Here is a 111,848-nt window from a genome sequence, read left to right as displayed (position 1 = left end):
CGAAAGCGCGCTGCGTTGGAGATCCCTGCCCTGTCTGCCGTTGCGAGAGATGTGCTCGAACGCGTGCGCGACGCAATCGATCGCCACGATGATCCGGCAGTGCTGGAATATGCGCGGGCGGACAAAATGGTAAAAGCCGAGCTCGAAGGCTTTGCCAAGGCGGTATCCGAGCGCTTTGGAGAACGGAGCTTTCTGTCGCTTGCGGCGAAAGAAGCAAACGGTGAAGCGTTCCACAGGGTCACCGATGGCATGAACGCAATCCAGAAATATGAAGTTCAGCAAGCCTGGAACACGATGCTGACCGTGCAGCGGCTGTCGGCACATGAGCGGACCGCAAGCGCGCTTAAACCATCCGATGCGGTTCGCCAGACAAAAGCCCAAAGGACAACTCTGCGATGAGGGTTCTAAAAGGCACGAAACTGCTGGACAAGCGAAGTGCATCGCTCACCTGGATCGGCGTCCCAGCGCTCGTCGCGGTCGCTGCGATGAGCGTTCTGGGAACGTCCGGCTTTCGGGTGAACCTCACCCCGAGCGAGCCAATTGGCCTTTGGCGAATCCTCCCGCTGGATCGCTCCCTTCGTGGCGGCGATCTGATCTTCATCTGTCCGCCCGTTACCGAGACCATGCGCGAGGCGCGCACTCGTGGCTATCTTCGCTATGGCCTCTGCGCCGGCGGCATCGCGCCATTGATCAAAACCGTGGCGGCCACGTCAGGTCAGATCATCGACATCGGCGAGGACGTTCGTATCGATGGTAGAAAGCTTGCCCGCTCGAAGCTGATGCCAAGGGACGCCAGGGGCCGGATCATCAAGCCCTATCGAGGTGGCGTGGTGCTGCCAGGCACAGTCTATCTGCATTCCGATTTTCCGGGCTCTTTTGACTCGAGATATTTTGGACCACTGCCCGTTAAAAACATTCTTGGACTGGCACGGGAGGTCTGGACCTATGCACCCTGACTACATTCGCACGGCGTCGCTCGTCGCGGCTTCAGTCGCGGTTGGCTGGACGGGTTGGAGCGGGAATGCCTTGCTGCTTCCCGCGGCGACTTTCTTTCCAGCCATCTGGTCGCTTAACAGGACGCGCTGGCAAGCAGCTTGTGTTTCTGCCGCTTACTTCCTCACCGCATCGCGTGGCCTGCCGCGAGGCCTCGCCAACTTCTATTCAGCGGATATATGGCCTGGTTTGGCGCTGTGGCTGATCGCCTCCTCCGCATTCGTTATCGTGCACGGGGCGCTATGGACCAAGGCCGAAGGATGGAGAAGGCCGGTTTGCTATCTTGCGGTATGTATAGTGATGGCCTTGCCGCCGTTCGGTATCACGGGATGGGCGCACCCGCTTACTGCATCAGGCGTCCTGTTTCCAGGCTGGAGATGGTTTGGACTTGTCGCGATGGCAGCCTGCCTGTGTGTCATGACGACGCGACATTGGTTCATTGGAGCCATTGCCATAACAGCCTTCTGGCTCTGGTCCGCCGCACATTGGGCCGTGCCGGAACTGCCTGCGTCGTGGCAAGGTGTCGACCTGCAATTGGGCGCTTCACTGGGACGCGATGCCACTCTTGAGCGTCAGCTGGCACTCTTGTCTCTGGTTCAGTTACATCCACCACAAACCACTGTCCTTCTACCGGAAAGTGCGATCGGCTTCTGGACACCGACCGTCAGTCGGTTGTGGCAGGCGAAGCTTGCCCAGACGGGGATCACTGTCATTGCCGGTGCCGCGACCCTCGATCAACACGGCTACGACAATGTGCTGGTTCGAATATCTCCGGCCGGCGGCGCCATTCTCTACCGCGAGCGCATGCCCGTCCCCGGATCCATGTGGCAACCTTGGAGGGCTTGGACGGGACAAGAAGGCGGCGCGAGAGCGCATTTCTTTGCAAACCCTGTCGTCGATCTCGGCGGTGTGAGAGCCGCGCCCTTGATCTGCTATGAGCAGCTCATCCTCTGGCCGGTGCTCCAGTCCATGCTTCACGATCCCGACGTCATTGTCGCGGTCGGAAATGGCTGGTGGACCGCGGGCACTTCCATTGTCGAAATCCAGCGCGCGAGCATGCTTTCCTGGTCGCGCCTGTTCGACAAACCCCTTGTCCTTTCGTTCAACACTTGACTGGATATCATCCATGCTTGATGCAGCGCTTATTGAAAAATGTGCCGATCCTTCCTTGGCCCCTGCGATGGTCGCGCGCTTCATCGAAACAGCCGGATCGACCGATCCGCTCGCGGTCAGCGTCAAATCCGGGGACCGATTGATCCTCATCCCGCAAGCGAAAACGCCCGAAGAGGCGATGGAAACGATACGGCAGAATGTCGGGCACGCTGTGGTTCGCGTTGGCATCACCCAGTTACCTGCCGGCATCAAGGACGTGTCCGAACTAACGCCGTCTCTGGTCGATGCGTGCGAAAACCTAAAACAAGGTACGAGGATGTTTGCAAAGATCCTGCATATCGCTACCGAATGGTACGGGAACCCAACCAGCAACGACAGCTTTTCTCAGATTTTCGAGGACGCGATCTCTGCATGGAAAACCGGAGCGTTCGAGGGCGTGGAAGTGTTCCGGGCTCTGGATCCGGGTGGGCAGAACAGCGACCGTCGCAACGGTCAGTTTTCCGGGCCTGACGCTGAAGCCGCAGCAGTTGAGACCGGCTCGGTCGAACCGGAAAGGGCTGGCATCCGCGTTGACCTTGGTCGGATCGGCGGGGGCAAATGACTTCTGGTGCTTGTGGGTTTCCACGCAGGTGTTGCTCAAGCGCCAGAGTGCAAACCTCTCGTCGAGTACTGTGGCAAAGTGGGCAATCCGCAGTGAAATCTAAGGAAACTGTGGAAAAGGCAGGGAGGGAGCCGGGCCCCGAGTGACAGGAGGGAAAGGCAGGATAAGAGTTTGGTTATTCATGAATAATAGGGATGGAACCATGACCACGACAAACGAAATCGCCGACAAGATCGCCACCGAACACGGACTCACCAAGGCGCAGGGCAAGGCCATCGTCGAAACTGTGTTTTCATCGATTACGTCGGCCGCTACCTCTGGTGCTGAAAGTTCGATTCCAGGCTTTGGGAAATTCAAGGTGAAAGAAACGCCGGAGAGGGAAGCGCGCAATCCGGGCACCGGCGCAGTTATCAAAGTCGCTGCTGCAAAGAAGCTTGCTTTTGCGCCCGCCAAGGCACTCAAGGATACGCTCAACAAGTAGGCAATCGGGCAGTAAGGCTGCAGCGGCCGCCTGAGCAGCGGGGTTCATCTCTTTTAACGGGATGAACCAGCCTTCCCGCAACTGGCTACTCAAATCGCTCCAGCATCCTCCGGAGCAGCTGGTTTTGAGCAATCAGCGCCTTTTCCGCTATCTTGGTTTGTCGCAGGTCGAGTTCGCAAAGAGTCTTCTTAGGCTTATGGCCCACGCGAACCTTCTTGGTCTGTGCCGAAGCCAGTCCTGGCCTCGCAGGCCTGGTAGTCGACCTATCAACACCTCTTCTGGTATCACCATCGCCCGTTATCGAAGAAAGCTCTGGGTCCATTGCCACGGTTTTGCTGGAAATAACCTCCGCAAACTCTTCTACACCATACACGACCTCGCCTCTGCCGATGCGCTCATCCAACTGTCGGATCCACTCTCGGTATTTTTCGCGCAGCGGATGATCACCATTTAGTTTTCCCAGCTTCGCGATCGCTAAAAGCCTTTGATCTCTGTGCAGTGCCAAATTTTTGTTCATGCCTCACCTGTCTACGCGGAGCATAATACACATTCGGAACATATAGAGAACAGAAAATCAGGCGGATGGGAGACCCGGATGACCTGCAAGGTGAACCCGCTACTGTAGGTAGGATAACCGACTATTGCTGCCTCACGCGGACGTGATCACGATGGGACTGTTTTTGGTGCAGCCCGTACCCCAAAGATGGTTGAAATGTGGCGAACCGTCTGCCATGGTTAAGTGATGACTGATATACGCTCCCCTACATACAGTGCCGATGATATTAGACGGGCCGCACACTGCAGGAAAGTGTTCAACGAGGCGTTGAGCAATTTGCTCCGCAGCGCAGTTGCGGCAGGATGGCGCGAGGAGGAAGTCGCTCTGCAGATTGCTGATCTGGCTGACGACCATATTATGGACCTTGCGTCGAGACGATTTAGCCGCCCGCAGGCCGCCAACACAAATATAAGAAGTGTCAAAAAGCGAGAGTTCTAAGGTTGCGCTATCGCAACACAACATTGCGGACAGCGGGCGCTGATCACCAGGATTCCACATGACAGTATGGACCGCTGTCGAGGTGGCGCCGTAGTCGGGCACGCCAGGGAGTGTCGGCGTCAACCGCTTATCTCCGGCGGGGAAGCATCACCGCAATTTTTGAACTTCCCATCGCGCATAGCTGCGATGCAAAAACAGTGATTGTTGGACTCATAATCGAAAGATACATCACCGCCACACGCCGACGGCCTGCCGATCATTTGGTTTTTGCCGTCGCTTGCAACAGACGGGCGCTCCCCTATTCGGTTGAGCGCCCGTTTTGTCTGCGAGGACCCGTCCAGCTCGGCTTATACGGATAGAACACACCAAAGCGCTATCGTGGCCGATCTCGCTCGTTTCGTCAGACACGACAATGCCGCGCTCCAACAGCATTTCCTCGCCCAGCCGCAGGCTCAAGGGGAAGCGGAAATACAGCCGGAGCGCACGGCAATGATCTGCGGCGGAAAGCGGTGGTTCTTGTAACTGATAGTCGGCGAATTCATCTCAGCCGAAATATCCCTCAACCGTTAAGCTGCAGATAACGTGACATCGCCGAAAAATATCAGAGGTCCTGAAGTGAATCACCCAGGCATTGCTGCCCGGGTGATGGCTTCACTGGCTGGGATCAGCATTCCGACCATTTTTGCTGCAGCGTGTTGAGCGCCGCATTGCCCCGTGCCGCCGGGGTTGGACGCGAGACAGGCGCTGACGCTCTGACCTGGACAGGGGCCGAGGTCCGGGTTGGAGCACGGTTACTGGCGGCCGATCCGCTGCCATTGCCGGTCTGGAAGCTGCCGAGCAGTTCGCCCAAGCGGCTGCTTTCCTGCGCAAGACCTGCGCCGGCGGCGTTCATCTGTTCGACCATCGCAGCGTTCTGCTGTGTCGCCTGGTCCATATGGTTGACAGCGCTATTGATCTCCGAAAGTCCCATGGACTGTTCCTGAGCAGCCGTGGCGATAGCGTCCATGTGCTGGTTGATCTGCTGCACAAGTTCGGCAATGGCAGAAAGGCCTTCGCCGGTGTCGTTGACGAGGCGGACGCCTTCGCTGACGGCGACTTCCGAATTGCCGATCAGGCTCTTGATTTCTTTAGCGGCATTGGCCGAGCGCTGCGCCAGCTCGCGCACTTCCTGGGCTACGACGGCAAATCCTTTGCCGGCTTCACCGGCGCGGGCTGCTTCGACCCCGGCATTCAACGCGAGCAGGTTGGTCTGGAAGGCGATCTCGTCGATGACGCCTATGATCTGGCTGATCTGCCTGGATGAGTGCTCGATCTTGCCCATGGCGCTGACCGCATTGTTGACGACCTGGCTTGAGTTCTCGGCGCGAGACCGGGCACCGCGCACCAGATCGCGTGCATCCCCCGCGCGCTGAGAGGTTGACCGGACGTTGGCGGTAACTTCCTCGAGCGCGGCGGCGGTTTCCTCAAGCGAAGCGGCTTGCTGCTCGGTGCGCTTGGAGAGGTTGTCGGACGCCTGCGAGATCTCGTAGCTGCCGCTGCTGACCATTGACGCAGCCTGGTCGACGCCACTCATGGCATCGCGGAGCTGGCTGACCGATACGTTGAAGTCATGGCGGAGCGCCTCGAACTGCGGCGCGAGAGCGGTGTCGATTTCACAGACAAGGTCACCTGCTGCGAGACGGCGCAGGCCCGCGGCGAGCGCGCCGGTCGCCTGCGTCAAGCGTTCTTCGGCTTCGGCTTCGGCGCGGCGCTGCACCTCAATACGTTCGCGTTCCGAGGAGACCCGTGCCTCGGCCGTTTGCTCCTCGAGCGCTTTGTTGCGGATGGCGGCCTGCTGGAAAACCTCGACCGAGCGGGCCATTTCTCCGATTTCGTCGCGGCGATCCACACCCGCGACCGCGATCTTCAGGTCGCCCTGCGCCAAGGCTGCCATCGAATGAGTGATGACGCCGATCGGCTTGGTGACGCGGAAGATGATGACGCAGATGCCGACGACACTGACGATAGCAGCGACGAGGAAGGTGAGTGCATAGATAATGAAGTCGGCTGTGGCCTGGAACTCGCTAGCAGCGGCGGCAGCGACCATACCGTCGGCGGCAGCGGCGGCCGTCTTGGTGATAAAGAGAAGGGCGTCATTACCCATCGGCCGCCAAACGTCGAGGGACATCGGCGCCTTTTTGCCGGCAGCGAACGTTTCGAGAAGTGCTGCGCGCTTGGGAGCAAAATCACCCCCGAAATAGCCGGTCTCAGCTGCCTGGTAGGCCTCCTTTACGATCTGAAGCGTGTCCCGATGGTTCACGAGGATGCCGGCCTGTTTCCAGGCGAAGTTCACGGTGTAATCGTTGAGCTGGATCTTGCTGAACTCTGCAGCCGTCATCGTCGCGCCTGCGCCGAGCGTGATGTTGACCTGCAGGTTTGATGCCCCGGCAAGCGCCCGCGTTGACCATGCCAGCGAGCGGATCTGGATCATTGCCGTCATCGAAGGATCGCTCTCGCGAATTCGGGCTTCGGTGGCTGTCGAACCGTTTTCCAGCGCCGTCAGTAGTTGCTGTCCGAGGTTGAGGGTGTTGTCCTGCAGGCCAGGATCGCGGTCTTCCAGCTTTTTGGTCAACTGATTATCAAGCTTTGACCGAAACGCCAGCACTTGGTCGAACGTGTTCATGACATCAGCAATCGGCGCCTTGATCGCGTCGTCATCGATGCCGGCATAGATCGCCTTTGCCTCGGCCATGGCGATGTCCACCAACCCGCGATCCTTTTTCAGCGAAGCCAGCGTCCCGGCGAGGGCGTCTATTTCCATTTTGGCAGCGGAGGAACCGTCGCCACGTTCGTTGCGAAAGGTCGCAAGAGTCTGGAAAAGTGCGCGGTCGAGAGCGGTAAGCTTTGATACGTCGCTGAAAATCCGGTGTTCGTTGTAAGCGTCCATGGCGGATGATGCGGTGAGCACGCAGATAACTGCACTCAGAAGCAGGAATATCCCAACCAGAATATTGCGGATAGATAGAGTCATAGTTGCCCCACTTGCGTTGCTGGCCTCTAGCTGCTGGCTTGCAGCTAGACCGCCGATGTGTTGGAACCGCAAGCGTAGATGCTTCCCCAAAAAGCATATTGCTGGCCGCCGAGAGTTTGCTCGTTCGCAGGCTCATCATGGCCAGTCCAATTGGCTCGGAGGATAGTTATGGTTTATTGAAACAGCATTAATAAAATTACGAATGCGAGCGCTAACGCATTCGGCGTTGTCATACGCGGCGTCAGTGAATTGGGCATAGAGACGGTGGGATGAAGAGTACTACCGTCAATTACAAGCGCCCGCCGACCCTTTCGGAGATTAAAGGCGAAGCATTAGCGCTGTTCAGGTGTTGGATGCCGAGAGCGGGAAATCGTGTGGAAGCCACCCCACCGCGACTGATTGAAAACCACATCAACCAAAACATGCTGAGGCGTCCTCGTTCTGGTGCCAGCGCTTTCGATGGAACCAGGCCCGCTTCCGGTCATTAATGTCCTATGAGCCGCGAGAGGAGATTGGAACAATGACCAAAGACGTTACAAATCGCCGGGGGAAGGAGCATGTCGATGAGGACCAGAACGGTGTGATCGTTGCCGGGCCCGAGGCGCATGCACGTGAGCGCGCGGGAAAAGATCCAGCTCACAGGATATTGCCGGAAAAAGACAAGGGCACTGCGAAGTCGGACGCGCGGCGTGAGAGCGGTTCCAACAAAGTTAAGTAGCGGCGGCCTGCCTCGGGGATAGCGCAACAACATACCCCGAGAGGGGAGTTCTGCGGATGCAACTTCCCTCGGCCACCTCGCATTTCCCACGCAAACAAAAACTCCCGTGTGCTCGGTCACACGGGAGCGTCCTTTGCGTGCCTGTTGTGAACCGTTCGCCGTTAGGCGGCCAGGTCGAAGCGGTCGGCGTTCATCACCTTCGTCCAGGCGGCGACGAAGTCTTTCACGAACTTCTCCTTGCTGTCGTCCTGGGCGTAGACTTCCGCATATGCGCGCAGCACGGAGTTGGAACCGAAGACAAGGTCGGCGCGGGTTGCAGTGAAGCGGACAGCGCCGTTCTTTCTATCGCGGATCTCGTAAAGGTTCCTGCCGGTCGGGACCCAGGAATAGGCCATGTCGGTGAGAGTGACGAAAAAGTCCGTAGTGAGGGCTCCAACGTTGGACGTGAATACCCCATGTCCGGTGCCCGCGTGGTTGGTACCGATGACACGCAGGCCACCGACGAGGGCTGTCATTTCTGGCGCGGTCAAGCCCAGAAGCTGCGCGCGGTCGAGGAGCAACTCCTCGGCACTGACCAGGTAATCCGCCTTCTGCCAGTTGCGGAAACCGTCGGCGAGTGGTTCGAGCGGCGCGAAGCTGTCGGCGTCGGTGTGCTCGGCAGTGGCATCGCCGCGGCCAGCGGCAAACGGCACCTGGAGGTCGAAGCCGGCAGCCTTAGCGGCCTGTTCGACACCATAGTTGCCAGCCAGGACTATGACGTCCGCAACCGAGGCACCGGTTTCGGCGGCAATCGGTTCGAGTACGGCGAGAACTCGGGCGAGACGCTCAGGTTCGTTGCCGGCCCAATCCTTCTGCGGCGCCAAGCGGATGCGCGCGCCGTTGGCCCCGCCGCGATTGTCTGAACCACGGAAGGTGCGGGCGCTGTCCCATGCAGTGCTGACGAGGTCGGAGACGGAAAGGCCTGCGGCGGCGATTTTCGCCTTGACGGCCGAAACGTCATAGGTCGTGCTGCCTTTCGGGATCGGGTCCTGCCAGATCAGGTCCTCTGCCGGGACATCCGGACCGATATAGCGAGCCCTCGGGCCCATGTCGCGGTGGGTCAGCTTGAACCAGGCGCGTGCGAAGGCATCCGACAACGCAGCAAAGTCGTTGCGGAAGCGCAGCGAGATCTCGCGGTAGATCGGGTCCACCTTGAGCGCCATGTCGGCGTCCGTCATCATCGGATTAAGGCGTATGGTCGGGTCTTCCACGTCGACCGGCTTGTCCGCTTCAGCGATCGAGATCGGCTCCCACTGGGTTGCGCCAGCCGGGCTCTTCACCAGATGCCATTCGTGCTTGAACAGCATTTCGAAGAACCCATTGTCCCACTTGGTCGGCTCAGTCGTCCAGGCGCCTTCAAGGCCGGATACGACGGTATTCCGACCGATGCCGCGCCCCTTGGTGTTCATCCACCCGAGGCCCTGGAATTCCGGGCCTGCCGCTTCAGGATCGGCGCTAAGGTCGGCCGGATTGCCGTTGCCATGGGACTTGCCGATGGTGTGGCCGCCAGCAGTGAGCGCGACGGTCTCCTCGTCGTCCATGCCCATGCGGGCAAAGGTTTCGCGCATTTGCGCGGCGGTGGCGAGCGGATCGGATTTGCCGTTGACGCCTTCGGGATTGACGTAGATCAGTCCCATTTGGACAGCAGCAAGCGGGTTCGAGAGCGTGGCGGGCTGCGCAACATCACCGTAGCGGCCGTCGCTGGGGGCAAGCCATTCCTGCTCATCACCCCAATAGACATCCTTTTCCGGATGCCAGACATCTTCGCGGCCGAAGCCAAAACCAAAGGTCTTCAGTCCCGCAACGTCATAGGCAATCGTACCGGCAAGCGCGATCAGGTCGGCCCAGGAGATCCGGTTGCCATACTTCTTCTTGATCGGCCATAGGAGGCGGCGGCCCTTGTCGGTGTTGACGTTGTCCGGCCACGCATTCAGCGGCGCAAAACGCTGGTTGCCGGTATTGGCGCCGCCACGGCCGTCAGCCGCGCGATACGAGCCGGCCGCGTGCCAGGTGACGCGGGCCATCATGCCGACATAGCTGCCCCAGTCGGCCGGCCACCACTCCTGGCTTTCTGTCATAAGCGCCCGCAGGTCGGCCTTCAGAGCCTCTACGTCGAGCTTCTTCAGCTCCTCGCGATAGTTGAAATCCTTGCCGAGCGGATTGGTCTTTGTGTCATGCTGGTGAAGGATGTCCAGGTTCAGCGCGTTCGGCCACCATTGCGTGACAGATTTGCCGAGGGCCGTGTTGCCGCCGTGCATGACCGGACATTTCCCGGCTGATGTAGTCTTTGTGTCCACGTTAACTCTCCCTAAATTTCAAACTCGGGTTGACGTTGCGAGCCAAGTGTTTCTGCGCGGGTTGGGTGAACCACCCGTCAGGTTCAAATCCCATGATAGCCAATAAGCAAGCCTGCCGATAAATTCCAATTGTATATTCTAAAGGGCCTGATAGCTTCAGATTATGATTGGTCTATCCATGAAGCATCTGCGCTATTTCGAAGCTCTGGCGCGTTTAGGGCATTTCGGGCGGGCCGCGGAATCCTGTGCGATTTCCCAGCCGGCGCTGTCCGTGCAAATCCGCGAGCTCGAAGAACTGATCGGTGCGCCGCTCGTGGAACGAGGCAGCAGGAAGATCCGCTTGACCAGCCTCGGTGAGGAGTTTGCCGAACGCGTGCGTGCCATTCTGCGCTCGGTCGATGATCTCGCAGAACTGGCGCGCGCTACACAGGTATCGCTTGCGGGCCGGCTTCGCATCGGCGTTATTCCGACGATTGCTCCCTATCTGCTGCCCGATGTCATCAAGACGCTGACGCAGCGCTATCCCGGGCTCGACCCCCGGCCGCGCGAGGCGGTGACCCAGCGGCTGATCGAGGACTTGCAGGAGGCGAGACTCGATGCCGCGATCGTCGCCCTTCCCGTGTCCGAGCCGACGCTGGAGGAGATTCCCCTCTTCGATGAGGAGTTTGTTCTGGTACGGCCGCTCGAGGACGCGGGAAAGCCCGTGCCGAGTTCGGAAATGTTGCACGAGATGCGCCTACTCCTGCTAGAGGAGGGGCATTGTTTCCGCGAGCAAGCGCTCTCTTTCTGCAACATCGCCGCCGCGCCCCCTCGCGAACTCATGGAGGGAAGCTCACTCACCACGCTGGTGCAGATGGTCGGTGCTGGCATCGGCGTCACGCTGCTGCCGCAGATGGCAGTGCGTACTGAGACGCGCTCAGCGGATGTCAGCGTATTCCGCTTGTTGGAGCCCCGCCCCTTCCGTACGATCGGCATGATCTGGCGCAAAACCAATCCCTTGGTGTCGCAATTCGGTCCGATCGCCGAAATCGTCCGTGACGCCGGTACCCGCAAGAAGCGCGAATTTGGGGACCTCCCCGATGTCAGCGAGGCGCCGTCGTCTCAGCTTTTTATGGCAGATTAGGAAACCACGAGGGCGTGAACAGCCCTGAGTCACACCGACACTGTGAACCTCGCCGTCAAACGGGCATTGTGTTCCAGTCCCGCCAGATGGTCAGCGATGATGCCAGCGGCACCCTGTGGCGAAAGATTGCGGACAACGATCTTCTCGCCTGATGACACCGTGTCGGACGCAAGGTCCAGCAGCGCGAAGCGCATTACGCCGACGCCGATTTCGACGCCGAGAAAATAGGCGGCCTCGAGGTTGATGGATACGCTGCCGCTTGCCGATGTCACGGGGAAAATGTATCTCGCCCCGCCGCCGTCCTTCATACCTCGCAAACAATTTCGGAAACATCGCAGAGGACGTTTGGTCGTCCAACCGGCAGTCAAACCTGGAAGACGTCCAATCAGGCCGCCGCTTCTTGCGCTGGACCGCGTCATCCTGAGCTATGTGCCTGACTACGAGGCGTCAACGCCGCCACGGCTATCAGTGGAGAGATCGATCAGGATGACCGCTGATAGCGCGAAGCGAAAGCGGCTCCTTGGCGGCCGCCCGGAGCGACAATGAGGTTTGGTGGACGATGTCACTCCGGGAATGGTGCTCAATCTCAATACGTGAGAGCATGCCTGTACTAGCGGCAAATTGCGCGACAGACCCAAGTCTAGCTTTGCGAGCCGCGAAGGGACGGGGCGTGGAGCATTCTGGATGGGGCGTAGTATGAAACCATTTATCTTGGCCGCAGGGCTTTCTTTGTTTTTTCTCGCCGCCTGTTCGCAAACCGTGCGAACATTCAAGCAAACACCGTCATATTCGCCCGCGCAGCCGACAAACACGCGGCTGACACAAGCTGTCCAAAGACTTGGTGATCCTAGGGACGGTCGCTCCGGGGTCATGCTGATCGGCAACGGAGAAGAAGCGCTGGCGGCGCGCTTGGCGCTTGCAGCGGCCGCCGAACAGACGATCGATGCGCAGTATTACCTTCTGCATAATGATCCTACCGGAAAAATCTTTGCGTGGAGCTTGCTGCAGGCCGCGGATCGGGGTGTGCGGGTGCGGCTATTGCTCGATGACATGGATACTAAGAGCTATGACGCCGTGACTGCGGCTCTGGACTCGCATAAAAACATCGAAATCCGGCTCTTTAACCCGTTCTGGCGAGACCAGAGCCTTGTCGCGGCCGGCCTCACCGACTTCAAGCGGATCAACCGCCGGATGCACAACAAGTCGATGACCGCCGATAATGCCATGTCGATCGTCGGTGGCCGCAATATCGGCGACGAGTATTTCCTGGCCAAGAGGGAATTGAACTATTCGGATCTCGATGTGCTGGTCGCTGGACCCGTTGTCGACGAAGTCTCTACAAACTTTGATGAGTACTGGAACAGCAAGTTTGCGGTGCCCGCGCGCGCCGTCGTTGGCGAACCAGAGGGGTTCAGTCTCGACGAAGCCCGCGATCGCCTTTACGAGATCATCGGAGATGCCCGGGAGACGGCATATGCCAGCGTGGTGCGTGCGGCTGCGAAGCAGAATCTAACGCCATCGACGCTGAAGCTCGCGTGGGTTCCCGCCAAAATGTACTCGGACCCCCCTTCAAAAGCTGCTGGTGAAGACACCGAAGGAGAGATTCTTGCCTCTCAACTGTCAAAGTATTTCGCCGGTGCGACATCAAAGGTTGAGATCATCTCAGCCTATTTCGTGCCAGGCAAACGCGGCACAGAGTGGTTGCGGGAACTTGAGGCGCGGGGCGTCGAAGTGTTGGTTGTAACCAATTCGCTGGCATCGAACGACGTGAAACCCGTCTACGCGCATTATGCAAAGGACCGGCGGGCTCTTCTGGAAGGTGGCGTCCACCTCTACGAACTTCGGCCTGACGCAGATCAAGAAGCGCGGCGCGGCGTCAATTGGGGTGAATCGCGATCGGGTCTGCATGCCAAGGCGTTTACCATCGACGATCGTTACCTGTTCGTTGGCTCGTTCAACTGGGACCCGCGGTCGGTGAATATCAATACGGAGATGGGCATTCTGATCGACTCGCCTGAATTTACCAGGAAGACGTCGAATGCCCTAAGAGGCGTTTTAAGAGAAGAAACCTTTGCCGTAAGGCTGAACAAGGACAAGCGGATTTCGTGGACGGAGACCGCGCCGGACGGGACGCAGCGGACCTATTATCATGAGCCAACGGGTTCGCCCTGGGATCAATTCGTGGCGGGATTTTATGCGATTCTCCCTATTGGTTCGCAGCTCTGAGGTGAAGCAAGCAGCGCACTCGGCGCTCTAAAGTGACGTCTTTGTCCGCTTTCGGGACTAAGCGCGACGACGGCTGACATCCAACGCTGTTGTCGCCGAAGAGTTCGAGCGCATCTTGCTCGAGGGACGATTACCGCACATCTGCGGACCGCTTTCAGGCGGCGATGCCACTATGGACATGCAACGCGCATTCGAAGAGCTCGGAGCGTCGGGTAGGGATCAAGTTCGTCGAGCCATTCAGGTCCGCCACTTTGCTACTGGCGTGACACCAATGTCCAGCTCTTCGCGCGGAACCCTGTTCTCGCGAAGACCTTGCCTGCCGCGTCGGTCCTTTCGGACATACATATGCAGAAAGAGGCACTGACGCTGGAGCGGCAGCGTGATGCCATCCAGCCGTCCCAAGCCCGTTCCGCCCAGGCGGTTCAAGAGTGAAAGCACGTCGATAGACGGCCCGAGCGGCTATGGCGGCAGGACACGATTTTCCGACGAATGGGCGTCCGCTTAAATAAGATAGAAAGTACAGTAAGAACCCTTCGATGCGACAGCGCCCTAGTAATCTCGGCCGCTTTCTCTCCGCTCGTCCCTGGATGTATCGCCTCAGACCAATGGCAAATGCGCGTCCTTCACAAGTTCCGCTTTGAGTCGGGCCGTTTCCAAACCGAGCTCGATGAACTGACGCGCATGTTTGGCAAGCGCGACGTTGTCATTCCAGAGGTTTCTCCAGATCGCTGTTTTCAGCGACAGGTCTTTGTCGACAATCGTTGTGGAGAACGATTCAAATGTCACATAGTCGTTCCACCCGATCGCGACGAGAGCGTCAAAGATGGTGGTGAAATCAATATTGCCCGTTCCTAGATATCCACGGTGGCTTTCACCGATGTGAACGTACCCGATCTTGTCCGCAGCGTTTCGGATTGCCAAGCCGACGTCGGCCTCTTCGATATTCATGTGAAAGGTGTCGAGGTGAAGATACACATTGGACGCCCCAGTGTCGGCGATATAGGCCATGCCTTGGGCCGCGGTATTTAGCATGTTGCTTTCGAACCGATTGACGATCTCCAGGTTGAGGGAGACGCCAGCGGCTTTGGCACGGGCCGCAACCTTTGAAAGCGTACCAACACTTGTATCCCATGCCCTCCTGGTGAGCGGCCGTTCCTGTTTGCCGTGAGCGGAACTCAGAATTCCAGCGAGCTTTGATCCTCCAAGGTCTCTGACGAGCGCAACAGCACGGTCAAGGATCGCTTCGCCGTTGGCGTTGATCGACCTGTCGTCGCTGGTGATATCGCCTTCGGGGGGCAAACCCATGCTAACGGCGACTTCAAGACCGAGCTCCCTTAAGCGCGAAGAAAGCCAATTGACGTCGACTTGCTGCGGATCCAGATAGGAGAACTCCACGAGGTTGAAGCCCAGATCTTGCGAGCGGACGAGGGTCCGTTCGAGCTCGTCCTTGGAAGAGCCAGCACTCCAGACAAACGAGTGAACGCCGATTTTAGACATGGCAGCAGATTCCTGATTGGGGCATTGAGAAGTGATCCGCCGAGCAAACGAGCATCGGCGGATCCTCCGGGAGGAGACCTTAACGAGCTGCAGTCCAGCCCTTGTAGTCCTTGATGTTGTCAGCAGTGATCAGCTGCGGATCCAGGAGAACGGTGTCTTGAGCGGGCTTTTTTCCATTGAAGACATCGACAGCCATCTTGAGGGAGTCGCCCGCCATCGTATACGGATCCTGTGAGGCGGACGCCTTTATCATCGACTTGCCGCTGGCCAACGACTTCTCGATATCCGGAGCGCCATCCACTGCCGTGAAGAAGAACTCATTGCGGTTCAGCTGCTTCGCAGCCAGCTCGGCACCAATAGCCGTCGGATCGTTGATCGCAAATACGGCGTCTATCTTGTCGAAACGCGTCAGCAGGCCTTGCATGACGGCGAGGCCACCGTCACGGGAACCCTGTGCATTCTGATCGTCGGAGAGAATCTTGATGTCCGGGCTCTTGCCCAGTACGTTTTTGCAACCCTGAACGCGGTCGATAATCGAAGACGACGCAGGTCCGTTGATGATTACAACATTACCCTTGCCCTTAATCTGATCGACGATGTATTGGCAGGCTTCTTCCCCAGCCTTGATATTGTTGGTCATGACGGTGACGTCGGCCCCGGGGGCGGAAACGTCGAACGCAGCGACGATGACGCCAGCTGCCTGCGCCTTCTTCACGGCAGGGGCAATCGCCTTTGCGTCGACGGCGTTGAGCATGATGATGTCGACGCCAGCGGCGACAAAACTGTCCATCTGCGAGACTTGCTTGTTGAGATCGTAGTCAGCGGACACCGACGTGACCTGAACATTCGGATTAATTTCTTTTGCGCGGTCCTCGATGCCCTTGATGGTCGCCACAAAGAACGGGTTTCCAAGCAAGCCAACGGAGATGCCGATCTTCTGGAGATCTTTAGCGGCCGCGGGCATAGCAAGGGTTGCCGCCATGGCGGTACCCACGAGAAGTTTCGATACGATGTTCATGCTCTTCCTCCGTTTTGCGACGCTCCCAGCGCCTTGTTTTCCGGCGATGCCGGGCTTCCCAAAGCCGCGCTTAGGTGCGGCTAAGTCCTTTGAGCCGATAACGGTCGAGACCGACGGCAATGATGATGACGAGGCCTTTAATGATGTACTGCCAGATGTCCGACACGCCGACGAGTATGAGGCCGTTGGACAAGACCGCGATGATCAGCGCGCCAATGAGCGTTCCCCAGATAGAACCCACGCCTCCGACAAAGCTCGTGCCGCCGAGGATGACAGCGGCGATAGCATCAAGTTCGTATGCCTGGCCAAGCTGAAGACCGTTTGCCGCGTACAGCCGAGCCGCAGACATCACGCCACCGACGCCTGAAAGCAGGCCGGACATCGAATAGACGAACAGCAGAACCAACGGCACTTTGATCCCGGTCAGGCGAGCGGCTTCCACATTGCCGCCCACGGCGTAGATCCATGTGCCCAGCACCGTTCTCTTGAGGATGAACCAAGAGATAACGATCGTCGCAAGAGCAATAATCGCAAGCCATGGAATACCAAGGATCGAACCGTTCCCAATGAAGTCAAACGGAAGATCGGCGTTGAAGACCGTGGTATCGTTGCCGAGGAGACGCGCGATCCCGCGCATCGCCGTGAGCGAGCCGAGGGTAACGATGAACGGCGGCAGCTTGAGAAAAGAAATAATGACGCCATTGACGACGCCGCAGGCGAGGCCGACGCCAATCGCGGCAGGGATACCGAGCATGCCGATATCCGGCCACAGCGAAACAATCACCCCAACCATTGCCGACGCCGCCAGGATCGAGCCGACGGAAAGGTCTATGCCGCCCGTGAGAATGACGAACGTCATGCCTGCGGCAAGCACCGTGTTAATCGAAGCCTGTTGCGTCACGATCGACAGGTTGTTGACGCTGAGAAAGCGCCCGCTCAGGAGATGGAATCCGATCGCGAGAATGACGAGCACAGGCAACATGCCCAAGGCCGTAAGTGTGGAGCGGAGCCTCGCCTTGTTGGCATTCGGCTGATCGGTCGTTGTCGCGGTCATGATCCTTATCCCGTCTCGCTTGTGTCGTTCGCCGTCAGGCATGTTGTTCGGATGACCCGGTCGAAAATGCCATGATGGCTTCCTGGCCAATCGGACGATCCGGCGATCCCGTTACTTCTCCCACGATGCGGCCTTCCCGCATCACCAGAACGCGGTCGGCGATACCGATAATCTCAGGCAGGTCACTGGATATGACGACAATGGCAATACCCGTCTGGGCAAGCTCATCAATGATCCGGTAGATCTCGGATTTTGCCCCCACATCGACGCCGCGCGTTGGCTCATCGAGTATGATTGCGCGAGGCTTGGTCTCCAGGAGGCGCGCGATGAGAGCCTTCTGCTGATTACCACCCGACAGCGCTCCAACGTTGATTGATGCACTCTGCGTGCGGATCGAAAGCGCGGAAATCGCTTTTTCCACCCGCGTTTTCGCTGCAGCAAAATTGAGGATACCGCCACCGGCAGCGTCCTTCCCGATGACACCGATGTTGATGTTTTCGCTAATCGTCATATCGAGGAACAATCCAAGACCTTTACGGTCTTCCGTCAGGTACGCAATTCCGGCATCGAGAGCGTCCCAGGGTCCGGAGACAGAGAGTTCGCTTCCATCCAGCGTGACAGAACCAGATGTCTTGGTGTCCGCGCCAAAGACAAGTCGCGCCAATTCCGTGCGGCCGGAGCCGACCAGCCCCGCGATGCCGAGGACTTCGCCTGCGCGAGCCTCGAACGAGCAATCATGCACCCGTCGCCCATCGCCGAGGTTGCGGACGGAGAGAACGGTTTTCCCGGCTCCCTCGGAGGAGCGATGTTCTTTCTTGTAGAAGGAGGAAAGATCTCGGCCGACCATCATTGATACCAGCTTGGCCGCTGAAAGTTCGGAACGCTCCAAGGTACCGACATAGGCGCTATCCCTGAGCACGCTGACACGGTCGGCAAGTTGGTAGATCTCTTCCATGCGGTGGCTGATGTAGATAATCGCGATCCCCTGCGCCTTGAGACCTGCGATCACCTCAAACAGGCGATCGGTTTCCCGCGAGGTCAAAGAGGTGGTCGGCTCGTCCATGACGATGATGCGTGCGTTGGTGGTAAGCGCTCGGGCGATCTCGACCATCTGACGTTCGCCAAGCGATAGTGAAGCGACGAGCTGCGACGGACCAAATTCGATCCCTAGCCGCCTGAGTATCGGCTCTGCTCGTTCGCGGGTCGTTGCCTTGTCCAGAACGCCGTATCGGGATGGCTCCGCACCAAGAAACATGTTCTGCGCAACCGTCAGGTTGGGCGCCAGCGATAGCTCCTGGTAGATGACCGAAATGCCGTTCGCCTTTGCCTTGATCGGGTCGCCTGTAACGATGTGGTTGCCATCGATAAGGATCGATCCGCCCGCGTCGGCGGTATAGGCCCCGGAAAGAACCTTCATTAGCGTCGACTTTCCAGCGCCATTTTCGCCCATCAGTGCGTGGACTTCGCCTGGATGAACCGTCAAGGAAACGTTCGACAGGGCTCTGGTGCTTCCGAAAGTCTTGCTGATGTTGCGCATTTCAAGCACGGGCGTTCCCGCCTTGGGAAGCTGAGCTGCGTTGCTCATACCAGAAGCTCCTTCCTGTCGTCACCGCCTTCATGACGGCGATCAATTTCGATCAGGCCGCGCCAAGCATCCCGATAAGCCTCTAGGCCGAACAGATCGATTGCCGCCGCCTTGACGGTCTCGTCTACAAACGGATTGGAGCCGAGTTGGTCAAAGACCAACGCCGCCGCCCCAAATGCGCTTCCCTCGGCGTTGGCACTCGTAAATACGGGTTGCTCCAACCGCAGTCGCGCAAGGAGCCCGGCAAAGAGCCCCGTTTTCACAAGGCCTCCGTCGATTACGATCGGATTGGTCGAGCGGATGAGATCGAGGGAAAGGTCTGTCATCAGAGCGACGTAGAGGAGCGCCGCTGCTGCCCGCTCTTCGCCATCAACAGGCGGGCCGACGAAACGCCCTTCACTGCCCTGCATTGGCCCACCGGCGGCGAACGCGGGCAAAGCGAAGACGCCCCTGGCTATGACTGATACGATGGCCTGTCGGCTGACTGGCTTCTCCCACCCGCCACTCGCGACGTCATATTCGCGGCCACCCATAAAGCGGATCGTCGCCACCGGCTGGTAATCGACGGTCACGTTTGCGAGCATATCCCGCTTTTCGTCCAGCGTTTCCAAGGGGCACGACGTATTGAAGATGATAACCCAGGTTCCCGTCGACACTAGAGTGAAGTTGGTAAAACCGATGGACCGATAGAAATAGAGAGCCGAATTGCTGTCGTGCACTCCATTGTGGACGACGACGTCGGCGGCGTCGCCGCTGGACAGCACAACTTTGAAGGACCCGAGTTCTTGGCCCGCCCGGACAAACCGGGGCATCTTCGACCGCCAGCTCTGTCCATCAACAAGACTGCTGAAGTCGTTTTCCAATGGAGCCCAAAGATGAGAATGGCATCCGAGATAAGAGACCTCGGACACCTTGCGGCCGGAGAATTTCCAGGACCAGAACTGCGGGTAGGCTAGAATGGCGTCAGACCTGGAGAGAAGCTCGGGATCACGATCCGCAAGCCACAGAATATGCCGCCCGTAGTTGAAGCCGAGCGGCAACTGCGGGGAAAACGTTTCTCTAAAATCAGGAACGAGGATATCGATGCGACCAGCGACGGCACGCGGAGGTTCCTGCTCGTAGTCCAGGATAGGGTGAACGAGTTCGTCAGCGCCGACAAGCGCGAACGTACATCCGTGACCCGAGAACACGACACGACCAACACCGTGATCCTCGACGGCTTGCGCCAAGGACAGTTCCATCCAGTCAAACAGCGCTCTGTCATCGAGGACCCGGACATCTGCCGCATTTACCCACTCGGGTTTGGTGCGTCGCTCCCCGATGACTATTCCGTCAGAGGAAATAACGAAGAGTTTTGAATTCGTCTTGCCAAGGTCGAAGACGGCGATTGCTGAGCGACCGGTCATTCTTGTTCTCCCGCAACGGCGATCAGAATGGCAACCCCGGCGTCCTCGAGCATCTTTGCGCCCGCGTCGGACAAACCGTCGTCGATTACGATCGTTCCGATGCGCGACAGAGGAAGGACGACATTGCGTGGCCGGATCGAGAGCTTGCGACTATCGGCGAGAAGGACAATCTCGTCTGCGCAGCTGCTGAGTTCACCAATCGCCTTGGTCAACAAGGGATGGCTTTCGAGAAGACCGTCGCTGCTGATCCCCTGGGTTCCAACGAAGAAGCGGGAAGCAAAGAAATCCGGAGAACCTGCCGACGGGTCGTGGACAATACCTGGCTCGCGGTAAAGCTCGCCTCCGGCGAGTGTCAGGTGGCATGTCCCGTGTTCGCCGAGGTATGCGGCGAGCGGCATCGAGTTGGTGTAGAGACGTACATTGCGTCGGGCAAGCTGCATGCCGAGTTGATAACAGGTCGACCCGGCGTGAACGATGATGGAGTCACCGTCGCGCACCAGAGACGCGGCTTTTTCCGCAATGGCCCGCTTGGCCTCGACAGCAATATCACGGTTTTCATTGTACGGTCTTGCAGACAACCGCGCGGAGGCCGCGGCGTCTGTCGCCGAGATCCCACCATACACCTTCCGGGCCTTGCCCACCTCGTGCAGCTTGTCGATGTCGCGCCGTATCGTCGCCGGAGATACGCCGAGGCGCTCCTGCAAGTCGCGGACAGACGCAAACGGCGTTTCGCGCAGCAGGTCGGTGATCATCCGATGGCGATCAGAGTCGTTCAAACAAGGCCTCCACTGGCGCTTCTCCCTAGCGCGATTGGTGAACTATAGTCACATGACGCTTTGTGTCGCAACATCTAAGATGATAAATCTTCAATGTTGACGATCTTTAATCACACTAATAGATTGCCCGGTGAAGCCGCTCAGCATAGCCGGGCGGCACAGGAGGAGAATGACATGACACCGCCGGACCTGCGCACAACCGAGGCGTTCGCGAACTTTTTGAGGCTTTCAGCCCAGATCGGAAACGATATCCTCAAAACGCAAGGGGCTGGCGGAAACACGTCGATTAAAAGCGACGGCGTGATGTGGGTCAAAGCGTCGGGAACGTGGTTGGCCAATGCAGCCACGCAGGACATCATGGTTCCGGTGTTTGTCGAGCCCCTTGTAAAGGCGCTGCGCGACCGTGACGGAAGGGCCGAAACGTCGACCGATTTCGTCGTAGAGGCGCTTAACACCAGTCGCCTGCGCCCATCGATCGAGACAAGCTTCCACGCAGCCCTGCAAAGTCCGGTGGTTGCCCACTACCACTGCGTCAATACGATCTCGCTGGCTGTTCTCGAAAATCGCGAAGCAGTGTTGGCTGATCGGATGGCCAGGGTCCCCGATCTGAAATGGGTTTCGATCCCATATCGTCGTCCTGGGACCCCGCTTGCGCGCGAGATCGACAAAGCAGCCGAGAGCAAACCTGACGTTCTGATCCTTCACAACCACGGCATCGTTGTGTGCGGTGACACCGTCGAAGAGGTTGCCGAGCGGATCGACCGGGTAACCGAGGCACTCTTCGTGACCCCACGCGCGACTGGTGAGCAAGACGTCGCGGCGCTGTTGCTGGCGTCCTCAGGTTCCGGTTATCACCCCGCCGAGGATCCCTGCAGCCATGCTCCGGCACTCCAGACCGTTAACCAGGATTTTGCGCTGGGCGGCTCCATGTATCCGGACCACGTCATCTTTCTCGGCACGGAGATCGGCACACTGGAGGACGGACAGACTGCGGCCGACCTGGAAGCCCTCCGGCGGACGGAGGGGCGTGAAGCACCCAAGGTGTTGATCGTACGCGGCAAAGGCGTTCTCCTGTCTAACTCCTTGACGGCGGGCGGGGAGGTCATGGCGCGCTGCCTGGCTGAGGTCGTCGGGCGTATCATCGCCGGAGAGAGAATTGCCTATCTCACACCGGACGACGAATATGAGCTAACGCATTGGGAAGCGGAGATTTATCGCCAAGCCCTCGACCGCAAGAGCGCCGGGCAGCCGGCGTGAGCGCGGCGCCCGCCATAGCGTTGGGGATCGATATCGGCACTTCGGGAGCTCGGGCAGCCGCCATTGATCGTTTGGGCAACCCAGTCGGGTTCGCGGCCGCTCCCTTCGGTTGCGTTGAAGAACGTCGGAACCCTGTGGCCTGGTGGGCGCGCGTACGCGAAGCTGTCGAGGCCCTCAAAGATCAGGTGGATCTGGCAAGCGTACGTGGGGTTGCGGTGGACGGCACCTCGGGTACGGTTCTCGCCATAGACAAGTACCAGGCACCGACGGGCGGTGTCCTGATGTACAACGACCCCTGCCCCGACGCCGATATTGTCAAACGGATTTCGAAACATGCTCCACAGGGCAGCGCCGCCGTCGGCGCCAATTCCGGCCTTGCCCGAGCAATTTTTCTCGCGAGAGAGGTTGGCGTCGACGGGGTTCTTCACCAAGCCGACTGGATCTTGATGATGCTCGGATGTCCTGGACGCGTGAGCGACGAGAACAACGCGCTGAAATCCGGCTATGATCTGCTGTTGCAAGATTGGCCCGACTGGATCGAAACCGCGGGGATGGATCGCGCCAAGCTTCCAGAGGTTTTCCGGGCGGGAAAACCGATCGCCAAAATGGATGGATATCTCAAAGACAGGGGAGTTCCCGGATCGTCGTTTTTCCATGCTGGCACGACGGACGGTTGTGCTTCTTTTCTGGCGACCGGGGCATCTGACATCGGTGACGCGGTTACCGCACTCGGGTCAACAATTGTATTGAAGCTGGCTTCCAGCGAACCGATTAGCTCCCCGCAGTTCGGCGTGTATTCGCATCGGGTTGGTAAATTCTGGCTAGCTGGGGGAGCGTCCAATAGCGGAGGCAACGTTCTCAAGGCCCTCATCGGTGACGATCGTCTGGAGGAGCTGACGGCACGGGTGGATCCAAGGCGACCCCTGGGCTTGGATTTCTATCCGCTCTTAACGCCGGGCGAACGCTTTCCTGTCAGCGATCCGAGCTTCCAGCCGCGTCTTGCCCCCGCGCCCGCCGACGAGGGGAAGTTCTTCCAGGCAATCCTCGAGGGAATGACGGACATTGAGCGGCGAGGCTATCAGCTCCTCCAGGAACTTGGTGGCCCTGCGCTGAAAAGTCTTAGAACCGTTGGCGGAGGTGCCAGGAACTCGGCCTGGTCTGAGATGAGGGCGGAAGCCATGGGAGTAGAGACGCTGCCAGCAAGATCGGTGGAGGCAGCCGTAGGAGCCGCTTCCCTCGTACTCGACAATCTGGACAATCAAGATGCATAGACCTCGGCAGGCAGACCTCAGTGACCTGATCAGCGAATACGACGTCTTTTTCGTAGATCAATTTGGTGTCCTCAGAGACGACGGCGGTCCCTACGAGGGCGCAATCGAAGTTCTTTCCCATCTCAAGGCCGCAGGCAAAATCGTTGTCATTCTGTCCAACTCCGGTCGCAGCGGCAGCTTTAACGCCGACAGACTGGTCAAGATCGGGTTTGCGCCGGAAAGCTTCGATTATTTTCTCACGTCGGGAGACGTTGCCTTCGACATCTTGTCCCGCCCTGGATCCGCGCTGTCTGCGAATTCCAAATGTCTCACCATTTCAAGCGGCGGCGATAGCAATCTTGCCGACAGGTTGCTGTTCACGGCAGGTTCGGCGCGCGACGCCGACGTCGTCATCATCTCTGGTAGTGAAGCTGAACGTATTCCGATGGACGATTACCGCGAAATGCTGCGCCCGGCTGCCGAACGAGGACTGCCTTGCTACTGCACTAACCCGGACAGCTACAAGCTTCACAATGGATCCATAGCGCCCGGCGCGGGAAGCATAGCCAGACTATACGAAGAGATCGGGGGAACCGTCGTCTGGCTCGGCAAGCCCTATCGAGAAATCTACGACCATGCCCTCCGCCTCGTTGGAAATCAGGACCACCGTCGCATCCTTTGTGTCGGCGACAGCATCGAGCACGACATCCTGGGGGCAGAAACGGCTGGACTGGACTCGGTACTTGTCCGTACGGGAATACTTGCGGGAAGCAATAACGCTGAGCTTCACAAGCTGATGTCGGACTTCAGCGCTTTCCCGACCTTTATCATGAGCCAATTCGCCTAGCGCTTGAAACGCCGCAGCAAGGGCATGTATGGCGTCGTCCCATGGAGCCGATGAGGAGCGAACCACCGCCGCGGGTCCGGCCGGCATCCCACCACAGCCGGAATAAAGATCGGTTGCGACTTGGCCCATGATTCTCCCCACGTATTCTTGGACGCTTAGCAGTGCTTCACGCACGCATAGATGGAATTCCTAGTTTGCCCAAAACTATTTTTCAGAGCGATTACAGCAAAATGGCAAATGGGGCCCTTCGAGCAGACGTGCGCCGCTGATCTCGCTGCGGATGCGCGGTAAGGACACGAACAAGGTGAACTTCGTCGCAGCCAACGTCGTGTTCTGAGGATTTTTCGAGCTGGGATGCGCTGTTTGGGGCCGCATCCCGACGCTCGATGCGTTGAAAATATCGCGGTTCGATTAAGGCTTCAGATCGAGAAGCGCTCGCCCGCTTCCGTCCATCGCGAACGGAACGGACGCATGTTGATGAGCCACCAGCCATCGACCATCTTTCTTGACGAGACCAAGTGTCTGACGAAACCAGAGGTCGACCTCAGTTCCATCCGTCTTCGTTCCGGTCATGTGTACGAGACCACTCCAAAATCCCACGTCTCCGTCGATCGTAAGTTTGGCGTCCTCGACACCTCCCCCTATGGGGCCATCCCAAGTGTTGAACCAATCTTGCAATCCGGCCTCGTCTTTGCCGTGATTGACCAGCGGAGGCGCGAGCGAGAACTCCACGGAATCGTCAGCGTCAAACGATAATGCATCCTTGGCATTCTTCTCGCCTATGGCGGTCGCACGCATCATCAACATTGCAACGATGGCTTCTTCTTCGGGATGGTGAACGTAATTGTCGGTCATAGCGATCCTCCTTCTGCGCCATAGGACGAACTGGAAGAGGCTGACACGACACTATTGCGAATTTTTTTGCTGTTCTCACCGTGCGCCACGTCGAATAGCAGCCTATCGCTCCTGCATCACACGGAACTGAATCTTTCACGATGCCTGGCAACATACGCCGGATGCGGCCACAATCTTTCATCCTTCGGCAAATGGATCCGGTCCATCTGCTTGGCAAACAGCGTCCGCAGTTCCGACGGGACCTTGTTATGCGAAACGAGGATCCGATAGTCATCGGTCAGCGAGATCAAATGCCTGTCGAACAGCCAGTGAACCGTGGCGGACAGTGCGATCCCGTTCTGCACCACATCCGGGCCACCGCTGGCAACGGACCAGATGTGGGCGGCTTGCGCCTCGGACTTGCCTCCGCCGTTGACGATCCGTAATCCGGTGATTGCACAACGGCTGTCGTAGGCATCACACACCTTTCGCCGGAAACTAGCCTCCCGAATTTTGCGGTTCATCAGGAGCTGCTCAATACGACGTTCCTGCTCAACGAGGGGGAGATCGAGCAATTCCTGCGTAGAGCCGTCGACATGTCTCGGATCGAGCTCGAGTCTGATGGCATTGGCGGCGGAAAGCGTCTCCGACAGCCCCGCGCGGATGATGGCTGCAAAGTCGGCATCGGGTATGGTGCGGATCGATTTCCCTTGAAGGTAGGCGCCCACGCGGGTCGGGTCAGGTATCAAGCGAAGAGCGCTTTCCCAGTATCGACCATCATGCGCGAAAGGAACGGGTTCATCGAGTTCTCGGTAGTCGGTCACAACGGCATAGGCAAAGCCCGGCCTTGATACGTCGTCACTGACACCGACCACCCTCGCCGTCGCGACATACGCCTGGCGACCGCGGTTTCGCTTGGGCTCGCGATAGATAATCCGGCCCCCGACAAGGGTTTCGGCAACCGCTCGGTACTGCTTCGGGAAATGGTAGCGGAAAGCGACCTCGTCGTCGTACCCGGAATCCCGCTTCGTATCGAAGATCCCTCGCAATGCATACCTCTGCCGTCCGCGAACCCGCTGCCGCGCCAACCGTATGGAAGCTTGCCGCGCACCGCAACCACCCTATTCGTCAACGAGCGTCAGCAAGTTCTCGAACTCCTTTATCTGCGACAGGATGCAGTATTACCCGCCTACGCAATGAGTGCCCATTGAGCCCACAACCAGGAAGTTCCGGTAGGCGCCTTCGCGATCAAACGTGAACGCTGAGCGCGACTCACGGCCTACACCCTACGACTCCGTCAAATTTCGTTCACACATTTCAAATGCTGTGGGTCCACCGATAGAACCAATCGCACATCCAAGCGTTAAGCGATATCATCACCTACGACATTGAAAACAACGTCGCTTCCATCAGGATTACCCGGTGACCTATCCGCAACTTCGCTCCAACGATCCTGAACTGGCGACTGAATCGCGCGGTGGTCTTCCCTCGTTGGTGATGGCGGCACTTGGTGTGGTATACGGTGATATCGGCACCAGCCCGCTCTACGCGTTTCGAGAAGCTCTACATGCTACAGCGGGATCGGGATCGCACCGGGACAACGTGCTCGGCATTCTCTCGCTGATCATATGGGCACTGACAATCGTCGTCACCGTCAAGTATGTGATGTTCGTTCTTCGGGCAGACAATCGGGGCGAAGGCGGAACGCTCTCCCTGATGACGCTTGCTCGGCAACGATTCGCCGAAAAGCCTGCGTGGATCCTTGTTTTGGGCGTCGCCGGCGCCTCGCTGTTTCTCGGCGACGCCATCATAACCCCTGCGATCTCGGTCTTGTCTGCCGTCGAAGGGATTCAGGTCGTTGCGCCGGGCCTGTCGGCATGGATCGTGCCGATCACTGTCACCATCATTGCCGTGCTTTTCTTCGTTCAGCGTTTTGGCACGGGCGGCGTCGCCACGGTCTTCGGCCCCGTCATGGCGGTGTGGTTTCTCGTTTTAGGGATAAGCGGCGCCATACATATCCTAGATGACCTCGAAATTTTCAACGCAATCAACCCGCTCCATGGCGTTTTTTACGCTTCGCAGAATGTCGGGCACGCTATCGCCGTACTTGGGGCAGTCTTCCTTGCGGTCACAGGGGCCGAAGCGCTCTACGTCGACCTGGGCCACTTTGGCAGGCGGCCGATTGTAATCGCGTGGTTTTCACTCGTCTTCCCATGCCTCCTTCTCAACTACTTCGGACAGGGTGCGTTCGTTCTCGCGAACCCCGACATGACCGAACATCCCTTCTTCGGCATGCATCCTGATTGGGCGCGGGTGCCGATCGTATGTCTGGCAACCGCGGCGACGGTGATCGCGAGCCAAGCGGTCATCTCGGGGGCATATTCCCTTGTTCGTCAGGCAATGCACCTCAACCTGCTGCCGCGACTGCAGATATTACACACGTCTGAGACGCACTCCGGGCAGATTTTCATGCCGCAAGTGAACGCGTTCCTTTTCGTATTTGTCGTTGCGCTTGTTTTATATTTCAGGAGTTCTAGCGCACTGTCTGCCGCATACGGTATCGCTGTCACCGGAGAAATGCTGATCACCAGCGTCCTCCTGTTCGTCGTCATGAGGCATATCTGGAAATGGACGGCGCTGAGTACTGCGGCGGTCATCGTTCCGCTCCTCCTGATCGACGCCGGGTTCTTCATAGCGAATATCGCCAAGTTTGCCCAGGGCGGCTGGGTTCCGGTTACCGTTGCGTGCACCATGGGCCTGATCATGCAGACATGGATGGCAGGAAGACGACTGCTCGCCGCTCGAACGCGCGCAGACGAGGTTCCTCTCGAAGGTATCATTCAAAGGCTGACCAGGAAGCCGCCCACGACTGTGCCCGGAACAGCCGTCTTCCTTACGAGCGACGTCGAAGGTGCCCCCACAGCACTGCTGCACAGCCTCAAGCACTACAAGGTTCTTCACGAGCACAACGTGATCTTGAGCGTTGTTACCGCTACGGAACCGTTCGTGCCTGATACAGACAAGATCTTCCTCGAAAGCTTCAGCCCCCTTTTCAGCCGACTGGTAATCACCTTCGGGTATATGGAGACGCCTAACATTCCACGCGCCTTGGTACTTGTCCGCGGCCTCGGCTTGAAGTTCGATATCATGTCAACGTCGTTCTTCCTGTCGCGCCGGACAATCCTCCCGTCCAAGAAAGGCGGGATGCCGTTCTGGCAGGATCGACTGTTCATCGTGCTCGCCCAGAACGCAGGCAATGCGACCGACTATTTTGGCCTTCCGACCGGGCGCGTGGTGGAACTCGGCCTGCAAACCGTCATCTGATAGACGTGAACGCTGGGCGGCGCTTGGGCTGGTCCGTGCCGAGATATCCCTGTGGAACCGCGAAGGCACGCGCCACGTTTTCGTAGCGGAGGAGAAAATCGATGGCAAAGCATGGCGAGACTTCAGCTGACGCTCCGGAACTCGAGACCGCCCGACAGGTCGCGGCCGAAGCGCATCAGGGGCAGACGGACAAGACAGGTCAGTCTTACATCAGCCATTGTGAGCGAGTGGCTGATCGCGTCCAGGGCATCAAGGAGAAGACCGTCGCGTTCCTTCACGATATCGTTGAGAAATGCGACGGCTGGGATTTCGACCGTCTTCGGAAACTGGGGTTTAGCAACGACGTCGTTGATGCTGTTGACGCCCTCACCCATCGCAAGGACGAAACCGATGATCAGTTCGTAATCCGGGCAGTCGCGAACAAACTCGCCTGCCCTGTGAAGATCGCCGATCTCCAGGACAACCTGCAGCAAGCCAACACCGTGGGATCAGATCACGTGAAATACAAACGAGGCTTGGAGTTGGCAACGATGGTACAGGCGGATCCCAATTTGACAGGTTTGACCTGATTAGGCTCCAACTTCACGGCTAGACCGATACTCCCCCGCAATGCTCGTCCGCTGATCGATTCAATCATTCGGAACCAAAGTAAGTCCGCTTCGCATTGGCGCCTCCATATCCTTCACGAGCGATGTCACATGTTGACGAAACAGCTGCGTTGCCTGGATCGCTTGCGCTGTGGACGCCCAAATACGAGCTATAGTCATATTTCCATTTTCTGATATCGTGGCCTCGTAGCGTAGGGAGTAGCGTTATGAAGAGTTTGGTTCCAGACGAGTTCTATTGGGCGCGATCGAACAAGCATGCTGACGGCCGAATAACGATTGTGCAGGTTTGTACAATCTTCGGCGAAGATCCTGACTTCTGGACATTGGCCGTCGTGGGTTCGGAACAACACTACATGATCGCAGACTTCGAGATCATCGCGCTCGTTGAACCGCTCGAAGGATACCAGCTCCGGCACGCCGCGGAGTAATCTGCTACCCCACAGAACAGTGTTCCGGCGCTCGACAAAGGAAGCCCTCGCAGGAGAACGAGTGACGGTGATGCACACGTTTTTTCTGTGTGCGATCATATTACGAATGCCTTAATTAAATGCCAGTTCCAACAGCCGCTGTGAGGCGTCATGGGCATCGCTTTTCTTTCGAGGATATCCTTGATTATGCCGTGAGACCGGGATCTGTTCCAGCACCCCGCCTATGGACCGCATTGGTTGTTGATGAAACTCGCGTGAAACCGCGGTAGTTGCCGCTGAGCCCGATGCTCTGGGACGCGACGGCGAAGCTGGGGACAGCTGGCGTCTTCCGTCAGCCCGGAGCGCCGAAAGGCAAACCTCTGGATCAACTGACACCGTGATTTCATCCTCGTTTCCCCACTCGGTTTCTTAGACCTTTGCTGAAGACTGGGCTTGCAATGCGAGCCCAGTCTTTCGCCATCAATCGTCCCTAAGACAGCCGTCGGTGGGTCTGATCTTCAAATCAATCCAAGCTTCTTGCGGAGGTCGGCGTTTTCGCCGCGGAGCTTCTCGGATAGTGTCTTGCGCAGTTTCTGGTTCTCCTCCTCGAGCTTCAGAAGTTCTGCGAAACCGTCCGTTTCAGCCGGGGCGACCCCGACTTTCTGCTGCGCCCGCTTGGCAGGCTGAACATTCGGAGCGGCAGGCTTCTTCGCGCTAGCAGATGACTTGGCGGCCGGCGTAACCGCGACAGAAGTTGCTGGCGTATTGGACGCTGCGGTTTTCTTTCCCCGGCCGCGTGTCTTTTTTACCGGCGCGCTCACGGCAACCGGTTCCACCACGGCCTTAGGCTTCCGCGGTGCGCGTGTCCTCTTGTCTTTTGTTTTCGAAGTCTCTTCGACAGATGTCGTCTCGACTGCAGGGATCAGGTTCTTCTCATCAGCCATCGGGTAAATCCTTGTGGGAAGCAAATCATTCGTGACCGTAGGAGGTCGTTGTCAGTATAAACACAAGATTATTTCGAACTGATTGACGAACTTTCTGTATGCTCCCCACCGCAGCGAACCAGTCGCGCTCGGATCAACGCAATCTCATCGCATATATATCCCGATAACTTGATAACCTCCTAGCGCGATGTAGCAGCCGGCCCGCGATGCAACTCGGGCCGGTTTGTTTTTAGAACGTGCGCTGTAGGCGTAGGAAGCCAAGCAACTGTCCATCCGCGTTATCGACATCGTAGTACTGCACCGACAGCTTCGCGGCCATGTTCTTTACGATCTTGAAATCCGCCGTCACGCCGGCTTTCCAGGCATTCGGACCGTCGAATTCTCCGGAGCTGTCGAGTGCGGTTTTGCTAAAAAACTGATAGCCCGGTGTGATGGAAATCTTCTCGTTCAACTTAAGCGCATACTGGGCGCCGACGGTCCATTCGGATTCTTCATAGTAGTAGTTAGCGCCGCTCGCCCAGACGCCATAGACGCCGAGCTCACCGGGGCCGACATCCGCATACAGGAACGCCCGGACGGCCGCCTCCCTGGTATCAGTATCGTAGCCGGCCAGGAGATACCCACTGACCTTGCCGGTATCCGCGAACAATTGAGCTGCGATCCCCATGTTATTCGGCCCCTCACCGGGTTTGGTGTCGTAGCGCTCCTCGAGTTCATCAAGCGATATCCCGGCGCTGAAACTTGAGCCGGCGTAAACGTAGCGGAGGGAGTTGTGAATTGTGCTGTTGGAAGAAACGACGTCCGTGTCGCCGGAAGGGCTATCATCCCAAAAGGAATACTGCATACCAGCACGTAATCCGGCGATGTCGACAAATCCCTCCTGGAGAATCGTCGTATTCGTGGTGGCGTTCTCGGCGTTGGCCCTCAACGTGATGACACCGGTCAATGCGCCGAATTCGGTATCGCTCTTTGCGCTAAATGTCGTTTGCGCCCGCGACCAAAATGAATAGTCCGATCGACCAGACCGGTTTCGACCGAAGCGGACTTCGGTGCGTACATATCCGCCAACCGAAAGGCACGTTTCTGTGCCAGGGATGTGGAAATATCCCGCGCCAAACGCGTCACAAGTCCGAACATACTCTACTGCCTCCGGTTCAGCGGCCAAAGTCGCCTCGGCGGCACTCGCGCCACCTGCCGTTCCCAGTGCCGAGCTGATCCCCAAAATCAATAATGCTGATTTCATTTTTGTTATCCAATTGTTTCTGTTGGGCATGAGTTCTCGTGGCCGGAAGCCGGCAACTCCTGCCTGTTTTTGTGAAAATCCGGGGTCGCCCGACCGAAAATGGGATGCCTATTTACGCGTCGTCCTCCTACCCCCAGGCGAACGAGGTCTGTCGGCAGCACCTGTTCCGATCGGTGTGTTCCCCAAGCGACAGGCAAATGTTTGTTAGGAAGGGAGGCTGGTTACCAATGCGATTTCGAGGGCATTAATAACGGATCCGAATAGTTCAGCTCGTCGCACTGTTCCTCGTGCGCGTGGGCGTTGGCGCCCGATCAACCATGTGGTGATTGTGGTTGAAGCGCTGATTGATAGGTCCCGGGCATGAATCCTTAAGATCGGATATTGGATCTTTCTTCAACATCCGAGGAACCATTCCAGTGGGAACAACGCCAACAGCGAGATAAACACCATGGGAAAAACGCGCCACATTTGTGTACTGTCATCAGCTTTCGTCTTCGCCGCTTTTGCCGGTCAAGTGCGGGCCGAGACGCTTGTCGTCAATAGTTATGGCGGACCTTACGAAGCGATCATCCGCAAGGCTATCATTGAGCCATTCGAGGCCGCGACGGGCATCAGCGTCGTCTACGATGCCGTCGGGTCTGCGTCCCAGGACTACGCGAAGATCAAGGCGACGAAGGGGTATCCCGGCTTCGACGTTGTTGTGATGACAGCATCGCAATCCCTCCAGGGATGTCGGGACGGGGTACTAGCGAAGCTGGATTCCGCGACCATTCCAAACCTCAAGCATCTTTCACCAAGGATTTCAGCCGCCGCGGGCCCATGCGGAGCCGTGCATGAGGTTCAGTACATGTCGCTTCTTTATCGAAAGGACAAGCTCCCGACGCCACCGGTTTCCTGGTCGGCGCTGGCGTCCCCCGAACTCAAAGGGAAAATCGTGCTGCCGACCTTCCAGAACATCATGGCGCTTTATCTCGTCGAGGTGTTCTCGGTCATGAATGGCGGCGATCTCGTCGACAATCTCGATCCAGGGTTCAAGGCGCTATCTGAAGTGGCCAAGCAATCGATAGGCTTCGAGCAGAGCTCAGCAATCCTCGAAAGTTACATTAAGGATGGGACGGTCTGGGCAATGCCGTTCTGGAACGGCCGGGCGCAGCTGCTTGTCGATAGTGGACTTCCAGTCGACTATGTGAGGCCGAAAGATGGTACGATCCCACTTGTCGCGACCCTGAATATCCCGATTGGCACGGAGCATAAGGAAGCGGCGGCCAAGTTCATCGATTTCTTTCTGGAGCGCACAAGCCAGGAAGCCTGGGTGCGAGGCTATAAGGTCGGAAGCGCCCGCACCGATATTGACGTTCCTCAAGACATCAGAGCTCGTCAGATAACATCGGAAGCCGATCTTGCGTCCTTGATGCTCCCTGATCTTTCGGTCGTCACTGAGCGCCTGTCAAAATGGGCCGACCAGTGGGAGCGTGACGTCGTCGCGCATGCGAACTGAGGGGAGAACATGAGCACACTCGCCTTGGATCTTCCCCATTCCGCGGCACCTCGTCGCGCAAATACCATCGCAATTCTTGGGCTTTCGCCAGCGATGGGCCTGCTTATCATCTTCTTTGCGCTGCCGATGGGCATGATGGTCGCAATGAGTTTCCATGACACGGCAACGACGAACGTTGGGTTGCAAAATTACACGCGTTTTCTGACGGACGGGCTGTCATTGCGGGGGTTTTGGCGAACCGCCCTCATGTCCGGCATGGTCGCGGTTTCCGCAACAATGCTTGCCTATCCGGTGGCTTACTATCTCGCCCGCTCGACGAGCAGGTGGCGCTCAGTGGTCTTTGCCCTGGCACTTGCCCCGGAGCTTGCCGGCGTCGTTCTTCGGACCTATGGATGGCTCATCATTCTTGAGGATCGGGGGTTCATCAATGACACTCTCATCCACGTTGGTCTGATTTCGTCACCGCTGCCGTTGTCGAAAAACCTGTTCGCGGTCGTTGTGGGCTTGACCCATGTTGTGCTGCCTTTCGCCATCCTGTCGCTGACGACAAGCATTCAGGGGATCGACGACAATCTCGAGCGCGCTGCACAGATACTCGGTGCGTCGCGGCTTGCTGTGGTCAGGCATATCCTTCTGCCGCTCTCGGTGCCGGGTCTGGTGAGTTCTTTCCTACTATCCTTCACCATGGCGGCGAGCGCCTACGCCACACCGGCCTTGCTGGGCGGGGCCGGTTTCAAGGTCCTCGCCACGATGATTTCAGAACAGGTCCTCTTCTATATCGATTGGCCCTTCGCCGCGGTGATGGCAAACGCGCTCCTTATTCTGATGCTTGCGATCTCCTACGTGGGCGTTCGCTTCGAAGCATCCCAACGCGCCAAGCGTACCAGTCACCCGGGAGGTCGTGCATGAACCGGTTTAGCTCAGTCCTGTTCTGGGTCGCCCTGGCCGCGGTATTATCGTTCATAACCCTACCGCTTCTCGTGGTCGTCGCCGCATCCCTCAGCCCGACGGCGGAGATCACGTTCCGACCATGGGAATGGACTGCCAGGTGGTATGGAGAGGTTGCTGTGCAGCGATGGCTTCAGCCATTCTGGTTGAGTGTGAAGATCGCCACTGTGGTCTCTGCGATCAGCGGTGTCCTCGGCATGCTCGCAGCCTATTTTGTTGCGCACGAAAAAATAGCAGGCAGCGACGCACTCATGGCTGCAATCCTGTCTCCGCTGTCAGTTCCCCAGATCGTTAAGGGGGTCGCAATCGTGCTCTTCCTGTCGACGATCGGCCTGCAATCGGTGCTGGGCACACCGGCACTGATTGCTGCTCACTCTGTTCTGGCACTCCCTTTCGTTGTCCGCATGGTTGCGACCTCGATTGCGAATTTTGACGGGAATCTCTACCGCGCGGGTCAGATCCTCGGAGCCAGTCGGTGGCAGTGTGCCCGGTTCATTCTGCTGCCCGCCGTCAAGCCAGGTCTTCTGTCGGGAATGACGTTCGCGTTCATCATATCCTTCAACAATATTCCGCTTTCGGTCTTCCTCGTAAGGCCGGGCGATACCACTCTGCCGATCACCGTCATCAATTATCTTGAGTACAGCCTGGATCCAGTGATGGCGGCAGTCAACGTCGCCTCGATGGTGTTCATCCTGATCGTGATTTTCACATTTGAGAAACTAGGTGGTTTTTCCGCCCAACTGCATGGTGGCAGCAAATGAGCAACTTCGACGTGGAACTTCTTTCCGTCAGCAAATCCTTCGGCGCTGTCTGCGTCGTCAAGGACATCGACTTGCAGATCCCCAAAGGTGAATTCGTTAGCATTCTCGGGCCTTCCGGATGCGGAAAAACCACAACACTCAATATGATGGCCGGCTTTAGCGAGCCATCTGCCGGAGATATTCGTATCCGTGGGCGCAGCCAGGTCAACATACCGCCAGAACGGCGAAACATTGGTCTCGTGTTTCAGAACTACGCCCTGTTTCCGCATATGACGGTCGCGGAGAATGTCGCCTTTGGTCTCAAGATGAAAGCGATGCCGAAAGCCGATATTGCGCCGATCGTGCGGGCGGCCCTTCAAAGTGTTCATCTCGAGGCGCTCGCAGAGCGTTATCCCAAATCACTGTCCGGTGGCCAGCAGCAGCGCGTCGCGCTCGCCCGCGCTTTGGCACCCAGACCGTCCGTTTTGTTGCTCGACGAGCCGCTGTCAAACCTGGATCTCAAACTGCGTGAGGTAATGCGGGCCGAACTGAAAGACCTCCAGCAGGAGCTCGGCATGACCTTCGTCTATGTGACTCATGATCAGGAGGAAGCTATGGCAATGTCCGATCGGATCGTGGTAATGTGCAAGGGCGCCATAGCCCAACAGGGCGATCCGAGTGCCATCTACCAAGACCCCGCTTCCACCTTCGTCGCAGATTTCATCGGCAGGTCGAACATCTTGCCGATCGCGAATGCGGCGAAATCCAGGGCAGGCACGGACATCGTGCTTGCGGGAAGTGGTATCACTTTGCGCGCGGCACAGGAATGCGACGGCGACAATGCTCGCTACTGTGTCGTGAGACCGGAAGATATTGTGCTGTTGCCAGGGACATCTCCGGCGCTCGAAGGATTGAATGTGCTGTCAGGCACCCTCCGACGGATCATCAATCTCGGCGCCTCGCTGGAAGCTCACGTGGAGTTCGGCCCTCACGCGGTTATGACGGTTCTCGTTCATTCAGCACAATTTGGGTCACTGCCCGCTCTGGGTGAGGCCGCCAGTTTCGGCATCGCACCCCAATCGTTGAAGCTCCTTTCCGACTGATCGGAGATCGATAGGACACCACTATCAATGTCGCCGAATTGATATTGGAGATGAGCCAGCCCCGCACTCTACCATCGATCATGATCTCAACGGAGAGGTCATAACAGGAGATTGAAATGCTTATGAAAGAAAGGCTCAAGGCCGTGCAGCATGCCAGCAATGTGTGCGCCGACATCGAGGGTTTTGACTTCGATCAATACGACAGCCGGGACATAGACGATGTCCGGAAGTACTGGCTTCAATACGGGGTCATTCGCTTCAAGAAGACCCGCATTTCCGATGAACAGCAGGTCAAGTTTTCCCGCCACTTCGGAGAATTTGTCATCCACCCGAAACAGCTTCAGGAGGGAGGCCACCCCGTCCACCCGGAGATCCTGGTCATCAGCAACGCGATGAAAGACGGAAAGCCCAGTGGTGCGATGGGCAACAGTGAGGCCACGTGGCACACGGACACCTGGTTCTACGAAAAACCCCCGGCCGGAGCCATCCTGCGGGCTGTACAAATCCCCCCGTCCGGCGGGGACACGTATTTTCTATCGACGTATATTGCCTATGAAACGCTGCCTGCGGTGTTAAAGACGGCGGTCGAGGGACGACAGATCTTCTTCCAGAATGTGTACGACAAAACGGGTAAATTGCGTCTCGGCAAAGTTGAGCCAAAGAGCCGGGATTTCCGCGAGTGGAGCGGGATTGTGCACCCGCTCGTGCGCACACACGGAGAGACCGGACGCAAGGCACTTTATCTCGGTGGAACCGTAGACGGCGCCTGGATCGTCGGAATGAGCCGTGACGAGAGCGATTCACTTCTTGCCGCGCTGTGGGATCACACCATCAACACCGAGCATGTTTTCGTACAGCAGTGGGACGAAGGCGACATCATGATGTGGGACAATCGTTGCACGATGCATCGCCGCGACTCCTTCGACCCTGCATTTGTGCGCATCATGCATCGCACCACGACATCGGGCGAACGCCCGGTCTGATAAAACATCGCAACGAAGAGCTATCCGATGACAACGTCATATCAAGTGATGGAGCGCCATCCACCCCTGCATCCCGATCTGGTTGAACGCCTGTCATCGATAGAAACGGCAACCATCGGTCACGTCGAGCACCTCGGATTTATTGGAAACAGTATTCTTCCCGTTTTTCCCGCTCGGGTATCAGGCGTTGCCGTGACCGTCGCGGCCCCAGGTCGCGACGGAGCGATCATCTACATGGCGATCGATCAGTTGCTGCCCGGAGATATCCTCCTGATTTCTCGCGTCGATGGTGACGACATAGCCTGCGTCGGAGGTGGGGTCGCGACAGCCGCCAAGGCGAAGGGCGCGGCAGGCATCGTCATCGATGGTCCTTGCACCGACGTCGAGGAGATCGCGCGCGTCGGCTTGCCAGTCTGGTGCCGGGGCGTTTCCGCCAGAACAACCAATCGCCAGTTTTCGGTCGGCGGCTCGCTGAATGTTCCCATTGCATGTGGTCGTGCGGCGGTGCTGCCGGGCTATGCCGTTCTCGCCGATAACGAAGGCGTCTTTGTCGCGGAGCCGTTCCGCATGGCGGATATCGCTGACGCGGCACGGGCGCGGCAGGCGCGCTCGCTTGCCGTCCGATCACACCTCGCGAAGGGCAAGTCCATCTTTGATTTCCGTCAGGAGACCATGTCTTGAAAGTCGCGTTGATTCAGATGAACTCGCAGCCTAACCGCGAGCAAAACCTTCGTCAGGCCAACCGCCTCATGGCCGAGGCCATGGCTGGCGCCCCAGATCTGATCGTATTACCCGAGCATTTCGACTGGATGGGCGGCACGGCCGATGACAAGCGTCAGGCTGCGGATTTCGTCCCCGGGGGTGATGCCTACCGCATGGTCCAGCGATTTTCTAAGGACCATGGCGTTTGGGTGCATGCGGGCAGCCTGATGGAGCGCAGCGGCGACAATGATGTGGTGCACAACACCACCGTGGTTTTCAACTCTCGTGGCGAACATGTGGGGCTCTATCGCAAAATCCATCTTTTCGATATCACTGCACCGAGCGGCGCTGTCTACGCCGAGTCGGATATCGTGACCCCCGGCAACGATTTGCTGATCTATGAACTGAACGGTTACAAAATCGCGTGCGCGATCTGCTACGACCTGCGCTTCTCGCGCCTCTTTGATCGGCTGGCGGAAGAAAATGTAGATCTGTTCATTCTGCCCGCCGCATTTACGCGCCAGACCGGCCGAGCGCACTGGGAAGTCCTTTGCAGGGCTCGGGCGATTGAATACCAAGCCTACTTTCTGGCATGCGGGCAATGCGGCAGCTATCGGACGCCGACCGGTCCGCGTCGAGAGACATTCGGCCGATCGCTTGTCTGCGATCCGTGGGGGTCGGTGATCGCTCGAGCTGGCCGGTATCCGACGGTCCTCCACGCCTCCATAGATCCGCATCGTCTAAGTGAAGTCAGGCGTCTCATCCCTATGTCGCAACATCGGCGATCGATGCGCGACAAGGTGCTTCAGGTTAAGTCTGCCAGGTTCTAGACGCCGGTTCTCGTTTCATCGCCAGAGCTTTGTCAAAGCTTTACCCTGCCGTTTCTCATGATCCGGTACGCTCTGGCAGCAAACTGGAGGAGGACTTGGCAAATGGCTACGGCGAACGAATGGGCAACCGAGGGGGTAAGATTTCTCAGTTGCGAGGCGATGACCGCTGCTGGCGCGGATCTGACCATGGAAGAATTGCTCGGTGCTACCGATGCGGCCTGGCGCGACATCCGACGGGGCGCTGCCTACGGCGGGAAGTCAGTGCTATCGTTGCCGGAACAGAGTTTCTGGGCACTTGCAAGTGTCGCGCCGTTCAAGCGGCAGTTCGAGGATGAGCGGCTTGGGTGGAAACTCTCCTGCCTCTACAGCGTCAATGATCGCTATGGAGGGGTCAAAGTCATTGGTGCCAATGCGTTCAATCGTAATCTCGGACTTCCGAGATCGAGTTCGACAATCCTGCTTCTGGAAAAGCGAACCCTGCGTCTGTTGAGTGTCCTCGACGGAACGCTCCTTTCCGCCCGGCGCACCGGCACCTACGCGACCACCGTCATGGACCAGTTCACTCATGAAAGCGACCGACTGTCGATATTTCTATTTGGAACTGGCCCAATTGCCCGCTCTATCATCGAATGCCTTGATTTCCGCTTCAGGGACAGAATCGAAGAAATCGTTATCCGCGGACGCTCGGATGAAGGCGTCGACAGGCTCCAGGCAGAACTTACAGGTCGCATCGCTATCCCCCTCAGGGTCGTCAACGATAATGCGCATTTAAGCTCGTGCCGGTTCGTCATCACGGCCACGAATTCGCGGCAACCCTTATTCGAGGACCGCGAACTTCATCCGCATGCACTGACGATGCACCTTGGCGGAGACGAGGCGCCGGCGGCGTACCTGCAGCGCGCTCTGAGAACTGGACTTGTGGTTTGCGACGATATGGCATTCGTCTCCCGCCGAAACTCACAGAGCATGGCCCTCCATTTTTCCAGACAGGGCCTTTCTCTGGAGCAGATCGGCCGGCTTATCGGCGTAAGCGAGCTATCATCGCAGGCGGATTGGGACTTAGGTGCGGATCGTCCGATCTGTGTGACATGCGTCGGCCTTCCGATGCTTGACCTTTATGTGGCGCAGGCCTCCTACGAAAAGTACCTCGCGCTTTTGGACAAAGTTCCGCGCCCTGCGGGCGCGGACGACCCGTCCTCAGATTGAGGAGAAGGCCATGTATCTCACGCAAGTGCTCGCGGAACACATTGCCGCCATCGCCTCACACCCACCTCCCGCGGAGGTCCGAGATGTCGCGATGCGCTGTGTCCTTGATCTGATCGGTGCTGCGGTCGCCGGCCACGGCTCGAATGGCGCTACGGCGGCTCGCCAGGCGACCCCGGCAATGTTCGGTGCCGGGAACGCACCAATCTGGCTCAGCGGACGAAAGTCCGCGCCAACAGGCGCAATCATCTGCAACGCGGCGGCGGCCTGCGCCCTCGATATCGATGACGGGCACCGCGCTGCGCGCGGTCATCCAGGCGCAGCCGTGGTCACTACCGCCCTTACCATGGGTGCCCTCCATGGTTGCTCCGATCGGGCCGTTATCGCCGCAATCGTTTCCGGCTACGATATCGGCGTAAGGATCGCTGCCGCACAGAATCCGGAAGGAATCCCGACCAGGCAGTCCGGCCGCTGGGCCTCAATGGCGTCAGCGGCGACGGTTGCAGCTCTTTTGAGAGCCGAGCCGCCCGTTGTCGCTCGGGCACTGTCGATCGCCGGTGTCCTTGCTCCCAATCAACAGGCAAACGGGAGCTCGGGTTATTCAGACCTTTCAGGCAACGACGTCAAGGAAGGTATACCCTTTAGCAGCGCCATTGGCGTCATGGCCGTCGAACTCGCCCTGCACGGCCATAGCGGGCCGGAGGATCTACTAGACCATCCGAAATTCTATGATCCAGAGCGAATACGGGCAGGCTTGGGGGACCGATGGGAAATATCAGAGACTTACTTCAAGCCATATTCGTGTTGCCGCTATATTCATCCCGCGCTCGACCGGTTGTTCGAGCTGGTTGAGCGGCATCAGCTAAAACCGCTGGATGTTGTCGCGGTCGAGGTACAGACATTCGGCTGGGCGTCGAAACTTGGAAACCGGCTTGAACCAGACAACTTGATCGAGGTTCAATATAGCCTCCCTTATTGCATGGCCATTGCCATCGTCGACGGCATGGACGCACTATTGCCGATGACGACCGCCTGCCTTCAGCGGCCCGATTTGGCTGAGCTCGCAAGCAAGGTAACCCTGTCCATCCACCCTGACAGCGAGCGACTATTCCCATCAGAAACACTGGCGCGCGTGGCGATCGAAACAAGAACGGCCCGGTTCATCTCCGATCTGGGCGGACCTCTGGGAGATCCCAGAACACCCCTGCTGTGGCACGGGCTTGAGAACAAGTTTAAGCGTCTGACCGCCGGTACGATTGCCGCTTCAAAACAGCAGGAACTCCTCGACGCGGTGCTGGCGCTCGCAGACGGAGACGAAAAGCCACTTTTTCGTGAAATTGCTAAAAATGACGGTTGCGATGTGGGGTAGCAGTAGACTTGTGGGCCCGGCATGCCGGCGGTCTTCGATTGCGGAAAGAAGTCATCCGACTGTCTCCGGAGGAGCCCCCGAGCGGCAGAACAGGAATTGCCGCAACGTATCGAGGCGTGCGTCCAAAAAATGGCAGATGGTAAGCCGGACACCTCCATGTTCTGCGACTTGATCAAGGGGCATCTTCGAAAAAAGGTGAAATGCTCCCCGCTCTTCGAGAAGCCGGCCGAGTGGAGCTCAGACATTCGGCGGCTGCCCTATCAGTCAGTGACTCGCTAATCTATCTAGCTTGGAGGGTGAAAAAGGAGTGCCCATTCAGCGTCAGCCGGAAGGTGCAAACGCGCCGGTCCTTTGAGGACGCTACTGCGCGGCGGCACCATTGAATATGACCAGACGCCCTTGGATGATAAGGTGTCGAACGCGGCTGAGATTGTGGTTTTCGACCACGGCAATATCAGCGCGCTTGCCGGCCAACAGCAGACCACGGTCGCCTGCCAATTCGGGAAATACGTGTGCGACATTGCCGGTTGCAAGCGCAATAGCCTTGGGCAACGTCAGCATCTGCCGACGCACGATGCGTTGGATCGCCGCCAGTATACTGTCCCAGTCGCTGCCAGCAAAGTCGGTAGAAAGCGTATCGACAAGTCCTTCCTCGATCAGACAATCAAAGTTTGTTGGATCATTGCGCCAGCGTGTCGAAATGCAGTCCAGTGTAGAGACATCGATCGCGACGCCGCGTTTGCGCAGCTCCCGAGCATAAAACACACATTCTTCGGGACTAAACGACGGATGATTGGCATGAGCGGCCACAATTCGGGCGTTGGCGTGCTTTTCAGCCAAACGGATCAGTGTTTGGCCGGTCGGGAGGGCGTGGTGGAATATTCCTGGCAATCCATATTGCTCACAGGCTGCGGCAATCTCTGCCAGACCTTGCAAGGACAGGGAAACAGGAGGCATGACTGCTTTCTCGATTAGGCTGATGACGTCCTGCGTGCTGATATATTCAGCCAATCCACATGCGACCAGCAACTTCGGGATATCCGTGTGCCTTGTTCCCTCCCCATCAAGCGAACGCCCAAGCACGGCTTCCTTCAGCGCACGTGCCCATTTTGGCAGAATTTCTTGTCCGGTCGCAGCAAGGATGGCCTGCGGGATAAAGCGATAGTCCTGGGCACCTCCCCCCAGCGTCTGTCCTCCTCCAGCCTCACCGAGCGCCTTGGCGCCTCGTCCGATCATCGCCTCTATTGTCGCGGCGCGGTGGTGAGTTGTCAGTCCCTCGCCGTCAATTGCCAACGCCGCACCAATATTGCTGGGCGTATGCGCTGTCGTCACGTGAACGTCGAGCGGGTGTCGGGTTTTCGGATCAGGATCGATTTCGGAAGGAAGCGCCAGACCGCATACGTTGAGAAGCGTTGTCGTGCCGGAAAATAGATGGCGGTTGCGAAAATATTCGACGTCATTTTCCGCAAATGATCGCGAACCGCTCGGCATCGATGGGCCGAAGGCGCAGCCATGAGCATGAGCGTTAATGATGCCTGGAATGATCGTGTATCCCGTTGCGTCGATGGCAACGGTGTCAGAAGTGGTTGCCGCCGTTCCTGCAGCCACCTCAGTGATCAGACCGCCACGGATCCGTACACTTCCCGGTTCCAGTACGGTCGAACCATCGCCAGGCACGACCCGGCCGTTTGCTATCAGGATCTCGTGCGGCATGGCGGTGAGCCCCTTGGTTCCAATTCTCGCTCGCTTGTCGTCTGCAATCCGTAGCCGATGCCGCGAACACATCGGATTGGATCGGGAGCCCCCTTGGTGGCGAGGTAATGGCGCAGCCTGCCGACGTGGACGTTCACGGTTCGGAGGTCTACGAAGATGCCGGATGGCCAAGAGCTTTTGATGATTTCGTGACGCTCAAACACCCGGTCTGGATGAGATAGGAATTGCTGGAGAATCGCAAACTCGATCTTGGGAAGGTATACCGGATAGGTGGCTCTCCACACGCGCCGGGCCGACACGTCCATTTCGATGTCTCCGTGCAACAGCCGCTGGACAGTTCCCGTATATGTGAGTGCGTGTAGCAAAAGCATCGGGGGTACAGGCCGGATGAGAACCTCGTCGGCTCCTCCGTTCAGAAAGGCAAGTCCCTGGGCATGCGCCCTCGGATCGAGGAGCGCTACGGTTCGGATCTTGTATTGTGGTTTAAAACCGACGATCTGTTCGCAGATGTGAAGCGCCCTAGGCGTGCGCCCGTCTATCAGCAGGGCGCACACACCCTCGGCACGAGAGGCGGCAACAATGTTATCGGGCCGCGATTGGATGCTTGCCACAAAGCCCGCATGTTCGAGAATGTGGCGCACGATAAAGCACAGATCTCCGTCCCCGGAGCCGATGACGATCGTCGGTCTCATGGCTGAAAATGTCGCTCTCGATGATTTTCGTTCTTCTACAATCTCACGCGATAAGGATGATATCAAACGATCAATCGCGCCGGATCATTAAGAAATGTTTCGCGCAAAGCGGCCTGGTCGTGTGCTGCGAACGCTTACGACGGAGCTAAACCCACGAGGCAATCGAAGTGTTATGGCCATTCATATTGGCCGGGAATGAATGAGGGCCTCATCGAATTGGCAATTTAGTCCAGCCTGGAGGCATCATGGGACTGCCCCTAATCGGAGATCGTCATGTGCATCCAGCCGCCAAAATCCGAGACCTCGGATTCCCCTCTCCTCTCCCGCCGCGATGCTGAGAATGGAACATCGCGTTCGTCGTCGTGCCTGAAATGCTGCAGCATCGCTTGTCCTCGTCGCCTAGCTGCCGCCGCCGGTGTGCAAAATACCTCCCTGGCCGGAAAGGACGCGACTGCTACGGTGAGGTAGATCCATCACGGCCTGGGGGTCGGATTGATCGATAGGGTTTGAGGAAACGCACCGACAAATATGACAGTTGGCATGAGAGCATTCGTAGCAATTAGATGTTGCTTGAAGTGGCTGGCTGGAGAATTGTCGGATTTTCAACTTGGTATCCAATCTAGCAGACGCCGATCGTCGTCCCAGAATGATCATTGGAGCCCGTGGCGGCATCGATGATTTTTCGTTGTGCGCGGCAATCGAGCAGGCAGGCATGAGCGCGACGGTCGCAAATTCGACACTTCAAGTGCGCCGACTGCTCTACCGGCGATGTTACCATCTGGTGATTGTCGATGCGGTCGTCGCACCGGAAGAGGCGATCAGGTTCTGTGATCAGCTCCGTGACAGAGAAATGGTTCCGATCCTTCTGATCGTTCCGCCCTGTCATCCCGACCTCATTGTCTCCGCCTTCGACGCGGGCGCTGATGATTGCATGTCGCTGCCTCTCTCGCTTCCGGAATTGTTGGCAAGGATCAGAAACCTACTAAGGGGAGCGTTCCACTCCACAATCCGCCCGCGGGTATTAGAGCTGACCTTCGCGCAGTTCCGTCTGAATCTCCCCGAGCGCGCTCTGTGGACCGCGAATGGCGAAATGATCAGACTGACCGCGGCGGAGTTCGACTTGCTATTGACATTCTGCCGCAATCCAGGCCGGCTCTTGAGCAGGGATGAATTGCTGGCATCGACTCACACAGGCATCGCAGGGCCAGTCACACGTTCCATTGACGTTCACATCAGCCGTTTGCGACGGAAAATCGAAGAGGATCCTCAACAGCCGTCCCTCGTCAAGACGGTGAGGCTCGGCGGATACATGTTGGCCGCCGAAGTGACCGCACGCTGATCTTTAAGGACGTACCCCGCCAGCATAAGCAGCCCGGTGCGTGAAACGATCGGTTTGTTGTCACCGTCAAACGGTTTCCGTTGTGGGGCCAATGGCACTAGGACACAGCGTACGCGCTCTGATACATTTGTCGAGCAGAGCGACTTTGCGGTCGTCGCGCCAAGCGTCGTGCGTCAATTCATATCGGTAATGACCGGCTAAACTTCGGTCCGGCGGCTTACTTTTGCGTTCATAGGGAGCTTGCAAGCGAATGCATCTGCGAACCCTGTTGGGTGAATTGATCGATTCAACTTTTTTTCTATCGACCGGTGATGCATTGAAAGAAGCGCTGGTAAGAATTGCCGCTCGCCACGATTTTGAACGCTTTGCATATCTCAGCCTCGAGGCGACAAGCGCAAGGAGCTTCGCCGTTTCCAATTATCCTGAGGAATGGCAGTCGCTGTATTTTCGTCGCCACTATATGGTTGTCGATCCCGTCGTGACGATCGGCAAACGTATTATGCATATCTTCCACTGGTGCGCCGATGAACACAGACGGCGAGCCACGAAGGACGAGCGTGGCTTTTGGAATGCTGCATCTGCCTTCGATATCAGGGCTGGTGTGACGGTGCCGGTAAGGGGTCCTTTCGGACAAGTGGCGATGCTGACATTTGCATCCGCTAACGGTCTACGCGCTAAAGAGTTCAACGTTTCGGAATGCGTCGCCGCCACGACCGCAGTCGCCTATCTGAACTCTCGTTATTGCACGATGAGACCATCAACAATGTTACCAAGGCCCGTACTTTCCGATCGCGAAATATTATGTCTTCGTTGGATTGCGGCGGGAAAGACAATGTCTGACATCGCACAGCTCTCAGGTTTAACATATCGTACCGTCCGATGGGACCTGGACAACGTGCGCGCCAAACTCAATGTGAAGAATATCAAGCAGGCGCTGGTGCTCGCTTTGGAACTAGGAATGCTATGAACCGATACCTTCAAAGAGCAAAGCCAATGGACGACGATGGCACCTGGTCCGAGCGAGGTGCGTGTGCATGTGAGCTCGCGTTCCCCGCCCATGCACGCCCAGCCGATTGTATTAGGCAACGTGGGAAGAGATGGCAGATCGTTCTGGCCGAAGCGCTCGCTATCGGTGCGACAATTCGGAAATTCAGGCAGTGTGACGTTGCTTGGGCAATTTCCATGGCGCGCAAAAAACAGACTTCAGGCCCTGGTTTCCGCGATTATCGTACATCGCATGCCTACTTGTGGCCGAACCGGGCTAGTAGATACATGCAGAATCGTCTCCACCCTGCGCGAGCTGCCAGACGCTACGGAACACGTTATGCGCCCAGGAAGATCGCTCGTACAGCATAGGGAAATGTCAGACCTTCTCGATGAGGCGGCTTCGTTTCAGATTTTGGCGAGGGCTAGAGTTCAGACAAGACCACGATCCTTGGCAATCGCAACGAGTTGCGGGAGGGTCTGGGCATCAAGCTTCTGGCGCGCACTGTCAAGATAATGCTGCACAGTCCGCGGGTTGATGCCGGTAAGCATGGCAGTTTCCGCTGCAGTCTTGCCCTTGATCGCCCACATCAAGCAAGTGGTCTCACGCGGAGACAACATTTGCTTGACCGTGATCGCCGTCGTCGCCGAAATCATTTTTAGCCGGTAGTGAACCGACAGCACCACTTGAAGCGCTTTTCTGAGGCCAAGCATGGCTAAATTGTCAGGCTTCCTTTCAGACGATGCAAAAGTCAGCAGCATCATGGAACCGAAACTTCCTTCAACCGGAATGGTCACACCGCAGCGGATACCGTGGTCGATTGCCTCGTCGCGAAAACGCCGAAGCGGCGACGTCCCGCGGGCCGGCCAATCATCCGCAAGCCAGGAGAACATTTCACGTTTGCGCTTCGCTTCGGTGATGACAGGATCGATGCACGAGTACTGGCGACAGAGATAGATATGCTGCCAGGGATCAGGATAGGAGTTGAAGGTCTTGATGTTGAGACCTTCCGTTTGCACGTATGCAAACAGGTCATAGCCCCATGAGTGTCCAAAGGATCGAAGGATGCTTTTGATTGAATGTTCGGTTTGGGCGGCTTCCAATGCATCAATAAGTAAGCGAAGGTCTGCATCCATGCCAGTTCCCCAATTTATGAAGTTCGGCACCTCCGGAACAAACTAGTCCCGACCTCGATGGCGCCAGCAGGTGTCGGTTACAATTAGAGGCTGTGGACATTGGTACAACTATAAGTATTGTATGGTTTTTAGAAAGGCTCGATACGTGCGCCGTTCTAATACAGTGACGAGACAGAAAGCTTTCGCAAAAATACTGTTTTTACAGGAGCGCGGAAGACGTGTGCGCGGCGTGTCTGCTCGTTTGACTTCACTTGTAGGCGCCAGTAAAAACGATGTCTTGGTCAACAAGAATATTGAACTTGTAACCTGGACGAATTCGAACAGTCGGCTGTACGTTGAGGTTCTTGGAAATTGTCTGCTCCGCCGCCCGCCCGAAAGACTCAGCGAAGTTTCGTCGTGCAGCGTCCGATGCGCTGTCTTGCGTTGCAAGCGTCGCGCTCTCCGGTATGGAGAGGTCGATCCCGGTGCCGATCAAGGCAACGAGCGCCGCGGATCCAAAAGTGCGCCAAAGGTGCCGGTCGACCTTGTCTTGAAAACCGCCATACCCTTGGGAATCTGTCCCGGCCATGCCGCCAAGCTGTAGTGTGGAGCCGTTCGGATAGATCAAGTCAGTCCAAACCACAAGGACGCGTTCCTGGCCGAAGGACACCTTGGAATCATATCGCCCGAAAAGCTTGGCACCTTGCGGAATGAGGAGGCGGTAGCCGGTGGCACTGTCGTAGACGTTCTGGCTGACCTGCGCGATGATGCGGCCAGGAAGATCGGAGTTGAGGCCGGTGATCAACGTTGCGGGGACGACCGATCCGCGCTTTAGTTGGTACTGTGACATCTGCGGTACGACCTGATTTGGCAGGTAACCGAGATCTTTGATGTCCTGATTGAAGAAGTTCTCCTTCGCGATCTGCCCGTTTGCATCCACATTCTGGCCCATCATTCCGGCCTTCAATGCAGTCGCATATAGATCGGAGGCATTGTCGGCACGATGGTTCGCGAGCTGGTTGTCGTCGGCAGTCGTCTTCACCTCGGCACGCGAGGCGTCCGCAATGTCGACCTTCAAGGGCGAGTCGAGCGCTGTTGCGCGTGCCTGAAGGCGTGCCATCCGCTGGCGCTGCGCCTCCCGGAGGTATTGCTCGTCCTGGTCTCGTCGCACCCTTGCCATCCACTCCGCTTCCGACTCCAGGCTTGGCTGCGGAACGTCTCTTTTTGCTCGCCCGCGCTCGATCAATGGTTCTTCATTTTCAGACTTTTCCGAAACGGGTGCACGTGGCGGAAACGCGTCCTTCTCTTCCGGCTCGCCTATGATCCCATCGGAAACACCCCGCTTCAGCTGGTCCCCGAAGTTGGTCGCCGGCGGGTTCGACAGGTTATCAAGATCGTTGCGATGACTGAAGGTGAGGCCACGCCATGACAATCCTATCACCACGACGCCCAGGAAGGTTGCGATGATGATAATAACGATGACAATTGGCAGGCGGTTGATCCTGCGCATTCCTTGTTGATCGGCGCTACGGCTGGACATACCGAGCTGAAGCGACTGTGCCATGTTATCCACCTCAGTTTCGCCGCATGATCGAAAGCGGGCTTGCCGGCGTCGCACCTGATGTCGTCGGAATATAGGCGCGAGCGAGTGTGACGGAGGAGGTCGCCAGCTGTGCCAGAACTTGGCCATCGCTGTTGTCGATCGACCAGGCGAGCTCCATCGGTTTTGGGTCCTCAGCAGTTTTCCTGTCGGTGACGACAAGATACCCCCATCCTTTGAGCGCCGCCTCAAGCGCACCGGCGTACTCAGAGGTGTCTTTGTTGATCTTGAGCGTCCTCGTAGGTGAGGCACTGACATATTCAGCAAAACGGCTCGCCATATCTCCGGCGATCGCACTTGCGGCCAGTCCAGTGACCGAAACCTGGTTGGATTTCGTCGGGATGGAGTTCGCTGTCTGGCACCCGGCAGGAAGCGCTGCCGTCAGCAGAAGCGCGGCAAGCTTGAGCATGTGTCAGCCTCCCCGCCGGATGGTGATCTTTTGTTGTCGCCAACCTACACCGGACAAAAGGATCGCCGTGTCGATTGCATAATCGACGATCATCATATCGTTTTTCATTCGATAATTGACGATCCGGTTCTGCCCACCACCGGACACGAAGAGCACCGGGGCGTCCTGCCCGGAGAGTGACCGCGGGAACTGGATGTAGGTTTTGACGCCGTCGGAGTAGACCCGCTTCGGGCGCCAGGAGGCGCTCCCGCTCATCGAATAGGAAAAATTCAGCCTGTCGGGCGCCGCAGCAGGTAGACCGCCTGCATCGAGGCGAGCGTTGATGTCGGTGAGCTTGGTCGACACATCCTCGGGGTATTCGAACCCGACGCGAGCCATGTATTGGCTTGGATGCGACTTGAGCTGGAAGTGATAGGTGCGGCGAGAGGTCGTCACCACCATCGAGGTGATCAGGCCCGGCTCCGACGGCTTGAGGATCAGGTGAATTGCTTGTCCACCGGTCGCGCCAGAGGTGGCAGGCTCAACCTTCCAGCGTACGGTGTCGCCGACGAGGACGTCACGGACTATTTCTCCGCCCTGCAATTCGATGTCGCAGACCTGCAATGGTGAACAAACGACCGATGGCTGCATTTCTCCGAACAAAAAGATCACCTTCCCATCCGGCCCTCTTGTGACGACGCCCGCCGTCCCCCGCCATTTCCCAGAAATATTGGTCCCCTTGACCTCGCTTTCGCTCATGCTTTGCGCCAAGACGCCGGTCACGAAGACGAGTCCGGCCATGCAGCCGGTGGCCACGGTCATTCCCATTCTACGCATGTGACTAATCTCCTGCCCTTTAAAGCTGTGCCGTCCAGTCGAAATCGCGCACGTAGAGACCGATCGGATTGAGGCGGATGATCGCCTCGTCCTGCGGTGCAGTAAGCGTGACCGTTGCAATGCCCCGGAAACGCTGCGTTCCGGTTTCCTTGCCCCGGCGATCGCGCTCGTACTCGGTCCAGTCAATCTGATAGGTCTGCTTCGAAAGCGCCACGATGTTGTTGACCGCAATCGCAACCGTCAAAGACTTCGCCTTCTCGAATGGCGAATTGCCGCGGAACCAGGCGTTAACCTTCTCAGTCGACGGATCGGATGTTCTAAGAAGAGCATAAGTGCGGTCAATATATTGCTTCTGAACGACCGCATCCGGCGTGATCGCTCGGAAGCTGGTGACAAAATTCCCAAGTGCAGCACGGACGACCCGCGCATCGGCATACTCAATCTGCTCCGGAAAACCGACCGTTACAGACGTGCCGAGTTTGTCGACCTCGATAATATAAGGTACCAGCTTGACCTGCGTGCTGAGATACATGGCGTAGACAAAGCCAATCACGGCCATGGCGAGGCCAAGAATGCCGACGATGCGCCAGGCTCGTGCGGCTTGCACGTAGGAGCCATAGCGCTCGCTCCATTCTTGACGGGCGGCAAGGTAGGGATTTTCGGGGACGCGGTTCCTGTTCGAGGCCATCGTTTCTACCTCTCTCACTATTGTTGTTCATTGCGTTCGAGAGGTGCGTTGCGCGTCCGTTCACCGCGGCGGCTCTGGTCCAATTTGGCATTGGCCAGACCGAGAATCGAACCGGCATAGGCGCCAGGCGAACCAATTGCCTTTTCCTTGGCTGCGGAACCTGCTGCTTTGCTGGCGGAACCTACGCCGGCTCCGATGCCGCGCAGTGCGGCGGCGGTCAGCGAAGAGCCCGCCGCACGTGCGGCTTGGCCGGTGGCGAAACCCGCGCGCGCTGCTCCGGCTGCAAGGAAAGCGCCGCCTGCGGTAAAGGACGCCGCTTGACTGCCATGACGAATGGCCTCCATCCCGCCCGAGACGGACGCCCCTTGCACGACGCCCTGAATGATGTTCGGCACATACATTGCGATGATGAAGACGACAACGGAGACGCCGGCGATCGAAAGGCTGGTCACGAACTGCTGCTCTGTCGCAACAGGTGTCCCGGCGAGGCCGATTAGAACCTGAGAGCCTATTTTGGCGATCATCACCAAAGCCATCAGCTTCATTCCAACCGAAAAGGCATACACCAGGTAACGCACCGAAAAATCCTTGGTGAACGAGGATCCACCGAGGCCAAGCATAATCATGCCGGCAAGCAAACCAACATACATTTCGACCATTACGGAAATGAAGATGGCTGCGACGAGTGAGAAACAGATGACCACAACGACCATCGCAAAGACCGCTGCGATGGCCATCGAATTATCCTCGAACAGTCCGAACTGGACCTGTTCGGACATTTTGCTGGCGACTTCGATGCCGGCATCGAATATCGCGGCAGGCGAGGCCGAACCGCCGCCTGCGCCAATCTGAAAGAGACTGTCGACAATTGCTCTTGCAAAGCTCGGGCCTTGGGCGAGAACAAACGCAAAGAACCCGATAAACATGATCCTTCGCACCAATTCTGCGAACCAGCTGTCGAGCGATGCCGCCTGGATTGCAAGCCACACGGCTGCAATGCCAATTTCGATTCCGGCGAGGATCCAAAACAGGGATCTGGCGGCATCACTGACTGCCGCTTCCCACCCCGTTGCGGCGATGGACACCTGATTTTCGAGTTCCGTCAGAACTTGTCCCTGCTGTGCGATAGCTTGACTGGCAAGCGCAGTCCATAGGAACGCTGCAATGCCCATGGTGCGCCGCAGCTCTACCCATCTCGTCTGGACTCCGTTTTGGTGGTCCCCCGTCAAGCCCCGCCTGAGGCGATCTCGACCGTTTTGTGCGTTTTTAGCCGACTTCGCGGCATGGACGGTGGGACGTTCGAACAGGGAGCAACCTGTTCGGACCGGGAACGATCCTGTGGCGAGCACCGATGCGATACCTGTTACCATCGGGGCTCCATCATCTGACCCTCGGGAATTCCCCTGTTGGCGGGCGCAAAGAACTTCTCTCGCCGTGCCTGCGCCAGATCCTTGTCTGTCTGTTCGGTCTGGAGCCACGTGCCCACCATGGTCAATTGCTGGGAAACCAACCCCCGCAGCTTTTGCATCTGTGCTACCTGTTGGGCTGCGATCTGATGTCCTACCTGCAGAGCCTTCATCTGGCCGTCAGCGGTTTCCGACATGCTTCGAAGCGACGACATGGTCGACTCTTCATTATCGAACTGGTTCGCCGTGAGGCTCGCGGCCCTCAACGTGCTCGCGATTGTGTCACGGTTCGTATCCGACCAGGTCTGGTAGGTTGACGAAAACGTCGCATTGCCCGGCAGATTGGTCCTGAAACTTGAATAGCTTTGGAAACGCTGCTGCAGGACGTCGTCCGCGTTTCCCATTGAAAAGGCGATGCCCTGTCCCCGATCAACGATGTCGCGAAGCTGATTGAGGTCGTCTTCGACCTGTCCCCAGATTTGCTTTGGAAGCTGTGCGGTGTTCTGGAGCATGTTTTGGTAGATTTTCAGCTGGTTCTGGATCTCCTCTGCCAGCTGGCCGATTTGCGTGAGTTGATTGTCGACCTGCAGACCTGAGCCTTTCAGAAGATCGACGAGCTGAGCATTGTTGGCGAGTTGTGTCCATTCGGTCGCAGCACCCGTTGCCGTACCTGCCTGAACCGGCCACGAGGGCCCGATGGCTAGGGCCGCGACCGCAAAGTTAGCAAACCATCTATTCATCCCGAAGCAGTGACGCGGCATCAAGGACCCCTCTCGTTTCCAGCCAATGAATCGGCCAGTTTTGACCATGCTCGGATTTCAGCGCGCGTATTCTCTTGAGATCTTGCCTGCCAGATGCCCCAACAAAACTGAGGGTAATTGGTCCGAGCGACATGTCGAAGAGGCGCCTGCCTTCAGGCGTGGCGACGTAGTATTCGCGTTTGGGGATCGCATTGGACACGATCTCGATTTGGCGTTCGCTGAAACCGATCCGCTCGTAAAACTCCCGCGTTCCGGGCTCCCGGGCGGCCCCGTTCGGAAGGCAGATTTTTGTCGGACATGACTCTTTGAGTACGTCGATAATGCCGGAGCGCTCTGCGTCGGAGAGCGATTGCGTTGCCAGTATGACAGCGCAGTTGGCCTTGCGCAGCACTTTCAGCCATTCACGGATCTTGCCGCGGAACACTGGATTGCCAAGCATCAGCCAAGCTTCATCCAGAATGATCAGGCTCGGCGATCCGTCGAGGCGCTTTTCGATCCGGTGGAAAAGGTAGGTGAGAACGGGCACGAGATTGCGCTCGCCCATGTTCATGAGCTGATCTATCTCGAACGTCTGAAATGCGCTGAGGGAAAGGCCATCTTCCTCCGCGTCAAGAAGATGGCCCATTGGACCATCAACGGTGTAATGATGCAGCGCATCCTTGATTTCACGCATTTGCACGCCGCTGACGAAGTCCGACAGGGATCGGCCGGACGCTGCCGCCATCAATGCGACCTGGCGGGAAACGGCATTTCTGTGATCGGGCGTGATCGGCACTCCCTGCAGCGCAACGAGCATTTCGATCCACTCGGTCGCCCAGGCCAGATCTTCGTCGGTCGACAGGTCGGACAAAGGGCAGAACGCGAGCGCCCTCCCCCGCTCTTGTTCGCCGCCTACCTCGTGGTGGTCACCGCCGCAAGCCAAGGTCAGCGGCATGAGCGAATTGCCTTTGTCGAATGCGAAAATCTGTGCGAACTCGTATCGCCTGAACTGTGCCGCGATCAGCGCCAGCAGCGTTGACTTGCCCGATCCGGTGGGACCAAAGATCAGCGTGTGCCCGACATCATCGACATGAAGGTTCAATCGAAACGGTGTCGAGCCACTCGCAACCTGTATGAGAGGCGGCGAATTTTCCGGGTAGAAGGGGCACGACGCCATTGGATTGCCTGACCAGACCGAATTCAGCGGAACGAGGTCGGCAAGATTGCTCGTATTGATGAGCGGCTCGCGAATGTTGCAGTACCAGTTGCCCGGTAGACTTCCAAGAAACGCATCTGTCGCATTGAGTGTCTCGATCCTGGCGCCGAAGCCTTCGGCCTGCACCAGCCGGCGGATCGCCTCTGCCTTTTCTTGCAATGCCTGTCGATCGTCGTCAAAGAGAACAACAACTGGCGTATAGTAGCCATAAGCAACCAGCTGCGACGACGCTTGGGCAATGGCATCTTCCGTTTCGGCAACCATGCTCATGGCATCCTGATCGATCGAGCGGCTTTGCGTCTGGAACAGCTGGTCGAAGAAAGGGCGGACCTTTTGCTGCCACTTCTTGCGAGTGCGCTCAAGCTTCTGGCGCGCCTCCTCGGCATCCATGAAGATGAAGCGGGATGACCAGCGATAGGTCAGAGCTAACGAATCCAGACCGTTCAATATGCCGGGCCAGCTCTCAGCCGGCAGACCGTCAATTGCCACCACGCCGAGAAAGCGGCCTTCGATCTTCGGCGTCAGCCCATGCTCGAGCTCGGCGGTGGCGAGCCAGTCTAGGTACATCGGAACGTCCGGCAGCCGGATTGGATGGTTGTCACCGGTAATACAAAAGCGGACGAACTGCAAAAGCTCGTCGTAACGAGCGGTCCGCTCACCATCTCGTTCGGAAATCTCGCGTGTCTCCATGCGCACGATCGACAGGGCATTGGCGAGATACTGCTCAATTTCACGAACCGCGTTCTTGAAGCTGAAGAGAACCGTGTCCGCATAGGACCTCTTGCGGCTTTCTTCGTCGGAATACATGTACTTGCTGAGCGCAGTCTTTTTGGATTCCAACGGCCGGTAGGTGAGAAGGAGGGCATGCTTGCTTTCGAAGTGGCCCTGCTCACGGCAGAAATGTGCACGGCGCTCGGCGTCGATCGCTCGCGTGACTGGATCCGGAAAATGGCAACGTTCTTTCGAGGGGTAGTCCAACGTTGGGAGCCTGATGGCCTCGACCTGGATGATCCATCCGCTGCCAAGCCGCGAGAGTATCGCGTTGATCTGCCGGGAGAGCTCATTGCGCTCGATATCGGTGGCGCTTTCGCAGTCGGGACCCGCAAAGTACCAGCCAGCCATCAGGCTACCATCCTTCAGGAGCAACACTCCATCGTCGACCAATCCGGCATAGGGAACTAGATCGGAAAAGGAGGGGCCGGTGGCCCGGAAGCGTTTGAGTGCAATCATCTTCGGCTCCTTAATATCGGCGCCACGGCGAGGCGGTCGGCTTGTAATTGGTTCGATAAGAGATGTGCCTGATATAGACTTGCCGCATCAGCGGATCGGATTTGGCCATCACACGCGGCACGCCAACGATCACGATCCACACGGTAATCCCAAAAATTGCTGAGTAGACCGTGAGGACCACGAAGATCAGAATGACGGCCAAGAGCCCGGTGATCAGAACCAGTTCGCGGTCAGCGCCCATCAGCAGATTCGGGCGGGAAAGCGCACGATGGATAGGGTTGCGCCGAAGGCTGGATGAGGAATCAGCCATTGGTACCCTCCCCTCTCGCGCTCATTGGGGCCGGCGTGGTCGGCTCCTCGGGAAGCCCGATCGAGGCGCCCGTGGCGCCGAAAAGACCGACGATCGTTGTCGCACCGAGCAAGATGCCGGCGACAAGCACGACATACACCAGCCGCCGCGCAAAATCATTCAGTTCACCGCCGAATATGAGCATCCCTCCGGCAATTGCGACGGCGGCAAGAGCGATGTAGCCCGCAACCGGACCTGTTATTGATTCCTGTATCTGCTCGAGCGGACCCTCCCAGGGAAGGCTCCCGCCCGAACCGGCCGCTGCGTGGGACCCGAAGGCGCAAACAAGCGTCGCAACGATGAGGGCTTGCTTACGCAACATGGCGCGCTTCCTGTTCTTCGGTCGGTTGATCGGATTCGATTTCGTATCGGCCGTTGGCGAAGCGTTCGACGTGGATGACATCACGAACCCGCCGGCCTCGAGACGTGCGTTCGATCGAAACGATGAGATCCACTGCCTCGCCAATAACCTCTTGCATTGGCTGGTGACTCGCTTCAGCCGTTAATTGTTCCAGCCGACGAAGGGCCGAGGTCGCCGTGTTCGAGTGGATCGTCGCAACTCCACCCGGATGGCCGGTATTCCATGCTTTCAGGAGCGTCAGCGCAGCACCATCACGAACCTCGCCGACCAGGATACGATCGGGACGCAAACGCATTGTCGCCTTTAGAAGCCGGGCCATGTCGACCGCATCGCTTGTGTGTAGCAGGACGGCATTTTCGGCCGCACACTGGATCTCGGCAGTATCCTCTAAGATGACAAGCCGGTCCTGCGGCGCCTCTCTTACGATCTCGTCGATGACGGCGTTGGCAAGCGTTGTTTTACCGGAGCCAGTGCCACCGGAAATGATGATGTTCAGGCGCGAGCCGATGGCGCTGCGAATGATGCGTGCCTGCGCCTCGGACATGACGCCCGAACAAACATAACTATCAAGAGAGATGAGACGAGATGCGCGTCTGCGGATCGTGAATGCGGGCCCGGCGACGACCGGAGGAAGCAATCCCTCAAAGCGGTGACCTCCGATCGGTAGTTCCCCGGAAACGATCGGCTGGTCGGCATCGACCTCGGATTGGAGCGCGTGGGCGACCGTGCCAATCACCGTTTCCGCAGCCGCGGATGACATCTCACCGGCAGGTGCCACGCCGTGCCCGAGCCGCTCGATGAAGAGCTTGCCGCCGGGGTTCAGCATGATTTCGACGACGCTGGTGTCATCGAGGGCAGCGCAGAGCTGATCGCCGAGCGCCTCCTGAAGTTTGCGCACGAGCCTGGGATGGGAGCGAAGCGGTGTCACGAAGGTCTCCTACGCTACCCGGCCGAGACAGCTCTTGATCTGCGAGCGGTAGCCGCCAGGTCGAAGCTTCAAAAAGACCTCTGAGTTTACCGACAAGATACCAGCGACAGCCATCGTCACTCCGATCTTCTTCGGTTCACCGATACGGCGCAGCGGCCAGCCGACCCGGGCAAGTATTCGCTCGAAACGAAGATCCGTGACCGTGACGATTTCAGTGTAGCCGTTTGCCATCGACCATTCGATAATGCCCGCGAACATGATGAACGTGGCCTCATGGATAGAACCTTCCCCCTTTCCCTCGGCGAGTGATGTATCCACGCAGAAACGGGAGCTTTCGATCATCGCGGGATGAGCTTTCAGCTGGCCGTCGGGAAGGAGCGCAGGGAAAACGTCCAAAACCATCGTGGGACCAGTTGCAGGAAGGAGGCGAGCGCATCCCACAACCCTGCCGCTTTCGGAGACGGCAAGAATATAGGTCGGCCGGTGTTGATCGAAGACGTCGGCCTCACCGCCGTCGACAACGAGAACCTCCCAGCCGAGCCGATCCGAAAATACTCGGGCGCGCAGCTGGTGGTGCCTTTGAAGCAACTCAGCCTCTTGAACAGTACGCGGCGTGGAGATTGCGAGAATCTGCATGAATTTCTCCGTCGTTAGTGGTCGACGGTTAAATCAGCACAGATCGTCAGCAGGGTGCAGTTGTAGAATCATACAAGTGCCGGATGGGGGCGTCGCATAAATCAGATCGACAGGGTCTCGCCTTGCGCTAACTTCGTCCTGTAAGATTCACCCTAGAACGTACCTCGAACGACAAAGTCGGCATTCGGCCTATAAGTACGGGAAATAACTAGCAAAATGGTGACATTTCAGGCACCTCATACCCTGGTCAAGACGCGTTGGCTAAGTTGCTGTTAGCCTTAAAGCTCTTGTTGGATCCTGCGAAGCGGACATAATAACGGCGAGAAGGCTGTTTTGGCCGAAATCCGTTATCTGAAAGCATCTCTCATATGAATGCTAAATCGGCTTCGTCGCAAAGTCCCGTCGCCGTCCACTTTGAGGATCAGATCCTGGGGAATCTTATTTCCAAGAGAGTTCATCTGCTGAGCGAGCAGCGATTACCACCGAGTGGAAGAAAAACGCTCCGGATCTTTCGCTTGGCCAAGGTCGCCAGCTACGTCGGCGTTTCGCAAAGCACACTGAAGAAGCTTCATCTTGAGGGTAAGAGCGATCCCCTCAAACGTCTTACGCGTGACGAGCCGACCGGGTGCCACAGGCCAAGAGGGTCGGTTTCATGTCAACGATGTTTCACGAATTCAGGTTGAAGTATCAGATGGGTCAAATCGACGGCGGTGTCTGACGCCGGCATTACAAAGCAGATGCTTATGAGGTCGAACCCTCCTCCATAAACCGGGCGACCTGGAAAGAACCTGTTTGAAGGACTGGTAGATTTCCAGGACGATCCGGAAAGAGCGATGCAATCTCTATGAAATCGAAAAACGCCACGCGCTTTGGCGATTTTCTGTCGAGAAATTGGGATGCGATCTATTCGCAGGTCCTTGACGAAGCATCTAACGTAGACTGAACCGCAAAAGAAAAAGGCCACCAAACGTCGCCGCCGTGGAAGCCTCTCTCAAAGGTCTAAGCAGCCTGAGAATCGCACTTCCCCGAATCACAGTCAAGCGTCATTGGCATCGTTTTTGGTGAGCTCGTTTCTTTTGCCTTTTGGAAGGTGACGGAAATGCGGAGTGGAAGTGTGACGACGCCCTTTGGGCGGCGGCCGATGACGCTTGCCTTGGTCGAACGGCAGCTGTCCGTTGCCGAGATCGAGCCTGGCAAGTCGGCGGATAAATGGAGGGTCTTTCGAGACGCTTCAGAAGCCAGAGAACATCTCGGCTTGCAGGATCGCAGCCTGGCCGTGCTGGATGCGCTTTTGAGCTTCCATCCAGACAATGAACTGCGCCAGGATGCACAATTGATTGTCTTTCCCTCCAACGCACAACTGGCGCTTCGCGCCCATGGCATTGCAGGCGCGACCCTGCGCCGGCACTTAGCCCTGCTGATCGAGGCGGGTCTGATCGTGCGCAAGGATAGTGCCAACGGGAAGCGCTTTGCCCGCAAGGACAAAGCAGGCGAGATCGAGAACGCGTTCGGCTTTGACATCTCGCCGCTTCTGATGCGCTCCGAGGAGCTTGCCATGATAGCGCAGGAGGTGGTTGCCGATCGCGTGGCGCTTCGAAGTGCAAAAGAAAACCTCACCATATGCCGGCGTGACGTTCGCAAACTCATCTCTGCGGCGGTCGAGGAGGGCGCCGCTGGCGACTGGACGATGATCGAAGACGTCTATATCCGCCTTGTGGGTAGGATGACCCGCAACCCGGCGCTTGCCGATGTCAAATCGCTGCTTCAGGAAATGGAGCTGCTACGCGAAGAAGTCCTCAACGCGCTGGAAACTCGGGAAAAAGCTCAAAATATCAGCGCCAATGATGCTCATTTTCAGCATCACAAACAGAATTCAAATACCGAATCTCCCTATGAACTTGAACCCAGCTCTGAAAAAGAACAGGGGGAGCCGCCGAGCGAAAAGGTGAGGACGAGGAAAGAAGCGACACGCGCCTTCCCATTGGGACTTGTGTTGAAGGGGTGCCCGGACATTGCCGCATACGGGCCTGGGGGGAGTGTTTCCAGTTGGCGCGACCTCATGACGGCGGCTGTAGTCGTTCGCTCAATGCTGGGGGTAAGCGCGTCAGCGTACCAGGATGCCTGTGATGTCATGGGACCTGAAAATGCGGCGGTGGCGATAGCCGCTATCCTGGAACGCGGTGGCCATATCAACTCGGCTGGTGGCTACCTGCGTGATTTGACGCGTCGAACCGAACGGGGCGAATTTTCGCTGGGGCCAATGCTTATGGTTCTTCTGCGTGCAAATGGGTTTGCCGCGGCGCGGACCTGACGACTTAACAATACGCTCGAACTTTTTCATTCCAACAGATCCGATCGGTCGCCGTGACTGGCGCCAGGCTGTTACCAGTTCCATCCTCTTCATTCCCTCCCAGGAGAAGACCGTGATGACGATTTGAAATCGTCCGGGTTCGTAACAGGAATAGCGATCGATGACAGGCAGGGCCCTTTCCTAGGGCCGCTTGGTATTTTGGAGGATCGAGAAGTGAGCGCAGCTCTCATCGAGATTTTCGATGCGGATCGCATGTTCCAGGCGGCTTGTCAGAAGCGCCATGCGCACAACTTTCGCCTGCTTGGCTCTGACAAGAAGCTCTCGTGCGCCAAACAGTAGACCGGTCTGGTCGGCGAGTTCGTAGGCGACGTGTTCGCTGTGGCCGTCGTCCTCAATCGTGATTGTCGCAAGGCCAGACTTCATTTGTGAATACTCCTCATGTCTCGGAGCAGCATCTTCGACAACACGGGACCCTGCAACGGATGGCTGGGGTTTTCCCCGCAAATCCCAGCGCATCCTTTCTGATGGTTCGTCCCGACGTCGTCGGCCTTGACAACGAGGGTCGCAGCACGCGGTGTTCTGCCCGCTATTGGGCAAATTGGTGAGAGGCCGAAAACTGCTGAAAAGAACGCGCGGCGCGAGCGTCACGAATGCGCCAAGCAGCGTCATGGTCAAATCGCGGGCCCGCAGACGGCCAGCGCGCATTTAGTTGCCAACCAACGTTGTGGCGCTTCTAGTTAGTCCCTGCCGCCCATCGTTGGGCGCCGGGGGGAGGCTTCGCCTCCGCACTGCGCATCGAATAGGCATCAGCTTTATAGAGCTCGTCTCCAATATTGGTCAAAAATGATTGCCGGGTAAACTACACAGCAAGAGATTTCCGTGCCGAGCGTTCTAAATATTAGTACGCTAATTCGTTCGGCATTTTCGTCAATCATCATGCCGCAATTTCGCCTTTAAAATCAAAGTTTCGGTTGGTGAATAATGGCGGCAAGCACAAAAGCAAGGGATTATGCCTGCATTTTAGGCATACGAATTGTCGCGTTAAAAAACTTGCAAATGCGCCGATTTTAATGACACAAAGAACTTGCGAGTAGAAGCGGTCTGAGCCTTGGTTCTGGACATTGCTCGACGGGTAATTCTGTCGAGGAAATGTCCGCATGAACGGTAAAAACAATGATTTGGCTCAGATCACCGCCGCTGGATCCAATCGCATTCGCGCGCATCCTTGCTTTGCATGCCTGAGCAGCAAGCGTTCTGAACAACGCGATTGCGCAGTTGCCAAGATCGTCGCGGATGGCTTCGACACAAAGCGCATCGCCGATCTTTATCCGTCCGTAAAAACCGAACAATAATTGCGAAAGGTCGCCCATGTCTCGCACCAAGCTTGCCTCCTATGCACTTGCCGCAACCCTTTCCGCCGGCGCCGCATCCGCCGCCGACAAGGTGATTTTTCAGCTCGACTGGCTGCCGGGCGGCGACAAGGCGCCGATCTATGTCTGCATCCATGAAGGCTTCTGTTCGGAAGCCGGCCTTGAGGTGGAGATCGCTTCCGGACGCGGCTCGACCGACGCAATCTCGCGCCTTGCTGCCGGATCCTCCGACATTGGCGTTTCGGATATCGGCGCCCTGATGGCCGCCCGCGCCAATGAAGGCGTCAAGGTCACGGCGGTCATGTCGCTGTTCAACAAGGGCCCGCATGCCTTCTATGTCGCAAAGGGCGGCTCCATCGCAAGCGTAGCCGACGTCAAGGGCAAGACGATCGCCACGTCCCCCTTCACATCGTCGAATGTCTACCTGCCGCTGGTGCTAAAGGATGCCGGGATCGATATGGCGGATGTGAAGCTTATCAAGGCCGAACCCGGCGCGCTCGGCCCGATGCTGATGACTGGCAATGCCGACGGCATCATCGCCTGGATGACCGACCTGACGCGCTACAGCAATCAGGGCAAGGAAGCTGGCAAGGAGATCGTAGCGCTGCCGTGGTCCGCAGCCGGTCTCGAACTCTACTCCGCATCTCTCATCGCCAGCGATGATTTCCTGGCCAAGCGCCCTCAGGTTGCCGCCCGCTTCGTCGCCGCCTACAGGAAATCGGTCGTGTTCGCAAAGGAAAATCCCGAGAAGGCTGCCGCGGCTGTCACCGCCATTGTACCGGAACTCGGCTCGGAAGATGTCCAAGGTTCGCTCAAAGACACGATTCCGCTGATCTTCAATGAAGTGACGGAGAAGGACGGCCTCGGCGTCTTCGAAACCGTCCGCCTCGCCGAAACATGGCGCCGTGTCTCTGAAGCGCAGGGCATCGACGCGGCCAAGCTCGATCCGGAAACCATGGTCAACCGCACCTTCGCTGTAACGGAGTAGTCGCCATGGCGATGCCCGCTATCCGCTTCGACCGGCTGGGACAGGTTTTCGAAACCCGCTCCGGGCGCACTGAAGCGCTGCGCGACGTCGGTTTCGATGTGGCCCGGCATGAGTTCGTCTCGATCCTCGGCCCATCGGGTTGCGGGAAATCCACGCTGCTGCGGATGATCGCCGGCCTGTTGAAGCCGACGTCCGGCTCGGTTGAGGTGTTCGGCCTGCCTGTGACGGCCCCGCGTGACGACATCGGCATCGTCTTCCAGAAGCCGACACTGCTTCCCTGGGCCACCGTTGAAGAAAATGTCGTCTTTCCCGCCCGTCATAAGACAGGCCGGGTGACCGCAGAGGAGCGCGAGCGAGCGAGCGAGCTGCTGAGGATGGTCGGACTTTCCGGCTTTGCGAAGCGCCTGCCGGACGAACTCTCCGGCGGCATGCAGCAGCGTGTCGGCATTGCCCGCGCGCTGCTCATGGACCCGGATATCCTGCTGATGGACGAACCCTTCTCGGCGCTGGATGCCCTGACGCGCGAGGTGATGGGCTTCGATCTGGTGCGCATCTTTTCTGAGCGTCCGAAGACCGTCGTCTTCATCACCCACTCCGTCAGCGAGGCGGCGCTGCTGTCCGACCGCGTGCTGGTAATGACCGGAAGGCCGGGCTCGATCCTGACCGAAGTCACCGTTCCCGTCGGCCGCCCGCGTGGCCCTGAAACTGCAAAGGACAAGGCCATCCATGACCTCACCGATTACCTCCGCGATCTTCTCCTCCTCCGTCATGCGGCATGACGTCATGCAGAGCCGTACGCCGGTCGCTCTCCTGAAACAGATGCTGGCATTTCCGGGCATCACGACCGCAGCGGCCCTAATCAGCACGGTGTTGCTGTGGGAAGCGGCGGCGCGGCTCCTATCGATCCCGACCTATCTGCTGCCGCCGCCGAGCGCTATCCTCGGCTCGTTCTCCTCCATCGGCTTCGAGCGCTGGGTGGGCCACATCACCGCGACGTTGCGGGTGGCGCTGATCGGTTATGCGATGTCCATCGTCATCGCCATTCCGCTTGCCGTCGTCATGATGCGCTCGCCGTTCCTGTCGCGAACGCTCTATCCGCTGCTTGTCGTCGTGCAGTCGACGCCGGTGGTGGCGATTGCGCCGATCATCATCGTGGTGCTCGGGGCCGGCGATGCGCCGCGCATTGTCATCACCTGCCTCATCACTTTCTTTCCGCTCGTCGTCTCCACGGCAACGGGCCTTGCCGCGACGCCGCCGGAGCTGATCGAGCTGTCGCGCAGCCTGCGCGCCTCTGGCTTCCGCGAGATCACCCAGATCCGCCTGCCGTTCGCGGTGCCTTACATTTTCTCGGCGTTGAAAATCTCTATCACCCTTGCCATCATCGGCGCCGTCGTTGCGGAGTTCTGCGCATCGGAAGCCGGTGTCGGTTATTTCATCCAGCTCTCGACCTCGCTGTTCAAGCTGCCGCAGGCGTGGGCCGGCCTGCTGGTGCTCGCCGCAATGTCGCTCTTGCTGTTTCAGGCCGTAGTCCTGACGCAGAAGCTCCTCTTTCCCTGGAGCCTGCCGAAGAACGGCTAACCCCATCCGGAGTAGAAGCAGTCGGGCCCTGCCCCGGACATTGCTCCTCAACCGCCGGTTCGCCGGCATTCGCTCATGGAGAATGGTATGAACATCCAGACAGACACCCTCGCCGAACTCGCCAAGGAAGCGACCATCGGCGGCATGGGCACCACCGTTTACCGGGAAATCCCAGTCATCGACCTTTCCGACTTCGACAACCGAAAGCAGGAGATCGCCGATGCGCTCTGGCAGGCCTCTGTCGATATCGGTTTCTTTCAGGTCTACAATCACGGCATCGCCCAGGACGATATCGACGCCGCCTTCGACACGGCATGGACGTTCTTCGAACTGCCGGCGATGGTGAAAGCGAAAACCCCGATGCCGAAAGGCATCAATGCCGGCTGGGAATTCAAGGAGCAGGTCCGCCCCTCCACCGGCACGCCTGATAACAAGGAAAGCTTCCAGCTCACCCGACCGGACATGATCCGCCTCAACCTGTGGCCAAGCGAAGACGATCTTCCGGGTTTCAGGGAAAAGATGCTCCACTTCGAACGCCAGAACTGGGAACTCGGCATGCGCATCCTCTCCTGCTTCGCACTGAAGATGGGCTTTGCCGAGGATTTCTTCACCGTGGCGCATGATCCATCCTCGGACCAATACCAGTCGACGCTTCGGCTCATCCACTACATGTCGATGGAAGGCGCCAAGCCTGAAGACTTTACCTCGTGGCGTGCCGGCGCGCACTCGGACTTCGATTGCCTGACCATCCTTCACCAGAAGGAAGGCGAAGGTGGGCTGCAGGTGTGCCCGGGCAAGGATGCTGCACTGAAGGAATGGACGGATGTTCCACCGCGCAAAGGCTACATCACGTGCAACATCGGCGACATGCTGATGCGCTGGTCGGACGACCAGCTCCAGTCGACGCTACACCGGGTACGCATGCCACGCGAGGATGAGTATATGGGCCGGCGCCTGTCTCTGCCCTTCTTCTGCCAGGCAAACCGCGATGCCGTCATGCAAGGTCCGCTCGGCAAATACGAGCCGATCACGGCCGGGGAATACCTGACTCGGCGCATCAACGCAAATTTCGCCAAGAAGTGACGTTGAAGATGGTGCGTTGCGGTGACATCGTGGAACTGTCAATCCGACTCCCGCCAGGCAACGGACCCATCATGCTTCATGGACGCGCGCTGCGTTATATCGACGAGGTGGCCCGACAGGGCTCCATACGCAAGGCGGCGAAGACCTTGCATGTCGCCGCCTCTGCGGTGAACCGATATATCCTGGAGCTTGAGGAAGAGCTGCAGGCGCCCATTTTCGAGCGCCTGCCGCGCGGCCTGAAACTCACGAGTTCCGGCGAAATTCTGATCCAGCACATTCGCGAGACCTTACAGGCACATCAGCGAATGCGTGTCCAAATCCAGTCTCTCAAGGGCCTCACCCGCGGCGAGGTGGCGATCGCCACCATGGCGACGCTTGCCGCCGGGCGGGTCGCCGAGATCGTTGCCGCCTATCGCGAAAAACATCCGCAGGTCAGCCTGCGGATCATGGTCGGCGACCGGACGGCCGTCGCCGAGATGGTGGCGCTCGGCCAAGCCGATCTTGCGATCGCTTACAACCTGTCGGATGACACCCGCCTGCAGCGCGCCGCCGAGTTCCGGCATGCGTTGGGCGCGGTTGTCGCGCCGAGCCACCCACTCGCGACCCGCAAGACCGTTCGCATGTCGGATTGCCTGCTTTTTCCTCTTGTTCTGGCGGATCGATCGCTGTCGCTTCGTGAAGTCGTCGAGGCGACAGCGCCGGCGCGGGCAACCCTTGTTCCAGTCGTCGAGACCAATTCGATGGAACTAATGAAGCGCCTTGCCCGGACGGCCCCGCATATTACCTTCCTCAACCGGCTCGACGTCGACCGCGAAATGGCTGCTGGCGAACTGGTGTTTATCCCGCTGACGGGAACCGGCTCGCTGCAAAGGCTGAATATCCTCCACCGCGCACGCGGCTCACTTTCACCGGCCGGCAGCCATTTCATGCAATTTGCGCAGGAGCGCCTGCTGGCCTCGTTCGACGAGAGCTGACTGCTCGGCAACCTATCCAATAGAGACCCACCATGAACGATCTTTCCCTGTTTCCCAGCCTTGCCGCCCGTCTGGCGAGACCTGAGCGCATTCGTCTTGCGAAGGCGCGCATTCCGGTCGCGCTGCTTGCCGATGACGTGCCAGTTGGTGCGGAGGTGGACCGGGACGGTTCGGCCCGACTCGATATTCTGATCGAGAATGGCAGGATCGCGAGAATAGCGCCCGCCCTTGCCGACCACAGTAACGATACCATCGCGCTCGACGACCGCCATGTCTGGCCGCTTCTGATCGACGCGCATGCCCATCTGGACAAGGCCCATACCGTCAGGCGGGCACCCGGTTCCGGCGGCACGCATCCGGGTGCTCGTGCCGCAACGACGGCAGACCGTCTCGCCCACTGGAATGCCGACGACCTCCTGCGGCGGATGGAATTCGGCCTTGCAACGGCCGACGCCCATGGAGTGGCCGCCATCCGCACCCATCTCGACAGCCACGAGGGACAGGCGGAAATCACTTGGAGTGTGTTCGCAGAGGTGCGCGAACGCTGGAAGGGCAGCATCACCCTGCAGGCCGCCGGCCTCGTGCCGCTCGATGTCTATCGCGACGATTACGGCGCGCGCCTAGCAGATATCATTGCCAATCACGGCGGCTTGCTCGGTGGCGTGACACGCGCTTCCGGGGGTACGCATGGTTCGGGTCTCGACGACATCGATCTGCTGCTCGACCGGCTGTTTGCACTGGCGAAGGAACGGGAACTAGGTGTCGATCTGCATGTCGACGAGGCGGCACAGGCCGATGCGTTGCCGCATGTGGCGCGTGCCGCCATTCGCCATAGCTACGAGGGGCGCGTGACCTGCGGCCACTGCTGTTCACTTGCGCTTTTGAGCGAGAATGAATTGCGCGACCGGATCTCGCTGCTTTCCGATGCAGGGCTTTCGATCGTCACGCTGCCAACTGTCAACATGTATCTCCAGGACCGCCAAGACGGCCGCACGCCACGCTGGCGCGGGGTGACGCCCGTGCAGGAATTGCGCGCGGCCGGCATTTCGGTCGCCGCTGCTGGCGACAACTGTCGCGATCCGTTCTTTGCCTATGGCGATCACGACATGCTGGACACCTGGCGACAGTCGGTACGCATCCTGCACCTCGACCACCCTTATGCGGATGCGGTCGCTCTTGCCGGCCCGGCAGCGGCCGGCATCATGGGCATCGACGCCGGCACGATCGGTGTCGGCCGTCCTGCAGACCTGATGATCTTGGAGGCATGGAGCCTCGACCAGGTCATCGCCCGCCCGCACTCGGACCGAGTCATCCTCCGCAAGGGGGTCTTCTCCAACAGGACATTGCCTTCCTATGGCATGCTCGCGGATTTCCCGACAGCGTGAACCGCTCTACAGGAAACGAAATAAGAGGACCGGCAAGCCGGTCCCCTTGTCGGTTCGGTTCCGCTGTCAGCTATTTAACCGCCGATTCCAGGCCTTCCAGTGCCCGTGCCGCTTTCCGTGCCTGGATCTTCCTGAACAGGAAGAAATAGAGCTTGATGTACTGGCCGACTAAAATCGCGTTGAGGATCGTGCCCTCGCGGATGAACTTGATCTCTCCGAGGAAGGCCAAACCGATCAGGGTCGAGGTGACGAGCAGCGTGCAGTCGAAGCCGGTCTTGATATTTCCCCACTTCCAGCCGGTTCGCTTGAAGATCGTGTTGACGAACATGTCGATCGGCATCAACACGAGATTGGCGCGGATCATCAGGAACAGGCCGAAGGCAAGCGCCGCATCGCCGACGACGAGGAGCACGACTTTCCAGTGGTAGGCGTCGAGCTGGATGAACTCCGTGATCTTCAGGTTCAGATCGAGGCATGCCGCCAGCACGAATGCCGGGATCAGGGAGGCGAAGTTCTTGAGCTTGAAATCCTTCGGCAGGACCAGATAGGTCAGGAACAGCATGATCAGCTCGAGCATGAAATTGTAGGTGCCCTGGCTGAGCGGCGCATAGACCAAGGTCATCGTCCGCGTCAGGCTGCTTTGGGGCGAGATGCCGATGCCGGCGCGGATGGCCAGGCTGACGCCGAACGTCAGGATGTAGATGCCGACCACATACAAGATCCAGCGACGGACCAGACTGCCGGTATCGACGATTTCGGCTTCCGCCGCATTGTGTGCCATTGATCGTTCTCCCTCATTTTGCGCAGGTTTTCTGCGATCGTTCGCCGGCTCAAGCCGGCTGCATTTCTTCACGTCCAACTTTCTCCGACAGGCGCTCCCCGCACCTGTCGGCACTCTTTTCCTGCCGCGGTCAGGCCATGAAACGGAACCGGTGCAGCGAGATGAACAGGCTGAGAAGCTTGTTCACCACCGGCTCTCCCTCGTTGCGATTGCCGAGTTCCTCAAGCGCGGCATCGATGGCGCCGGCGGCGGATGTCAGCTCGGCTACGTTCATGTTTGCCATCACGCCGTAGATGTCGAGCCGCATGACCGCCTTGTCCGTCCCGTTTTCGGTAACAACGCAGGCACCGGCATAGCTATCCACCCGGCTCAGGCAATGGCACATGTCTGCGCTGTCCTGCCCAACCACCACGAAGTATGGCTTCGGAGCCGGCCAGAAGGTGGCGACCGCGCCGCGATTGACATGCACGCCCTTAAACAGCCCGTTGACCACGTGGCGCTTGCCATCGGCATAGCGCTGGACGACGGACAGCCGGCTGAGTTCCAACCCGTCCACTTCCGCCACGACCTTCCCGTCTTTCAGTGGCACCCAGACTTCCTGATGAAACTTGGCATGGCCGCGACCATAGACGTCGAACAGGAGAACCTTGCCCTGGCTGCCATCCAGGGAAATCTCCAATGGCACGATTTCCAGCTGCTCCGGGGTCAGGTCGCCAAGGCCCGGCAGGCCGTTCTTGCACATGCCGGAATAATCGATCTCGGCATTCTTCAGGAGCTTGCGATCCCTGGCGACCAGGGCGCCATCCTTGAAGACATAGAGGGGATTGATCTTCGACAGGCTGTCGGTCAAGACGATATCGGCGAAACGGCCCGGCGTCAGCGAACCGAGCCGGTCTTCCATATGGAAGGACCGCGCCGTGTTGTAGGTCGCCATCTTGATTGCATGGATCGGATTGATGCCCATCTCGACGCAGAGCGAGATGATCCAGTCCATGTGGCCCATGGCCAGCAGGCGCTCGACGGAGATGTTGTCGGTGCAGAGCATGAAATTGTCGGTCGGCCATTTGCGATCGACGATCGCGCGCAGCAAGACCTTGATCACCTCGCTCGAGCCGACGCCGAACTTGATGTGCGTCGGGAAACCGTAGCGGATGCTCTTTTCGATATCCTTCGCGTTCCAGACGTCGTGGTTGTTGGAAACGCCGATCGCTGGCAGGTAGTTGAGCATCATATCGGAGAGGGCGGTGACGCCCCAGTGGCCGTTCATGAAGCCGCCTTTGGCACGCACCCACGCGGCCTTGCGGAAGTCGTCGTCGCTGCCGGCGCTGTAAGTGAAGTGCTCGAACTCGCCGAGCCCGATCACCGGCTCCATGTCGAGAACGGCCTCGGCGACATCGGCGGATGTCTTCTTGCCCGGCGCGAAGGCGTAGAGCCTGTAAGGCAGCTGGTCATAGTCGCGAAACAGCTTCTCGGCGGCGTCAGCACCTTCCTCACCTGCCGCGCTCAAGAGATCCAGGCACTCGGCATAGATCGTCGTCGTGCCGCAGGGCACCATGGCCTCGGCAAGCGCCGTCGGGTGCGCCAGCTGGGACTCGAAATGGATATGGGCGTCGATAAGGCCGGGGATCGCATAAAGGCCCTTGCCATCGAAGACCTCCTTGACCTTCAGGATGCCCTCGTCTGGATTGAGCGCGATGATACGCTTGTCGTAGACCAGGATCGAGCCCTGATAGACGGTCTCGCCATGGACATCGAGAATGTTCAGGTTTTTCAGGAGAAGGTCGGCCTCGCTCCGGCCCTCAAGGATATCGAATATCGCGCGCACCTTGTCGTAGTGTGCAGCTTCTAACGCGTTCAAGTCATTCCTCCACTTCACTTTCATCGGGCAATCATGGTCTCTATCGAGCCAAGCTCCCCCGTGTTCTGCGAAGGATAAGAAAGGATTGAACCGGTTCCGAAAAGCAGTATTTTCTGCGCAGGTCGTACGTTTTTCGAGAACGGTAGAGGTCACCGATGCTGCATTCGCGGGTATTGCGCTATATCGACGAGGTCGCGCGCTCGGGCTCGATCCGGGCAGCTGGCGAGCGCCTGAATGTGGCGCCATCGGCGATCAACAAGCATATTCTGCAGCTGGAAGAGGCGATCGGCGAACCGTTGTTCGAGCGCCTCCCGCGCGGACTGAGGCTGACACCGGCCGGTGAAATACTCGTGGCGCATGTGCGTCGGACCATCAAGGAATTCAGCCAGGTCGAGGCCGATATTCGAGACATGAAGACGCTCCAGAGCGGCGAGATCATCATCGCCACCATGGGCGGCCTTGCCGGCGGCATCGTGCCGAAGACGGCGGCGCATTTTGCGGCCCGCCACCCGCGCCTCAAGATCACGATCCGGGTGATGTTCGTGCGCGATATCGTCCAGACCCTTCTGGACGGACAGGCTGATCTCGGCCTCGCCTTCAATCTCCCAGCCGTCCCGCAGCTGGAAACCCTTTGGAAAATGGACACGCGCCTTGGCGCAGTCGTCTCGCCCGAACACCCGTTGGCCGGACAGGACTCCCTTCCGCTGACCGCCTGCCAGCCCTACCCGCTAATCTTTGCCGACAAATCGATGCTGATCCACGGCATCGTCGCCGATGCTTTTGCCGAAGCGGGCTTAACGGTCGAGCCCGCTTTCCTCGCCAATTCGATCGAGGCGATGAAATACCTGGCATCGGCGGGCGACGGCATCGCCTTCCTGAGCAGGTTCGATGTCGCCGAAGAACAGCGCAACGGCGCCCTCACCTATGTGCCGATCCGCGAGCGGACCTTCGGCAAGAACGTGCTTTCGCTCGTCAAGCGCGAAAGGCGAAACCACGGCTTGGCCGCTACGATGTTTGCCGAGGAGATGATCCGATCGCTTCGCGCCGCGTTGGAGTAGGACGCACCGTGCATCTTGTCCATACGGCTTTTGCAACGGGCCGCCTCGAGTCAATCCCTTATGAGCTTAATCCTTCCCCGAGTGCTAGCTTCTGTCCCCGCTTACTCTCTCGCCTGTTTTAGGAGCACCAGGGGCAAATTAAGATTCTTGAATTCCGGCCGCAGCGAAAAAGTGCCAACGCTCGTCGTCATGATGACGAGACCACATAAATCCAAGCTGAGAAGGGCCCACACCGCTGCGCGTGGGTCTCGCCGCTCACAACTGCCCGGGCTATCAATTTCCCAGAATTGATGGACTTGAGACCGAGCGGGAGCAAAAGTAAGGTATCCCACCTACTGGAGGAAACAAGTTTGCAACTCCGTCATCAGATCGTCGCGCTGGCCATTCTGCCTTTGATCCTCGCAATCACTTTGATTACGGCGTTCACAACCTGGCAATCGACTACCCTCGCCCAGAGCAGCATTGATACGTTTGAGCGCAACCTGCTGAAAGCGAAAGAGACGGAGCTTCTCAATCTGACCAATCTCGCTCTTTCTGCGATCAAGGATGTCTATGACAACGCCGGCTCCGACGATGAGCGCGCCAAGGAACACGTAAGGCAGATACTAACTACGCTGGATTATGGCCAGGATGGGTATTTCTTCGTCTACGACTACGATGGCAACAGCGTCGTGCATCCGCGCCAAACCTTTCGGCCAGGGCACAACTGGCTGGACCTCGTCGACCCGGACGGTGATCAGGTGATAGCCAACCTGATTGCAAAGGCCAAAGAAGGCGGCGGATTGCATCAATACAAATGGGAAAAGCCGTCTTCTGGCGCCATTGCAGACAAACTTTCGTTTGCGGCCGGCCTCGACAAATGGCACTGGATGATTGGTACGGGAGTATATCTCGATGACGTCTTCGCACAGACCGAGACTGCCAAGGCCGACTTGAAGCAAAGCATCCGACGCACGTTTGTCGTCGTTACGCTGATTGCAGTGCCTTCCATTCTTGTCGTTTTCGCCACCTGCATGTGGATCACACTTCACGAACGACGTCTGGCCGACGGCAAACTGAAATTGTTGACGCAGCGGATCATCGATACCCAGGAGGAGGAACGAGCAAGGCTGGCTCGGGAACTTCATGATGGCGTTTCGCAGAACTTGGTCGGTGTTCGCTATGCCTTCGACCTGGCTTCCCGGAAGGTCAGAGATAGCGCGGCCGATGCCGGTGCCGCAATCGACCGGGGCATCGAAGCGCTGAATGGCGCCATCAAGGAAGTCAGGGACCTGTCACGCGAGCTTCGGCCGCGGGTGCTCGACGATCTCGGGCTCACAGCGGCTTTGACCTCGCTTGCGAACCACTTCGAAGAGCGAACGGGAATCTCGGTCTCGGTCGATTCCACAGGCTCGGAAACGCTGAAGCCCGAAGCCAGCACAGCGCTTTACCGGATTGCCCAGGAAGCCCTGTCGAACGTTGAGCGGCATGCCGGTGCATCACGCGTCACAATCACGATTTGGAGCACCAAGGGTCGCGTCAGAATGTCGATCGCCGACAACGGGAAGGGCTTCATCAAACATGCCGGAAGTGCTAACGCCAATCGTACCGGGGGACTTGGACTCCGGAACATGCAGGAGCGGATGGCACATTTCCGGGGCATATTGATCATCCGGACTGATGAGAACGGCACGGGGCTGACCGCCATGTTCCCGAAATCGGCCAATGCAACGAGGCGCACGTCAGAAGCGGCATGAACAGCCACACCCCGATCTCCATCGTCCTTGTCGACAACCACCCGCTTGTGCTCGAAGGCTTGCGCGCGATTCTTGAAACCTACGATCACATCAGGGTCGTCGGCACAGCGGCGGCGGTCCCACGAGGTTTAGAGATTTCGGCCGCGCAAATGCCCGACATTGTTCTACTCGACATCAATATGCCGCAGATCAGCGGGATCGATGCGATCGAGCTGTTCAAAAACGTTGCCCCATCAACGAAGATTTTGATGCTGTCCATGCATGACAGCCGCGAATACATTTCGGCTTCGGTCGTCAGAGGTGCATCCGGGTACATACTTAAGGACGTTCCCAACGAGGAAATTGTGGAAGCAATCGAAACCGTTGCTGCTGGCGGCAGCTATTTTTCCACCGGGGTTTCGGATGTGCTGATGCAACGAAGGCAGAGAGGAGATCAAGACCCGTTGCCGATTACGGCGCGTGAGCGCGAAATCCTGGCGCTGCTTGCGGCCGGCCGGAGCAACCGCGACATCGCCCAATCGCTTCGCATTTCCGAAGCCACGGCCGAAACACACCGCAAGAAGATCAAGAAAAAGCTTGGCATCGCGACGACGGCTGGCCTCGTCCGTTTCGCGATCGACAATGGCCTTGCCTCCCCGGAAGCCGACATACCCACTACTGGGTAGGCTCCCGGTTTTTGCTCGCGACTGTGCCTTGTCCGCATCCCCGCACGCGGCTAGCACTTGGAGGACGGCGCGCCTCAGGCTGCTGCCGCCGGGAGGATGTTCCAATGTCTGGCTTACTGACGCTTTCGCGTGCGATCGACGCGTTAAACACCTTTTTAGGCAAGGCGGTCTCTTGGCTGTTGCTCGCCGCCGTGCTGATCAGCGCCATCAATGCGACGACCCGCAAGCTCTTCAATCTCAGCTCGAACGCTTGGCTCGAGGCGCAATGGTACCTGTTCTCGGCGGCTTTCCTCATAGCCGCCGCCTGGACATTGCTCAGCAACGAACACGTCAAGGTCGACCTCGTCTACGGCCAACTACCGCGCCGGGCGCAGCTCTGGATCGAGGTTTTCGGCACGATTTTCTTCTTGCTGCCATTCTGCCTGGTGACGATCTACCTGTCCTGGCCGGTCGTGATCGCCAAGTTCCAGAGCGGCGAGGTATCCAATAACACCGGCGGGCTGATCCTCTGGCCGGTCTGGGCGCTAATCCCGGCAGGATTTGGACTGCTTGCCCTGCAGGGCGTGTCCGAACTTATCAAACGCATCGCCATCCTCAGCGGGACAATGCCGGATGCCGTCGCCTTAGCCGACGCAGAAGCACAAGCGCTCTAATCCAGGAACACCCTTATGTTTGCCTTCTTCGCGGAAAACCTCGCGCCGATCATGTTCCTGTCGCTGATCATCGTGCTGCTGCTCGGTTATCCCGTCGCCTTTGCACTCGCCTTTGTCGGCTTTGTGTTCGGCTTCATCGGCATCGAGATGAGCCTCTTGCCGATCAACCTCTTCGGCGCAATCCCGGATCGCATCTTCGGCCAAATGTCGAACGAGACATTGCTCGCCATTCCCTTCTTTACCTTCATGGGCCTGATCCTCGAGCGAAGCGGGATGGCCGAAGATCTGCTCGACACAATCGGCCAGCTTTTCGGCCCGATCCGCGGCGGCCTCGCCTTCGCCGTGATCTTCGTCGGCGCAATATTGGCGGCGACGACAGGCGTGGTTGCGGCCTCCGTCATCTCCATGGGTCTCATCTCGCTGCCGATCATGCTGCGCTACGGTTATGACCGGCGCGTCGCAGCCGGCACGATCGCAGCCTCCGGAACGCTGGCGCAGATTATCCCGCCGAGCCTGGTGCTGATCATTCTCGCCGACCAACTCGGCAGATCGGTCGGCGATATGTACAGAGGCGCGCTTATTCCCGGCCTCCTGCTTGTCGCAGCCTATGCAGGGTACATCATCGTCATGTCCTTTCTTCGCCCGCTGGGCGTTCCGGCACTGCCACCGGAAGCGCGGACTTTGCGAGGATGGAAGCTCCTCGCCAGGGTGATCACCTCGCTGGTCCCACCGCTCGTACTGATCTTCCTCGTTCTCGGAACGATCTTCATCGGCCTGGCGACACCAACAGAAGGGGGGGCTATGGGCGCGGTCGGAGCGCTGCTGCTTGCGGCATTCAACCGTCGCCTCGACCTCACGATGATGAAATCGGCGCTCTACGCGACAGCCAAGCTGTCGTCCTTCGTCATTTTCATCCTGCTCGGAGCCCGCGTCTTTTCACTGACTTTCTATGGCGTCAACGGCCATGTCTGGGTAGAGCATCTGATGACGTCGATCCCCGGCGGTGAGGTCGGCTTCCTGATCGTCGCCAACCTGCTGGTATTCTTTCTCGCCTTCTTTCTCGACTACTTCGAGCTTGCCTTCATCATCATCCCGCTGCTGGCGCCTGTCGCCGACGCGCTCGGCATCGACCTGATCTGGTTCGGCGTGATGCTGGCGATCAACATGCAGACCTCGTTCATGCATCCGCCTTTCGGTTTCTCGCTTTTCTATCTCAGATCCGTCGCTCCGACACGCGCATACAAGGATCGGATCACCGGCTCGACAATACAGCCCGTAACCTCGGGCCAGATCTATATGGGTTCACTACCCTTCCTGGCGATCCAGTTGGTCATGGTCATCATCGTCATTGCCTTCCCCGGCCTCGTCACCCACTACAAGTCGGGACAGGTGAGCGTCGATCCCTCGACGATCCAACTCAATGTGCCGATGCCGGGCGAAGGCAACGAAAGCCCGTTCGGCATGCCAGCCCAGCCTTTCGGCGCGCCAGAGCCATCGACCGGGGAACCCGCCGCACCGTCGTTCGACACGTCCGCGCCAGATTTCGGATCACCGACGCCGAGCTTCGACGCGCCGCCTACAGAACCTGCCAAATAAACGCCCAGGCGACCGCCTGAGCCGATCGATCAACCTGAGGAGGACTAAATGGCTAACACGATAAATCGACGAAGATTTCTGACCAAAGGTGCTATCGGCGGCGCAGCCACGGTGGTAGGTGCTGCACTAGCGGCGCCTGCCGTCGCGCAGGAATTGCCGACGATCAAATGGCGCCTGACATCGGGCTTCCCGAACAATCTCGACACCATCTATGGTGGCGCCGTCGTCATGGCCGACGCATTGTCGAAAATCACCGAAGGCAAATTTCAGATCCAGGTCTTCCAAGCCGGCGAACTGGTTCCCGGTCCGCAGGCGATCGATGCGGTCAAGGCCAACACGGTCGAAATCGCCCACACCTGCGGCTATTATTTCACCGGCAAGGATCCGACGTTCGCAATCGGCTCGACCATTCCCTTCGGCCTCAACGGTCGCCAGCAGAATGCCTGGCTCTATCATGGTGGAGGCAATGAAGCCTATAACGAATTTCTCGCCGATTACGGCGTGGTCGGCATTCCGGGAGGCGCGACGGGCGCCCAGATGGGCGGCTGGTTCCGCAAGGAAATCAAGAATGTCGGCGATTTGAAGGGCGTTAAGATGCGCATTGCGGGCGTCGCTGGCGAAGTCATGTCGCGGCTCGGCGTCGTTCCCCAGCAGTTGCCTGGCGGCGATATCTATCCGGCGCTTGAGCGCGGGACGATCGACGCCGCCGAATGGATCGGTCCGTACGACGACGAGAAGCTCGGCTTCTACCAGATCGCCCCGAACTACTATTACCCGGCCTATTGGGAAGGCGGCTTGACCATTCATTTCTTCATCAACAAATCCCAGTACGAAGCCCTGCCAGATGCCTACAAGGCAGCCCTCGACGCTGCCTGCAAATCGGCCAACATCAATATGCAGGCGCTCTATGACGTCAAGAACACGGCAGCGATCCGGTCGCTCGTCGGCAAGGGCGTCAAGCTCCGCCCGATGCCGCGTGACGTTATGGACGCCGCCTACAAGGCCTCCTTCGAACTTTATGCAGAATACGGTGAAAAGCACCCAGCCTGGGCAAAGATCTATCCCGGTTGGAAAAAATTCCGCGACGAATCCTTCGAATGGTTCCGCGTCGCCGAATACAGCTACGACAGCTACATGTACGCCGCACAAGCTGCCAAGAAATAGCTCTCGATAGCCGGGTTTCGCCCCGGTTTCATTTGCTGCTGGTGAAGACGGGGTTCGCGCAACACGCCGCTGCCCCGTCCGCAACCGCACTGCCAGGCAGCATCTCGACGCCTATGAAGGAGGCTGTAGCCAAGCCATGCAATTCCCAGGACTACAAAAACAATGAGCCACCTGGGGCCGTCAGCCACATGCCGCCGGAGGCGTCGGCCCGCAGACGACCAGCCTCGAACAGCTGAGTGCGCCAATCTCGAGGCGTCAGTTCCCGGACGCGGCGAGATCGCGTAGACGGTTGAGGTCGGTCACCCCGTTCTGAAACCACTTGAGCAGTTCAGGGCGACGTCCGGCCTCTGTTCGCTGTCCTGTTCGTTGGCCTTTGTCATGCTCGCAATTCTAGGCACATCGGGTCTGTTTTCAATTGTGATCTTCACGCGCTTTTGGCATTAGAAGACTTTACGACCTGCGTTATGTTTCGAGTCCGTCATGCCCATTCCCTATCACTATTACAAGCTTCTTCGGCGTTCCCGTGTGATCTGGGGTTCGTTGTCCCTCTGGCGGCCGAGGCTGGTTTTCTGGTGCGGGGCGCTAGCAATCGGAGTGATCAGCGTTGGTTTTGCAAAGCTTGCGGATCTGGCGCAGAAGGCCTTTGGGTCTCTCACCTCTCCCGGTGAATGGACGTTCCTGCTACCTCTGGTGTTGACGCCCGCGGGCTTCATCCTGTCGGCCTATCTGGCGACGACGCTTTTTCCGAATTCGGGAGGCAGCGGCATTCCGCAGGCAATTGCTGCGCGGCACTTGCGCGACGAGGAAGACCGGACGCGGCTGCTGTCGCTGAAGATCGCCTTCGGCAAGATCGTGCTGACGGTGCTCGGACTGTTTTCCGGCGCCTCGATCGGCCGTGAGGGGCCGACGGTTCAGGTTGGCGCGTCGATTATGCTCGCCGTCGCCCGCCTCAGTGGCATGGCGCAAGCACGCGGGCTGATTCTTGCAGGTTCGGCGGCGGGGATCGCGGCAGCTTTCAACACGCCGCTGGCCGGCATCGTCTTTGCTATCGAGGAGATGAGCCGAACCTATGAATCGCGGGCCAATGGGCTGGTACTAACCGCTGTCATTCTATCCGGCCTGGCAGCGCTCGGCCTTTCCGGCAGTTACAATTATTTCGGCATGGCCTCAGCTGCTCCCACCGAACTTCGCGACTGGGGACTGGTTTTAATATGTGGTGTCGGCGGCGGCGCTCTCGGTGCGGCATTCAGTGGTTTTGCGCTGCATTTCGGCCAGAAGATCCGGCGCTGGGCGCAACCGCAACCGCTGAGGCGCATGCTGGCGCTTGCGGGCGTCTGCGGGCTTGCAATCGCTGTCATCGGGGTCGTGTCCGGCGGGACGACCTTCGGCACCGGCTACGAGCAGGCGCGAAGTGCGGTAGAAGGCAATGCCCTTCCCTTGTTCTTCTTCGTCGAAAAGCTCGCTGCCAGCTTCCTGTCGATGCTGTCAGGGATCCCTGGCGGCATCTTCGCGCCGTCGCTGGCCGTAGGTGCCGGTTTTGGCAGCACCGTCGGCTCGGCTCTCGGCACCAGCATCGCACTCGCGGCTATCCTCGGAATGGCGGGATATTTCGCGGGCGTCGTGCAGGCTCCGATGACGGCCTTCGTCATCATCCTGGAAATGACCGGCGACCACCAGGCGGTGATCCCGATCATGGCGGTGTCGATGATCGGTTACGTGACCTCGCGCATTCTTTCCCGCGAGCCGCTCTATCACGGTCTGTCACGGGTCTTCATAGCGGCGGCGGTTCGGGCGCGGCGAGCGGTCGAGAAGGAATGAGAGCAACGTCGGCACGAAATCAGACGAAATCCCGCTCTCCGCTATCATTGACAACCTTGCGCAGAAAAAGCCCCCGGCGGTTCCGGGTACCGCGATCTTCCTTACGAGCGACGTCGAGGGCGCGCCCCAACGAGGGCACAGATCGTCCTCGCGGGGAAAAACCTGCAGTCTTCCATCTCATCGCCGTGTTGCTAACGCTCACGGCCGGCTTTTCCTGGGGCAACCCAGAGCTATTTCCGGCTTCCCCCGTCAACCGGGATTCTGGTCATCGGGCTGGGATCCTCGACGCTTCCCTCGCGCTCCCGAATGTCGCGCTTCAAAAACATTGCGGTCCGTCAGCTCGATTTCCAGATAACCGTCGCGACCGCGAGACGGTTTGCTAACGCTGCTATGTACCCATCGGCTTTGCCGATTGCCTTCCCAGACAATCGAGCACGCGTCATGAGTTCGGAGTAGAACTGCGAAGTTACCAGATTAAAGGGCAGGATGCGCTCGGAAAAGTCATTCTCAAGCCGGTTGCGCAAGATGCCAGCCTGAACCAACGCAAAAGCAGGGACCTGAAGAATAACCACTTGAACCTTGACGAACCAAAGTGGTTCAAAGATATTCAAGATGAACAAGAGAGGACCTCTTCATGACCGCATTCACGATCCGCGTCCCGGACGAAGTGGCCGACCGTCTGAACCAGATTGCTCAAAAGCTCGACCGTTCCCGCTCCTACATGGCGGCACAAGCCATCGAAGATTTCGTTTCACGCGAAGAATGGCAGCTCGCGGAAATTGAAGCCGGAATTGCCGAGGCGGACCGCGGTGAATTCGCCAACGACGACGATGTGGCGCGCGTGGTCAGCAAGTATGTCAAGGCGTCTTCTCGATCATGACGCAGAGGCGCATCCGCTGGACCGTGCGGGCATTGCGGCGGCTTGATGAAATCGGTGCGTACATTCAAAACGACGATCCAGATGCCGCTGCACGGGTTGTTGCCCGGCTCGTCGCGCCCGTCGATATGCTGGCAGAGCTGCCGGCCGCTGGACGCATCGGTCGCATCACCGGCACGCGGGAAGTTGTTCTGTCTGACATTCCTTACATCATCGGCTATCGGGTTCGTCAGGACATCGAAATCATTACCGTGATGCACGCCTCTCAGAAGTGGCCGAAGAAGTTGTAAAGGACCTTGCAGCGTGTGAGCAGCAGATCAGCAGCGGCGAAGCTGCCCCCTGACGATCCGTCTGACCTTGATCGGCGATGATGTAATCATTACTCTTGCCGAACCATTTTGATGCCGGTGGAGAAAATTGCCCCCTTCAACGTTTCGAAGCGTCGTCGATACCGCGTTCCACACCTCCCAATGCAGCCTAGCGACCAGGCTCGCGGTTCCTCGCACGTTGCACGACGCCGGCATTCGCCGATACGGTTTCCACGGTCTGTCTTATAAGTATATATCCACCTATCTTCAGAAACTGGCGCCTTCAGCGGGGGGCGGAAGAGTTATCTGCGCTCACCTGGGAAGCGGCGCAAGCGTCTGTGGGATGGTCGACGGGATCAGTATAGACACCAGCATGGGATTTTCGACGCTCGACGGCGTTCCAATGGCCACGCGGCCGGGTGCGATCGATGCCGGAGTGCTTATCCATCTGCTCAGATCCGAGTGTCCGGATGCCGACAAATTGGAGGACTTCCTGTATCACCGATGCGGTCTTTTGGGGGTCTCGGGAATAAGTGGTGACACTAAGGTGCTCCTAGAGGACTTCCACCCCGCCGCCAAGGAAGCCGTGGATCTCTTTTGCTTCAGGATTGCGGGCGAGATTGGTCGCTTGACCGTTTCCACCGGCGGTGTCGATGCGCTGGTGTTTACGGGAGGCATTGGTGAAAACCAGCCTGAAATCCGTAAGGGGATCGAAAGACACCTGTCATGGATGGGACTTTCTCTCAACGAGGCCGCCAACAGGACAAATGCGACAGTGCTGAATGAGAAGGACAGTACGATCGCAGCGTTCGTAATCCGCACCGACGAAGAGCAGGTCATCGCCGACGAAGGGCTCTCCCTCATCAGGCGACAGGGACTCCAATGGTAGACAACTTCACTATGCCCGGACGATAACTCGGACTCGCCGACGATTCCTAGCGTACAGGCATTATCTCTTCGAAGTAAGCAGTGCTGCGAGCAGGACCCGCGCAGAAGCCATGGCCAGTGGATATGCGCCTGTGTTTGCGATCTTTGCGGGCCTTGTCGCTATCGGTCTCGGGGCTGAACTGGTCTGGCGTCGACTGATCGACCGAGCTGATGGTCAACTCGTCAGGTTCGGATCTATCGGCATATTCTCAACCGTGACCACCGCAATCTTCTTTGCTGTCGATTGGCCTCCCCTCGCACGCTTGGCGTTGCTTGCCTACATTAGCGCGTTCATCGTCATCCGGTTGGTAGTAGCGCTGATGTCGTTGATAGATATTCCGCGTCGTCAGCGCAGTCGATTGTCCATTATTGCAGTCGTCCTTGCGATTTCCATTGCTACATCTGCTATCGCTGGACCGCTGGGCGTCGATCCCAATGTAGCCGAGGCTGTCTCGATCTGCTTTTCTCTTGTAGTACTCGTCTTAAGTCTCGAAACGGTGTGGTCGACATGGGAGGTGTCTCCATCTTGGAGGGCAGCCGGGACCGCAGTCGGCGTAATGCTCTGGGTCGCGTGGTGTCTCGATATGAAAGGGGTGTTCTGGCTGGCGTCTATGGGATTGCCCTGCCACGGATCCTGAGAGGAACTGCACGGATGAGCGCGGTACTCTCGTCCGATGCCGGTGGGCTACGACCCCTGCTGATAACCCACGGGATTCGGGCGACTGTCGTCGGCCTGGCCGTGGGTTGGCTAGCACTCGTCTGGCACCTCAATCCCGACGCGCCCGGGCGCCAGGACCCCTGGATCGAATCATTAGTCTATGGGGGCCTGAAGAGCGTTATTGTTCTTCTTCTCGCGGATCTTGTCTGGCAGTTGGTTAGGCACTGGATCGATCGTTCGTTGCGAGATGCCTCTGACACCACACCCCTTTCCCCGGCCAACGCCGCTCGGCGCGGACGGTTTCGCACCCTCCTGCCAATTTTTCGAAATGCGATTGCAGTCATGGTTCTCGTGATCGCCGGCCTGATCGTGCTCTCGCAACTCGGGGTTCAAATCAGACCACTGGTTGCCGGTGCCGGGATTTTCGGAGTCGCGATCGGCTTTGGATCGCAGACGCTAGTAAAAGACATAATCAGCGGCGTCTTTTACATGCTAGATGCCTTCCGTGTAGGCGAGTATATTCAGGCGAAGGACTACAAGGGAACTGTCGAAGGTTTCAGCCTGCGCTCGGTCCGTCTGCGCCATCATCGAGGTCCGGTTTTCACGGTTCCCTTCGGCGATCTGGGAGCCGTGGAGAACATGAGCCGGGACTGGGTTATCGACAAGTTCAGGATCTCGGTCGGCTACGACACCGACATCGAGACTGCTCGCAAGCTCACGAAAAAGATTGGCACCGAACTGAAGGCCGACGTCGAACTAGGTCCGCTCTTTATCGAGCCCTTGAAAATGAAAGGCGTCGAAGAATTCGGAGACTATGGCATCGTGTTGAGTTTCGGGATGACGACCGTTCCCGGCATGCAGACGTACATTCGGCGCAAGGCCTATGCGAAGCTTCGGGAAGCATTCCTCGCGAATGGAATTACATTCGCTCATCCAACTGTGCAAGTCGGTGGTGGTGACGACGAGTCCGGCGGAGCAGCGGCCGCGCAAGCTGCAATGCGCGCTCATCAAGCAAGTGCGGCGATCCGGTCTGGCTAGCTCCCACATCAGCGTCGCCGCTAATTATGTCTTGTGGCGGAAAGCCTCCTAGCCGACATTGAGACGACCGATGATAAAGCGGGGGGTGTGCTTAGACGGCTCCCCCACGCTGGCGCCAGCGTTTCCCGCCCGCGTTACCCGGCGAGGTCGTGTGAGGTTCTCGAAGCTTCCCAAGCTGAACATTCACGACCACTGGCGGGCCCAATGCGCCCATCGTCGAGACTGTCCTCACTCGTTGAGATCCAGTTGAGACGACTTTGTTCAGTTCTTTGTCAGCATCGGCTTATATGCGTTCGTCTGGGCTGCTCGAAATTAAAAGGTGAACACCAGATGCGATTTACCAGACACACCATTCTCGCGGCTATTGCCCTTGCCTGCATTGCCACCCCCTCATTCGCCTCAACCATCGTCAAAGTCGTTGAGGATGGAGAAGGCGGCGGCCCGATGACGTTGACGCTTGACCAATCGACAATAAAGGCAGGCGAAACGACCTTCATGGTCCACAACGACGCCATGACTGAGGAGCACGAAATGGTGCTGGTCAAGCTGAAGTCAGCCGATCAGAAGATGCCCTATATCGATGCAAAACAGCGGATCGACGAGAAGCACTTGAAGAGCATGGGCGAGGTATCCGAATTGAAGCCGGGTGCAGATGGCACGTTGAAGGCGAAACTCGCTCCGGGCGCGTATCTGCTGATCTGCAATATCAAGGGTCATTACGACGCGGGAATGCATGCCACGCTGGCGGTAACAGACTAGCGACAAACCGAAAGCAAAACGACCACTGACACGGGCGATCGGGATACTGTCGATCGCCCGTTTCATGGATGACACCGACAGAGGTCAGCTCCATTGCCGCATCCTTCATTGGTTGACGGCGGCGCTCGTCTTCTTCAATCTCCTGCTGCCCGATGGCATGAATGAATGGCATCGAAGCATGAGGCGAAACGGCTCAGCAACCGCTGATCAGATCGCCAGCGCCAACGTTCATGCTTACGTTGGCATTGGCATACTGCTTCTTGTGTTTTTGCGTCTTGGTCTTCGACTCTACCAGGGTGCCCCCCTTTCTCCATCGAGGGAGCCTGCGATCTTCCGCTTGGCGGCCAAATTCGCGCACGTTGTCCTCTATGCCCTTCTCCTGGCGATGCCGGCGACGGGAATGGCCTCTTACTATCTGGGCTTCGACAGTTTAGGCGGGGTTCATGCCGACATTCTGAAGGTCCTCCTGTGGGCGGTGCTCGGCGCTCATGTTTTGGGGGTATTGGTGCACCAGTTTTACTGGAAAACGGATGTTCTTCGACGCATGACGGTGGGCTAACGTGGCATAACGATCATCAGCTTACTGTCGTGAGCATTGCTGAGGGCAAGCATGTAACCTCGCGGGGCGCGACTGGGAAGAAATGTCGGTCGCCATTTACCGCGAGATCGACGGAAGGCCTGTTGAGGACCGTGGCGGCCGGCTTCGATCAATGTACTTCTCGCGGCATCGGTAGACCGGTTATGGGATTAACTTAAAGGGGCCTCTGGATCAAATAGTATGGTTTCTACGTGATCGATATTGGCGCGGAATGCTGCGTGCATTTGGATCGAAAGTCTCAACGAGCTACTGATAGTTTTCCTGAAACATAGAGGTCTCATCGGACCGGAAGCACTAGAGGGGACCCGTTCCACCTGAGCTGCATTCCTTTGGCAATGGCAGGCCGGGCGGCTGCACGGCGGCATGCTTATCGCGAATCGACGCCGCGCAAACCGGTTAGGCTTTCTTTCGCCAGAGACCTCTCGCGCAGCGAGGCGAAATTGGTTACTATCCAAAGTCAGCCTGACGGACGCGGCGGCTGATGGGAGCAAGAATGAAGACCCTTATGTTAATAAGCGTGATTCTGCTCGCATTCTGTTCAGCTGGATGTTCCCCGAAGAGAAATCTGCACGACTCAACAGTCAAAGGTGACCCTAAAGCAGTCACGAGCGCGCCCGAGCGAAGCAGAGATTGTACAAACAAGCCCAATTACGCCGGAATGATTCGCACTTTGTGCTATTAGAGCGAGTTCGCTTTCGGTTTCCGGCGGCCCGTGCGCTTGGACTTTGACGGGATGTAGTTCGACGGCCCGAACCCGTGCGACAACAGCACGATCGGCAGACTGTCGCCATTTTGCGGGTGCAGTCAGGCGCAGCTCAAGCGGCCGTCGGTCGCCCATCGGCAGACGGATCGGGGTATACGCCACTGTCAGCGTGGCTTCAGGCGAGGGAATGTGACGGGCCAAATTGATCAGATTGTTCATGGTCAGTGTCCTTAGAATGGCTTACTGAGTGAAAGCTTTAGTCGGCAGATTGACCTGCCTCGCGGAACCAGGTCCGAGCATCTGCACCAGCGGGGATTTTCATCGGCGCGTTCGCTTCTGTCACAGCACGGAACACCGCCCGAGCCACGTCTTCAGCCGTTGTAAATTCGGTGCCGGATCGTAGCGTGTTCAGATAATCGGAGACGAATGCGCTGTAAGGCCCGGGAATTTCCATTCCCATGCGGGCGACGGCATTTTTTCCGAAGCCTGTGGTCGGAGCCGACCCCGGCAGGATGAGCCGGACACGTACACCGAACAGAGATGCCTCTAGGGCCACGCTCTCCGAAAAGGCATTCAGCGCCGCCTTGCTGGCGCTGTAGATGGATAGTGCGGGCAGCGGCTTAATGGTAACGCTGGAACTGACATTGACGATGACCCCAGCCGCACTAACCCGCATCTGCGGAAGGACAGCCTTAGTCATGGCGATCGCGCCAAAAACATTCGTCTCGAACAACTCGCGGATTTTCGACATCTCCGAGCCTTCCAGCACGTTCAGCATGCCCACACCGGCATTGTTTACCAAGGCATCAAGAGGCCCGGCCGCGTCCACTGCCTTTGCGATGCTTTCCTCGCTGGTGACATCCAGCGCCATGACGTTGAGTCTTTCGTTGTCGGGAAGCAGGTCATTGCGCGGGTTGCGCATTGTCGCAACCACGTCCCACCCTTTCGAGAGGAAAGTCTGCGCAATTTCGAGCCCGAAACCGGATGAACAACCGGTGATAAGAATCTTTGGCATGTACATGTCTCCTGAAGCATTGATCTCGCAGCAAGATGGACGGACGGCCTCGGACTTGCTATCTCTGTTTGTCCGATATTTTTTAGCAGAAGTCCGAAATCATGACTGATCCTGTGGCGGAGGTTGTTGCCCTCCTCAAGCCAAGCCCGTCCATCTCCAAGCTAGTAACCGGTGGAGGTCAATGGCTCGTCGAGCGTACCGAGCTGGGAAGCCCGTTCTATTGCGCGCTGGTTGAAGGAGAATGTCTGATCAGCATCACAGGCCGGGAGCCTACGCTGCTCACGGCAGGTGACTTCGTGCTGGTCCCAGAGATGTTCTCGTTCACGATGAGCAGTCTGGTGCCGCCGCCTCGCGGAGCGCTCGCGCAGCGTCTTGAGACCAGTCCGGGCGTGTTCCAGCTTGGAGACCCGGATGCGCCGGCTGAAATCAAGGCGATGGTCGGGCACTGTGCATTTGGCTCGGACGACAAGGCTCTTCTTGTCTCGCTCTTGCCGGAGGTTATTCTTGTCCGCGGCGAGGAGCGCTTTACGCTGCTGGTCGGGATGATAAACGACGAAACAAGAGCTGATCGGACCGCCCGGGAGATGGTGCTGCGTCGATTGTTGGAGGTGCTCCTGATCGAAGCGCTGCGCTCGACAGATGGCGCCTCGGCGTCGCCTGGTCTGCTGCGAGGCATGGCTGACCGGCAGCTAGCACCGACATTGCGCCGGATCCACCAGGACCCGGGTCGAAGTATGACTGTGGAGCGACTGGCACAAGACGCCGCAATGTCCCGCTCGACTTTCTTCGAGCGCTTCCGCCGAGAGGTCGGCGTGGCTCCTATGGAATACGCGACCAGTTGGCGGATGGCGCTGGCGAAAGAACTCCTTCGCGACGAGGTTGCAACGGCAGAAATCGCACAACGCGTCGGCTACAGCTCGGCAAGCGCATTCAGCGTGGCTTTCAATCGGCATGTGGGAACGTCCCCCGGAGCCTATTCGCGATCATCGAGGCTTTGAAGGCTTTGCGGAGATAACATTCATTATTCTCCGCATTTTTGCGGATAATAAGCTTGCCATTCTCCGCATTCCACCTCATCGCCGGTCCTGGCCGGGATCGGCGATGAGGAAGCTATAGCATCGCCGGGACACATAAGATGTCTAAGCTGAGTAGCGATCGTCAGGCAATTGCCAAGCCGTATGGATTGGATGAGAAGGTTCTCATTTCGCTTACTCATCACCTGACCTACGTTAGAAACATCTGCGCCCACCATGGCCGTCAGCAACGCGTTGCTCAACAGGTCACCGGAACAGACCTAGCTGTTCCAACGGAGGGGTATCTGATCAGAAGCGAAGCGAAAGCAAATTTGTGCATATTTCCATCGCATCGCCAAGCCTACCAGCAAACGGAAGGAATGCAGGCTTTGAAAAGACTCGAACCACTGACCCGCTGGTAGAGTCGAGTTAGCTAGTTGGCCATTCCTGCGCGCCATGGAGGACGCGAAGAATACGAACTGTCGTCTCGGTAACGGAATAAACCGCAATGTAAGGCGTGCCCTTGATCACAAGTTCGCGCGTACCAGCAATTCTGCCAATGCGCCCGCTCGCGGGGAAATCGATCAGGTGACGAGTGGCGGCCACGATCCGCTCATCGATCAAGACGGCGGCTGAAGGATTATCTGCCTCAATATATGTGAAGATGCCCTCACGATCCGATAACCCAAACGCAGACCAAGCCAGCTTCACGAGTTGAGTGCACCGGCTTTAAGCTTGGCTGCCGCTCGACGTTCCGCGAAATGTGCCTCGACTTTATCATCCGAGACATCCGGCCGAGTATCATTCAGAGCTTCGAGCACCTTAGTGCGAAACCAAGCGTCATGCGCTTCGCTGCCCGAAAGGAGTTCAAGTGGCAGTGTACCCTCGTTGGCAGTCCGGGTTAACAGGATACGCACCGCGTCAGATACAGTAAGGCCCATGCTCTCAAGCACGGCGGAGGCACGATCCCGAACGTCGGCATCAATACGTGTTTGGACAAGGGCGTTTGCGGCCATAGCTCTCTCCACATCTAGGGATGACAGTAATTCAATTGCATGACAAATTCCATAGCGAACTTCAAACCAATTTCGCCCTTTCATGTCCCTATTGCCGCTCTTGATCAGATTCGAACCCACGACCGACGGATCGACGCCTCCCTTAGGAGTGCCAGGGGTTGATCACTTTTAACCCAGCTGCGTCGAAAGGGCCTGTGTCGCGCGTCGCGACCGCGAGACGGTTCGCGAACGCGGTGGCTGCTATGTACCCATCAGCTTTACCGATTGCCTTCCCAGACAATCGAGCATGCGCCATGAGTTCGCAGTAGAACTGCGAAGTCGCCAGATTAAAGGGCAGGATGCGCTCGGAAAAATGCGGAAGCACCTCATCCTCAAGCCGGTCGCGCAGGATGGTTTGCCGTCTCCCTACGGGAATAGCGGCGATACCGAAACGAAGCTCAGCGATCGATATCGCCGAGAGGAACAGCGTTTCGATGGCTTGGGCATCTAGCCAGGCGACTACCGCCTCATCGGGAACAGGTTTCCACGGCTCCGATATCACATTGGTGTCCAGCAGGATCATTCGAAGGTCAAGGGCCGACCAATTCGATCAATCCGGCCCAGTCGTCGTCATGTGAAGGCAACGGATGCGTCGTAGCGTGAAAAGGGGTTCATATGATTCTTTCCGGCGGCGGCTTCATGCGCTCTGGAGCGCTTCCCGATCAAGGAGCGCGCGCTTGCGGTCGACGCCCCAGGCGTAGCCGGAAAGCGCGCCGTCGTTGCGCACGACACGATGGCAAGGAATCGCGACCGCGATATTGTTTGCAGCGCATGCGCCGGCGACCGCCCGCGTGGCGCTCGGCGAGCCGATGCGGCGGGCGACTTCCGAATACGACATCCGCCCACCGACGGGAATTTCCTGCAGGACTTGCCACACCCGGCGCTGGAAGGCCGTGCCGCGGACGTCGAGCGGCAGATCGAGGCCGACATCAGGATTTTCGACAAATCCGCAGACCTGGGCGATCAACGCCTCGTAATCGCGGTCCATGCCGATCAGACGGGCCTTCGGGAACCGATCCTGAAGATTGCGAACCAGCGCATCCGGGTCGTCGCCGAGCAGGATCGAGGCGACGCCCTTCGAGCTTGAAGCGACGAGGATCGCGCCGAGACAGGACTGGCCGATCGCAAACTTGATGTCCTCATTGGTGCCGCCCTCACGATACTGCGTCGGCGTCATGCCGAGCATGCCGTTCGACTTCTCATAGAAGCGGCCGCTGGAATTGAAACCGGCGTCGTACATCGCCTCGGTCACGCTCGTGCCGGTTTCAAGGCCTTCGCGCACCTTCTTCGCGCGATGGCCAGCGGCATAGGCTTTCGGGGTGAGTCCGGTCGATGCCTTGAACATCCGGTGGAAATAGCTCGGACTGCGATCGACCGCGACCGCCAGTTCTTCCAGCGACGGTTCTTCCTCGCTCTCCTCGATGATGCGGCAGGCCTTGGCCACCAGCGTCGCGTTCTCGGTGTCGAGGGATGGACCATCGGGATTGCAGCGCTTGCAGGGACGAAAACCGGTTGCCCGTGCGCTTTCGATCGTATCGTGCAGGGCGACGTTCTTTGGGTTCGCCCTGCGTGACGAGCACGAGGGGCGGCAATAGATGCCGGTCGTCGAGACGGAGTACCAGAGTTGGCCGTCTGCGGACTTGTCACGTGTGACGATACGCGCCCAGCGCGGATCGTCCGCGATGGAAAGACGCAAAGGGCGAAGAGCTGATGCAGGGCGGATGTTCATGTCCATGGTCTTCAACTCGGATTGGTTCTGGCTCGATCGTGCCTTCGGTCGTCTGCGCTTGTCACACTCCGATCCTTGCTCTCGAATGGAACAAAAGCCACCCGGTTCTTGCGCGGGCTCTAAAAAGGGCGTCTGGCTCGTTGCAAGGGAAAGCAAATGAGGCTCGCACAAGGGCTGTGCAAGCCTCACGTCTGCTGGCGGAAATGCGTCACCCAGACGACGCTATCAGGCCTTCTGGATCAGCCCGAGCTGCATCATCGCCGTTAGACCGTCGTCGAGGCCGTTCTCTTCGACGATCATGCCATCGACCACCTTCAGCACGGTCTTACCGGTGAAGTGCATCCTGCGGCCGGTCGCAGCCGGCAGGCCTTCGTAGCCGGGCAGGAGATCGTCCCAGGCTGCGCCTGTATGCGAGCCGCCGCCTTCCCACTGGCCGACGACATAGTCGCCCTCGGCGATCAGGTCGGCGGTGCCCCAGAAGTTGAGGTCGGGGAACGCGGCGCGGAAGTCGGTCATGAAGGCCTTGATGTCCTCTCGACCACGGCGCGGCTCGTGCAGGGAATATTGCAGGAGCATGTCGGGCGCCGCGATCTCATCGACAACAGCAAGATTGACGTCCTTGCCCCAGAATTCGGTGAACCAGCGAACGACGACGGCCTTGTTGTCTTCTTCTTTGCTCATGGAAATATCCTCTCTTCAAATCGGGCGACCATCGAAACCGTTCGATGACCTGGGGAGAGGAATACTGGAGCGTTCTGGGCACCAAACTCCGGATCTTATCTTCAAATTGGAAACGACGTAACGCGCCGTTTTTGCGGCAGGCCACTGGCGACAGATCGACTTAGCCCGCCTGCCTAGCTGCTTCTACTGAATTTGAGCGTAACCACTAAATTGGCCAGGGTGTCGTCGAAACTATTTCACACCGGACCAAGTGGATGCACGTTTCGCCTTTGCACTCCTGGTAGAATGCATAGCATCTCAAGCAGCAGGTTTGCCGCGGTAATCGCCGTGTCTCCTGAGGGATCGTAGGGTGGGGACAACTCGACCAAGTCGCAGCCAACGATGTTGAGTCCCCAGCAACCGCGGATCTCCAGCCCTGGATCGTGTTGAGCCCGGCTATTTCCGGCGTGCCCGTGCCGGGTGCGATGGAGGGATCGTGGCTGTCGATGTCGAAGCTGAGATAGACCGGACCGTCAGCCATTTGCAACGGACCTCCTCCATCAGGGGTGCGAGCGACTTGTGCCAGCGGTCCTCCACCTGCACGACAGTCGCTAGATCTTAACCATGCTCATGTCGGCCTTACCGACTTCCGAGCCGAGATAGCCTGGATACCGGGGGCGTCCGCAACAAGGTGGTTCGACACACCGGAAAGCAGCGAGATCAGACCATGGTCCGATACACAAATTTCAGCGCTGGGCTAGGTATTGACCCCGTGCAACAGTCGTGGAGTTTTGTCGTGACAAAGGTTCTGGTTGCCGCCATGGCGCTGGCAATGGTTGGCTTCTGGGGTTCTGTCGGCTTTCTAATTTACTCGCTGCTTGCGTCTTAGTGAGTAGCGGAACCGTCGTCCCTCCCCTATAGTTCCTCCCGGCAATGGAGGTTGCCTACGGAGGATTGCATGAGCGACACTACGTTTGGTTTTCTGTTGGCGGCCGAGTTGTCGGCCTTACTTTGGGCCGCACTTTTCATGGTGATATTCTCGGCCTCTTGATGAGCCGATCGGATTCATCGATTCGGACTTGACTGTGCGGCTGCCGCGGTCGCGAGCTCGTCCTCGGAGGGCGCCTCAGCTTGCCATATTCCTCGATCGGCATCGAGGCCAGGCAGGACACCGTCCTCGACGAGACGGTTAGCCAGGGCGCCAGACACGGCCTCATGCGGAACGATCTCCTGACGGTACCGGTGCCGACAACTGCCGAGCAGCGTCAGCCGTGGTCTTGAAGATATCAGCTCGTACATTCTCGCTCATCTGCTCGAGCGGGCCCAGCGATAATAGACGTCCGGGTCGGAGCATTGAATGCCCTCGTCCAACCCAGCGTGGGTCTTCAGCATGCAAAAGCCGAGAGAAGCGGGCAAGCATCAGCAACTTTCTGCCAAAGGTCGGAACCCGCTTATGCTTGATCTCAGGAGATGCATCGGAGGCCCTCAGCTCATTTTATTCGAGGGGAGAGCGACCGCGATTTCCGTGCTGCCGAGCCGGATCTCGCCTACGCCGCGCTCTGCATCGATAAATCCTTTATTATGAATCTCATAGAGAGTGACGATAAGCTTGGCGTAGCTTTCTGAAAGTCCGCCGGAATTGAGCACGCGGAACCACTGATCGCGCGGTATTTCCTCGGCTGTGATCCGCCGCCCACATAGTGAAGTCATCGCCTCCGCCACATCAAGCGGTGTGTAACGCCGCGGCCCTTCACCGTGCACGACCATGGGGAAGCGGCTACTATCGTTTGCTTTAAGTAGTAGGTTGGCGGCCATTGTGCCGATATCGCGCGACGATACCATCGGTATCGATTTCGTGATTGGATGGTGCATACTCGGAAGTTTTCCGGTCTCAATCGCCAGCTGCAGAAAGCGCCTCCAGTTTTCCATATGTTCGGCCGAGCGAAGAAAAATCATCTGGCTTGCAGTCCGCAGTAGCCGCTGTTCCATCGCGTAAAAGATCTTAGTAATTCCCGTGTCGACTGACAGGTGTGCGCCGTAATCAGAGATCGCGAGCACACGTCGCGGCCGCGCAATGTCGATAGCGGCACCTATCGATGCTATCGAATGCAGCATGTCCTCGGCGGCATTTTCCGCTTGCGGTGCGATTGGACAAATCACCTGAACGGCCGTGGACTCTTCCATTGCTCGCGCAAGCGCCGGTATGTCTTTGATATCCGCGTATGCAATCTCGCAGCCAAGAGCAGCAAATCTCGCTGCTTTCGATGGATCGCGAAGGACAGCCCTGACAGCCACCCCTTCATTTCGCAGCGTTTCTACAGTTGCTGTTCCGACCTTGCCGGTCGCGCCGAGGATTACAAACATCGTCTTTCCTTTGCATCAAGGTACAAACGACTATAGTGGGCCTCGGGGGGCGGTCTTTCGCATTCGGCCAGAGCTTTGCAAGTTCGGCCGTAATTCGTTAGACACGATGGCGCAGGATCTCCCTTGGCGTCTGACCCAGAATTCGTTTCATCGTGGTCGCCATATGGCTTTGATGCGAAAACCCCGCTTCCAAGGCAATTTGGCTCATCGGCAGATCCGAGTGCGCCAAAAGAACTTTCGCGCGCTCGACACGGCGGTTAAGGATATATCGATGTGGCGGCATGCCGAAACTGTTGACGAATTGCGCCTTCAGATGGGTGAGACTGACTGCGAGGAGGCTGGCGAGTTGACCCAGCGATAGCGAAGTTTCGAGATTGCATTCTATGAAATCCGCAAGCAGGGCCTTCTGGCGCGAAGAGAGCGTCGTTGCGGATCTGCTGGTCTGCGAACAAGCGCCGGCGGCTTCGGCCATCCTGATTGCCAACCCTAGTGCCAGCGTCTCAGCGTACAGAAGATCGGAAGGGACGTTTGCTTCCAGCTCGGCCTTGATCGCCCAAGCGATTGTTTCAAGGCGTGGATCACGTAACTGGAATGTTGGTACCAGTGGTTGCTGGTTCGGATCTCTACCGAGGTCGCTCATCGCTCTGTGGAAGAGACTTTGATCGAGCTTCAATCTGAGGATCACGCATTCCCTGTCATCCTCCCAAAAACCATCGAGCCCTGCGGGCACGATGTCGATATCGCCATGCTTTTGGATACGACGATGGGTGCGGCCGTCACAACGACAATCCGCGTTCACGGGGGGACCCATATGGATGCCCAACCGGTGCTGAGTTGCGGCAGGAACATGAGTGCGGCCCGGCGCAACCCTCAACAATTCGGCCTCGAGCCCGCGCCAGCCGCGCCCGTCACTTGACGCGACGACCGTCGTTCCGCCTGACCGCTGCACAGAATTCATCAGCTTTCCTAACATTGTCGGGGCCGTGGGTTTGGTTCCGATCTCGGCTCGAGCCGATGATAACTGCTGCGAGATCTCCCGCTGGCGCGGTGATTCAGTTTCTACCACCTAGAATGAGAGGTTTCCAATCGCTAAAGCTTTGGCGACTTGCGCACTTGCCCTGTTGGTGCCACCACCGCGCTTCACGCCACGAGCTCCCGCTGTTCAGGCCGACCGTTTACACGGTCCGCAGGTTTCAAGAAAGCCGGAGCGCTATCGTCGTGGGGATGGCGGCGAGCAACCGTTCTCGCGGCACACCCATCCCGGGCCTGCATCGCAATGCAGTGCAAGTCGCGGCGTAGTGATCGGCAAGCGCCTCGACCTCTGTGTCGGGACGCGGTTCGCTCTCGATGAGAGCTGTGCTTCAGGCGCTCTTCCGAGCGAGGCAGATGTCTCCGGTTCACTCGGCTGACCTGAAGACAGGCTTTCAAACCCTGCCGTTCACAGAACAGGGGATGAACTCTATTCCCCAAGTGAGGAAAAGAACTTCCGGACATCCTGGGCGTAGAGATCGGGCGCTTCCATGGCTGCGAAATGTCCGCCACGGTCAAATTCCGACCAGTGAACGATCCTGTTGGACCGCTCCATGATCCGGCGGATTGAAAGATCTGACGGGAACACGGCAACGCCAGTCGGAGTGCGCGTACGGCGCTTGATCTCGGGTGACTGACGGCTCTCGAAATAGAGTTGCGCGGAGCTGAAGCCAGTTCGTGTGAACCAGTAGAGGCAAACGTTGGTCAGGAGGTGATCGAGCGAGACGGCATCGTCCGGCAACGGCTTCTGCGGATCGGTCCAATCCCTGAATTTGTCAATAATCCAGGCCAGCAGACCGATCGGCGAGTCCACCAGTGAAAAGCCGATGGTGTTGGGCCGCGTCTCCTGTATGGCCGAATATCCGAGTGCGTTCTCTCCGAGTTTCCGGCCGAATTCGACACGCTCCAGTTCCGCTTCCGACCAGTCGCCCGTCGATAGCTCGTCTTCACCGATGGGTTCAAGTCCGCCATTCACATGCACGCCTATCACCGCTCCGGGCGCAAAGGAAGGAACGAGTGGCGAGACCTTGTAGCCGGTGTCGCCGCCCTGCACGCCGTATCGCGTATAACCCAGTCCGGCCATCAGCCTCGCCCATGTCCTCGCGATGCGTTCATGATCCCACCCAACCTGCCTGAGCGGCGTTGAAAAACCGAAGCCGGGTAACGAGGGAATGACAAGGGAGAAGGCCGGATCGCCTTCGTTCTCCGGCTCCGCGAGCGGCTTGATTACTGTCATGTATTCCAGAAAAGAACCGGGCCAGCCGTGTGTGATCAACAATGGCGTTGCATCGTCGCGGCTAGATTTAACGTGGAGGAAATGGATCGCCTGCCCGTCGATTTCACATTTGAAATGGTTGTAGGCATTCAGCATCCGCTCCTGAGCGCGCCAGTCAAATTTGTCCAGCCAATAAGCAGTCACGTACTTCAGGTAGGAGAGCGGCACCCCACGGCTCCAATCCTCCGCTGCCGAAAACTCTGGCAAGCGGGCATGTCGCAGACGATGGTGAAGGTCGGCCAGGTCGTGACCGGATATGTCTATCCGCATCGGTTCCGGCGTTGTCATTTCCGACATTCCAACTCCCCGTTGATTTCAAAGCTTAAATTTGGAACGTTCGTTATCCTGGGCAAGATGCGGATCAGTCCTCGCAGCCGACCGTGCCACAAAACTAGAGCAGTGTCCGGCCACCGTTCACCGCGAGTTTCTGGCCGGTAATGAAATCGGCTTTCGTGGAAGCGAGGAAGACGACCATATGGGCGATGTCTTCGGGCGTTCCGAAGTGCCCAAGCGGCGTGCGGTCAAGATACCAGTCAATCCGCTCTTGCGCTGATCCTGCGTGCCGTTCAACCGGGATCCAGCCAGGTGCGACCAGGTTCACGGTAATGCCTTCGGGAGCGAGCTCCTTTGCCCAGGAGCGCGTCATGGACAGCATGGCGCCTTTGGCCGAGGCATAGTTGCCGCAATAGGGATTCCCGAGCTCGGCAATTTCGGAGCCGATATTGATTACCCGGCCGGATTTGCGCGCTCTCCAGTCGGGCAAGACCTCCTGGAGCAACTCGAGCGGCGCCTTTACGAAGAACTCTAGCTGATCGAGATAGGTGCGCCAGGATTGGTCCAACAGTGGCATTTCTATCTGGAGCCCCGTTGCGTTATTTACAATAAGGTCGACAGGGCCAAGCGCTGTCTTGATTTCCGCGAGGCCCCTTGCGATGTCTGATTGTTCGATGACGCTAAACCGAGCAGCATAGGCCGTGCCGCCGGCGCCACGAATCTTCGAGACCGCTGCGTCTGCTCCGCGCGTGTCACTTCGATAATTGACAGCGACAGCCCAGCCGGCCAGGCCGAGTTCCCGCGCTATAACGGCTCCGAGACCGCGCGATGCGCCTGTCACAAGTGCAACTTTCATACTTGTGTCCTTTCGTTCCTGAATGTCAGCGACCATCACGGTCTGACCTGAGCGCGGATTATACGATGCCATCCCCCAATCGGTGCGGCATGTCCTTAGAGGCGATCATTCATGCAGCGTTCTTCCTCGGCGACGTACCGCCCTCTCCCCCGCCAAAATCGTGAAATGCTCGTCAACAGTAGAAGCGCTGCCCCGGACTCGGGAGCCGGAGGAATGGTGAACGACCACGCGCTGGGGCGCTTTTGATCACATTCAAGCCGCCGAAAAAAGCGCAGCAGCATTGGAGGTCGCCGATGGCGACGAACAGCTTCGTCGGAGAGATTGTAGCAGTTTCCCCAACGCTCCTCGTACAGATCCTTTAATAGCGATGCGAGAGAAATCATCACCTTTCCTTGCAAATGAATCGATCCAAGTCGCCAACGGACCAATTGAACCGATCCAATCCTGAGACGGGATGTCCACGAAGTCAAGATTCTTTTTGAACCGGTCCAATTTTTTGCTATGGTCACAATCGGAAACGTGCGGGGGAGTTATTGGAAAAGGGAAGCGTAAAGCTAGGTGACGTTGCAAAGGCAGCGGGCGTATCTAAAGGCACGGCATCGAATGTATTCAGCCGTCCAGAAATAGTTCGTGAGGAGGTGCGGGAGCGAGTACTTCGCATTGCCCGTGACCTTGGCTACGGCGGGCCTGATCTCAAGGGCCGGCTGCTCAGAGCGGGTCGTGTGAATGCGATTGGCGTCGCTGCGATTGAGCCGCTTACCTATTTCTTCGAAGACCCATGGGCACGTTCGATGATGACCGCGATCGGCGAGGTCTGCGATGCGAGTGGCACCGGAATTGCGGTCGTCTCGGCCGCGAATGAGGAGCGGCTTTCCTGGAACATCAATAGCGCTCTTGTCGACGGCTTTATCTTGCTCTGCGTGGACGGGGGCGAGAGGTTGGTCGAGCTAACCCGTCAACGTCAGTTGCCCTTCATTGCCTTGGCACTCGGTACCGAGGATGAGACGATTCCGACAATCGGGATCGATGATGTTTCTGGAGCGGCAGCAGCAGCCCGGCACCTTCTGGAACTTGGGCACCGCAACATCGCGATTCTTTCAATAGGACATGTCGACGGCCCCATCGGGCCTATTACGACCGAGCAGGTAGATGCTGAGATGGAGGGGCTACCTCGCGACCGCATTTGCGGTTACTGGCAAGCGCTGGAGGAGTTCAGCATCCCGCGCGAGAATGTTCCAATTCAAGGGACGGGGCAGGATAAAGCAAGTACTATCATGGCGATGGAGGCCCTGTTCTCTAACGCAGATCGGCCTACGGGAATTCTTGCAATGTCCGACAAAGTTGCCTTGTTTGCCATGCAGTGGCTAGCAGGAAAAGGCCTCAAGGTTCCAAATGACGTTTCCATCATTGGCTTCGACGGCGTGCCGGAATCCGCGACTTCATTGCCACCGCTAACCACCGTTGCTCAGCCCTTTGCCGCTATCGCGAGACGGGCAGTGAATGCCATCCTCCAAAACACGGTACCGATAGGCCAGGAGGCGCTAGAGCTTTGTCTTGTCGTGAGAGACAGTACTGCACCACCACGCTCACGATAGGGTATCAGTTTTGATCAGGAGCGCTTTGGGGTCCATTTGCCAACGGCTTGCCGATCATTGCGCAGTGATCTTGCTCGGTGTTGTGATGAAGGCCCGGGATGGTGTGCCGCGAGAAGGCTCGCTTGCCGCCATCCCCATTGCCATGCAAGCGCTCCGGCTTTCTGCCGAATGATTTCTCCCGAGCGGGAAGATCTTTCCGGGAGGATACGTCGATCTGCCTTTGTTGCTGATGGGCGTCTCATGGATGGACGAAGACGGCTGCGGCAAGTGCGATGAGTGCCCCGCTTCGTAGAGCACTCGCGCCGTCAACGAGGGCGAATTGCGTCCGGATACAGACGTCGAGGCGCACCCGCACGCCGTCGTTCTCGACCGCGCAGTTCGTTGCGGCCAACACTACCATGCAGCTCGGCGGGCTCCCTTTTCGCGTGCAGTTCTCCACCGCTTCGCGCAGGCTCCGCTCGATTTCATGTCAGCGGTGAAAGGCCAAGATCAGAGTCTGGAAGGTGTAGGCCCTTTTCCCGTTTGAGCTTTCGTCTCGCAGTCTTCGTAAGTGTGACGCAGGAAAAGCGGCAGACACCCTCGGAGAACCAGCGGGCCTTGCCCCGTCTTTTTACTTTAGAACGATGCCCTTGCTGGAAAGCCCATCCTTCAGCCGGTCGATGACATCGTATCTCGTCTCCGACCACTGGCTTGTGCGCGCCCAGTACTGGACAGTCAGAACTGTTTTATCGGCGGTTAGATCATTTGAGAACACCCGCGGCGCCGGTTGCTTTTGCACTCGGTCGTCCGATTTGACGATCGTAAGAATCTCCTTCTTGACCGGATCTGCGTCGGTATCGTTTCCAATGGCTACTGATAGCTCCTGTCTTCGGCTGGACTCTCGGCTGTGGTTTGTGATCGGAGTGTTCCACAATGTCGAATTCGGCGCCATCAGGTATAGCCCGTCGGCTGTCTTCATTTCGGTGGCAAACAGACCGATCTCGACGATAAAGCCCTTTACGCTGCCCGTTTCGATATATTCACCGACGCGCAATGGGCGAAGCACCAGCAACATGATACCGGCGGCGATATTTTGAAGCGTGCCTTGCAACGCCAAACCGATGGCTAAGCCTGCCGCGCCCAAGGCCGCAATGATTGATGCTGTCTGGACACCGAATTGGCCCAGAACCATCACGAATACGAGGACCAGCAATCCGTAGTGCAGAACATTCTCAAAAAAGCGGGCAAGCGTTTCATCGATGCCGTGGACCCTGGAAATCCCTTGGTAGGCCCACCGACTGATAATCCCTGACAACACCCATCCACCCACAAGGAGAAACACGGCGCCAATGAAGGAAAAACCGTACTGAACAGCAAGTGCTGTGACTTGGGCAAAGGCCGTCCGTGTCGCCACGATTACATCTGTCGCTGGTGTGTCCATCGAGACCATCCTTTCAGTTTTTGACGTCGAGATGTTAACCGGTCAGAACGAATGGAGTTCCCGGGCGATGCACAGCGCCGCCTTCCCAGCTTCGCTCGACCGTGTAGACCGGTGAGGAATGCAAATGGGCCTGAGGGTCGATTGAGGGTTAGTCGCGTTTGGCCCCAAGTTGTGGACATTCAGTGGGCACGCCATTTTCGAAGTTGAGAGCCATGGATCAGCAACGCGCCAGATCAAAAAAAGCCGAGCGAAAAGAACACTTCGAACAGACCGAACAAGACCGCGGCCGCGATAATCGATGCCGATCTCAGGGCAAAACGGGAGAAGAGCAAACGATTGCGTCAAGCGCGACTGGAAGCTGAGGTACAGCATAAAAAGCAGGATCCGCATCCATCCTAGCTATAGGTCGGAATCAGCGGCTCCCGGTCGCGAAAGCCAAGGTTGCACGCTCTAAACGGAATCTTACATGGAACCAAACTGATCCTAACTCGTTTGTGGCGACGAACGAGGTTGATATGACTGATTGCAGACTATGGAACGAGCCGGTTTTGATCGTCATCGGAACGACGAAACACCCTGTCAGAAGCACCGGGGAAGCAGCGTGGCTTCTCGCTGACCGGTGGCCGGTTGTTACCGGCAAAGCATTTATCCGAGCCCTAAAGGCGTGTGCTGCGGCGATTGACGGGAAGCGCTCGACGGCGTTTGCGCGATTGGCGCTTATTGCAGCCGCACGTGACGCCGGTCTTGTAGTTGAAGCATGACGTTTTGAAATACGAGGCGATCGGCCACACCGGGTGGGTCGGGGTCGTGATCCCATTTCTCCGAGCGAGATCTGAGGCCACCACCTGCCGTCATGGAAGCCGAGTATCGGGCGAGCCGTTATCGGACCACCCCACGCCGCAACAGTCAATTACGCGAACCTACTGCCAAGGACGCTGTTTCCAGTCATTCGGGTGCTCCTGGATTCCCATGACTTGGTCCCGTGCCGTACGCTCCGATGGGAGCCGCCCGGGATGAGCTTCCGCTATGGAGATGAACCAATTGCCAGAAGGGAAGCTCGGGGTTTTGGAAGGCAACCGCCCCGAGCTCCCCTTTCCGACAGCCATCAACCGCGGACGCATTGTGTAAAGGGAGCATCCCGTCGGATCCGGCGATCGGCGGCGAATTTGCAGTCAGGGTTTAGCGCCAAAAAGTCAAATCCACATAGAATTCGACGTTGAGGGAATCTAATGTCGTTCAAATGGCCACGCACTTGCCAAGCCGCTGGCTGCTAGTGCGTCGCCTGGCATTCCGGAGAAAGATGACGCCCTCTCTGTCTGAGTTTGTCGGCTTCGACCCTCTGACGGACAAGCACTTCCGGCGTCACAAATGCTGCGGTCAAAGTGGCAAATCCGATTGCTATCAGACAGTAGCCGCGCGTTGAGGACGCAGGATCTTGCTGAAGACTGCTGCCCGGGAGCGCATAGGGACCACAGTCCTGCGACAATGATCAGCAACCAGGAATAAAAGAATGGACCAAGGTCGTAGCTTCCACCGCCAATCGAGCTTCCTGAACTCGTATCGGCCAGAGCCGCGACCAAAGCGTTTGCCCACCGCCAACGCGCATCGCTACGCGCTATGGCTCTGAAGAAGCCGCCAAACGATCTTTTCCGTTTCCGAGAGAATGCCTAGTTCAACCTTGAACACAAGTTCCGGCCTTCTAGTTCAGTGTTCAGGAGAAAATCTGTTCGAGGAGCGCAATCATTCCAACATACCGGACTGAGCCCGACCTTCAGGAACTTCGCTCACCGATTGCCGGGGATAGTAGCGCCCTATGGTCAATCAAACGCGGTTGCTCGCCCATTGTGGCGACCGCCATCCACGACGGACATATAGTCCGCCCCGACCTTGTAGAGCACTATGCGCTGTCACCAGAAGGCAGACTTCGTGAAGAAGATCCCTACACTGGCTTCATCATCAGCGACATTACAAATCAGGTCATATTTCATCGGTCGCGATTTGAGATTGATTTGAACCGGTCGCGTGATGGCGCCGTTTATGTCCGGCCCGAGCAAGCTTGGGGTCTCAAGGTTTGGTCGACGCCGCTTCCGCCTGAGTGCGAGGAAACATCGCTTGCGATTCACGACGATTACTACGAAGCCCTCGGGGCGCTTCTCCAGGGTATTGAGCGCAGGCATAGCCGGTTTGTCGTGCTGGACGCCCACAGCTATAATCACAGGCGCGGCGGCCCCGATGACCCCCCCACCGACCCGAGTGAAGCTCCAGATATCAACATCGGCACGTCGTCCATGGATCGCTCACGGTGGGCCCACGTCATTGATGGATTGATGGAGCACTTTTCCGGATACGAGATTGGTGGTCGGACAGTCGATGTTCGCGAAAATATCGCGTTCCAAGGGAAAGGCGAGCAGACCCGCTTCATCCATGAATTCTTTCCTGAGACGGGATGCGCCATCGCCGTGGAATTCAAGAAGATATTCATGGATGAGTGGACCGGAGTGCCAGAGATCGACGTTCTGAACCAGATCCGCTCGATGGTCGCATCGGCAGAGCCCGTTCTGGAGCGCCTCTTGGGGCGTGGCCAATGATAAACAGGCTCGCAGCGGCGACAGAGGTTGAACGTGATTGGCTCGACAGCGCTGTCGAGGCCATCCGTGCGGGAAAACCGGTGCGGCAGGAGTTTGCCGGAGGCGGCCGCCTCCACATCGATCGCCCGCTCCCATTTATTTGCCTCCACATTGCGAGCACTGATGGCGAACCGATTGCACAGGCGATTGCACAGGCGAACGCGTCCTATCTGATCGCAGAGGATGCCAAATCCGCGCGGACCATTATCACCGTTATCGCTCCGATCCTTCAGGAAAAGTTCGGAGCTTTCTTCATATTGGACGTCGGAGAATTGGAAGACGACAGACCGCTTGCCGACGATGCGCCTTTCCTCAAAGCCTTCGAGGTTTGCGTCTGGGCGACGCGCGACGCTGCCGCAAGAGATGCTGCCAAAATCCTCTCAGAGGTCATTGGTCAAGGTGAAGCCCGATTTCGACGGCCGCGGGTGGAAATGCAGGCATCGCCGATATCCAGCAATCTCGACACAATCGCCCAGGAAATTGGTTGTTCAGCCATCGCAGTACGTTTCGCACCGATATACCGTCAGCCTGACGGCGGCATATATCCGGAGCTTCGCGACCACCTGATCGCCACGATGTTTGACGCGGGCCTGCGTGCTTGCGCCTCGTTCACCGAACGCGTTCAGGTCTTCGCCGTGCCGACGCATCGGTCGCTCGGCCGCAAGGCTTTCGTGGATGCCGTCTCGCGTGTCGACCGCGCGATCGACGAGGTCGCGGCATCCTTCGACTTCCTGTTGGCGGTCACGCCGATCAACGCGGAGGCGGCCTTCGAGACGTTTCGAAGCAGCAACTGCCTGCAGGAACCTGCATTTCTCTATCGACCTCTGACGGTACAGGTGGAAACTGCAAAGCAGAAGCTGTTTTCGATTTCTTTCGACCATATGGAAGACCCAGTTCTGTACGATCTTTACCGTGAGAAGCAACGCGAACTGGATCTGCAGCTTTCCATTATTGGGGCCCGACAGACCTCGCGATTCATCGATCTCGGGCGAGCACTGTATGGGCCAGTGAACGCATCTCTGCTTTCAGAAGCCGAAACGATCCTTCTCGCTCTTTGCAAAGTGCGCTCGGAAGACGATCGTGCTGCGACGCGTGAGCTACCACAAGCCGATAGCCTTTCGGTAGCCCGCAGCGCGGCTGCGATGATCGACGTCTATCGACAACACTATGAGGCCTTCGAGGCCAGTGTAGAACTGCGTGACGATCTTCCTTCGGGGCTGATGGTGACCGGTCCTCGACTGCTTGTCTCCACGAGCACATCCATGGACCAGTCTCGTGTCGCGCCCCTTCTGGCACATGAAATTGGTGTGCATTTGCTGACCTATTTCAACGGCTCGGCACAGGGCCTTCGGCTCTTTCGGTCGGGCCTGTCCGGATACGAGGGCATGCAGGAAGGATTGGCAGTTTTTGCAGAGTACCTATCAGGTGGAATGACTCCGGCACGGCTGAAACTTATCGCTGGTCGCGTGGTTGGGTGTGCCAGCATGTTAGATGGTGCGAGTTTTGCCGAGACCTTCGCATTGCTCCAGAACAATCACGGCTTCCCGACGGAGGCGGCATTCAACATCACCCTTCGTCTTTACAGAGGCGGCGGGCTTGCCAAAGACGCGATATACCTGCGTGGGCTGCTCGAACTGCTGGACCACCTCGCAGGAGGCGGTGCACTCGATCCTTTCTGGATGGGAAAGATCGCTTCGCTTCATTTCTCGGTGATGCAGGAGCTGGCATCACGAGGATTGCTCATCCATCCAGCAGTTCGGCCTATTTTTCTGGATACGACTGATGGACAGGGCGGGTTGGAACGTGCGCGCAAAGGCATGCGGCCGATCGACATGATACAACCAAGGGAGCCGTAGATGCGGATTGCATTTCTTGTAAATTCCATTGCAGGTGAAGCCTCGTATTACACAACCACTGCGCTTGCGATGGCGGCGATTTCAGCCGGTCACAAGGTCTGCTACCTGACACCAGGCGACTTTGTCCTTCGCGCGGATGATCGCCTGTTCGTTCGAGGCACCAAGCCGCCGTCTGCAAAACAGAAGAAGGCAGACGGTTTTATCGCCGGCCTGGCTGAGGCGGCGTTGAAACCGGAAACGATCGACATCGCCGATTTCGATGTTCTGTTTCTTCGTAACGACCCTTCCGAGGACGCTGATGAACGACCATGGGCAGCTCATGTTGGCGCGATGTTTGGGCGATTGGCCGCTGAGCGTGGTATCATCACCCTTAACGATCCCGAAGGCTTGTCGCAGGCTCAGAACAAGCTCTATTTTCAGGACTTTCCCGAGTCTATTCGTCCTACCACTCTGATCTCCAGGAGCATAGACGAGATCAGGGCATTTGTGGCGGAGCATAAGCAGGGGGTCATACTCAAACCATTGCAGGGATCGGGCGGCCGACATGTGTTCAAAGTTGCGTCCAATAAGGAATCAAATCTCAACCAGATTTTCGAAGCGGTCAGTGGAGAGGGCTACCTGATTGCGCAGAGTTATCTCCCCGATGCGACGCAGGGCGACATCCGGTTGTTCTTGATGAACGGGAAACCCCTTCAGCGAGACGGCAGTTACGCAGCATTCCGTCGAGTGCCGGCAAAGGGCGAAGTGCGCTCCAACATGAATGCGGCAGGGACCGCCGAAGCTGTTGAGATCACGCCGGAAATTCTGCGCGTCGCAGACACGGTCCGACCCAAATTGGTTGCCGACGGGATGTTCCTTGTCGGGTTGGATATCGTGGGAGACAAGATCCTTGAGATCAACGTCTTTACGCCTGGTGGTCTGCCGAACATGTTTGACCTCTATGGCGTCGACTTCTCGGCGGAGATCATCGCCGACCTTGAAAGAAAGGTGGCGATCCGCGAAAATTACGGAGCCACGATGACGAACAGGATGCTGGCAACTCTGTGATGCCTTGGGTGTCGAGACGTGGCGGCACCGACTTACTTGCTCACGTATCGGTATAAGAGAGCGGTGTATCGCTTCGACGCGGCCGCGCAAGACCAGTTACATCGGTGGCACGCCAGTGCTTCAGCATGAATTTGAAATTCCGATGCTAGCATCTCATCTCTTTGAAAACAAACAGCTACGATGGTTAACATGGCTCGCCTACCTCACTTGTTTGCGCGTGATATTGGTACTGGCAGCTTAACCCCCGGCTTTTTCCCGCTGTCTGTGAGTTGTGACGGCAAGCGTTGGCCTTGCGGGCGAGGACCCCGATGACGCAACGCCTCAATCCGCCAGGCTTGTCGCCCTAGCTGACGAGGGCCCTTACGAGGCCGAACGACAAGACGCTTCTGCGTTTGCACAGCCGTACGACGCCAAGACGCTCGCAAAGAAGCATCGTATCGACATCGAAGAAGCGGCGAAGATCATTGCCGAGCACGGTGCCGATCGAAAGGCTGCCGATAAGGCAGCACGCCGCATCGCTGCGTAAGAAATTATAGGGCGGCACCGTGACGGAGCCGCCCATCACGCCCGCATTAGGCGTTTCCGACGTTTCGATTGCGATCAAGCGCNATCGACATCGAAGAAGCGGCGAAGATCATTGCCGAGCACGGTGCCGATCGAAAGGCTGCCGATAAGGCAGCACGCCGCATCGCTGCGTAAGAAATTATAGGGCGGCACCATGACGGGGCCGCCCATCACACCGCATTAGGCGTTTCCGACGTTTCGATTGCGATCAAGCGCAAAGACGCTTGGAACTTTCTCGATCTCGACGAGCAAGCCGGCTTTTTTTGTGAACCGTTCAAAGTTCTCGCGAACTGCCTCGAGTGGGAATGAGCCGTTGGCCGCTNAAGACGCTTGGAACTTTCTCGATCTCGACGAGCAAGCCGGCTTTTTTTGTGAACCGTTCAAAGTTCTCGCGAACTGCCTCGAGTGGGAATGAGCCGTTGGCCGCTTTACGGCATGCGCCGAAAAGTGTGTGGTATGCCAGATCCCGACGCTCTTCCGGCCATTCGTCCAGAAAATCAAAAACGTCTTCAAGGCAGGCGATTTCTTCGACGAAATTCCTACCCCGCACATATGCGGCGCGGTCAAAAAATGAAGGAGCCATATTCTACCTCCGTACTTGGCCGTTGACGGACTAAAATTACGAAAGCAGTTGCTAATGTTCAAGGCGAAAAACGCGATGCGCCGCAGCAATTCGAAACGAAAGCGGCGAGGAGCCAGCATAACCAGCTCTACTTGCCGCACGATCGCTGCCGGAGAAGGCAGCGCCATGGCAGTGGGTGCGGTAATCGTTGCGCCAGCAATGGCGACTGCCGTTAGTATCCGCACCCGACGATGACAGGAGTTACAATTTTCTGCCTCGCAGATGTAGTTTGGCAGCCACCGCAGGACCGAGGCGGTCAACGAGACGATGTCGGGGGCCAGGCCCTAGAACTGCCAATTTGATGTCGGGGGCGCAGTTTGCTTCAGTAGGAGCTGTCGGCCGCTCGCATACGTCGATCGAACATCACAACAACAGCATTCATGTGAGAACGGATCTGAACGTTAGGAAGACGGATGCGAACGAGAATGCAGTGCGTCCAACAGTTGAGTCGCAGTGGTAGTCTCCGAAACGGACAACGCGTCCTGGTCAAGGTGCGAGGCAGACGGCGCTTACGAATAATCCGATCTTCAAAGCGTTCTTACAAAAGCGCTGCTCGGCCAGACCTCCCCCAGATTGTCCCTTGTTACCGACTCGCCGGGCCTCGACCGTAGAGCAACAGCATGGCGATGATAACCAGACCATAAATGATCTGCCGTCCGGCCTCCGGCATCTGCATGACGGACAGGATCGATTGCAGTAAAGTAATAAGGATTACGCCCGCCACTGTTCCGAGATAAGAGCCCCTGCCGCCGAGGATCGAGGTGCCTCCCAGCACGACAGCGGCGATCGAGGGAAGCAGATAAGTGTCTCCCATCGACTGCGCGGCCTTCGAAGCGTAGCCCGCAAGCAAACTTCCGCCGAATGCGCTGAGCGCGCCTGAAGCGATGAAGGCGATAAGGACGACCTGGCGAGTGTTGACGCCCGAAAGATAAGCCGCACGCTCGCGGTTGCCGATTCCATAAACGCAGCGGCCGAAGGCAGTGCGGGTCAGCACGAAGACCGTTGCTGCACCAACGATCAGCCAAATCAGTACTGCGTTCGGTATTCCCGGCAGCAGGAAGCCGGTGGCCAGGTAGCGCATGGCAGACGTGGCCGAATCCTGCGGCGAAAAACCACCCGTGTAGACCACCATCAAGCCTTGTGCGACGGCGTTAGTTGCCAAGGTGATGATCATCGAGGGGATGCGCAGATAGGCCACCCCAATACCGTTGGCGAGCCCAATTGCCATCCCGCAGATAATGCCAAAGGGAATGGCGAGAATTTCACCGGCAGGACCGTAAGCTGCTGCCGCGCAGGCCATCATACCTCCCACGGCCACCGACCAGGGGACGGAGAGGTCGATCTGGCCGAGCAGGATAACGATCATCATTCCCGTGGCGATTACGCCAAGAAAGGATGCCACCTTCAATTGCTGAAGCAGATACTCCGGAGAGAGGAAGCTGGTCGAATAGAAACTGCCAATCGCAAGCAGTACAATGATGCAGATGAAGGCAGTCGATATTGCCGGATCGAGCCGCCGCACAAATTTCCGAGGGATCATTGTTTGTGCTCGCGTTGCATCGCTCATCCAAACCACTCCAGGCGGTTGCGGACGCGAAATAGACCGAATGCGCCGAGACTTACGGCAATCAGCAAGACCACACCCTGGAATAGCGGTTGCCAGAGTGGATCGAAATCGAAGACAAAAAGCAGGTCGCCGATTGTGCGAAAGGCAAGCGCACCAAATATCGCACCAATGGCGCTCCCTTTTCCGCCAAACAACGAAACGCCGCCTAAAACCACTGCTGCGATCGAGAAAAGCGTATATGCGTTGCCGCTCGCAAGCGCTGCCTCCCCGGTGTAGGTAAAGAAGGTCAGAAAAAGTCCCCCGATCGATGCGAGAAGGCCTGAGAGCATATAGGCAGTGAATTTTGCACGGCGAATTGGTACACCGGACATAAAGGCGGCGACCTCCGAAGATCCGGACGCATAAGCCGCCCGCCCGATAATGGACCTGCTGAAGGGCAGCCAAACGACGATAACCACAACGATCAATGCAACGAGACTTGATGGCACCACGCTAAATAGCCGTCCCGTCATCATGTCGGCTAGCTCTTCATTCACCGAGCCGCCGGGAAAAGGCCTGAGCAGAAGCGCAATGCCGAAAAAAATGGCGCCGGTTGCGATTGTGGCCACAATAGGCTGCAGGCGACCATAGATGACGATCAGGCCGTTCAAGGCACCACAGGCAAGGCCGGTTGCAAGAACGGCGACGACGCCGATAGCGGTCTCCAGCGGCGTGCCGAGAACGAGCCATGAGGCCAGTGCGTTGGTGAGGATGAAGATCATCCCGACGGAAAGGTCGATTCCTGCGGTGATGACCACCAGCGTCTGCGCCATGGCGACGAAAGCGAGCAGGACGCCCTTGTTGGCTGCCGTCTGGACGACATTCGCTGTCAGTCCGGCGGGATGGTTGGAGACGTAGATGACAAACATGACGAGAAAAATCCCGATGGCCATCAATACGCCGCGCCGCTCGCTCAGCCAGTAGCGCCATTCTCTCATGCCGCCGTCTCCTTTGTCTTGCCATCGACATTGAGCGCGCTGGCGATCAAATCATGCTGGGTGATGCCATCCCCTACCAGTTCCCGCAGGATGCGGCCGTCGTAGAGAACCAGTACCCGATCGCAACAGCCGATCAACTCGTCATAATCCGTCGAATAAAAAAGGATGGCCGCGCCCGCATCGGCGATCCCGCGCAACAGCTGGTAGAGTTCATGTTTCGTGCCCACATCGATGCCACGCGTTGGATCGTTGAGAAGAATGATACGGGGTCTGCGCATCAGCCACTTGGCGATAACCACCTTCTGCTGGTTTCCACCCGACAGCGCTCCGACGGGACCATCGAGACCGTCGGTTTTGATGGCGAGCAGTCTTACCATCTCATCAATCAGGAGCCCTTCCTTTTCCCGATTGATGACCCCGCCTTTCGATATCCTGTCCAGAACGGCAAACGAGAGATTCTCGCGAACCGTCATCGGCAGCATTAGGCCCTCGGTTTTACGGTCCTCCGGAATGAGCGCCATTCCCACCTGTGCCGCGCTCGCAGCAACCGGGCTATCCAAGGTGATCGGCTTTCCGTCGACAAGCACCGAGCCGGTCGTGCCGCGCAATACTCCGAACAAAGCAAGCAGCAGTTCGCGCTGCCCTTGTCCATCAAGGCCCCCAAGGCCCACCACCTCGCCCTTGCCGACGGTGAACGAGATATTGCGTAGGCTATCGGTCCAGCTAAGATTGCGACATTCAAGCGCAGGCGGCGTCGCATCGACGGTTCTTTCCGGCTTCGGCGGAAAGACATTGCTGTATTCGCGGCCGATCATCATCTCGACGATCTCGCCGTCGCTATGCGTTCCGGAAGCGAAGCTTTGCACATTACGACCGTTGCGGAAGACGGTGCACTGATCCGCGAGTTCGGCGATTTCATGCATGCGGTGAGAAATGTAGAGCAATGCCAGACCCTCGGACCGCAGCCTTCTCAAGACCAAGAAGACCTTGGCGACGTCGGTGGCGCTGAGAGCGGAGGTCCCCTCATCGAGGATCAAAATGCGCGGTTTCCAGGCAAGCGCCTTGGCAATCTCGACCAATTGCCGGCGCGAGAGCGGCAGGTCTTTGATGAGCGCGCGGGGGTGAACGTCTTCGGCGCCGGCGCGGGCGAGAGCCTCTTCCGCGATCCTGCGTTGGGCGTGGCGATCGATCAAGCCAAAGCTGAGCGGCGGATTGGAAATGCAGATGTTATCGGCGACGCTCAGATCCGGTATCAGAGACAATTCTTGGAATACGCAGGTTATGCCCGCGGCCGAGGCTTCTGCCGGCGAGCGGAAGCTGATTGGCCGCCCATCGAGCAACATGCGGCCCTCATCAGGCGCAATCACGCCGGCCATGATCTTGATCAGCGTTGATTTGCCGGCGCCATTCTCGCCCAGAATCGCATGAATTCGCCCCCCTTGCACGGAAAGTTCGGCGTTTTCGAGCGCGTTAACGCCGCCATAACGTTTTGACACGCCGTTCATCTGGAAAAGCGCCGGTGCCCCCGGGACCTGTAAAGTGACCATCAAAACCTCGGTCGGTTTTTCGTAATGCCGCGAGGCAAAACTCACGGCATGCTATCAAGTCATCCACGTTCGGCCGGTTTACTTGTTCTCTTTGGTCTGCCCCATGATTTCCTGAGCCGTAAAATTGATGCCACAGGTGGGGAAGGAGTTTCCGACAAAGAAGTTGTCCGACTGGTCGGGATAGAAGTCCTGTCCCGCCTTGAAGTTCGGGTCCTCGACAATCGCGAGTGGCAGCTTGACCGATTGCGGAACGACCTCTCCTTCGAGGGCTGCGATGGCCGTCTTGATTGCGACTGCCACTTGAGCAGGGCCTGTGCCCGCCGATGAGCACTTAAGACCGTCGGCCGCATGCATGGAGCAGAACTTTCGGAAGCCGTTCTCGGTCTCGCCGCCGAAAGGCACGAAAGGATGGCCGGCATCGATCATCGCCTGTACGACACCCGTGTCGCCGCCCTGGGCGGTAATTCCGTCAAATTTCTTATGAACGGCAATGGCGTCCGCAGTCGCCTTCTGTGCCGTCGGATCATCCCATTTACCGAGAACCTCGACGACCTCCCACTTCTTTCCCGTGGCATCGAGTGTTTCGTGAATTCCGTTGTGACGATCTGTATCGACCGAGGTGCCGGCCACGCCGCGCACCTCAAGTATCTTTCCGCCTTCGGGCAGGTGGCCCGCCAGCCATTTCGCCCACAGGACGCCAAGGCCCTTCTGATCGACGTTGACATTGATCGCATCCTGCGTGTCGAGGGTATTGTCAAAGGCGACGAGGATGACGCCGGCTTCCTTGGCTCGCTTGATAACAGGTCCAAATGCGGTCGGGTTCTGCGCATTGACGACGATCGCGTCATAGCCGGAATCAATGAAATTGTTTATCGCGGAAATCTGTGCCGGCACGTCCTCTCCGGTCGATACGACCTTGAATTCCTTGAGCTTGGCGGCCACATCCGGCTGTGCAGCATAGGCTTTGGCCGTCTGGATCATCTGGATTCGCCAGGTGTTGGCGATATAGCCATTTGCAAGAGCTATCCGGAACGGCCCGTCTTTTTTCGGAAACTGGAAGAATTTGGTTTCGGCGGACCAGGGTGCGAAACACTCTGGCTGGGCGGCGGGCCCGCTAACGACAGCTGGGGCGGCGTTTACTGTCGTGCAGGTAAGCGCGAGTGCGGCGGACGCGAGAGCGCCGCCGACGAATGTCTTCAACATCGAATTACTCCCACTTGTTGTCATTCCTAGACCGGCATCAACAGCGGGTTTGTGGCGTCAACGACCGTATCTGCAGACAATGACTGCATTCGGTTGCCGTGGCCGGCAAGCATGTCGATACGCACGTCCGATGACGTCAGATGGGCTCCTCCCTCAGCGTCATGAAGGGAATCGTAGCGCTACCAATACAGATTGTAAAGCACCGTATTTCGTGCGCCTAAATTAGCTTTATGACGTGTTGCGACCAGGTGTACTTTCGCGGATTTTGAGCTCGAAGCCCAAGTCGCCGACGGCTTTTGTGGGCCTTTCGTCAGCCATGGCTGCCTGAACCATCGCAATTGCTTGCCGGCCGATCTCGTAGCGTGGCGTCCATTGAGCACATACCCCAGGTCGTTAATGGCCGTGGTGATCCGTTGCCGAAGCGCCACGGATACTCGTTCGGGATGGCGCAGCGCCCGCGACACAGTGATGGTGCCGACGCCAGCGCGACGCGCCGCATTCGCAAGCGTCGGACGACCACTGCTCCGACGCGCTTGTCTTATGACTATCTGCGCTTCTTCGTGAGATAAAGAAGCGCCGGAGAGGACGGCCATCCTTCTCCGGCGATGGGGGAYGGATCGGTGACGCGCCGGTCGTCATTCTGATGAGTGCCGGGCCGAGCTAGAGTATGATCGCCCCCATCTTTTCCAATCGTCCTGAACGGATACCCGAGCGGATCGGTGACGCGCCGGTCGTCATTCTGATGAGTGCCGGGCCGAGCTAGAGTATGATCGCCCCCATCTTTTCCAATCGTCCTGAACGGATACCCGAGCCTTGGGCTCGGATGACAAGCATAGGAGACGGAAAAGATGACGGACATTACCATCGGCGCGGACATCTCGAAAGAGCATATCGATCTGCACAGCCTACCAGATGGGCAAACGTTGAGGGCCACCAACGATCGCAAGGGATTTGCGGCCATTCTCCAATGGATCGGCGCAAAGAGTGTGGAGCGCATCGTGTATGAACYAACCGGTCCCTACCATAAGGCCTTCGAGCGGTTCATGGCAGCAAACGGCTTGGCCCTTTCCAAGGTCAATCCTCGTCTTGCCCGGCGTTTCGCGGAGGCCACTGGCCGGCTTGCCAAGACAGACAAAATCGATGCCGGACTGCTGGCCCGTTACGGCGCGCTTCTTCAGCCCCGCATCCTTGAAGCCAACACGCAACTCCTCAATGACTTGAAAGAGTTGCATGTGGCGCGGCTGGCCCTCGCCAAAGACAGGACCGCCGCAAAGAACAGAGGCAAAAACCTTTCCAACCCGCTGCTGAAGAAACAGAACGCCGACAGGCTTAGGCAGATCGAACGCCAGATCACGGCCGTGGACGACGCCATCATGGCTTTGATTGGCAAGGACGCATCCCTCAAGGCCAGGCTCGATATCCT

The 111,848-nt window shown here is 57.9% G+C and carries 103 protein-coding genes and 7 pseudogenes; 55 read left to right on the top strand and 55 right to left on the bottom strand.

The window, feature by feature from the left end; translation table 11 throughout:
• The 5 genes and pseudogenes from ASC97_RS34435 to ASC97_RS10455 all read left to right on the top strand — a co-directional run.
• Nucleotides 1–399 (top strand): annotated as a pseudogene (locus ASC97_RS34435) (Ti-type conjugative transfer relaxase TraA); the annotation flags it as partial.
• The gene (gene traF, locus ASC97_RS10470) at nt 396–956 is read left to right on the top strand and encodes a conjugative transfer signal peptidase TraF (RefSeq protein WP_057468292.1); all 561 of its coding nucleotides are present in this window, start codon (nt 396–398) and stop codon (nt 954–956) included. The pseudogene ASC97_RS34435 and the gene traF, both read left to right, overlap by 4 nt.
• Nucleotides 946–2,106, top strand: a complete 1,161-nt coding sequence (locus ASC97_RS10465) for a conjugal transfer protein TraB (RefSeq protein ID WP_057468291.1) — start codon at nt 946–948, stop codon at nt 2,104–2,106. Before traF ends, ASC97_RS10465 begins: the two co-directional genes overlap by 11 nt.
• Nucleotides 2,107–2,119: 13 nt before the next feature.
• Complete coding sequence (locus ASC97_RS10460; protein ID WP_057468290.1) at nt 2,120–2,707, top strand: TraH family protein; 588 nt, start codon at nt 2,120–2,122, stop codon at nt 2,705–2,707.
• A gap of 202 nt (nt 2,708–2,909) precedes the next feature.
• A complete protein-coding gene (locus tag ASC97_RS10455; RefSeq protein WP_057468289.1) occupies nt 2,910–3,188 on the top strand; it encodes an HU family DNA-binding protein in 279 nt (92 codons plus the stop codon).
• 85 nt (nt 3,189–3,273) lie between these two features.
• Here the strand turns inward: ASC97_RS10455 and ASC97_RS10450 are convergent, their stop codons facing one another.
• From ASC97_RS10450 to ASC97_RS10440, 4 genes and pseudogenes are all read right to left on the bottom strand, one after another.
• On the bottom strand, nt 3,274–3,705 hold the full coding sequence (locus ASC97_RS10450; protein ID WP_057468288.1) for a hypothetical protein: 432 nt from the start codon (nt 3,703–3,705) through the stop codon (nt 3,274–3,276).
• Nucleotides 3,706–3,837: 132 nt separating this feature from the next.
• Nucleotides 3,838–4,305, bottom strand: coding sequence for a hypothetical protein (locus ASC97_RS33920; RefSeq protein WP_156390348.1), 468 nt, complete (start codon nt 4,303–4,305; stop codon nt 3,838–3,840).
• 270 nt (nt 4,306–4,575) lie between these two features.
• Nucleotides 4,576–4,724: pseudogene (locus ASC97_RS35230) on the bottom strand (IS6 family transposase); the annotation flags it as partial.
• A 122-nt stretch (nt 4,725–4,846) separates the two neighbouring features.
• The gene (locus ASC97_RS10440) at nt 4,847–7,192 is read right to left on the bottom strand and encodes a methyl-accepting chemotaxis protein (RefSeq protein ID WP_057468287.1); all 2,346 of its coding nucleotides are present in this window, start codon (nt 7,190–7,192) and stop codon (nt 4,847–4,849) included.
• A gap of 520 nt (nt 7,193–7,712) precedes the next feature.
• On the opposite strand from ASC97_RS10440, the gene ASC97_RS10435 reads away from it, so the two are divergent.
• Nucleotides 7,713–7,910 carry a hypothetical protein gene (locus ASC97_RS10435; protein ID WP_057468286.1) on the top strand — a complete coding sequence of 66 codons (198 nt, stop codon included), beginning with the start codon at nt 7,713–7,715 and terminating at the stop codon, nt 7,908–7,910.
• Nucleotides 7,911–8,071: 161 nt separating this feature from the next.
• On the opposite strand, the gene katG is transcribed toward ASC97_RS10435, so the two are convergent.
• On the bottom strand, nt 8,072–10,246 hold the full coding sequence (gene katG / locus ASC97_RS10430) for a catalase/peroxidase HPI (RefSeq protein ID WP_057468285.1): 2,175 nt from the start codon (nt 10,244–10,246) through the stop codon (nt 8,072–8,074).
• Between the two features lie 163 nt (nt 10,247–10,409).
• Between katG and ASC97_RS10425 the strand changes: the two genes are divergently transcribed.
• The gene (locus ASC97_RS10425) at nt 10,410–11,369 is read left to right on the top strand and encodes a hydrogen peroxide-inducible genes activator (RefSeq protein ID WP_057468284.1); all 960 of its coding nucleotides are present in this window, start codon (nt 10,410–10,412) and stop codon (nt 11,367–11,369) included.
• Nucleotides 11,370–11,398: 29 nt separating this feature from the next.
• On the opposite strand, the gene ASC97_RS10420 is transcribed toward ASC97_RS10425, so the two are convergent.
• Nucleotides 11,399–11,641 carry a hypothetical protein gene (locus ASC97_RS10420; protein ID WP_156390347.1) on the bottom strand — a complete coding sequence of 81 codons (243 nt, stop codon included), beginning with the start codon at nt 11,639–11,641 and terminating at the stop codon, nt 11,399–11,401.
• Nucleotides 11,642–12,065: 424 nt separating this feature from the next.
• Between ASC97_RS10420 and ASC97_RS10415 the strand changes: the two genes are divergently transcribed.
• Nucleotides 12,066–13,595 (top strand): phospholipase D family protein, encoded by a 1,530-nt coding sequence (locus ASC97_RS10415; RefSeq protein ID WP_057468282.1) that lies wholly within the window; start codon nt 12,066–12,068, stop codon nt 13,593–13,595.
• A gap of 597 nt (nt 13,596–14,192) precedes the next feature.
• Here ASC97_RS10415 and ASC97_RS10410 read toward each other — a convergent pair.
• The 6 genes from ASC97_RS10410 to ASC97_RS10385 all read right to left on the bottom strand — a co-directional run bounded on the left by ASC97_RS10410 (nt 14,193) and on the right by ASC97_RS10385 (nt 20,931).
• Nucleotides 14,193–15,092, bottom strand: coding sequence for a sugar phosphate isomerase/epimerase family protein (locus tag ASC97_RS10410; RefSeq protein ID WP_057468281.1), 900 nt, complete (start codon nt 15,090–15,092; stop codon nt 14,193–14,195).
• A 79-nt stretch (nt 15,093–15,171) separates the two neighbouring features.
• Nucleotides 15,172–16,110 (bottom strand): ABC transporter substrate-binding protein, encoded by a 939-nt coding sequence (locus ASC97_RS10405; RefSeq protein ID WP_057468280.1) that lies wholly within the window; start codon nt 16,108–16,110, stop codon nt 15,172–15,174.
• Between the two features lie 70 nt (nt 16,111–16,180).
• Entirely contained in the window at nt 16,181–17,164 is a 984-nt protein-coding gene (locus ASC97_RS10400) for an ABC transporter permease subunit (protein WP_057468279.1), read from the bottom strand.
• Nucleotides 17,165–17,198: 34 nt separating this feature from the next.
• Nucleotides 17,199–18,749, bottom strand: a complete 1,551-nt coding sequence (locus ASC97_RS10395) for a sugar ABC transporter ATP-binding protein (RefSeq protein ID WP_057468278.1) — start codon at nt 18,747–18,749, stop codon at nt 17,199–17,201.
• A complete protein-coding gene (locus ASC97_RS10390) occupies nt 18,746–20,155 on the bottom strand; it encodes a hypothetical protein (protein ID WP_057468277.1) in 1,410 nt (469 codons plus the stop codon). Before ASC97_RS10390 ends, ASC97_RS10395 begins: the two co-directional genes overlap by 4 nt.
• Complete coding sequence (locus tag ASC97_RS10385) at nt 20,152–20,931, bottom strand: DeoR/GlpR family DNA-binding transcription regulator (RefSeq protein WP_057468276.1); 780 nt, start codon at nt 20,929–20,931, stop codon at nt 20,152–20,154. Before ASC97_RS10385 ends, ASC97_RS10390 begins: the two co-directional genes overlap by 4 nt.
• 174 nt (nt 20,932–21,105) lie before the next feature.
• Between ASC97_RS10385 and ASC97_RS10380 the strand changes: the two genes are divergently transcribed.
• Genes ASC97_RS10380 through ASC97_RS10370 form a run of 3 tightly spaced genes read left to right on the top strand, consistent with a single transcriptional unit; the run spans nt 21,106 to nt 24,285 of the window.
• Complete coding sequence (locus tag ASC97_RS10380) at nt 21,106–22,188, top strand: class II aldolase/adducin family protein (protein WP_057468275.1); 1,083 nt, start codon at nt 21,106–21,108, stop codon at nt 22,186–22,188.
• A gap of 20 nt (nt 22,189–22,208) precedes the next feature.
• On the top strand, nt 22,209–23,459 hold the full coding sequence (locus tag ASC97_RS10375; RefSeq protein WP_244481440.1) for an FGGY-family carbohydrate kinase: 1,251 nt from the start codon (nt 22,209–22,211) through the stop codon (nt 23,457–23,459).
• Nucleotides 23,452–24,285: a TIGR01459 family HAD-type hydrolase gene (locus ASC97_RS10370; RefSeq protein ID WP_057468273.1), complete on the top strand. Its 834-nt coding sequence runs from the start codon at nt 23,452–23,454 to the stop codon at nt 24,283–24,285. Before ASC97_RS10375 ends, ASC97_RS10370 begins: the two co-directional genes overlap by 8 nt.
• A 411-nt stretch (nt 24,286–24,696) precedes the next feature.
• Here ASC97_RS10370 and ASC97_RS10365 read toward each other — a convergent pair whose 3' ends face one another.
• Complete coding sequence (locus ASC97_RS10365) at nt 24,697–25,140, bottom strand: YybH family protein (RefSeq protein ID WP_057468272.1); 444 nt, start codon at nt 25,138–25,140, stop codon at nt 24,697–24,699.
• 116 nt (nt 25,141–25,256) lie between these two features.
• A complete protein-coding gene (locus ASC97_RS10360) occupies nt 25,257–26,168 on the bottom strand; it encodes an HNH endonuclease (protein ID WP_057468271.1) in 912 nt (303 codons plus the stop codon).
• Nucleotides 26,169–26,541: 373 nt separating this feature from the next.
• On the opposite strand from ASC97_RS10360, the gene ASC97_RS10355 reads away from it, so the two are divergent.
• From ASC97_RS10355 to ASC97_RS10345, 3 genes are all read left to right on the top strand, one after another.
• A complete protein-coding gene (locus tag ASC97_RS10355; RefSeq protein WP_057468270.1) occupies nt 26,542–28,443 on the top strand; it encodes a potassium transporter Kup in 1,902 nt (633 codons plus the stop codon).
• A gap of 101 nt (nt 28,444–28,544) precedes the next feature.
• Nucleotides 28,545–29,012 (top strand): HD domain-containing protein, encoded by a 468-nt coding sequence (locus ASC97_RS32885; RefSeq protein ID WP_082529957.1) that lies wholly within the window; start codon nt 28,545–28,547, stop codon nt 29,010–29,012.
• Between the two features lie 245 nt (nt 29,013–29,257).
• Nucleotides 29,258–29,479: a hypothetical protein gene (locus ASC97_RS10345; protein ID WP_057468268.1), complete on the top strand. Its 222-nt coding sequence runs from the start codon at nt 29,258–29,260 to the stop codon at nt 29,477–29,479.
• Nucleotides 29,480–29,976: 497 nt separating this feature from the next.
• Here ASC97_RS10345 and ASC97_RS10340 read toward each other — a convergent pair whose 3' ends face one another.
• Together ASC97_RS10340 and ASC97_RS10335 are read right to left on the bottom strand one after the other, a co-directional pair.
• On the bottom strand, nt 29,977–30,402 hold the full coding sequence (locus ASC97_RS10340; protein WP_057468267.1) for a hypothetical protein: 426 nt from the start codon (nt 30,400–30,402) through the stop codon (nt 29,977–29,979).
• 229 nt (nt 30,403–30,631) lie between these two features.
• Nucleotides 30,632–31,645, bottom strand: coding sequence for a porin (locus ASC97_RS10335; protein WP_057468266.1), 1,014 nt, complete (start codon nt 31,643–31,645; stop codon nt 30,632–30,634).
• A gap of 448 nt (nt 31,646–32,093) precedes the next feature.
• On the opposite strand from ASC97_RS10335, the gene ASC97_RS10330 reads away from it, so the two are divergent.
• The 9 genes from ASC97_RS10330 (at nt 32,094) to ASC97_RS10290 (ending at nt 41,021) form a co-directional block, all read left to right on the top strand.
• Entirely contained in the window at nt 32,094–33,143 is a 1,050-nt protein-coding gene (locus ASC97_RS10330; RefSeq protein ID WP_057468265.1) for an ABC transporter substrate-binding protein, read from the top strand.
• 9 nt (nt 33,144–33,152) lie between these two features.
• Entirely contained in the window at nt 33,153–34,052 is a 900-nt protein-coding gene (locus ASC97_RS10325) for an ABC transporter permease (RefSeq protein WP_057468264.1), read from the top strand.
• Entirely contained in the window at nt 34,049–34,852 is an 804-nt protein-coding gene (locus ASC97_RS10320) for an ABC transporter permease (protein ID WP_057468263.1), read from the top strand. Before ASC97_RS10325 ends, ASC97_RS10320 begins: the two co-directional genes overlap by 4 nt.
• Nucleotides 34,849–35,934, top strand: a complete 1,086-nt coding sequence (locus ASC97_RS10315) for an ABC transporter ATP-binding protein (protein WP_057468262.1) — start codon at nt 34,849–34,851, stop codon at nt 35,932–35,934. The genes ASC97_RS10320 and ASC97_RS10315 overlap by 4 nt, the downstream gene beginning before the upstream one ends.
• Before the next feature lie 116 nt (nt 35,935–36,050).
• Nucleotides 36,051–36,917 (top strand): TauD/TfdA dioxygenase family protein, encoded by an 867-nt coding sequence (locus ASC97_RS10310; RefSeq protein WP_057468261.1) that lies wholly within the window; start codon nt 36,051–36,053, stop codon nt 36,915–36,917.
• Nucleotides 36,918–36,944: 27 nt separating this feature from the next.
• Entirely contained in the window at nt 36,945–37,598 is a 654-nt protein-coding gene (locus ASC97_RS10305; RefSeq protein WP_057468260.1) for an RraA family protein, read from the top strand.
• Entirely contained in the window at nt 37,595–38,449 is an 855-nt protein-coding gene (locus ASC97_RS10300) for a carbon-nitrogen hydrolase family protein (protein WP_082529956.1), read from the top strand. The genes ASC97_RS10305 and ASC97_RS10300 overlap by 4 nt, the downstream gene beginning before the upstream one ends.
• 102 nt (nt 38,450–38,551) lie before the next feature.
• A complete protein-coding gene (locus ASC97_RS10295) occupies nt 38,552–39,655 on the top strand; it encodes an ornithine cyclodeaminase (protein ID WP_057468259.1) in 1,104 nt (367 codons plus the stop codon).
• Between the two features lie 10 nt (nt 39,656–39,665).
• Nucleotides 39,666–41,021, top strand: a complete 1,356-nt coding sequence (locus ASC97_RS10290; RefSeq protein WP_057468258.1) for an MmgE/PrpD family protein — start codon at nt 39,666–39,668, stop codon at nt 41,019–41,021.
• A 360-nt stretch (nt 41,022–41,381) separates the two neighbouring features.
• Here the strand turns inward: ASC97_RS10290 and ASC97_RS10280 are convergent, their stop codons facing one another.
• Together ASC97_RS10280 and ASC97_RS10275 are read right to left on the bottom strand one after the other, a co-directional pair.
• On the bottom strand, nt 41,382–42,734 hold the full coding sequence (locus tag ASC97_RS10280; RefSeq protein WP_057468256.1) for an amidohydrolase family protein: 1,353 nt from the start codon (nt 42,732–42,734) through the stop codon (nt 41,382–41,384).
• The gene (locus ASC97_RS10275; RefSeq protein WP_057468255.1) at nt 42,716–43,426 is read right to left on the bottom strand and encodes a winged helix-turn-helix transcriptional regulator; all 711 of its coding nucleotides are present in this window, start codon (nt 43,424–43,426) and stop codon (nt 42,716–42,718) included. Before ASC97_RS10275 ends, ASC97_RS10280 begins: the two co-directional genes overlap by 19 nt.
• A gap of 607 nt (nt 43,427–44,033) precedes the next feature.
• Between ASC97_RS10275 and ASC97_RS10270 the strand changes: the two genes are divergently transcribed.
• Together ASC97_RS10270 and ASC97_RS10265 are read left to right on the top strand one after the other, a co-directional pair.
• Nucleotides 44,034–44,765: a response regulator transcription factor gene (locus ASC97_RS10270; RefSeq protein WP_244481439.1), complete on the top strand. Its 732-nt coding sequence runs from the start codon at nt 44,034–44,036 to the stop codon at nt 44,763–44,765.
• Between the two features lie 250 nt (nt 44,766–45,015).
• A complete protein-coding gene (locus tag ASC97_RS10265) occupies nt 45,016–45,732 on the top strand; it encodes an autoinducer binding domain-containing protein (protein ID WP_057468254.1) in 717 nt (238 codons plus the stop codon).
• A gap of 449 nt (nt 45,733–46,181) precedes the next feature.
• Here the strand turns inward: ASC97_RS10265 and ASC97_RS10260 are convergent, their stop codons facing one another.
• The 12 genes from ASC97_RS10260 to ASC97_RS10205 form a co-directional block, all read right to left on the bottom strand.
• Complete coding sequence (locus tag ASC97_RS10260) at nt 46,182–46,886, bottom strand: autoinducer binding domain-containing protein (protein WP_057468253.1); 705 nt, start codon at nt 46,884–46,886, stop codon at nt 46,182–46,184.
• Nucleotides 46,887–47,133: 247 nt separating this feature from the next.
• On the bottom strand, nt 47,134–48,429 hold the full coding sequence (gene trbI, locus ASC97_RS10255; RefSeq protein WP_057468252.1) for an IncP-type conjugal transfer protein TrbI: 1,296 nt from the start codon (nt 48,427–48,429) through the stop codon (nt 47,134–47,136).
• A gap of 10 nt (nt 48,430–48,439) precedes the next feature.
• Nucleotides 48,440–48,874 (bottom strand): conjugal transfer protein TrbH, encoded by a 435-nt coding sequence (gene trbH, locus ASC97_RS10250; protein ID WP_057468251.1) that lies wholly within the window; start codon nt 48,872–48,874, stop codon nt 48,440–48,442.
• Between the two features lie 3 nt (nt 48,875–48,877).
• Nucleotides 48,878–49,690: a P-type conjugative transfer protein TrbG gene (gene trbG, locus ASC97_RS10245; RefSeq protein ID WP_057468250.1), complete on the bottom strand. Its 813-nt coding sequence runs from the start codon at nt 49,688–49,690 to the stop codon at nt 48,878–48,880.
• A 19-nt stretch (nt 49,691–49,709) separates the two neighbouring features.
• The gene (locus tag ASC97_RS10240; protein ID WP_057468249.1) at nt 49,710–50,378 is read right to left on the bottom strand and encodes a conjugal transfer protein TrbF; all 669 of its coding nucleotides are present in this window, start codon (nt 50,376–50,378) and stop codon (nt 49,710–49,712) included.
• Between the two features lie 17 nt (nt 50,379–50,395).
• Entirely contained in the window at nt 50,396–51,550 is a 1,155-nt protein-coding gene (gene trbL, locus ASC97_RS10235; RefSeq protein WP_057468248.1) for a P-type conjugative transfer protein TrbL, read from the bottom strand.
• A gap of 191 nt (nt 51,551–51,741) precedes the next feature.
• A complete protein-coding gene (trbJ, locus tag ASC97_RS10230) occupies nt 51,742–52,545 on the bottom strand; it encodes a P-type conjugative transfer protein TrbJ (protein WP_057468247.1) in 804 nt (267 codons plus the stop codon).
• Nucleotides 52,517–54,970, bottom strand: coding sequence for a conjugal transfer protein TrbE (locus tag ASC97_RS10225; protein WP_057468246.1), 2,454 nt, complete (start codon nt 54,968–54,970; stop codon nt 52,517–52,519). Before ASC97_RS10225 ends, trbJ begins: the two co-directional genes overlap by 29 nt.
• 10 nt (nt 54,971–54,980) lie before the next feature.
• A complete protein-coding gene (locus tag ASC97_RS10220; protein ID WP_057468245.1) occupies nt 54,981–55,280 on the bottom strand; it encodes a conjugal transfer protein TrbD in 300 nt (99 codons plus the stop codon).
• Nucleotides 55,273–55,641: a TrbC/VirB2 family protein gene (locus tag ASC97_RS10215; RefSeq protein WP_057468244.1), complete on the bottom strand. Its 369-nt coding sequence runs from the start codon at nt 55,639–55,641 to the stop codon at nt 55,273–55,275. Before ASC97_RS10215 ends, ASC97_RS10220 begins: the two co-directional genes overlap by 8 nt.
• Nucleotides 55,631–56,608 (bottom strand): P-type conjugative transfer ATPase TrbB, encoded by a 978-nt coding sequence (trbB, locus tag ASC97_RS10210; RefSeq protein ID WP_057468243.1) that lies wholly within the window; start codon nt 56,606–56,608, stop codon nt 55,631–55,633. Before trbB ends, ASC97_RS10215 begins: the two co-directional genes overlap by 11 nt.
• 9 nt (nt 56,609–56,617) lie before the next feature.
• On the bottom strand, nt 56,618–57,244 hold the full coding sequence (locus tag ASC97_RS10205; protein WP_057468242.1) for an acyl-homoserine-lactone synthase: 627 nt from the start codon (nt 57,242–57,244) through the stop codon (nt 56,618–56,620).
• 1,099 nt (nt 57,245–58,343) lie between these two features.
• Between ASC97_RS10205 and repC the strand changes: the two genes are divergently transcribed.
• A complete protein-coding gene (repC, locus tag ASC97_RS10200) occupies nt 58,344–59,555 on the top strand; it encodes a plasmid replication protein RepC (RefSeq protein ID WP_057468241.1) in 1,212 nt (403 codons plus the stop codon).
• Nucleotides 59,556–59,735: 180 nt separating this feature from the next.
• On the opposite strand, the gene ASC97_RS10195 is transcribed toward repC, so the two are convergent.
• A complete protein-coding gene (locus ASC97_RS10195; RefSeq protein WP_057468240.1) occupies nt 59,736–59,978 on the bottom strand; it encodes a hypothetical protein in 243 nt (80 codons plus the stop codon).
• A gap of 734 nt (nt 59,979–60,712) precedes the next feature.
• Between ASC97_RS10195 and ASC97_RS33915 the strand changes: the two genes are divergently transcribed.
• From ASC97_RS33915 to ASC97_RS10160, 7 genes are all read left to right on the top strand, one after another.
• Nucleotides 60,713–60,907: a hypothetical protein gene (locus ASC97_RS33915; RefSeq protein WP_057468239.1), complete on the top strand. Its 195-nt coding sequence runs from the start codon at nt 60,713–60,715 to the stop codon at nt 60,905–60,907.
• A 16-nt stretch (nt 60,908–60,923) separates the two neighbouring features.
• A complete protein-coding gene (locus tag ASC97_RS10185; protein WP_057468238.1) occupies nt 60,924–61,913 on the top strand; it encodes an ABC transporter substrate-binding protein in 990 nt (329 codons plus the stop codon).
• 5 nt (nt 61,914–61,918) lie between these two features.
• The gene (locus ASC97_RS10180) at nt 61,919–62,692 is read left to right on the top strand and encodes an ABC transporter ATP-binding protein (RefSeq protein ID WP_057468237.1); all 774 of its coding nucleotides are present in this window, start codon (nt 61,919–61,921) and stop codon (nt 62,690–62,692) included.
• Nucleotides 62,693–62,696: 4 nt separating this feature from the next.
• Nucleotides 62,697–63,491 (top strand): ABC transporter permease, encoded by a 795-nt coding sequence (locus ASC97_RS10175; RefSeq protein WP_057468298.1) that lies wholly within the window; start codon nt 62,697–62,699, stop codon nt 63,489–63,491.
• A gap of 87 nt (nt 63,492–63,578) precedes the next feature.
• Nucleotides 63,579–64,574 carry an isopenicillin N synthase family dioxygenase gene (locus ASC97_RS10170; RefSeq protein WP_057468236.1) on the top strand — a complete coding sequence of 332 codons (996 nt, stop codon included), beginning with the start codon at nt 63,579–63,581 and terminating at the stop codon, nt 64,572–64,574.
• 2 nt (nt 64,575–64,576) lie between these two features.
• Nucleotides 64,577–65,548, top strand: a complete 972-nt coding sequence (locus ASC97_RS10165; RefSeq protein ID WP_082529953.1) for a LysR family transcriptional regulator — start codon at nt 64,577–64,579, stop codon at nt 65,546–65,548.
• Nucleotides 65,549–65,580: 32 nt separating this feature from the next.
• Nucleotides 65,581–66,933 (top strand): cytosine deaminase, encoded by a 1,353-nt coding sequence (locus ASC97_RS10160; protein ID WP_057468235.1) that lies wholly within the window; start codon nt 65,581–65,583, stop codon nt 66,931–66,933.
• A gap of 70 nt (nt 66,934–67,003) precedes the next feature.
• Here the strand turns inward: ASC97_RS10160 and ASC97_RS10155 are convergent, their stop codons facing one another.
• Together ASC97_RS10155 and ASC97_RS10150 are read right to left on the bottom strand one after the other, a co-directional pair.
• On the bottom strand, nt 67,004–67,714 hold the full coding sequence (locus ASC97_RS10155; protein ID WP_057468234.1) for a YczE/YyaS/YitT family protein: 711 nt from the start codon (nt 67,712–67,714) through the stop codon (nt 67,004–67,006).
• A 130-nt stretch (nt 67,715–67,844) separates the two neighbouring features.
• The gene (locus ASC97_RS10150; protein WP_200959454.1) at nt 67,845–69,572 is read right to left on the bottom strand and encodes an amidohydrolase family protein; all 1,728 of its coding nucleotides are present in this window, start codon (nt 69,570–69,572) and stop codon (nt 67,845–67,847) included.
• A 155-nt stretch (nt 69,573–69,727) separates the two neighbouring features.
• Between ASC97_RS10150 and ASC97_RS10145 the strand changes: the two genes are divergently transcribed.
• The 7 genes from ASC97_RS10145 to ASC97_RS10115 all read left to right on the top strand — a co-directional run bounded on the left by ASC97_RS10145 (nt 69,728) and on the right by ASC97_RS10115 (nt 78,262).
• Nucleotides 69,728–70,630, top strand: coding sequence for a LysR family transcriptional regulator (locus ASC97_RS10145; RefSeq protein ID WP_057468232.1), 903 nt, complete (start codon nt 69,728–69,730; stop codon nt 70,628–70,630).
• Nucleotides 70,631–70,980: 350 nt separating this feature from the next.
• The gene (locus tag ASC97_RS10140) at nt 70,981–72,366 is read left to right on the top strand and encodes a cache domain-containing protein (RefSeq protein ID WP_057468231.1); all 1,386 of its coding nucleotides are present in this window, start codon (nt 70,981–70,983) and stop codon (nt 72,364–72,366) included.
• Entirely contained in the window at nt 72,363–73,031 is a 669-nt protein-coding gene (locus ASC97_RS10135; RefSeq protein WP_057468230.1) for a response regulator, read from the top strand. Before ASC97_RS10140 ends, ASC97_RS10135 begins: the two co-directional genes overlap by 4 nt.
• A gap of 104 nt (nt 73,032–73,135) precedes the next feature.
• Nucleotides 73,136–73,684, top strand: coding sequence for a TRAP transporter small permease subunit (locus tag ASC97_RS10130; protein WP_057468229.1), 549 nt, complete (start codon nt 73,136–73,138; stop codon nt 73,682–73,684).
• Between the two features lie 15 nt (nt 73,685–73,699).
• The gene (locus ASC97_RS10125) at nt 73,700–75,280 is read left to right on the top strand and encodes a TRAP transporter large permease (protein WP_057468228.1); all 1,581 of its coding nucleotides are present in this window, start codon (nt 73,700–73,702) and stop codon (nt 75,278–75,280) included.
• A gap of 48 nt (nt 75,281–75,328) precedes the next feature.
• The gene (locus ASC97_RS10120) at nt 75,329–76,444 is read left to right on the top strand and encodes a TRAP transporter substrate-binding protein (RefSeq protein ID WP_057468227.1); all 1,116 of its coding nucleotides are present in this window, start codon (nt 75,329–75,331) and stop codon (nt 76,442–76,444) included.
• 480 nt (nt 76,445–76,924) lie between these two features.
• The gene (locus tag ASC97_RS10115; RefSeq protein ID WP_057468226.1) at nt 76,925–78,262 is read left to right on the top strand and encodes a chloride channel protein; all 1,338 of its coding nucleotides are present in this window, start codon (nt 76,925–76,927) and stop codon (nt 78,260–78,262) included.
• A gap of 335 nt (nt 78,263–78,597) precedes the next feature.
• On the opposite strand, the pseudogene ASC97_RS10110 reads toward ASC97_RS10115, so the two are convergent.
• A pseudogene (locus ASC97_RS10110) lies at nt 78,598–78,789 on the bottom strand (VapC toxin family PIN domain ribonuclease); the annotation flags it as partial.
• 107 nt (nt 78,790–78,896) lie between these two features.
• On the opposite strand from ASC97_RS10110, the gene ASC97_RS10105 reads away from it, so the two are divergent.
• The 6 genes and pseudogenes from ASC97_RS10105 to ASC97_RS10075 all read left to right on the top strand — a co-directional run bounded on the left by ASC97_RS10105 (nt 78,897) and on the right by ASC97_RS10075 (nt 83,388).
• A complete protein-coding gene (locus ASC97_RS10105) occupies nt 78,897–79,142 on the top strand; it encodes a CopG family ribbon-helix-helix protein (protein ID WP_057468224.1) in 246 nt (81 codons plus the stop codon).
• The gene (locus tag ASC97_RS10100; protein ID WP_057468223.1) at nt 79,139–79,429 is read left to right on the top strand and encodes a type II toxin-antitoxin system RelE/ParE family toxin; all 291 of its coding nucleotides are present in this window, start codon (nt 79,139–79,141) and stop codon (nt 79,427–79,429) included. The genes ASC97_RS10105 and ASC97_RS10100 overlap by 4 nt, the downstream gene beginning before the upstream one ends.
• A gap of 157 nt (nt 79,430–79,586) precedes the next feature.
• Nucleotides 79,587–80,336: pseudogene (locus ASC97_RS10095) on the top strand (acetate/propionate family kinase); the annotation flags it as partial.
• A 70-nt stretch (nt 80,337–80,406) separates the two neighbouring features.
• Nucleotides 80,407–82,070, top strand: a pseudogene (locus ASC97_RS10085) (mechanosensitive ion channel family protein); the annotation flags it as partial.
• Nucleotides 82,071–82,400: 330 nt separating this feature from the next.
• Nucleotides 82,401–82,829: a plastocyanin/azurin family copper-binding protein gene (locus ASC97_RS10080; RefSeq protein WP_057468220.1), complete on the top strand. Its 429-nt coding sequence runs from the start codon at nt 82,401–82,403 to the stop codon at nt 82,827–82,829.
• 64 nt (nt 82,830–82,893) lie between these two features.
• Nucleotides 82,894–83,388, top strand: a complete 495-nt coding sequence (locus ASC97_RS10075) for a cytochrome b (RefSeq protein ID WP_057468219.1) — start codon at nt 82,894–82,896, stop codon at nt 83,386–83,388.
• Nucleotides 83,389–84,150: 762 nt separating this feature from the next.
• Here the strand turns inward: ASC97_RS10075 and ASC97_RS35225 are convergent.
• Nucleotides 84,151–84,349: pseudogene (locus tag ASC97_RS35225) on the bottom strand (alpha/beta hydrolase family protein); the annotation flags it as partial.
• A 37-nt stretch (nt 84,350–84,386) separates the two neighbouring features.
• Nucleotides 84,387–85,145: an SDR family oxidoreductase gene (locus ASC97_RS10070; protein ID WP_057468218.1), complete on the bottom strand. Its 759-nt coding sequence runs from the start codon at nt 85,143–85,145 to the stop codon at nt 84,387–84,389.
• 101 nt (nt 85,146–85,246) lie between these two features.
• Between ASC97_RS10070 and ASC97_RS10065 the strand changes: the two genes are divergently transcribed.
• Together ASC97_RS10065 and ASC97_RS32865 are read left to right on the top strand one after the other, a co-directional pair.
• Nucleotides 85,247–86,143, top strand: coding sequence for an AraC family transcriptional regulator (locus ASC97_RS10065; protein WP_057468217.1), 897 nt, complete (start codon nt 85,247–85,249; stop codon nt 86,141–86,143).
• 137 nt (nt 86,144–86,280) lie between these two features.
• Nucleotides 86,281–86,580 (top strand): Abi family protein, encoded by a 300-nt coding sequence (locus ASC97_RS32865; RefSeq protein ID WP_082529952.1) that lies wholly within the window; start codon nt 86,281–86,283, stop codon nt 86,578–86,580.
• A gap of 7 nt (nt 86,581–86,587) precedes the next feature.
• On the opposite strand, the gene ASC97_RS32860 is transcribed toward ASC97_RS32865, so the two are convergent.
• From ASC97_RS32860 to ASC97_RS36040, 7 genes and pseudogenes are all read right to left on the bottom strand, one after another.
• Nucleotides 86,588–86,869 carry a type II toxin-antitoxin system RelE/ParE family toxin gene (locus ASC97_RS32860; RefSeq protein ID WP_082529951.1) on the bottom strand — a complete coding sequence of 94 codons (282 nt, stop codon included), beginning with the start codon at nt 86,867–86,869 and terminating at the stop codon, nt 86,588–86,590.
• The gene (locus tag ASC97_RS10055; protein ID WP_057468215.1) at nt 86,866–87,174 is read right to left on the bottom strand and encodes a type II toxin-antitoxin system RelB/DinJ family antitoxin; all 309 of its coding nucleotides are present in this window, start codon (nt 87,172–87,174) and stop codon (nt 86,866–86,868) included. Before ASC97_RS10055 ends, ASC97_RS32860 begins: the two co-directional genes overlap by 4 nt.
• A 142-nt stretch (nt 87,175–87,316) precedes the next feature.
• On the bottom strand, nt 87,317–87,736 hold the full coding sequence (locus ASC97_RS10050; protein WP_057468214.1) for a type II toxin-antitoxin system VapC family toxin: 420 nt from the start codon (nt 87,734–87,736) through the stop codon (nt 87,317–87,319).
• 114 nt (nt 87,737–87,850) lie between these two features.
• A complete protein-coding gene (gene ada, locus ASC97_RS10045) occupies nt 87,851–88,942 on the bottom strand; it encodes a bifunctional DNA-binding transcriptional regulator/O6-methylguanine-DNA methyltransferase Ada (RefSeq protein ID WP_057468296.1) in 1,092 nt (363 codons plus the stop codon).
• Between the two features lie 225 nt (nt 88,943–89,167).
• Nucleotides 89,168–89,623 (bottom strand): ester cyclase, encoded by a 456-nt coding sequence (locus ASC97_RS10040; RefSeq protein ID WP_057468213.1) that lies wholly within the window; start codon nt 89,621–89,623, stop codon nt 89,168–89,170.
• Between the two features lie 236 nt (nt 89,624–89,859).
• Complete coding sequence (locus ASC97_RS36045) at nt 89,860–89,982, bottom strand: hypothetical protein (RefSeq protein WP_338012522.1); 123 nt, start codon at nt 89,980–89,982, stop codon at nt 89,860–89,862.
• Nucleotides 89,983–90,086: 104 nt separating this feature from the next.
• Nucleotides 90,087–90,143, bottom strand: a pseudogene (locus ASC97_RS36040) (hypothetical protein); the annotation flags it as partial.
• Nucleotides 90,144–90,733: 590 nt separating this feature from the next.
• Here ASC97_RS36040 and ASC97_RS33905 point away from each other — a divergent pair.
• Nucleotides 90,734–90,883, top strand: coding sequence for a hypothetical protein (locus ASC97_RS33905; protein ID WP_156390344.1), 150 nt, complete (start codon nt 90,734–90,736; stop codon nt 90,881–90,883).
• Nucleotides 90,884–91,087: 204 nt separating this feature from the next.
• Here ASC97_RS33905 and ASC97_RS10035 read toward each other — a convergent pair whose 3' ends face one another.
• The 4 genes from ASC97_RS10035 to ASC97_RS10020 form a co-directional block, all read right to left on the bottom strand.
• The gene (locus tag ASC97_RS10035; protein ID WP_057468212.1) at nt 91,088–91,966 is read right to left on the bottom strand and encodes an NmrA family NAD(P)-binding protein; all 879 of its coding nucleotides are present in this window, start codon (nt 91,964–91,966) and stop codon (nt 91,088–91,090) included.
• A gap of 97 nt (nt 91,967–92,063) precedes the next feature.
• Nucleotides 92,064–92,924: a helix-turn-helix transcriptional regulator gene (locus ASC97_RS10030; RefSeq protein WP_057468211.1), complete on the bottom strand. Its 861-nt coding sequence runs from the start codon at nt 92,922–92,924 to the stop codon at nt 92,064–92,066.
• A 501-nt stretch (nt 92,925–93,425) separates the two neighbouring features.
• Nucleotides 93,426–94,568: an epoxide hydrolase family protein gene (locus ASC97_RS10025; RefSeq protein ID WP_057468210.1), complete on the bottom strand. Its 1,143-nt coding sequence runs from the start codon at nt 94,566–94,568 to the stop codon at nt 93,426–93,428.
• Nucleotides 94,569–94,662: 94 nt separating this feature from the next.
• Nucleotides 94,663–95,400, bottom strand: a complete 738-nt coding sequence (locus ASC97_RS10020; RefSeq protein WP_057468295.1) for an SDR family oxidoreductase — start codon at nt 95,398–95,400, stop codon at nt 94,663–94,665.
• A 533-nt stretch (nt 95,401–95,933) separates the two neighbouring features.
• Between ASC97_RS10020 and ASC97_RS10015 the strand changes: the two genes are divergently transcribed.
• On the top strand, nt 95,934–96,995 hold the full coding sequence (locus ASC97_RS10015) for a LacI family DNA-binding transcriptional regulator (RefSeq protein ID WP_057468209.1): 1,062 nt from the start codon (nt 95,934–95,936) through the stop codon (nt 96,993–96,995).
• A 238-nt stretch (nt 96,996–97,233) separates the two neighbouring features.
• Here the strand turns inward: ASC97_RS10015 and ASC97_RS34615 are convergent, their stop codons facing one another.
• Together ASC97_RS34615 and ASC97_RS10010 are read right to left on the bottom strand one after the other, a co-directional pair.
• Complete coding sequence (locus tag ASC97_RS34615) at nt 97,234–97,395, bottom strand: hypothetical protein (RefSeq protein ID WP_200959453.1); 162 nt, start codon at nt 97,393–97,395, stop codon at nt 97,234–97,236.
• A gap of 210 nt (nt 97,396–97,605) precedes the next feature.
• A complete protein-coding gene (locus ASC97_RS10010) occupies nt 97,606–98,415 on the bottom strand; it encodes a mechanosensitive ion channel family protein (RefSeq protein ID WP_057468294.1) in 810 nt (269 codons plus the stop codon).
• Nucleotides 98,416–98,930: 515 nt separating this feature from the next.
• On the opposite strand from ASC97_RS10010, the gene ASC97_RS32845 reads away from it, so the two are divergent.
• From ASC97_RS32845 to ASC97_RS09995, 4 genes are all read left to right on the top strand, one after another.
• Nucleotides 98,931–99,176, top strand: coding sequence for a DUF982 domain-containing protein (locus tag ASC97_RS32845; protein ID WP_082529950.1), 246 nt, complete (start codon nt 98,931–98,933; stop codon nt 99,174–99,176).
• A 1,083-nt stretch (nt 99,177–100,259) separates the two neighbouring features.
• The gene (locus ASC97_RS10005; protein ID WP_443216738.1) at nt 100,260–101,003 is read left to right on the top strand and encodes an N-formylglutamate amidohydrolase; all 744 of its coding nucleotides are present in this window, start codon (nt 100,260–100,262) and stop codon (nt 101,001–101,003) included.
• Nucleotides 101,000–102,898: a flavohemoglobin expression-modulating QEGLA motif protein gene (locus ASC97_RS10000; RefSeq protein ID WP_057468207.1), complete on the top strand. Its 1,899-nt coding sequence runs from the start codon at nt 101,000–101,002 to the stop codon at nt 102,896–102,898. The genes ASC97_RS10005 and ASC97_RS10000 overlap by 4 nt, the downstream gene beginning before the upstream one ends.
• Entirely contained in the window at nt 102,899–103,945 is a 1,047-nt protein-coding gene (locus ASC97_RS09995) for a glutathione synthase (protein ID WP_057468206.1), read from the top strand. It abuts the gene before it with no gap.
• 887 nt (nt 103,946–104,832) lie between these two features.
• On the opposite strand, the gene ASC97_RS09985 is transcribed toward ASC97_RS09995, so the two are convergent.
• From ASC97_RS09985 to ASC97_RS35220, 6 genes are all read right to left on the bottom strand, one after another.
• The coding region (locus ASC97_RS09985; protein WP_156390349.1) for a DUF982 domain-containing protein at nt 104,833–105,092 on the bottom strand (260 nt) is incomplete at its 3' end.
• Nucleotides 105,093–105,714: 622 nt separating this feature from the next.
• A complete protein-coding gene (locus ASC97_RS09980; RefSeq protein WP_057468203.1) occupies nt 105,715–106,698 on the bottom strand; it encodes an ABC transporter permease in 984 nt (327 codons plus the stop codon).
• Nucleotides 106,695–107,675: an ABC transporter permease gene (locus ASC97_RS09975; RefSeq protein ID WP_057468202.1), complete on the bottom strand. Its 981-nt coding sequence runs from the start codon at nt 107,673–107,675 to the stop codon at nt 106,695–106,697. The genes ASC97_RS09980 and ASC97_RS09975 overlap by 4 nt, the downstream gene beginning before the upstream one ends.
• Nucleotides 107,672–109,222 carry a sugar ABC transporter ATP-binding protein gene (locus ASC97_RS09970; RefSeq protein ID WP_057468201.1) on the bottom strand — a complete coding sequence of 517 codons (1,551 nt, stop codon included), beginning with the start codon at nt 109,220–109,222 and terminating at the stop codon, nt 107,672–107,674. Before ASC97_RS09970 ends, ASC97_RS09975 begins: the two co-directional genes overlap by 4 nt.
• A 78-nt stretch (nt 109,223–109,300) precedes the next feature.
• Nucleotides 109,301–110,425 carry a sugar ABC transporter substrate-binding protein gene (locus ASC97_RS09965; protein ID WP_057468200.1) on the bottom strand — a complete coding sequence of 375 codons (1,125 nt, stop codon included), beginning with the start codon at nt 110,423–110,425 and terminating at the stop codon, nt 109,301–109,303.
• Nucleotides 110,426–110,604: 179 nt separating this feature from the next.
• The gene (locus tag ASC97_RS35220) at nt 110,605–111,018 is read right to left on the bottom strand and encodes a LacI family DNA-binding transcriptional regulator (protein ID WP_082529949.1); all 414 of its coding nucleotides are present in this window, start codon (nt 111,016–111,018) and stop codon (nt 110,605–110,607) included.
• 255 nt (nt 111,019–111,273) lie between these two features.
• On the opposite strand from ASC97_RS35220, the gene ASC97_RS09960 reads away from it, so the two are divergent.
• Nucleotides 111,274–111,848: IS110 family transposase (locus ASC97_RS09960; RefSeq protein WP_156390343.1), on the top strand; the 575-nt coding region annotated here is incomplete at its 3' end.

The organism is Rhizobium sp. Root1203 (assembly GCF_001424945.1).
Lineage (GTDB): Bacteria > Pseudomonadota > Alphaproteobacteria > Rhizobiales > Rhizobiaceae > Rhizobium.
The sequence above is the reverse complement of the archived record's forward strand: the minus strand, read 5'-3'. Positions and strand labels throughout refer to the sequence as shown.

What these genes read in the sequence shown, in the direction of transcription:
- traF (WP_057468292.1), top strand. Translation starts at nt 396, where the DNA reads ATGAGGGTTCTAAAAGGCACGAAACTGCTGGACAAGCGAAGTGCATCG.
- ASC97_RS10465 (WP_057468291.1), top strand. Translation starts at nt 946, where the DNA reads ATGCACCCTGACTACATTCGCACGGCGTCGCTCGTCGCGGCTTCAGTC.
- ASC97_RS10460 (WP_057468290.1), top strand. Translation starts at nt 2,120, where the DNA reads ATGCTTGATGCAGCGCTTATTGAAAAATGTGCCGATCCTTCCTTGGCC.
- ASC97_RS10455 (WP_057468289.1), top strand. Translation starts at nt 2,910, where the DNA reads ATGACCACGACAAACGAAATCGCCGACAAGATCGCCACCGAACACGGA.
- ASC97_RS10450 (WP_057468288.1), bottom strand. Translation starts at nt 3,705, where the DNA reads ATGAACAAAAATTTGGCACTGCACAGAGATCAAAGGCTTTTAGCGATC.
- ASC97_RS10440 (WP_057468287.1), bottom strand. Translation starts at nt 7,192, where the DNA reads ATGACTCTATCTATCCGCAATATTCTGGTTGGGATATTCCTGCTTCTG.
- ASC97_RS10435 (WP_057468286.1), top strand. Translation starts at nt 7,713, where the DNA reads ATGACCAAAGACGTTACAAATCGCCGGGGGAAGGAGCATGTCGATGAG.
- ASC97_RS10425 (WP_057468284.1), top strand. Translation starts at nt 10,410, where the DNA reads ATGATTGGTCTATCCATGAAGCATCTGCGCTATTTCGAAGCTCTGGCG.
- ASC97_RS10415 (WP_057468282.1), top strand. Translation starts at nt 12,066, where the DNA reads ATGAAACCATTTATCTTGGCCGCAGGGCTTTCTTTGTTTTTTCTCGCC.
- ASC97_RS10410 (WP_057468281.1), bottom strand. Translation starts at nt 15,092, where the DNA reads ATGTCTAAAATCGGCGTTCACTCGTTTGTCTGGAGTGCTGGCTCTTCC.
- ASC97_RS10405 (WP_057468280.1), bottom strand. Translation starts at nt 16,110, where the DNA reads ATGAACATCGTATCGAAACTTCTCGTGGGTACCGCCATGGCGGCAACC.
- ASC97_RS10400 (WP_057468279.1), bottom strand. Translation starts at nt 17,164, where the DNA reads ATGACCGCGACAACGACCGATCAGCCGAATGCCAACAAGGCGAGGCTC.
- ASC97_RS10395 (WP_057468278.1), bottom strand. Translation starts at nt 18,749, where the DNA reads ATGAGCAACGCAGCTCAGCTTCCCAAGGCGGGAACGCCCGTGCTTGAA.
- ASC97_RS10390 (WP_057468277.1), bottom strand. Translation starts at nt 20,155, where the DNA reads ATGACCGGTCGCTCAGCAATCGCCGTCTTCGACCTTGGCAAGACGAAT.
- ASC97_RS10380 (WP_057468275.1), top strand. Translation starts at nt 21,106, where the DNA reads ATGACACCGCCGGACCTGCGCACAACCGAGGCGTTCGCGAACTTTTTG.
- ASC97_RS10370 (WP_057468273.1), top strand. Translation starts at nt 23,452, where the DNA reads ATGCATAGACCTCGGCAGGCAGACCTCAGTGACCTGATCAGCGAATAC.
- ASC97_RS10365 (WP_057468272.1), bottom strand. Translation starts at nt 25,140, where the DNA reads ATGACCGACAATTACGTTCACCATCCCGAAGAAGAAGCCATCGTTGCA.
- ASC97_RS32885 (WP_082529957.1), top strand. Translation starts at nt 28,545, where the DNA reads ATGGCAAAGCATGGCGAGACTTCAGCTGACGCTCCGGAACTCGAGACC.
- ASC97_RS10345 (WP_057468268.1), top strand. Translation starts at nt 29,258, where the DNA reads ATGAAGAGTTTGGTTCCAGACGAGTTCTATTGGGCGCGATCGAACAAG.
- ASC97_RS10340 (WP_057468267.1), bottom strand. Translation starts at nt 30,402, where the DNA reads ATGGCTGATGAGAAGAACCTGATCCCTGCAGTCGAGACGACATCTGTC.
- ASC97_RS10335 (WP_057468266.1), bottom strand. Translation starts at nt 31,645, where the DNA reads ATGAAATCAGCATTATTGATTTTGGGGATCAGCTCGGCACTGGGAACG.
- ASC97_RS10330 (WP_057468265.1), top strand. Translation starts at nt 32,094, where the DNA reads ATGGGAAAAACGCGCCACATTTGTGTACTGTCATCAGCTTTCGTCTTC.
- ASC97_RS10325 (WP_057468264.1), top strand. Translation starts at nt 33,153, where the DNA reads ATGAGCACACTCGCCTTGGATCTTCCCCATTCCGCGGCACCTCGTCGC.
- ASC97_RS10320 (WP_057468263.1), top strand. Translation starts at nt 34,049, where the DNA reads ATGAACCGGTTTAGCTCAGTCCTGTTCTGGGTCGCCCTGGCCGCGGTA.
- ASC97_RS10315 (WP_057468262.1), top strand. Translation starts at nt 34,849, where the DNA reads ATGAGCAACTTCGACGTGGAACTTCTTTCCGTCAGCAAATCCTTCGGC.
- ASC97_RS10310 (WP_057468261.1), top strand. Translation starts at nt 36,051, where the DNA reads ATGCTTATGAAAGAAAGGCTCAAGGCCGTGCAGCATGCCAGCAATGTG.
- ASC97_RS10305 (WP_057468260.1), top strand. Translation starts at nt 36,945, where the DNA reads ATGACAACGTCATATCAAGTGATGGAGCGCCATCCACCCCTGCATCCC.
- ASC97_RS10295 (WP_057468259.1), top strand. Translation starts at nt 38,552, where the DNA reads ATGGCTACGGCGAACGAATGGGCAACCGAGGGGGTAAGATTTCTCAGT.
- ASC97_RS10290 (WP_057468258.1), top strand. Translation starts at nt 39,666, where the DNA reads ATGTATCTCACGCAAGTGCTCGCGGAACACATTGCCGCCATCGCCTCA.
- ASC97_RS10280 (WP_057468256.1), bottom strand. Translation starts at nt 42,734, where the DNA reads ATGCCGCACGAGATCCTGATAGCAAACGGCCGGGTCGTGCCTGGCGAT.
- ASC97_RS10275 (WP_057468255.1), bottom strand. Translation starts at nt 43,426, where the DNA reads ATGAGACCGACGATCGTCATCGGCTCCGGGGACGGAGATCTGTGCTTT.
- ASC97_RS10265 (WP_057468254.1), top strand. Translation starts at nt 45,016, where the DNA reads ATGCATCTGCGAACCCTGTTGGGTGAATTGATCGATTCAACTTTTTTT.
- ASC97_RS10260 (WP_057468253.1), bottom strand. Translation starts at nt 46,886, where the DNA reads ATGGATGCAGACCTTCGCTTACTTATTGATGCATTGGAAGCCGCCCAA.
- trbI (WP_057468252.1), bottom strand. Translation starts at nt 48,429, where the DNA reads ATGGCACAGTCGCTTCAGCTCGGTATGTCCAGCCGTAGCGCCGATCAA.
- trbH (WP_057468251.1), bottom strand. Translation starts at nt 48,874, where the DNA reads ATGCTCAAGCTTGCCGCGCTTCTGCTGACGGCAGCGCTTCCTGCCGGG.
- trbG (WP_057468250.1), bottom strand. Translation starts at nt 49,690, where the DNA reads ATGCGTAGAATGGGAATGACCGTGGCCACCGGCTGCATGGCCGGACTC.
- ASC97_RS10240 (WP_057468249.1), bottom strand. Translation starts at nt 50,378, where the DNA reads ATGGCCTCGAACAGGAACCGCGTCCCCGAAAATCCCTACCTTGCCGCC.
- trbL (WP_057468248.1), bottom strand. Translation starts at nt 51,550, where the DNA reads ATGGGCATTGCAGCGTTCCTATGGACTGCGCTTGCCAGTCAAGCTATC.
- trbJ (WP_057468247.1), bottom strand. Translation starts at nt 52,545, where the DNA reads ATGCCGCGTCACTGCTTCGGGATGAATAGATGGTTTGCTAACTTTGCG.
- ASC97_RS10225 (WP_057468246.1), bottom strand. Translation starts at nt 54,970, where the DNA reads ATGATTGCACTCAAACGCTTCCGGGCCACCGGCCCCTCCTTTTCCGAT.
- ASC97_RS10220 (WP_057468245.1), bottom strand. Translation starts at nt 55,280, where the DNA reads ATGGCTGATTCCTCATCCAGCCTTCGGCGCAACCCTATCCATCGTGCG.
- ASC97_RS10215 (WP_057468244.1), bottom strand. Translation starts at nt 55,641, where the DNA reads ATGTTGCGTAAGCAAGCCCTCATCGTTGCGACGCTTGTTTGCGCCTTC.
- ASC97_RS10205 (WP_057468242.1), bottom strand. Translation starts at nt 57,244, where the DNA reads ATGCAGATTCTCGCAATCTCCACGCCGCGTACTGTTCAAGAGGCTGAG.
- repC (WP_057468241.1), top strand. Translation starts at nt 58,344, where the DNA reads ATGCGGAGTGGAAGTGTGACGACGCCCTTTGGGCGGCGGCCGATGACG.
- ASC97_RS10195 (WP_057468240.1), bottom strand. Translation starts at nt 59,978, where the DNA reads ATGAAGTCTGGCCTTGCGACAATCACGATTGAGGACGACGGCCACAGC.
- ASC97_RS33915 (WP_057468239.1), top strand. Translation starts at nt 60,713, where the DNA reads ATGAACGGTAAAAACAATGATTTGGCTCAGATCACCGCCGCTGGATCC.
- ASC97_RS10185 (WP_057468238.1), top strand. Translation starts at nt 60,924, where the DNA reads ATGTCTCGCACCAAGCTTGCCTCCTATGCACTTGCCGCAACCCTTTCC.
- ASC97_RS10180 (WP_057468237.1), top strand. Translation starts at nt 61,919, where the DNA reads ATGGCGATGCCCGCTATCCGCTTCGACCGGCTGGGACAGGTTTTCGAA.
- ASC97_RS10175 (WP_057468298.1), top strand. Translation starts at nt 62,697, where the DNA reads ATGCAGAGCCGTACGCCGGTCGCTCTCCTGAAACAGATGCTGGCATTT.
- ASC97_RS10170 (WP_057468236.1), top strand. Translation starts at nt 63,579, where the DNA reads ATGAACATCCAGACAGACACCCTCGCCGAACTCGCCAAGGAAGCGACC.
- ASC97_RS10160 (WP_057468235.1), top strand. Translation starts at nt 65,581, where the DNA reads ATGAACGATCTTTCCCTGTTTCCCAGCCTTGCCGCCCGTCTGGCGAGA.
- ASC97_RS10155 (WP_057468234.1), bottom strand. Translation starts at nt 67,714, where the DNA reads ATGGCACACAATGCGGCGGAAGCCGAAATCGTCGATACCGGCAGTCTG.
- ASC97_RS10145 (WP_057468232.1), top strand. Translation starts at nt 69,728, where the DNA reads ATGCTGCATTCGCGGGTATTGCGCTATATCGACGAGGTCGCGCGCTCG.
- ASC97_RS10135 (WP_057468230.1), top strand. Translation starts at nt 72,363, where the DNA reads ATGAACAGCCACACCCCGATCTCCATCGTCCTTGTCGACAACCACCCG.
- ASC97_RS10130 (WP_057468229.1), top strand. Translation starts at nt 73,136, where the DNA reads ATGTCTGGCTTACTGACGCTTTCGCGTGCGATCGACGCGTTAAACACC.
- ASC97_RS10125 (WP_057468228.1), top strand. Translation starts at nt 73,700, where the DNA reads ATGTTTGCCTTCTTCGCGGAAAACCTCGCGCCGATCATGTTCCTGTCG.
- ASC97_RS10120 (WP_057468227.1), top strand. Translation starts at nt 75,329, where the DNA reads ATGGCTAACACGATAAATCGACGAAGATTTCTGACCAAAGGTGCTATC.
- ASC97_RS10115 (WP_057468226.1), top strand. Translation starts at nt 76,925, where the DNA reads ATGCCCATTCCCTATCACTATTACAAGCTTCTTCGGCGTTCCCGTGTG.
- ASC97_RS10105 (WP_057468224.1), top strand. Translation starts at nt 78,897, where the DNA reads ATGACCGCATTCACGATCCGCGTCCCGGACGAAGTGGCCGACCGTCTG.
- ASC97_RS10100 (WP_057468223.1), top strand. Translation starts at nt 79,139, where the DNA reads ATGACGCAGAGGCGCATCCGCTGGACCGTGCGGGCATTGCGGCGGCTT.
- ASC97_RS10080 (WP_057468220.1), top strand. Translation starts at nt 82,401, where the DNA reads ATGCGATTTACCAGACACACCATTCTCGCGGCTATTGCCCTTGCCTGC.
- ASC97_RS10075 (WP_057468219.1), top strand. Translation starts at nt 82,894, where the DNA reads ATGGATGACACCGACAGAGGTCAGCTCCATTGCCGCATCCTTCATTGG.
- ASC97_RS10070 (WP_057468218.1), bottom strand. Translation starts at nt 85,145, where the DNA reads ATGCCAAAGATTCTTATCACCGGTTGTTCATCCGGTTTCGGGCTCGAA.
- ASC97_RS10065 (WP_057468217.1), top strand. Translation starts at nt 85,247, where the DNA reads ATGACTGATCCTGTGGCGGAGGTTGTTGCCCTCCTCAAGCCAAGCCCG.
- ASC97_RS32865 (WP_082529952.1), top strand. Translation starts at nt 86,281, where the DNA reads ATGTCTAAGCTGAGTAGCGATCGTCAGGCAATTGCCAAGCCGTATGGA.
- ASC97_RS10055 (WP_057468215.1), bottom strand. Translation starts at nt 87,174, where the DNA reads ATGGCCGCAAACGCCCTTGTCCAAACACGTATTGATGCCGACGTTCGG.
- ASC97_RS10050 (WP_057468214.1), bottom strand. Translation starts at nt 87,736, where the DNA reads ATGATCCTGCTGGACACCAATGTGATATCGGAGCCGTGGAAACCTGTT.
- ada (WP_057468296.1), bottom strand. Translation starts at nt 88,942, where the DNA reads ATGAACATCCGCCCTGCATCAGCTCTTCGCCCTTTGCGTCTTTCCATC.
- ASC97_RS10040 (WP_057468213.1), bottom strand. Translation starts at nt 89,623, where the DNA reads ATGAGCAAAGAAGAAGACAACAAGGCCGTCGTCGTTCGCTGGTTCACC.
- ASC97_RS10035 (WP_057468212.1), bottom strand. Translation starts at nt 91,966, where the DNA reads ATGTTTGTAATCCTCGGCGCGACCGGCAAGGTCGGAACAGCAACTGTA.
- ASC97_RS10030 (WP_057468211.1), bottom strand. Translation starts at nt 92,924, where the DNA reads ATGAATTCTGTGCAGCGGTCAGGCGGAACGACGGTCGTCGCGTCAAGT.
- ASC97_RS10025 (WP_057468210.1), bottom strand. Translation starts at nt 94,568, where the DNA reads ATGTCGGAAATGACAACGCCGGAACCGATGCGGATAGACATATCCGGT.
- ASC97_RS10020 (WP_057468295.1), bottom strand. Translation starts at nt 95,400, where the DNA reads ATGAAAGTTGCACTTGTGACAGGCGCATCGCGCGGTCTCGGAGCCGTT.
- ASC97_RS34615 (WP_200959453.1), bottom strand. Translation starts at nt 97,395, where the DNA reads ATGGTAGTGTTGGCCGCAACGAACTGCGCGGTCGAGAACGACGGCGTG.
- ASC97_RS10010 (WP_057468294.1), bottom strand. Translation starts at nt 98,415, where the DNA reads ATGGACACACCAGCGACAGATGTAATCGTGGCGACACGGACGGCCTTT.
- ASC97_RS32845 (WP_082529950.1), top strand. Translation starts at nt 98,931, where the DNA reads ATGACTGATTGCAGACTATGGAACGAGCCGGTTTTGATCGTCATCGGA.
- ASC97_RS10000 (WP_057468207.1), top strand. Translation starts at nt 101,000, where the DNA reads ATGATAAACAGGCTCGCAGCGGCGACAGAGGTTGAACGTGATTGGCTC.
- ASC97_RS09995 (WP_057468206.1), top strand. Translation starts at nt 102,899, where the DNA reads ATGCGGATTGCATTTCTTGTAAATTCCATTGCAGGTGAAGCCTCGTAT.
- ASC97_RS09980 (WP_057468203.1), bottom strand. Translation starts at nt 106,698, where the DNA reads ATGAGCGATGCAACGCGAGCACAAACAATGATCCCTCGGAAATTTGTG.
- ASC97_RS09975 (WP_057468202.1), bottom strand. Translation starts at nt 107,675, where the DNA reads ATGAGAGAATGGCGCTACTGGCTGAGCGAGCGGCGCGGCGTATTGATG.
- ASC97_RS09970 (WP_057468201.1), bottom strand. Translation starts at nt 109,222, where the DNA reads ATGGTCACTTTACAGGTCCCGGGGGCACCGGCGCTTTTCCAGATGAAC.
- ASC97_RS09965 (WP_057468200.1), bottom strand. Translation starts at nt 110,425, where the DNA reads ATGTTGAAGACATTCGTCGGCGGCGCTCTCGCGTCCGCCGCACTCGCG.
- ASC97_RS35220 (WP_082529949.1), bottom strand. Translation starts at nt 111,018, where the DNA reads ATGGCCGTCCTCTCCGGCGCTTCTTTATCTCACGAAGAAGCGCAGATA.